At 61.0% G+C, this 110,006-nt stretch carries 107 protein-coding genes and 2 pseudogenes (2 of these 109 cut by a window edge); 52 read left to right on the top strand and 57 right to left on the bottom strand.

The window, feature by feature from the left end:
- The 4 genes from ACIN8IBEIGE_RS19510 to gatC all read right to left on the bottom strand — a co-directional run.
- Positions 1 to 322, bottom strand: partial view of a septal ring lytic transglycosylase RlpA family protein gene (locus ACIN8IBEIGE_RS19510; RefSeq protein WP_160016107.1) — the 5' portion only. The gene continues 50 nt to the left of window position 1, outside the view; the window shows 322 of its 372 coding nt (coding positions 1–322); it begins with the start codon at positions 320 to 322; its stop codon lies off the left edge, out of view.
- 164 nt (positions 323 to 486) lie between these two features.
- The gene (gatB, locus tag ACIN8IBEIGE_RS19505; protein ID WP_160016106.1) at positions 487 to 1,935 is read right to left on the bottom strand and encodes an Asp-tRNA(Asn)/Glu-tRNA(Gln) amidotransferase subunit GatB; all 1,449 of its coding nucleotides are present in this window, start codon (positions 1,933 to 1,935) and stop codon (positions 487 to 489) included.
- 11 nt (positions 1,936 to 1,946) lie between these two features.
- Positions 1,947 to 3,398, bottom strand: coding sequence for an Asp-tRNA(Asn)/Glu-tRNA(Gln) amidotransferase subunit GatA (gene gatA, locus ACIN8IBEIGE_RS19500; protein WP_160016105.1), 1,452 nt, complete (start codon positions 3,396 to 3,398; stop codon positions 1,947 to 1,949).
- Between the two features lie 15 nt (positions 3,399 to 3,413).
- Entirely contained in the window at positions 3,414 to 3,701 is a 288-nt protein-coding gene (gene gatC / locus ACIN8IBEIGE_RS19495) for an Asp-tRNA(Asn)/Glu-tRNA(Gln) amidotransferase subunit GatC (protein ID WP_160016104.1), read from the bottom strand.
- A 266-nt stretch (positions 3,702 to 3,967) separates the two neighbouring features.
- Here gatC and mreB point away from each other — a divergent pair, with 266 nt between their 5' ends.
- The 8 genes from mreB to tldD all read left to right on the top strand — a co-directional run bounded on the left by mreB (position 3,968) and on the right by tldD (position 14,996).
- The gene (gene mreB / locus ACIN8IBEIGE_RS19490) at positions 3,968 to 5,005 is read left to right on the top strand and encodes a rod shape-determining protein MreB (protein ID WP_090255536.1); all 1,038 of its coding nucleotides are present in this window, start codon (positions 3,968 to 3,970) and stop codon (positions 5,003 to 5,005) included.
- A gap of 87 nt (positions 5,006 to 5,092) precedes the next feature.
- Complete coding sequence (gene mreC, locus ACIN8IBEIGE_RS19485; protein WP_160016431.1) at positions 5,093 to 6,052, top strand: rod shape-determining protein MreC; 960 nt, start codon at positions 5,093 to 5,095, stop codon at positions 6,050 to 6,052.
- A complete protein-coding gene (gene mreD / locus ACIN8IBEIGE_RS19480) occupies positions 6,052 to 6,537 on the top strand; it encodes a rod shape-determining protein MreD (RefSeq protein ID WP_160016103.1) in 486 nt (161 codons plus the stop codon). The genes mreC and mreD overlap by 1 nt, the downstream gene beginning before the upstream one ends.
- Positions 6,538 to 6,582: 45 nt before the next feature.
- Positions 6,583 to 7,203: a nucleoside triphosphate pyrophosphatase gene (locus tag ACIN8IBEIGE_RS19475; protein ID WP_160016102.1), complete on the top strand. Its 621-nt coding sequence runs from the start codon at positions 6,583 to 6,585 to the stop codon at positions 7,201 to 7,203.
- A gap of 61 nt (positions 7,204 to 7,264) precedes the next feature.
- Positions 7,265 to 8,722 (top strand): ribonuclease G, encoded by a 1,458-nt coding sequence (gene rng, locus ACIN8IBEIGE_RS19470; protein ID WP_160016101.1) that lies wholly within the window; start codon positions 7,265 to 7,267, stop codon positions 8,720 to 8,722.
- 31 nt (positions 8,723 to 8,753) lie between these two features.
- Positions 8,754 to 12,587 (top strand): YhdP family protein, encoded by a 3,834-nt coding sequence (locus ACIN8IBEIGE_RS19465; protein ID WP_160016100.1) that lies wholly within the window; start codon positions 8,754 to 8,756, stop codon positions 12,585 to 12,587.
- A gap of 85 nt (positions 12,588 to 12,672) precedes the next feature.
- Positions 12,673 to 13,542, top strand: coding sequence for a carbon-nitrogen hydrolase family protein (locus ACIN8IBEIGE_RS19460; RefSeq protein ID WP_160016099.1), 870 nt, complete (start codon positions 12,673 to 12,675; stop codon positions 13,540 to 13,542).
- On the top strand, positions 13,539 to 14,996 hold the full coding sequence (gene tldD / locus ACIN8IBEIGE_RS19455; protein ID WP_160016098.1) for a metalloprotease TldD: 1,458 nt from the start codon (positions 13,539 to 13,541) through the stop codon (positions 14,994 to 14,996). Before ACIN8IBEIGE_RS19460 ends, tldD begins: the two co-directional genes overlap by 4 nt.
- A gap of 50 nt (positions 14,997 to 15,046) precedes the next feature.
- On the opposite strand, the gene yjgA is transcribed toward tldD, so the two are convergent.
- Positions 15,047 to 15,565: a ribosome biogenesis factor YjgA gene (gene yjgA, locus ACIN8IBEIGE_RS19450; RefSeq protein WP_160016097.1), complete on the bottom strand. Its 519-nt coding sequence runs from the start codon at positions 15,563 to 15,565 to the stop codon at positions 15,047 to 15,049.
- Between the two features lie 103 nt (positions 15,566 to 15,668).
- Between yjgA and pmbA the strand changes: the two genes are divergently transcribed.
- The gene (gene pmbA, locus ACIN8IBEIGE_RS19445; protein ID WP_160016096.1) at positions 15,669 to 17,015 is read left to right on the top strand and encodes a metalloprotease PmbA; all 1,347 of its coding nucleotides are present in this window, start codon (positions 15,669 to 15,671) and stop codon (positions 17,013 to 17,015) included.
- Positions 17,016 to 17,081: 66 nt separating this feature from the next.
- On the opposite strand, the gene ACIN8IBEIGE_RS19440 is transcribed toward pmbA, so the two are convergent.
- From ACIN8IBEIGE_RS19440 to ACIN8IBEIGE_RS19395, 10 genes are all read right to left on the bottom strand, one after another.
- Complete coding sequence (locus ACIN8IBEIGE_RS19440) at positions 17,082 to 17,354, bottom strand: HPr family phosphocarrier protein (RefSeq protein ID WP_160016095.1); 273 nt, start codon at positions 17,352 to 17,354, stop codon at positions 17,082 to 17,084.
- A 12-nt stretch (positions 17,355 to 17,366) separates the two neighbouring features.
- Positions 17,367 to 18,224 carry an RNase adapter RapZ gene (gene rapZ / locus ACIN8IBEIGE_RS19435; RefSeq protein ID WP_160016094.1) on the bottom strand — a complete coding sequence of 286 codons (858 nt, stop codon included), beginning with the start codon at positions 18,222 to 18,224 and terminating at the stop codon, positions 17,367 to 17,369.
- Positions 18,225 to 18,226: 2 nt separating this feature from the next.
- Complete coding sequence (ptsN, locus tag ACIN8IBEIGE_RS19430; RefSeq protein WP_160016093.1) at positions 18,227 to 18,700, bottom strand: PTS IIA-like nitrogen regulatory protein PtsN; 474 nt, start codon at positions 18,698 to 18,700, stop codon at positions 18,227 to 18,229.
- A 15-nt stretch (positions 18,701 to 18,715) separates the two neighbouring features.
- Positions 18,716 to 19,024 carry a ribosome hibernation-promoting factor, HPF/YfiA family gene (gene hpf / locus ACIN8IBEIGE_RS19425; protein WP_090377088.1) on the bottom strand — a complete coding sequence of 103 codons (309 nt, stop codon included), beginning with the start codon at positions 19,022 to 19,024 and terminating at the stop codon, positions 18,716 to 18,718.
- A 195-nt stretch (positions 19,025 to 19,219) separates the two neighbouring features.
- Positions 19,220 to 20,734, bottom strand: coding sequence for an RNA polymerase factor sigma-54 (locus ACIN8IBEIGE_RS19420; protein WP_160016092.1), 1,515 nt, complete (start codon positions 20,732 to 20,734; stop codon positions 19,220 to 19,222).
- A gap of 138 nt (positions 20,735 to 20,872) precedes the next feature.
- On the bottom strand, positions 20,873 to 21,598 hold the full coding sequence (lptB, locus tag ACIN8IBEIGE_RS19415) for an LPS export ABC transporter ATP-binding protein (protein WP_136665423.1): 726 nt from the start codon (positions 21,596 to 21,598) through the stop codon (positions 20,873 to 20,875).
- A 2-nt stretch (positions 21,599 to 21,600) separates the two neighbouring features.
- On the bottom strand, positions 21,601 to 22,143 hold the full coding sequence (lptA, locus tag ACIN8IBEIGE_RS19410) for a lipopolysaccharide transport periplasmic protein LptA (protein ID WP_090255504.1): 543 nt from the start codon (positions 22,141 to 22,143) through the stop codon (positions 21,601 to 21,603).
- Positions 22,130 to 22,699 (bottom strand): LPS export ABC transporter periplasmic protein LptC, encoded by a 570-nt coding sequence (lptC, locus tag ACIN8IBEIGE_RS19405; RefSeq protein ID WP_160016091.1) that lies wholly within the window; start codon positions 22,697 to 22,699, stop codon positions 22,130 to 22,132. The genes lptA and lptC overlap by 14 nt, the downstream gene beginning before the upstream one ends.
- Positions 22,700 to 22,706: 7 nt before the next feature.
- Positions 22,707 to 23,246 carry an HAD family hydrolase gene (locus ACIN8IBEIGE_RS19400; protein ID WP_160016090.1) on the bottom strand — a complete coding sequence of 180 codons (540 nt, stop codon included), beginning with the start codon at positions 23,244 to 23,246 and terminating at the stop codon, positions 22,707 to 22,709.
- Entirely contained in the window at positions 23,246 to 24,220 is a 975-nt protein-coding gene (locus ACIN8IBEIGE_RS19395; RefSeq protein ID WP_160016089.1) for a KpsF/GutQ family sugar-phosphate isomerase, read from the bottom strand. Before ACIN8IBEIGE_RS19395 ends, ACIN8IBEIGE_RS19400 begins: the two co-directional genes overlap by 1 nt.
- Positions 24,221 to 24,466: 246 nt before the next feature.
- Between ACIN8IBEIGE_RS19395 and ACIN8IBEIGE_RS19390 the strand changes: the two genes are divergently transcribed.
- The 10 genes from ACIN8IBEIGE_RS19390 (at position 24,467) to hisC (ending at position 32,317) form a co-directional block, all read left to right on the top strand.
- Positions 24,467 to 25,276 (top strand): ATP-binding cassette domain-containing protein, encoded by an 810-nt coding sequence (locus ACIN8IBEIGE_RS19390; protein WP_160016088.1) that lies wholly within the window; start codon positions 24,467 to 24,469, stop codon positions 25,274 to 25,276.
- On the top strand, positions 25,276 to 26,073 hold the full coding sequence (gene mlaE / locus ACIN8IBEIGE_RS19385) for a lipid asymmetry maintenance ABC transporter permease subunit MlaE (RefSeq protein ID WP_160016087.1): 798 nt from the start codon (positions 25,276 to 25,278) through the stop codon (positions 26,071 to 26,073). The genes ACIN8IBEIGE_RS19390 and mlaE overlap by 1 nt, the downstream gene beginning before the upstream one ends.
- Complete coding sequence (gene mlaD, locus ACIN8IBEIGE_RS19380) at positions 26,073 to 26,543, top strand: outer membrane lipid asymmetry maintenance protein MlaD (protein ID WP_160016086.1); 471 nt, start codon at positions 26,073 to 26,075, stop codon at positions 26,541 to 26,543. The genes mlaE and mlaD overlap by 1 nt, the downstream gene beginning before the upstream one ends.
- A 14-nt stretch (positions 26,544 to 26,557) precedes the next feature.
- Positions 26,558 to 27,190, top strand: a complete 633-nt coding sequence (locus ACIN8IBEIGE_RS19375; protein WP_160016085.1) for a phospholipid-binding protein MlaC — start codon at positions 26,558 to 26,560, stop codon at positions 27,188 to 27,190.
- Positions 27,187 to 27,495, top strand: a complete 309-nt coding sequence (locus ACIN8IBEIGE_RS19370) for a lipid asymmetry maintenance protein MlaB (protein WP_160016084.1) — start codon at positions 27,187 to 27,189, stop codon at positions 27,493 to 27,495. Before ACIN8IBEIGE_RS19375 ends, ACIN8IBEIGE_RS19370 begins: the two co-directional genes overlap by 4 nt.
- A gap of 121 nt (positions 27,496 to 27,616) precedes the next feature.
- Entirely contained in the window at positions 27,617 to 27,856 is a 240-nt protein-coding gene (locus tag ACIN8IBEIGE_RS19365; protein ID WP_090255487.1) for a BolA family protein, read from the top strand.
- Positions 27,857 to 27,868: 12 nt separating this feature from the next.
- Positions 27,869 to 29,134 (top strand): UDP-N-acetylglucosamine 1-carboxyvinyltransferase, encoded by a 1,266-nt coding sequence (gene murA / locus ACIN8IBEIGE_RS19360; protein ID WP_160016083.1) that lies wholly within the window; start codon positions 27,869 to 27,871, stop codon positions 29,132 to 29,134.
- Positions 29,135 to 29,138: 4 nt separating this feature from the next.
- Positions 29,139 to 29,774, top strand: coding sequence for an ATP phosphoribosyltransferase (hisG, locus tag ACIN8IBEIGE_RS19355; protein ID WP_090255484.1), 636 nt, complete (start codon positions 29,139 to 29,141; stop codon positions 29,772 to 29,774).
- Between the two features lie 121 nt (positions 29,775 to 29,895).
- Positions 29,896 to 31,206, top strand: a complete 1,311-nt coding sequence (gene hisD / locus ACIN8IBEIGE_RS19350) for a histidinol dehydrogenase (protein ID WP_160016082.1) — start codon at positions 29,896 to 29,898, stop codon at positions 31,204 to 31,206.
- 58 nt (positions 31,207 to 31,264) lie between these two features.
- The gene (gene hisC, locus ACIN8IBEIGE_RS19345) at positions 31,265 to 32,317 is read left to right on the top strand and encodes a histidinol-phosphate transaminase (protein ID WP_160016081.1); all 1,053 of its coding nucleotides are present in this window, start codon (positions 31,265 to 31,267) and stop codon (positions 32,315 to 32,317) included.
- A gap of 66 nt (positions 32,318 to 32,383) precedes the next feature.
- On the opposite strand, the gene ACIN8IBEIGE_RS19340 is transcribed toward hisC, so the two are convergent.
- The 3 genes from ACIN8IBEIGE_RS19340 to algW all read right to left on the bottom strand — a co-directional run bounded on the left by ACIN8IBEIGE_RS19340 (position 32,384) and on the right by algW (position 36,452).
- The gene (locus ACIN8IBEIGE_RS19340) at positions 32,384 to 33,112 is read right to left on the bottom strand and encodes a DUF4198 domain-containing protein (RefSeq protein WP_160016080.1); all 729 of its coding nucleotides are present in this window, start codon (positions 33,110 to 33,112) and stop codon (positions 32,384 to 32,386) included.
- Between the two features lie 18 nt (positions 33,113 to 33,130).
- On the bottom strand, positions 33,131 to 35,215 hold the full coding sequence (locus ACIN8IBEIGE_RS19335; RefSeq protein ID WP_160016079.1) for a TonB-dependent siderophore receptor: 2,085 nt from the start codon (positions 35,213 to 35,215) through the stop codon (positions 33,131 to 33,133).
- 94 nt (positions 35,216 to 35,309) lie between these two features.
- Positions 35,310 to 36,452, bottom strand: a complete 1,143-nt coding sequence (gene algW / locus ACIN8IBEIGE_RS19330) for a Do family serine endopeptidase AlgW (RefSeq protein ID WP_160016078.1) — start codon at positions 36,450 to 36,452, stop codon at positions 35,310 to 35,312.
- Between the two features lie 111 nt (positions 36,453 to 36,563).
- Between algW and ACIN8IBEIGE_RS19325 the strand changes: the two genes are divergently transcribed.
- The 3 genes from ACIN8IBEIGE_RS19325 (at position 36,564) to cysN (ending at position 40,282) form a co-directional block, all read left to right on the top strand.
- Positions 36,564 to 37,322, top strand: coding sequence for a Nif3-like dinuclear metal center hexameric protein (locus tag ACIN8IBEIGE_RS19325; protein ID WP_160016077.1), 759 nt, complete (start codon positions 36,564 to 36,566; stop codon positions 37,320 to 37,322).
- A gap of 142 nt (positions 37,323 to 37,464) precedes the next feature.
- Complete coding sequence (gene cysD / locus ACIN8IBEIGE_RS19320; RefSeq protein WP_160016076.1) at positions 37,465 to 38,382, top strand: sulfate adenylyltransferase subunit CysD; 918 nt, start codon at positions 37,465 to 37,467, stop codon at positions 38,380 to 38,382.
- 1 nt (position 38,383) lies between these two features.
- Positions 38,384 to 40,282 carry a sulfate adenylyltransferase subunit CysN gene (gene cysN, locus ACIN8IBEIGE_RS19315; RefSeq protein WP_160016075.1) on the top strand — a complete coding sequence of 633 codons (1,899 nt, stop codon included), beginning with the start codon at positions 38,384 to 38,386 and terminating at the stop codon, positions 40,280 to 40,282.
- Between the two features lie 83 nt (positions 40,283 to 40,365).
- On the opposite strand, the gene ACIN8IBEIGE_RS19310 is transcribed toward cysN, so the two are convergent.
- Complete coding sequence (locus tag ACIN8IBEIGE_RS19310) at positions 40,366 to 40,803, bottom strand: YhcB family protein (protein ID WP_090377027.1); 438 nt, start codon at positions 40,801 to 40,803, stop codon at positions 40,366 to 40,368.
- Between the two features lie 152 nt (positions 40,804 to 40,955).
- Here ACIN8IBEIGE_RS19310 and ACIN8IBEIGE_RS19305 point away from each other — a divergent pair, with 152 nt between their 5' ends.
- The 4 genes from ACIN8IBEIGE_RS19305 (at position 40,956) to ACIN8IBEIGE_RS19290 (ending at position 45,709) form a co-directional block, all read left to right on the top strand.
- Positions 40,956 to 41,585 carry an alpha/beta hydrolase gene (locus ACIN8IBEIGE_RS19305; protein WP_160016074.1) on the top strand — a complete coding sequence of 210 codons (630 nt, stop codon included), beginning with the start codon at positions 40,956 to 40,958 and terminating at the stop codon, positions 41,583 to 41,585.
- Positions 41,586 to 41,613: 28 nt separating this feature from the next.
- Entirely contained in the window at positions 41,614 to 42,960 is a 1,347-nt protein-coding gene (locus ACIN8IBEIGE_RS19300) for a tryptophan--tRNA ligase (RefSeq protein WP_160016073.1), read from the top strand.
- 113 nt (positions 42,961 to 43,073) lie between these two features.
- Positions 43,074 to 44,168, top strand: a complete 1,095-nt coding sequence (gene zapE / locus ACIN8IBEIGE_RS19295; protein WP_160016072.1) for a cell division protein ZapE — start codon at positions 43,074 to 43,076, stop codon at positions 44,166 to 44,168.
- Positions 44,169 to 44,371: 203 nt separating this feature from the next.
- Entirely contained in the window at positions 44,372 to 45,709 is a 1,338-nt protein-coding gene (locus ACIN8IBEIGE_RS19290) for a DEAD/DEAH box helicase (protein ID WP_160016071.1), read from the top strand.
- A gap of 88 nt (positions 45,710 to 45,797) precedes the next feature.
- On the opposite strand, the gene ACIN8IBEIGE_RS19285 is transcribed toward ACIN8IBEIGE_RS19290, so the two are convergent.
- The 4 genes from ACIN8IBEIGE_RS19285 to ACIN8IBEIGE_RS19270 all read right to left on the bottom strand — a co-directional run bounded on the left by ACIN8IBEIGE_RS19285 (position 45,798) and on the right by ACIN8IBEIGE_RS19270 (position 49,367).
- A complete protein-coding gene (locus tag ACIN8IBEIGE_RS19285; RefSeq protein ID WP_160016070.1) occupies positions 45,798 to 46,175 on the bottom strand; it encodes a VOC family protein in 378 nt (125 codons plus the stop codon).
- Positions 46,176 to 46,349: 174 nt separating this feature from the next.
- Positions 46,350 to 46,805 (bottom strand): PAS domain-containing protein, encoded by a 456-nt coding sequence (locus ACIN8IBEIGE_RS19280; RefSeq protein ID WP_090377014.1) that lies wholly within the window; start codon positions 46,803 to 46,805, stop codon positions 46,350 to 46,352.
- A gap of 3 nt (positions 46,806 to 46,808) precedes the next feature.
- The gene (locus tag ACIN8IBEIGE_RS19275; protein WP_160016069.1) at positions 46,809 to 47,810 is read right to left on the bottom strand and encodes a response regulator; all 1,002 of its coding nucleotides are present in this window, start codon (positions 47,808 to 47,810) and stop codon (positions 46,809 to 46,811) included.
- Positions 47,811 to 48,122: 312 nt separating this feature from the next.
- Entirely contained in the window at positions 48,123 to 49,367 is a 1,245-nt protein-coding gene (locus tag ACIN8IBEIGE_RS19270; protein ID WP_160016068.1) for a TIGR03862 family flavoprotein, read from the bottom strand.
- 112 nt (positions 49,368 to 49,479) lie between these two features.
- Between ACIN8IBEIGE_RS19270 and ACIN8IBEIGE_RS19265 the strand changes: the two genes are divergently transcribed.
- Complete coding sequence (locus tag ACIN8IBEIGE_RS19265; RefSeq protein ID WP_160016067.1) at positions 49,480 to 50,613, top strand: aminotransferase class V-fold PLP-dependent enzyme; 1,134 nt, start codon at positions 49,480 to 49,482, stop codon at positions 50,611 to 50,613.
- A 105-nt stretch (positions 50,614 to 50,718) separates the two neighbouring features.
- Here ACIN8IBEIGE_RS19265 and ACIN8IBEIGE_RS19260 read toward each other — a convergent pair whose 3' ends face one another.
- Together ACIN8IBEIGE_RS19260 and ampC are read right to left on the bottom strand one after the other, a co-directional pair.
- Positions 50,719 to 51,543, bottom strand: coding sequence for a bifunctional 2-polyprenyl-6-hydroxyphenol methylase/3-demethylubiquinol 3-O-methyltransferase UbiG (locus tag ACIN8IBEIGE_RS19260; protein WP_160016066.1), 825 nt, complete (start codon positions 51,541 to 51,543; stop codon positions 50,719 to 50,721).
- Positions 51,544 to 51,556: 13 nt separating this feature from the next.
- Entirely contained in the window at positions 51,557 to 52,714 is a 1,158-nt protein-coding gene (gene ampC, locus ACIN8IBEIGE_RS19255) for a class C beta-lactamase (protein WP_160016065.1), read from the bottom strand.
- A 138-nt stretch (positions 52,715 to 52,852) separates the two neighbouring features.
- Between ampC and ACIN8IBEIGE_RS19250 the strand changes: the two genes are divergently transcribed.
- Positions 52,853 to 53,728 (top strand): LysR family transcriptional regulator, encoded by an 876-nt coding sequence (locus tag ACIN8IBEIGE_RS19250; RefSeq protein ID WP_160016064.1) that lies wholly within the window; start codon positions 52,853 to 52,855, stop codon positions 53,726 to 53,728.
- Positions 53,729 to 53,740: 12 nt separating this feature from the next.
- Here ACIN8IBEIGE_RS19250 and ACIN8IBEIGE_RS19245 read toward each other — a convergent pair whose 3' ends face one another.
- On the bottom strand, positions 53,741 to 54,661 hold the full coding sequence (locus ACIN8IBEIGE_RS19245; protein WP_160016063.1) for a histone deacetylase: 921 nt from the start codon (positions 54,659 to 54,661) through the stop codon (positions 53,741 to 53,743).
- Positions 54,662 to 54,844: 183 nt separating this feature from the next.
- Here ACIN8IBEIGE_RS19245 and tesB point away from each other — a divergent pair, with 183 nt between their 5' ends.
- Complete coding sequence (gene tesB, locus ACIN8IBEIGE_RS19240) at positions 54,845 to 55,714, top strand: acyl-CoA thioesterase II (RefSeq protein ID WP_160016062.1); 870 nt, start codon at positions 54,845 to 54,847, stop codon at positions 55,712 to 55,714.
- Complete coding sequence (locus ACIN8IBEIGE_RS19235; protein WP_178124377.1) at positions 55,711 to 56,298, top strand: HAD family hydrolase; 588 nt, start codon at positions 55,711 to 55,713, stop codon at positions 56,296 to 56,298. The genes tesB and ACIN8IBEIGE_RS19235 overlap by 4 nt, the downstream gene beginning before the upstream one ends.
- A 78-nt stretch (positions 56,299 to 56,376) precedes the next feature.
- Here the strand turns inward: ACIN8IBEIGE_RS19235 and cueR are convergent, their stop codons facing one another.
- Together cueR and ACIN8IBEIGE_RS19225 are read right to left on the bottom strand one after the other, a co-directional pair.
- A complete protein-coding gene (gene cueR, locus ACIN8IBEIGE_RS19230; RefSeq protein ID WP_160016060.1) occupies positions 56,377 to 56,775 on the bottom strand; it encodes a Cu(I)-responsive transcriptional regulator in 399 nt (132 codons plus the stop codon).
- Between the two features lie 22 nt (positions 56,776 to 56,797).
- A complete protein-coding gene (locus tag ACIN8IBEIGE_RS19225; RefSeq protein ID WP_160016059.1) occupies positions 56,798 to 59,185 on the bottom strand; it encodes a heavy metal translocating P-type ATPase in 2,388 nt (795 codons plus the stop codon).
- A 148-nt stretch (positions 59,186 to 59,333) separates the two neighbouring features.
- Here ACIN8IBEIGE_RS19225 and ACIN8IBEIGE_RS19220 point away from each other — a divergent pair, with 148 nt between their 5' ends.
- A complete protein-coding gene (locus ACIN8IBEIGE_RS19220) occupies positions 59,334 to 59,546 on the top strand; it encodes a heavy-metal-associated domain-containing protein (protein ID WP_160016058.1) in 213 nt (70 codons plus the stop codon).
- Here the strand turns inward: ACIN8IBEIGE_RS19220 and ACIN8IBEIGE_RS19215 are convergent.
- Positions 59,533 to 60,177 carry a TetR family transcriptional regulator gene (locus ACIN8IBEIGE_RS19215; RefSeq protein ID WP_160016057.1) on the bottom strand — a complete coding sequence of 215 codons (645 nt, stop codon included), beginning with the start codon at positions 60,175 to 60,177 and terminating at the stop codon, positions 59,533 to 59,535. The two genes, ACIN8IBEIGE_RS19220 and ACIN8IBEIGE_RS19215, sit on opposite strands and share 14 nt — an antisense overlap.
- Before the next feature lie 138 nt (positions 60,178 to 60,315).
- On the opposite strand from ACIN8IBEIGE_RS19215, the gene ACIN8IBEIGE_RS19210 reads away from it, so the two are divergent.
- The 3 genes from ACIN8IBEIGE_RS19210 (at position 60,316) to ACIN8IBEIGE_RS19200 (ending at position 65,908) form a co-directional block, all read left to right on the top strand.
- Positions 60,316 to 61,455, top strand: coding sequence for an efflux RND transporter periplasmic adaptor subunit (locus ACIN8IBEIGE_RS19210; RefSeq protein WP_160016056.1), 1,140 nt, complete (start codon positions 60,316 to 60,318; stop codon positions 61,453 to 61,455).
- A gap of 12 nt (positions 61,456 to 61,467) precedes the next feature.
- Positions 61,468 to 64,596 carry an efflux RND transporter permease subunit gene (locus tag ACIN8IBEIGE_RS19205; RefSeq protein WP_160016055.1) on the top strand — a complete coding sequence of 1,043 codons (3,129 nt, stop codon included), beginning with the start codon at positions 61,468 to 61,470 and terminating at the stop codon, positions 64,594 to 64,596.
- Between the two features lie 127 nt (positions 64,597 to 64,723).
- Complete coding sequence (locus ACIN8IBEIGE_RS19200; RefSeq protein WP_160016054.1) at positions 64,724 to 65,908, top strand: multidrug effflux MFS transporter; 1,185 nt, start codon at positions 64,724 to 64,726, stop codon at positions 65,906 to 65,908.
- Positions 65,909 to 65,910: 2 nt separating this feature from the next.
- On the opposite strand, the gene ACIN8IBEIGE_RS19195 is transcribed toward ACIN8IBEIGE_RS19200, so the two are convergent.
- From ACIN8IBEIGE_RS19195 to ACIN8IBEIGE_RS19175, 5 genes are all read right to left on the bottom strand, one after another.
- Positions 65,911 to 66,090 (bottom strand): hypothetical protein, encoded by a 180-nt coding sequence (locus ACIN8IBEIGE_RS19195; protein WP_160016053.1) that lies wholly within the window; start codon positions 66,088 to 66,090, stop codon positions 65,911 to 65,913.
- Positions 66,091 to 66,301: 211 nt separating this feature from the next.
- Positions 66,302 to 67,285: a GAF domain-containing protein gene (locus tag ACIN8IBEIGE_RS19190; RefSeq protein WP_160016052.1), complete on the bottom strand. Its 984-nt coding sequence runs from the start codon at positions 67,283 to 67,285 to the stop codon at positions 66,302 to 66,304.
- 18 nt (positions 67,286 to 67,303) lie between these two features.
- A complete protein-coding gene (locus tag ACIN8IBEIGE_RS19185) occupies positions 67,304 to 68,179 on the bottom strand; it encodes a PAS domain S-box protein (protein WP_160016051.1) in 876 nt (291 codons plus the stop codon).
- Positions 68,180 to 68,337: 158 nt separating this feature from the next.
- Positions 68,338 to 69,354, bottom strand: coding sequence for a zinc-binding alcohol dehydrogenase family protein (locus tag ACIN8IBEIGE_RS19180; protein WP_160016050.1), 1,017 nt, complete (start codon positions 69,352 to 69,354; stop codon positions 68,338 to 68,340).
- A gap of 10 nt (positions 69,355 to 69,364) precedes the next feature.
- Positions 69,365 to 69,658, bottom strand: coding sequence for a putative quinol monooxygenase (locus ACIN8IBEIGE_RS19175; RefSeq protein ID WP_160016049.1), 294 nt, complete (start codon positions 69,656 to 69,658; stop codon positions 69,365 to 69,367).
- Between the two features lie 104 nt (positions 69,659 to 69,762).
- On the opposite strand from ACIN8IBEIGE_RS19175, the gene ACIN8IBEIGE_RS19170 reads away from it, so the two are divergent.
- From ACIN8IBEIGE_RS19170 to ACIN8IBEIGE_RS19135, 8 genes are all read left to right on the top strand, one after another.
- Positions 69,763 to 70,680 (top strand): LysR family transcriptional regulator, encoded by a 918-nt coding sequence (locus tag ACIN8IBEIGE_RS19170; protein WP_160016048.1) that lies wholly within the window; start codon positions 69,763 to 69,765, stop codon positions 70,678 to 70,680.
- 82 nt (positions 70,681 to 70,762) lie between these two features.
- The gene (locus ACIN8IBEIGE_RS19165) at positions 70,763 to 71,149 is read left to right on the top strand and encodes a DUF2946 domain-containing protein (RefSeq protein WP_160016047.1); all 387 of its coding nucleotides are present in this window, start codon (positions 70,763 to 70,765) and stop codon (positions 71,147 to 71,149) included.
- Positions 71,150 to 71,236: 87 nt separating this feature from the next.
- A complete protein-coding gene (locus ACIN8IBEIGE_RS19160; protein WP_160016046.1) occupies positions 71,237 to 72,607 on the top strand; it encodes a PepSY domain-containing protein in 1,371 nt (456 codons plus the stop codon).
- An 89-nt stretch (positions 72,608 to 72,696) separates the two neighbouring features.
- Entirely contained in the window at positions 72,697 to 73,179 is a 483-nt protein-coding gene (locus tag ACIN8IBEIGE_RS19155) for a copper chaperone PCu(A)C (protein ID WP_160016045.1), read from the top strand.
- A 131-nt stretch (positions 73,180 to 73,310) separates the two neighbouring features.
- Entirely contained in the window at positions 73,311 to 73,682 is a 372-nt protein-coding gene (locus ACIN8IBEIGE_RS19150; protein ID WP_160016044.1) for a DUF2946 domain-containing protein, read from the top strand.
- An 82-nt stretch (positions 73,683 to 73,764) separates the two neighbouring features.
- A complete protein-coding gene (locus ACIN8IBEIGE_RS19145; RefSeq protein WP_160016043.1) occupies positions 73,765 to 75,858 on the top strand; it encodes a TonB-dependent copper receptor in 2,094 nt (697 codons plus the stop codon).
- Positions 75,859 to 76,024: 166 nt separating this feature from the next.
- On the top strand, positions 76,025 to 76,291 hold the full coding sequence (locus ACIN8IBEIGE_RS19140; RefSeq protein ID WP_160016042.1) for a PepSY domain-containing protein: 267 nt from the start codon (positions 76,025 to 76,027) through the stop codon (positions 76,289 to 76,291).
- Entirely contained in the window at positions 76,291 to 76,824 is a 534-nt protein-coding gene (locus ACIN8IBEIGE_RS19135; RefSeq protein ID WP_160016041.1) for a cytochrome b/b6 domain-containing protein, read from the top strand. Before ACIN8IBEIGE_RS19140 ends, ACIN8IBEIGE_RS19135 begins: the two co-directional genes overlap by 1 nt.
- An 80-nt stretch (positions 76,825 to 76,904) precedes the next feature.
- Here the strand turns inward: ACIN8IBEIGE_RS19135 and ACIN8IBEIGE_RS19130 are convergent, their stop codons facing one another.
- The 12 genes from ACIN8IBEIGE_RS19130 to ACIN8IBEIGE_RS19075 all read right to left on the bottom strand — a co-directional run bounded on the left by ACIN8IBEIGE_RS19130 (position 76,905) and on the right by ACIN8IBEIGE_RS19075 (position 89,871).
- Entirely contained in the window at positions 76,905 to 77,852 is a 948-nt protein-coding gene (locus ACIN8IBEIGE_RS19130; protein WP_160016040.1) for an adenosine deaminase, read from the bottom strand.
- Positions 77,853 to 78,059: 207 nt separating this feature from the next.
- On the bottom strand, positions 78,060 to 79,028 hold the full coding sequence (locus ACIN8IBEIGE_RS19125) for a 2-oxoglutarate and iron-dependent oxygenase domain-containing protein (RefSeq protein ID WP_160016039.1): 969 nt from the start codon (positions 79,026 to 79,028) through the stop codon (positions 78,060 to 78,062).
- A 290-nt stretch (positions 79,029 to 79,318) separates the two neighbouring features.
- Positions 79,319 to 80,401: a BMP family ABC transporter substrate-binding protein gene (locus ACIN8IBEIGE_RS19120; protein ID WP_160016038.1), complete on the bottom strand. Its 1,083-nt coding sequence runs from the start codon at positions 80,399 to 80,401 to the stop codon at positions 79,319 to 79,321.
- Positions 80,402 to 80,598: 197 nt separating this feature from the next.
- A complete protein-coding gene (locus tag ACIN8IBEIGE_RS19115) occupies positions 80,599 to 81,525 on the bottom strand; it encodes an ABC transporter permease (protein WP_160016037.1) in 927 nt (308 codons plus the stop codon).
- Between the two features lie 62 nt (positions 81,526 to 81,587).
- On the bottom strand, positions 81,588 to 82,691 hold the full coding sequence (locus ACIN8IBEIGE_RS19110) for an ABC transporter permease (RefSeq protein ID WP_160016036.1): 1,104 nt from the start codon (positions 82,689 to 82,691) through the stop codon (positions 81,588 to 81,590).
- Between the two features lie 11 nt (positions 82,692 to 82,702).
- Positions 82,703 to 84,283 (bottom strand): ABC transporter ATP-binding protein, encoded by a 1,581-nt coding sequence (locus ACIN8IBEIGE_RS19105; RefSeq protein ID WP_372240028.1) that lies wholly within the window; start codon positions 84,281 to 84,283, stop codon positions 82,703 to 82,705.
- A 168-nt stretch (positions 84,284 to 84,451) separates the two neighbouring features.
- Complete coding sequence (locus ACIN8IBEIGE_RS19100; RefSeq protein ID WP_160016034.1) at positions 84,452 to 85,009, bottom strand: DUF922 domain-containing protein; 558 nt, start codon at positions 85,007 to 85,009, stop codon at positions 84,452 to 84,454.
- Positions 85,006 to 85,590 carry a YigZ family protein gene (locus tag ACIN8IBEIGE_RS19095; protein WP_160016033.1) on the bottom strand — a complete coding sequence of 195 codons (585 nt, stop codon included), beginning with the start codon at positions 85,588 to 85,590 and terminating at the stop codon, positions 85,006 to 85,008. Before ACIN8IBEIGE_RS19095 ends, ACIN8IBEIGE_RS19100 begins: the two co-directional genes overlap by 4 nt.
- Complete coding sequence (locus ACIN8IBEIGE_RS19090) at positions 85,590 to 86,261, bottom strand: TetR/AcrR family transcriptional regulator (protein ID WP_160016032.1); 672 nt, start codon at positions 86,259 to 86,261, stop codon at positions 85,590 to 85,592. Before ACIN8IBEIGE_RS19090 ends, ACIN8IBEIGE_RS19095 begins: the two co-directional genes overlap by 1 nt.
- Before the next feature lie 306 nt (positions 86,262 to 86,567).
- Positions 86,568 to 87,869, bottom strand: a complete 1,302-nt coding sequence (locus ACIN8IBEIGE_RS19085) for an NTP/NDP exchange transporter (protein WP_160016031.1) — start codon at positions 87,867 to 87,869, stop codon at positions 86,568 to 86,570.
- A gap of 36 nt (positions 87,870 to 87,905) precedes the next feature.
- Entirely contained in the window at positions 87,906 to 88,823 is a 918-nt protein-coding gene (locus ACIN8IBEIGE_RS19080; RefSeq protein WP_160016030.1) for an aldo/keto reductase, read from the bottom strand.
- Positions 88,824 to 88,953: 130 nt separating this feature from the next.
- A complete protein-coding gene (locus ACIN8IBEIGE_RS19075) occupies positions 88,954 to 89,871 on the bottom strand; it encodes a LysR family transcriptional regulator (protein ID WP_160016029.1) in 918 nt (305 codons plus the stop codon).
- A 120-nt stretch (positions 89,872 to 89,991) separates the two neighbouring features.
- Here ACIN8IBEIGE_RS19075 and ACIN8IBEIGE_RS19070 point away from each other — a divergent pair, with 120 nt between their 5' ends.
- From ACIN8IBEIGE_RS19070 to ACIN8IBEIGE_RS19060, 3 genes are all read left to right on the top strand, one after another.
- Complete coding sequence (locus tag ACIN8IBEIGE_RS19070) at positions 89,992 to 91,338, top strand: aspartate aminotransferase family protein (protein WP_160016028.1); 1,347 nt, start codon at positions 89,992 to 89,994, stop codon at positions 91,336 to 91,338.
- Positions 91,339 to 91,494: 156 nt separating this feature from the next.
- Positions 91,495 to 92,991: a CoA-acylating methylmalonate-semialdehyde dehydrogenase gene (locus tag ACIN8IBEIGE_RS19065; protein WP_160016027.1), complete on the top strand. Its 1,497-nt coding sequence runs from the start codon at positions 91,495 to 91,497 to the stop codon at positions 92,989 to 92,991.
- A gap of 396 nt (positions 92,992 to 93,387) precedes the next feature.
- Complete coding sequence (locus ACIN8IBEIGE_RS19060; protein WP_160016026.1) at positions 93,388 to 94,158, top strand: gamma-glutamyl-gamma-aminobutyrate hydrolase family protein; 771 nt, start codon at positions 93,388 to 93,390, stop codon at positions 94,156 to 94,158.
- A 96-nt stretch (positions 94,159 to 94,254) separates the two neighbouring features.
- Here the strand turns inward: ACIN8IBEIGE_RS19060 and ACIN8IBEIGE_RS19055 are convergent, their stop codons facing one another.
- The 3 genes from ACIN8IBEIGE_RS19055 to ACIN8IBEIGE_RS19045 all read right to left on the bottom strand — a co-directional run bounded on the left by ACIN8IBEIGE_RS19055 (position 94,255) and on the right by ACIN8IBEIGE_RS19045 (position 97,552).
- Positions 94,255 to 95,337 (bottom strand): type I restriction endonuclease, encoded by a 1,083-nt coding sequence (locus tag ACIN8IBEIGE_RS19055; protein ID WP_160016025.1) that lies wholly within the window; start codon positions 95,335 to 95,337, stop codon positions 94,255 to 94,257.
- Positions 95,338 to 95,874: 537 nt separating this feature from the next.
- A complete protein-coding gene (locus tag ACIN8IBEIGE_RS19050) occupies positions 95,875 to 96,657 on the bottom strand; it encodes an ABC transporter substrate-binding protein (protein WP_160016024.1) in 783 nt (260 codons plus the stop codon).
- 310 nt (positions 96,658 to 96,967) lie between these two features.
- Positions 96,968 to 97,552 (bottom strand): lipoprotein, encoded by a 585-nt coding sequence (locus ACIN8IBEIGE_RS19045; protein ID WP_160016023.1) that lies wholly within the window; start codon positions 97,550 to 97,552, stop codon positions 96,968 to 96,970.
- A gap of 246 nt (positions 97,553 to 97,798) precedes the next feature.
- Between ACIN8IBEIGE_RS19045 and ACIN8IBEIGE_RS21300 the strand changes: the two are divergent.
- The 5 genes and pseudogenes from ACIN8IBEIGE_RS21300 to ACIN8IBEIGE_RS19025 form a co-directional block, all read left to right on the top strand.
- Positions 97,799 to 98,905: pseudogene (locus ACIN8IBEIGE_RS21300) on the top strand (cache domain-containing protein); the annotation flags it as partial.
- Positions 98,906 to 98,920: 15 nt separating this feature from the next.
- On the top strand, positions 98,921 to 99,766 hold the full coding sequence (locus tag ACIN8IBEIGE_RS21295) for a methyl-accepting chemotaxis protein (protein WP_372240027.1): 846 nt from the start codon (positions 98,921 to 98,923) through the stop codon (positions 99,764 to 99,766).
- Between the two features lie 188 nt (positions 99,767 to 99,954).
- Complete coding sequence (locus ACIN8IBEIGE_RS19035; RefSeq protein ID WP_160016021.1) at positions 99,955 to 100,728, top strand: outer membrane protein; 774 nt, start codon at positions 99,955 to 99,957, stop codon at positions 100,726 to 100,728.
- Between the two features lie 187 nt (positions 100,729 to 100,915).
- Complete coding sequence (locus ACIN8IBEIGE_RS19030) at positions 100,916 to 101,629, top strand: DUF4349 domain-containing protein (protein ID WP_160016020.1); 714 nt, start codon at positions 100,916 to 100,918, stop codon at positions 101,627 to 101,629.
- A 104-nt stretch (positions 101,630 to 101,733) separates the two neighbouring features.
- Positions 101,734 to 102,393, top strand: coding sequence for a M35 family metallo-endopeptidase (locus tag ACIN8IBEIGE_RS19025; RefSeq protein WP_160016019.1), 660 nt, complete (start codon positions 101,734 to 101,736; stop codon positions 102,391 to 102,393).
- A 106-nt stretch (positions 102,394 to 102,499) separates the two neighbouring features.
- Here the strand turns inward: ACIN8IBEIGE_RS19025 and ACIN8IBEIGE_RS19020 are convergent, their stop codons facing one another.
- Entirely contained in the window at positions 102,500 to 102,856 is a 357-nt protein-coding gene (locus ACIN8IBEIGE_RS19020) for a hypothetical protein (protein WP_160016018.1), read from the bottom strand.
- A 341-nt stretch (positions 102,857 to 103,197) separates the two neighbouring features.
- Here ACIN8IBEIGE_RS19020 and ACIN8IBEIGE_RS19015 point away from each other — a divergent pair, with 341 nt between their 5' ends.
- A complete protein-coding gene (locus ACIN8IBEIGE_RS19015; protein ID WP_160016017.1) occupies positions 103,198 to 104,310 on the top strand; it encodes a hypothetical protein in 1,113 nt (370 codons plus the stop codon).
- A 58-nt stretch (positions 104,311 to 104,368) separates the two neighbouring features.
- On the opposite strand, the pseudogene ACIN8IBEIGE_RS19010 reads toward ACIN8IBEIGE_RS19015, so the two are convergent.
- From ACIN8IBEIGE_RS19010 to ACIN8IBEIGE_RS19000, 3 genes and pseudogenes are all read right to left on the bottom strand, one after another.
- Positions 104,369 to 105,559: pseudogene (locus ACIN8IBEIGE_RS19010) on the bottom strand (FimV family protein); the annotation flags it as partial.
- Positions 105,560 to 105,883: 324 nt separating this feature from the next.
- Complete coding sequence (locus tag ACIN8IBEIGE_RS19005) at positions 105,884 to 106,465, bottom strand: DUF1415 domain-containing protein (RefSeq protein WP_160016015.1); 582 nt, start codon at positions 106,463 to 106,465, stop codon at positions 105,884 to 105,886.
- A 72-nt stretch (positions 106,466 to 106,537) separates the two neighbouring features.
- Positions 106,538 to 107,263: an endonuclease gene (locus ACIN8IBEIGE_RS19000; protein ID WP_160016014.1), complete on the bottom strand. Its 726-nt coding sequence runs from the start codon at positions 107,261 to 107,263 to the stop codon at positions 106,538 to 106,540.
- A gap of 317 nt (positions 107,264 to 107,580) precedes the next feature.
- On the opposite strand from ACIN8IBEIGE_RS19000, the gene ACIN8IBEIGE_RS18995 reads away from it, so the two are divergent.
- Positions 107,581 to 108,291: a hypothetical protein gene (locus ACIN8IBEIGE_RS18995; protein ID WP_160016013.1), complete on the top strand. Its 711-nt coding sequence runs from the start codon at positions 107,581 to 107,583 to the stop codon at positions 108,289 to 108,291.
- 18 nt (positions 108,292 to 108,309) lie between these two features.
- Here ACIN8IBEIGE_RS18995 and ACIN8IBEIGE_RS18990 read toward each other — a convergent pair whose 3' ends face one another.
- The 4 genes from ACIN8IBEIGE_RS18990 to ACIN8IBEIGE_RS18975 form a co-directional block, all read right to left on the bottom strand.
- Positions 108,310 to 108,504, bottom strand: a complete 195-nt coding sequence (locus tag ACIN8IBEIGE_RS18990; RefSeq protein ID WP_160016012.1) for a hypothetical protein — start codon at positions 108,502 to 108,504, stop codon at positions 108,310 to 108,312.
- A gap of 34 nt (positions 108,505 to 108,538) precedes the next feature.
- The gene (locus ACIN8IBEIGE_RS18985) at positions 108,539 to 109,261 is read right to left on the bottom strand and encodes an ABC transporter substrate-binding protein (protein WP_160016011.1); all 723 of its coding nucleotides are present in this window, start codon (positions 109,259 to 109,261) and stop codon (positions 108,539 to 108,541) included.
- 107 nt (positions 109,262 to 109,368) lie between these two features.
- Positions 109,369 to 109,710 (bottom strand): zinc ribbon domain-containing protein YjdM, encoded by a 342-nt coding sequence (locus ACIN8IBEIGE_RS18980; RefSeq protein ID WP_090376389.1) that lies wholly within the window; start codon positions 109,708 to 109,710, stop codon positions 109,369 to 109,371.
- 50 nt (positions 109,711 to 109,760) lie between these two features.
- On the bottom strand, positions 109,761 to 110,006 hold the 3' end of the coding sequence (locus ACIN8IBEIGE_RS18975) for an LEA type 2 family protein (RefSeq protein ID WP_160016010.1). It continues 249 nt past the right edge of the window; only the last 246 of its 495 coding nucleotides appear in the window; the start codon falls outside the window, past its right edge; the stop codon is at positions 109,761 to 109,763.

The following is a 110,006-nucleotide window of genomic DNA, read 5'->3' as shown; positions in this document are numbered from 1 at the left end:
TATCCAGCTGTTCGGCGGCTTTTTGCGAAAGGTCGATGATGCGCTTCTTGGCGTAGGGGCCGCGGTCGTTGATGCGCACCACCACCCGCTTGTCGTTGCGCAGGTTGGTCACCTGTACCCGGCTGCCAAACGGCAGGCTGCGATGCGCGGCGGTCAGCGCATTCTGGTCGAAGCGTTCGCCACTGGCGGTCTTGTTGCCGTGGTGGCGCGCGCCGTAATAGGACGCCTGGCCCTCGGCGCGGTAGCCCTGCGGGTCGACCTGGCTCTGGCTGGCGCAGGCGCTGAGCAGCAAGCTGGTGATGGCGATCAGTAACAGGCGCATGGCGACTCCTGGGCAGATTGGCGGCAGACAAAACAACGCCGGGCTGACCCGGCGTTGATAGAGCAAGCCATCCTTGGCTTGTAGGGAGTGCCGGCCCGACCATCCATGGTCGGTCGCTCGCCGGGCCAACGCATGCGTTGGCATGCTCTTAGAGCAGCCGGGGCTTAGCCTTCGAGCTTTTTCTTCAGCAGTTCGTTCACCTGGCCGGGGTTGGCCTTGCCTTTCGAGGCCTTCATCGCCTGGCCGACGAAGAAGCCGAACATCTTGCCGCGCTTGGCTTCATCAGCGGCGCGGTACTGTTCGACCTGTTCGGCGTTGGCGGCCAGCACTTCATCCAGCATGGCTTCGATGGCGCCGGAGTCGGTAACCTGCTTAAGGCCCTTCTTCTCGATCACTTCGTCAGCGCTTGCGCCTTCACCGGCGGCCAGGGCCTCGAAGACCATCTTGGCGATCTTGCCGCTGATGGTGTTGTCCTTGATGCGCAGGATCATGCCGCCCAGCTGGTCGGCGGAGACTGGCGACTGCTCGATGTCCAGGTTGTCCTTATTGAGCAGGCTGGACAGCTCGCCCATCACCCAGTTGGCGGCCAGTTTGGCGTCGCCGCACACGGCGTTGACCGCCTCGAAGTAGTCGGCCAGTTCGCGGCTGGCGGCCAGCACCGTGGCGTCGTAGGCGGACAGGCCGAACTGCGCCTCGAAGCGCTCGCGCTTCTGCACCGGCAGCTCCGGCAGGCTGGCGCGCACTTCGTCGAGGAAGCTTTGCTCGATCACCACCGGAAGCAGGTCAGGGCAGGGGAAGTAGCGGTAGTCGTTGGCTTCTTCCTTGCTGCGCATGGAGCGCGTCTGATCCTTGTTCGGGTCGTACAGGCGGGTTTCCTGCACCACCTTGCCGCCGTCCTCGATCAGCTCGATCTGGCGCTGCACCTCATGGTTGATCGCCTTCTCGATGAAGCGGAACGAGTTGACGTTCTTGATCTCGGCGCGGGTGCCGAACTCGGCCTGGCCCTTGGATCGTACCGAGACGTTGCAATCGCAGCGCAGCGAGCCTTCGGCCATATTGCCGTCGCAGATGCCCAGGTAGCGCACCAGGGCGTGGATCGCCTTGACGTAAGCCACGGCTTCCTTGGCAGAACGGATGTCCGGCTCGGAGACGATCTCCAGCAGCGGCGTGCCGGCGCGGTTGAGGTCGATGCCGCTCATGCCGTGGAAGTCTTCATGCAGGCTTTTGCCGGCGTCCTCTTCCAGGTGCGCGCGGGTGATGCCGATGCGCTTGCTGGTGCCGTCTTCCAGGGTGATATCGAGGAAACCCTTGCCGACGATGGGGTGATCCATCTGGCTGGTCTGGTAGCCCTTGGGCAGGTCCGGGTAGAAGTAGTTCTTGCGGGCAAAGATGTTGTGCGGGGCGATTTCGGCATCAATCGCCAGGCCGAATTTGCAGGCCATGCGCACCGCTTCGGCGTTGAGCACCGGCAGGGTGCCGGGCATGCCGAGGTCTACCAGGCTGGCCTGGGTGTTGGGTTCGGCGCCAAAGGCGATAGCGCTGGCGGAGAAAATCTTCGATTGGGTGCTGAGCTGAGCGTGAATCTCCAGCCCGATTACGGTTTCCCATTGCATGCGTGTCGTCCTCAGAATCCAGCCGGAGCTTGTGTGTGCCAGTCAGTAACCTGTTGGTACTGGTGGGCGACGTTGAGCAGGCGGCCTTCCTGGAAGTAGTTGCCGAGCAATTGCACGCCGACCGGCAAACCATCGACGAAGCCGGCAGGCATCGACAGGCCGGGGATGCCGGCGAGGTTGGCGGTGATGGTGTAGATGTCTTCCAGGTAGGCGGCGACCGGGTCGTTGTTCTTCTCGCCAAGCTTCCAGGCCAGGTTTGGCGTGGTAGGGCCGAGGATCACGTCGACGTCATTGAACGCGGCGACAAAATCGTTCTTGATCAGCCGGCGAATCTTCTGCGCCTTGAGGTAATAGGCGTCGTAGTAACCAGCGGACAGCGCGTAGGTGCCGACCATGATGCGACGCTTCACTTCTGCACCGAAGCCTTCGCCGCGCGAGCGCTTGTACAGGTCTTCCAGATTCACCGGGTTTTCGCAGCGATAACCAAAGCGCACGCCGTCAAAGCGCGACAGGTTGCTGCTGGCCTCGGCCGGAGCGATCACGTAGTAGGCGGGAATCGCGTGCTGCATATTCGGCAGGCTGATTTCCTTGACACTGGCGCCGAGCTTTTTCAGCGCTTCGACCACGGCCATTACCTTCTCGCCGATACGCGCGTCGAGGCCTGCGCCGAAGTACTCCTTCGGCAGGCCAATGCGCAGACCGCTCAATGGTTGGCTGAGGGCGGCCAGGTAATCATCGACCGGTTGCTCGACGCTGGTGCTGTCCTTGCTGTCGAAACCGGCCATGGCCTGCAGCATCAGTGCGCAGTCCTCGGCGGTACGGGCCAGCGGGCCGCCCTGATCGAGGCTGGAGGCGTAGGCGATCATGCCCCAGCGCGAGACGCGGCCGTAGGTCGGTTTGATCCCGGTGAGGTTGGTCAGCGCCGCCGGCTGGCGAATCGAACCGCCAGTATCAGTGCCGGTGGCCGCCGGCAATAGGCGCGCGGCCACTGCAGCGGCGGAACCGCCGGAAGAGCCGCCGGGTACGCGGCTCAGGTCCCAGGGGTTTTTCACCGCGCCGTAGTGGCTGGATTCGTTGGCCGAGCCCATGGCGAATTCGTCCATGTTCAGCTTGCCCAGGGTCACGGCGCCAGCACTGGCGAGCTTTTCCACCACCGTGGCGTTGTACGGGGCCTTGAAACCGGTGAGGATTTTCGAGCCGCAGCTGGTCAGTACGTCCTGGGTGCAGAACAGGTCCTTGTGAGCAATTGGTGCGCCGAGCAGGGCGCCGCTCTCACCGGCCGCGCGGCGGGCGTCGGCCGCTTTGGCCTGGCCCAGAGCCAGCTCCTCGGTGACGGTGATAAAGCTGTTGAGCTGCGGGTCGAGCTGCTTGATGCGCGCCAGCAGGCTGCGGCTCAGCTCTTCGGCGGAAAATTGCTTGTCGGCGAGTCCGCGGGCGATCTCTGCCAGAGTCAGTTGATGCATGGCTGGGCGTTTCCCTTACTCGATGACTTTCGGAACCAGGTACAGACCGTTTTCCACGGCTGGAGCGATAGCCTGATAGGCCTCGCGCTGGTTGTGTTCGGTGACCTGGTCGGCGCGCAGACGCTGAGTGGCTTCCAGCGGGTGAGCCAGTGGCTCGATGCCGTCGGTGTTGACGGCCTGCATCTTATCGATCAGGCCGAGAATGTTATTGAGGGTCTCGGTGGTAGCCGGGATATCGGCTTCATTCAGGCCCAGTCGGGCCAGATGAGCGATTTTCTCCACGTCGGAGCGTTCAAGCGCCATCAGGTTTCTCCCTATATAAAGCAGCGCAGTCGCTGGCCGCCTTTGGAAATGTGAACGGGTCGCCATGCACGGGTGCGCAGGGAACAGATCGTGACAGGTGGCGGTCAAAGGCCGCGATGATGGGCCTTAAAGCCCGGAAAAGCCGGCAATCTAACATATTGGTGCCTTGCTCAAAATCCCTGCCGTTGTTAGAGTTTGCCGCACTTTTTAGCAGCGCCTTTACCGCGCTTCGCCTTTACCCACGCGTTGCCTAGGGTCCCTATCCCATGTTCAAAAAACTGCGTGGCATGTTTTCCAGCGATCTGTCGATTGACCTGGGCACTGCCAATACCCTGATTTATGTTCGCGAGCGCGGCATTGTGCTGAATGAGCCGTCGGTCGTTGCTATTCGTACCCACGGTAACCAGAAAAGCGTGGTGGCGGTCGGAACCGAAGCCAAACGCATGCTCGGCCGTACCCCGGGCAACATTGCTGCTATCCGTCCAATGAAAGACGGCGTGATCGCCGACTTCAGCGTCTGCGAAAAGATGCTGCAGTACTTCATCAACAAGGTTCACGAAAACAGCTTCCTGCAGCCATCGCCGCGCGTGCTGATCTGTGTGCCGTGCAAATCCACTCAGGTAGAGCGTCGCGCCATCCGTGAGTCGGCCCTCGGTGCCGGTGCTCGTGAAGTGTTCCTGATTGAAGAGCCAATGGCGGCTGCCATCGGTGCTGGCCTGCCGGTTGAAGAAGCTCGTGGCTCGATGGTCGTCGATATCGGTGGTGGTACCACTGAAATCGCGCTGATTTCCCTTAATGGTGTCGTTTACGCAGAGTCTGTACGCGTCGGTGGCGACCGTTTCGACGAAGCAATCATCACCTACGTGCGCCGCAATTATGGTTCGCTGATCGGTGAATCCACCGCTGAGCGCATCAAGCAGGAAATCGGCACCGCCTACGCCGGTGGCGAACTGCGTGAAGTCGACGTCCGTGGCCGTAACCTGGCCGAAGGTGTTCCGCGCAGCTTTACCCTGAACTCCAACGAAGTGCTGGAAGCGCTGCAGGAATCCCTGGCGACCATCGTTCAGGCGGTGAAAAGCGCGCTGGAGCAATCGCCGCCAGAACTGGCCTCCGACATCGCCGAGCGTGGCCTGGTGCTGACCGGTGGTGGCGCGCTGCTGCGTGATCTGGACAAACTGCTGTCGCAGGAAACCGGCCTGCCGGTGATCGTCGCCGAAGACCCGCTGACCTGCGTAGCACGCGGTGGCGGCAAGGCTCTGGAAATGATGGATCGCCACACCATGGACCTGCTGTCCTCGGAATAAGCGCGACCGCTCCAAGTCTTGAGCTGCAAGCCGGGGTTCCCCGCTTGCAGCTTTTGTTTTGCTGCCTGACGCTGTGAGGAGCTGCCGATCAAACCACTATTTGCCAAAGGTCCTTCGCTGGGTGTGCGCCTACTGGTGTTCACTGTGCTGTCGGCTGCGCTGATGGTGGTCGATGCGCGCTTCACCTTGTTGCAGCCGCTGCGCGCGCAGCTGGGTCTGATTGTCGAGCCGGTCTACTGGATCGGTCGCTTGCCGGTGCGGGTATGGGAGAGCGCGACTCAGGAACTCAGCACGCGCAGCGAGCTGACCGCCGAGAACGAGAGGCTCAAGGCTGAGCAGCTCATGATGCAGCGCCGCCTGCAGAAGCTCGCAGCCCTCACCGAGCAGAACGTGCGTCTGCGCGAGCTGCTCAATTCGGCCGCCCTGGTCGATGACGAAGTGTTGGCCACCGAGCTGATTGGTATCGATCCCAACCCCTTTACCCACCGCATCCTGATCGACAAAGGCGAGAAGGACGGCGTAGTTCTGGGTCAGCCAGTGTTGGATGCCCGCGGCCTGATGGGCCAGGTGGTTGAGGTCATGCCCTACACCTCGCGGGTACTGCTGTTGACGGACACCACCCACAGCATTCCCGTGCAGGTCAATCGCAATGGCTTGCGCGCCATCGCCAGCGGTACCGGTAACCCGGAGCGTCTGGAGTTGCGCCATGTTGCCGATACGGCGGATATCAAGGAAGGTGATTTGCTGGTCAGTTCCGGTCTCGGTCAGCGCTTCCCGGCCGGTTATCCGGTGGCCATGGTTTCCGAGGTGATCCACGACTCTGGCCAGCCTTTTGCGATTGTTCGTGCGGTGCCCACCGCTACGTTGAACCGCAGTCGCTACATGCTGCTGGTGTTTACTGATCCGCGTACGCCGGAGCAGCGCGCGACCGAATCGGCGCAGGCGCAGGAAGCCCTGGATCGTGAAATTCTGCAGCAGGCGCAACCCGCGCAACCTGCGGCCGAAGCGCCAGTGGCGCCCGCCAATCCGCCGGAGGAAGCGCAATAATGGCCGCACGATCAAGCAATATCTGGGTGGTCTGGCTGACGTTTGCCCTGGCGCTGCTGCTTAGCGTGTCGAGTATGCCCAAGTTCATGGAGCTGGGCCGACCGCTGTGGTTGGCGCTGTTTCTGACCTATTGGGTGCTGGCTTTGCCGCATCGCGTGGGTATGACCACGGCCTGGGTCATTGGCTTGTTGGCCGATGTGCTGAATGGCAGTTTGCTGGGTCAGAATGCACTGATCCTGACTCTGATTACCTTTCTGGTGCTGACTCTGCATCAGCGTTTGCGCATGTTCCCCATGTGGCAGCAAAGTACCGTGCTACTGGTGGTGTTCGGTCTGGCGCAGCTGGTGCAGCTGTGGTTGAACGCCTTGACCGGCAGTCGCCCGCCAACCCTGGCGTTTGTCTTGCCGGCGCTGGTCAGCGCTTTGCTCTGGCCCTGGGTCTGCACGTTGCTGCGCGGGCTGCATCAGCGTCTGGGCGTCAATTAAGCGAGGCCGCTGGGCCTTGCGTTTATCCGACAGGGAGAAGTCAGCATGGCCACCCTCTACCTCGCCTCCGTATCGCCGCGTCGGCGTGAACTGCTGACGCAAATTGCTGTGCCCTTCCTCACGCAAATCGCTCCCGTCGATGAAAATGCATTGCCAGATGAGTCGCCAATCGCCTATGTAGAGCGTCTGGCTCGCGCCAAGGCGCAGGCTGGGCTGGCTGCATTGAGCGATACTGCGGATGCCGTGGTGCTCGGCGCCGATACGGCGGTGGTGCTCGATGGGCGGATTCTCGGCAAGCCTGTCGACCGCGACGATGCGTTGGCGACTTTGAATGCTCTGTCCGGACGTAGCCATCAGGTGCTGACGGCCGTGGCGCTGGTCAGTCGCGAACGGCTGGAGTCGCGGGTGGTCACAAGCCAGGTAACCTTCCGCGCGTTGACTCAGGTCGAAGTCGAGGCCTACTGGGCCAGCGGCGAGCCGCAGGACAAGGCAGGGTGTTACGGTATTCAGGGCCTGGCCGCAGTGTTTGTCAGCCAGTTGCAAGGCAGTTATTCGGCAGTGGTGGGGTTGCCGCTGTGTGAAACTGCTGCGTTGCTCGCAGAATTTGCTATTCCGTGCTGGCAGTCGCTGTCAGATCACAGTCAAGAGGTTGCGGGTCGCGGGTGAGTGACCGCCATTATCGGCGCAGTCCCTGGGCTTTCAGCTTTATCTCAGAAGAGATGAGCGCATGAGTGAAGAGATCCTGATCAACATCACGCCGATGGAATCGCGCGTGGCGGTGGTGGAAAACGGCGTGCTGCAGGAAGTGCACGTCGAGCGCACGCAGAAGCGTGGCATCGTCGGCAATATCTACAAGGGCAAGGTGGTGCGCGTGCTGCCGGGCATGCAGGCGGCCTTTATTGATATCGGCCTGGAGCGTGCGGCGTTTATTCATGCCGCGGAAATCTCCAGTCGCGAAGGCCCGGCCGTGGAAAGCATCAGCGCCCTGGTGCATGAAGGCCAGAGCCTGGTGGTACAGGTCACCAAGGACCCGATTGGCAGCAAGGGCGCGCGCCTGACCACCCAGCTGTCGATCCCTTCGCGCTATCTGGTGTATATGCCGCGCACGGCCCACGTTGGCATCTCGCTGAAGATCGAGGACGAAGCCGAGCGCGAGCGCCTGAAGCAGGTGGTGGCCGATTGCGTGGCCGCTGAAGGTATCGAGGAAAGCGGCGGTTTTATCCTGCGTACGGCGGCTGATGGCGCTGGTGCGGATGAAATCCTTGCCGACATCCGTTATCTGCGCCGGCTGTGGGAGCAGATCGCCACGCAGATGAAGGTCGGTTCTACGCCGTTGGTGATCTACGAAGACCTGTCCCTGGCGCTGCGTACCCTGCGTGACCTGGTCAACCCGAAGATCGAGAAGATCCGCGTCGACTCGCGGGAGACTTTCGGCAAGATCACCCAGTTCGTCGATGAGTTGATGCCGGAAATCGCCGACCGTCTGGAGCACTATCCCGGTGAGCGGCCGATCTTCGATCTGTATGGTGTCGAGGATGAAATCCAGAAGGCCCTGGAACGCAAGGTGCCGCTCAAGTCCGGCGGTTACCTGATCATCGACCCGGCCGAGGCGATGAGTACCATCGATGTGAATACCGGCGCGTTCGTCGGCCATCGCACACTGGAAGAAACCATCTTCAAGACCAACCTGGAAGCCGCCACCGCGATTGCCCGGCAGCTGCGCCTGCGCAATATCGGCGGGATCATCATCATCGACTTTATCGACATGGAAGATGAAGAGCACCAGCGCCAGGTACTGCGTACCCTGGAAAAGCAGCTGGAGCGTGACCATGCCAAGACCAATATCATCGGCATCACCGAGCTGGGCCTGGTGCAGATGACCCGCAAGCGCACCCGCGAAAGTCTCGAACAGGTGCTCTGCGAGCCTTGTAGTGCCTGTCAGGGGCGCGGCAAGCTGAAAACGGCGGAGACCACCTGCTACGAAATCTTCCGCGAAATTCTGCGCGAGGCGCGGGCCTATCAGCCGGAAGGTTATCGCGTGCTGGCCAATCAGAAAGTGGTCGACCGCCTGCTCGATGAAGAGTCGGGCAATGTCGCCGATCTCGAAGCCTTTATCGGTCGCACCATCAAGTTCCAGGTTGAAACCATGTATTCCCAGGAACAGTACGATGTGGTGCTGCTCTGATATGCGCGCTTGCCGCCTGGGCGTGAACTGAATGGCTGCGTTGGCGCGCGGGGTTACCCTGCTGCTGCGTACGGCATTGGGGCTGTGCGCTTTGACGCTGGTATTGGCGGCGCTGTATGTCAGCCTTGGGCGCGAGCTGGTGCCGCTGGTCGCCGAATACCGCCTGGAAGCCGAAGACAAGGCCCGTGAAGCGCTGGCCATGCCGGTGCAGATCGGTGCACTGGAAGGGCTCTGGCAGGGCTTTTCACCGGTACTGACCGCTCACGATGTGGCGGTCGGGGAGGGCGCAGGCGCCTTGCAGCTGGATCAGGTGCGCGTGGTACCTGATGTGCTGGCCAGCCTGCTGGCGCGGCAGTTGCGCATCGCCCGGCTTGAGCTGGATGGCGTGCAGCTGGTCGTGCAGCAAGCGGAAGACGGCAGCTGGGCGCTCAAGGGCTTGCCGCAACGCAATGAGCCTGCGCCGCTCGACCTGGCTCAGGTGCTGACACAGTCGCAGATGCTCAAGCGCCTGTCGTTGTTCAACAGCCAAGTCACCATACAGGCCTTCGATCAGCCGGCGCGGACTCTGACCTATGTAAACCTCACCCTGCGTAACGGTAGCGCGCGTCAGCGCCTGGACGGTCGCCTGCTGTTGCCCGATGGCCAGCCGCTGGCCCTGCAGTTGCGTACGCGCATAAGCGCCAAGCACTGGCAAGACGCCGAAGCCGAGCTGTATCTGAGTCTGCCGCAGAGCGATTGGGCCCCCTGGATACCGGCGAGCCTGTTGGCGCAATGGCGTCTTGAGCAGTTGCAGCTGGGCGGCGAGGTCTGGTTGAGCTGGGCCAAGGGCAGCGTGCAGCGAGCGGTCAGCCGCCTGCATGTGCCGCAGCTCAAGGCCGGCTATGCCGAGCGTGAGTCGGTGGCGTTGAATAACCTGGCGCTGAATGCCTATTTCAGCCGTACCGATCTCGGTTTCAAGCTGGTGCTGGATGACCTGGCCTTCAGTCGTGATGAGCTGCGTTGGGGTGAAGTACGCCTGGCGCTGACCCAGCAGGCGGAAAGCGCAGAAGTGCAGGAGCAATGGCTGCTGAGTGCCGATCGCCTCGACCTGGCGCCGCTGCAGCCTCTGGTAGAGGGGCTTGCGCCATTGCCTGAGAACGGCCTGGCACTGCTTGAGCAGCTCAAGCCGCATGGCGCGCTGCGCAATATTCAGCTCGACTACCGGCCGCGCCTGACCGATAGCAAGCGTCTGCAGTTCTCGGCCAATCTGGAGCGCATCGGCTTTGCTGCATGGCACGGCTCGCCTGCCGCAGAGAATGTCAGTGGCAGTGTCAGTGGTGATCTAAGCCAGGGTGAGCTGCGGGTTGATAGCGAAGACTTTTCCCTGCACCTCGACACTCTGTTCCCCAAACCCTGGCACTACCAGAAAGCCAATGCCTTGCTGACTTGGCAGATAAATGAGGAGGCCTTCACCCTGCGCAGCCCGTATCTGCAGGTGCTGGGTGAGGAGGGGCCGGCCGCTGGTGATTTCCTGATTCGCCTGCGCTTCGACCCGACGCAAGAAGACTATATGGACCTGCGCGTCGGTCTGCGTAACGGCGATGCGCGTTTCACCGAGAAATACCTGCCAAGTCGCGCGCCGGGAATGAGTGCCGATCTGGATGCCTGGCTGAAAAGTGCCATCCGTGGTGGCGCGGTTGATGAAGGCTATTTCCAGTACCAGGGCTCGCTGAACAAGGGCGCGGAAAATGCCTCGCGCAGCATCAGTCTGTTCTTCGCCGTGCATGACGCGGAGCTGGCCTTTCAGCCCGGTTGGCCGTCGCTGCGCGAGGGCCGTGGCAAGGTGTTGATCGAGGACAGCGGTGTGCGCGTCGAACTGGCTGAAGGACGTATTCTCGATAGCCAGGTGAGCAATGCCCAGGCGCTGATTGCCACTTCGTTGTCGGGTCAGCCGCCGCGACTATTGTTGACCAGTGACCTGAGCAGCAACGTGGATGATGCCCTGCATATCCTGCAGCAGACCCCGATTGGCACCGCAGAGACTTTCGCAGGCTGGACTGGCGCAGGGGCGCTGGCCGGCAAGCTCAAGCTCGATCTGCCGCTGCGCAAGGGCTTGGCTCCGGCAGTGGTGGTGGATTTCGCGACTGAAAGCGCGCAGCTCAGCCTGCCTAATCCGCCGCTGCAATTCAGTCAGCTAAAGGGCGCATTCCGCTACAACACCGCCAGTGGGCTCAGTGCCCCGGATATTCGCGCCCAGGTGCTTGGCCATGCGGTGCGCGCCAAGGCCATTGCCGAAGGGGCGCGGGGTAAAGCACGCAGCCGCATTGAGGCCGGCGGGCAGATCGCCGTCAAGGAACTGAGTACCTGGCTGGGAGTGACTCAGCCGCTGCCCGTCAGCGGCAATCTGCCGTATCTTCTCAGCCTGACTCTGGACGGCGCCGACAGTCAGCTGCTGGTCAATTCCAGCCTTAAAGGCGCGACGCTGGCGTTGCCGGCGCCGTTCGGCAAGACCGCTGCCGAGGAGCGCGCGACGCAATGGCGCATGACCCTGGGGAGCCGTGAGCAGCGCTACTGGCTGGATTACGCCGAGTTGCTGAGCCTGACCTTCGCCGCCAGCCCTGGCCAGTTCAACCAGGGCCGTGGAGAGATTCGTCTGGCCGATGGTGCGGCCAGCCTGCCTACCAGTCAGGGCTTGCGTCTGCGCGGGCGCGTGGCAGAGTTGGACTGGTCGGCCTGGCAGCAGGTGTTGCAGCCCTATGCCAGCGTGCCAATCGGTGATGCGCAGCGGCTGTTCAAGGGTGCCCAGTTGCGCATCGGCCGCTTCACCGGCTTTGGCATCAGCCTGGATGCGCTGGACGTGGCGCTGAAGCGCGATGCCGCAACCTGGGCGGTCAGCCTCGACAGCCCGCAGCTCAAAGGCCAGGTCGGCTTGCCGGATGCCCGTGAGCTGCCGATTGCGCTGACGCTCGACTATCTGCGCTTCCCGGCGGCAGAGAAGAAGGCCGCAGGCGAACCAGTGGTCGAGGCCCCTGATCCGCTGGCAAGCGTCGATCCGAGCAGCTTCCCGGCGCTGGACGTGCGTATTGCCGAGGTCTATCAGGGCATCGAGCCGCTAGGCAGTTGGGCACTCAAGGCGCGCCCGGTCAACTCCGGTGTGCATTTCAGCGAGTTGGACCTCAATCTCAAAGGCCTGAAGATTGGCGGCCGCGCCACCTGGCTAAACGCCGCAAGTGGCGTGCGCACGAGCTACAAGGGGCGCATGGGCGGCGCCGATCTGGCCGATGTGTTGATCGCCTGGGGCTTTGCGCCGACCGCCAGCAGCCGCGATTTTCATATGGATGTTGATGGTAATTGGCCAGGCTCGCCTGCCTGGTTCGGCCTGAAGCGTTTCAGCGGCACGCTGGATGCCTCGCTGCGCAAAGGTCAGTTCTCTGAGGTGGAGGGGCCCGCGTCGGCGTTGCGCGTATTTGGTCTGCTGAACTTCAACTCTATTGGCCGGCGCCTGCGTCTGGACTTCTCCGATCTGCTCGGCAAAGGCTTGAGTTATGACCGGGTCAAGGGGTTGCTGGTAGCTGATAACGGCGTCTTCGTTACTCGCGAGCCAATCACCCTGACCGGGCCGTCGAGCAATCTGGAGCTCAATGGCACCCTGGACATGGCCAATGATCGGATTGATGCCAAGTTATTGGTGACCTTGCCGGTGACCAACAACCTGCCACTGGCTGCGCTGATAGTCGGTGCGCCGGCCATCGGCGGGGCGCTGTTTATTGCCGATAAGCTGCTGGGTGACCGCGTGGCGCGCTTTGCCAGTGTGCAGTACGACGTCAAGGGCGCCTGGCAGAACCCGGATATCAGTTTCGACAAACCCTTCGAGAAACCTCAGTAATCCCCACGCGGCTGACATGCAGCCGTGCAGTCTGCCGGTATGGCTTGTAAGCTGAAGCCATACCGGCATTGAGATAAAGGCAGTCATGACCTTCGCAGTCATTCAAATGGTCAGCCAGGCCGATGTCCTGGCCAATCTGGCGCAGGCTCGGCAGTTGCTCGAACAGGCCGCTGCGCAAGGTGCGCGGCTGGCGGTGCTGCCAGAGAACTTCGCCGCCATGGGGCGACGTGATCAGGCCGCACTGGGGCGTGCCGAAGCACTGGGTGAGGGGCCGATTCTGCCCTGGCTGCAGCAGACTGCTCGCGACCTGGACCTGTGGATAGTTGCCGGCACCTTGGCCTTACCGCCGGATGGCCAGCCTGACGCCAAGGCTCACGCCTGCTCGCTGCTGATCGATAATGCCGGCCAGCGCGTGGCCCGCTATGACAAGCTGCACCTGTTTGATGTGGATGTCAGCGATAGCCACGGCCGCTATCGCGAGTCTGACGATTACGCTTTCGGCAGCCGGGTGGTGGTAGCCGATACCCCGGTTGGGCGGTTGGGCATGACGGTGTGTTATGACCTGCGCTTTCCTGAGCTGTACAGCGCTTTACGTGTCGAGGGAGCAGAGTTGGTCAGCGTGCCGGCGGCCTTTACTGCAGTTACTGGCGCGGCGCATTGGCAGATACTGACCCGCGCACGGGCCATCGAAACCCAGTGCTACGTGCTGGCGGCTGGGCAGGGTGGCAGCCATCCAGGCGGGCGCGAGACCTATGGTCATTCGGCGCTCGTCGATCCCTGGGGTCGCGTACTCGCCGAACAGCCACATGGGCTGGGCGTGCTGCTGGCCGAGCGCGATGCGGCCGAGCAGGCGGCGATCCGCCAGCGCATGCCGGTGGCACGGCATAAACGATTTTTTGCGGCAGCCGAACCACGGCTGCCAGGCGCAACAGTCATAAATGAGATTGAACAATGAACACTATGTTGGTATCCGTCAGTGAACATCTGCTGGGGCCGGGCGGTTTGACCATTGAGCATCTGCCCGCGGTCCTGGCTGACTTGGCCGGGCCGGGAATCGATGCTGCTGACCTGTACTTCCAGAGCCAGGTTTCGGAAACCTGGGCGCTGGAGGATGGCATCGTCAAGGAAGGCAGTTTCAACCTCGATCAGGGGGTCGGCGTGCGGGCCCAGTCCGGTGAGAAAACCGGTTTTGCCTACAGCAATGCGATCACCGCCGATGCTTTGAGCCAGGCGGCACGTGCCGCCCGTTCGATTGCCCGCGCGGGGCAAAATGGTCGCGTACAAGCGTTCAGCAGCCCTCTGGTCAAACCGCTGTATGTTCAGGACAATCCGCTGGATGTGCTGGGCCGGGCGGAAAAGGTCGAGCTGCTCAAGCGCATCGACGTCGCCACTCGCGCCCTCGATCCGCGAATCAAGCAGGTTTCCGTTAGCCTCGCTGGGGTTTGGGATCGCATTCTGGTGGCGGCTAACGACGGCAGCCTGGGTGCGGATATCCGCCCGCTGGTGCGCTTTAACGTCAGCGTGATCGTTGAGCAGAACGGTCGCCGCGAGCGCGGCAGCCATGGTGGCGGCGGACGTACCGATTACCGCTACTTCCTCGAACAGACCAGCAACAACGAAGAGCGCGCCATGGGCTATGCCCGTGAGGCCCTGCGCCAGGCGGTGGTCAATCTGGACGCGATTCCGGCACCGGCTGGCACGATGCCGGTGGTGATGGGCGCCGGTTGGTCTGGTGTGCTGCTGCACGAAGCGGTCGGCCATGGCCTGGAAGGCGATTTCAATCGCAAGGGCAGCTCGGCCTATAGTGGGCGTATGGGCGAGCAGGTGGCGTCCAGCCTGTGCACCATCGTCGATGACGGTACCCTGGCCAAGCGTCGGGGCTCCCTGAGCATGGACGATGAGGGCACCCAGACTCAGTGCACCACCCTCATCGAGAACGGCGTGCTCAAGGGCTATATGCAGGACAAGCTGAATGCCCGCCTGATGGGCGTGGCGTGCACCGGCAACGGTCGCCGTGAATCCTACGCGCACCTGCCGATGCCGCGCATGACCAATACCTACATGCTGGCCGGTGAGAGCGACCCGGAAGAAATCATTCGTTCGGTGAAGAAAGGCATCTACTGCGCCAACCTTGGCGGTGGTCAGGTCGATATCACCAGTGGCAAGTTCGTGTTTTCCACCAGCGAGGCCTACCTGATCGAGGACGGCAAGATCACCGCGCCGGTCAAAGGTGCCACCCTGATCGGCAATGGCCCGGAAGCCATGAGCAAGGTGTCGATGGTTGGTAACGATCTGGCGCTGGATAGCGGCGTGGGCACCTGCGGCAAGGACGGCCAGTCGGTACCGGTTGGCGTAGGCCAGCCGACGCTGAGGATTGATGCGATTACGGTGGGCGGGACGGGCGGGTGAGATTCGTAGGATGGGTTAGCCGAAAGCGTAACCCATCGTGATTGAGAGGATTAACGCAAGCCGCGCTGGGTTTCGTCCAGCTCGCGGATGTACTTGAAGATTTTGCGTGACGCGGCCGGCGCTTTGTTCTGCGCCAGTTCGTGCTGGCCCTGACGGATCAGCTGACGCAGGTGCTGGCGGTCGGCGTCGGGGTATTCGCCGACGAATTTTTCCAGAGTGTCGTCGCCGCCGTTGAGCAAGCGGTCGCGCCAGCGCTCCAGGTTGTGAAAGCGTTCGTTGTACTGGCGCGTTGAGGCGTCCAGCTGGTCAAGCAGGGTCAGGATGGCGGGGATATCCTGGTCGCGCATCAAGCGGCCGATAAACTGCACATGGCGCTTCTTCGCGGAGTTGGCGGTGTGTTTGGGCGCTTCGGCCAGCGCGCGGCGTAGCTCGTCGGTCAGCGGCAGCTTGTTTAGCAGGTCGGGTTTCAGGGTGGTCAGGCGTTGCCCCAGATCCTGTAGCGCATGTAACTCGCGCTTGACCTGGGTTTTGCTCTTCTCGCCGGAGAAGTCGTCAAGGTATTCAGACATGGTGGCGGTCCAGTGGAAAACGCCGACATGATAGCAGCAAGTTTCCAGCTGTAAGCGTCTGGCCTGTGTGGCCGCGTTTGCCGCTTATCGTTCAGGAGTTCTTATGAGTGCAGTAGACATCGTCGGCCCCCAGGCTGTGCCGCATTTGCAGGCGCAGGTGGAGCAGATTATTACTGAGGCCAAAAAACAGGGCGCGAGTGCCTGCGAGGTGGCTGTCTCGGTGGAACAGGGCTTGTCCACCACGGTGCGCCAGGGTGAAGTGGAAACGGTCGAGTTCAACCGCGATCAGGGTTTTGGCATCACCCTGTATGTCGGTCAGCGCAAGGGCTCGGCCAGCACCTCGGCGAGTGGTGAGGCAGCAATTCGCGAAACCGTCGCGGCGGCCCTGGCGATTGCCAAGCATGCCTCCGAAGATGAGTGCGCAGGCCTGGCCGATGCTGCGCTGATGGCCCGTGAGCTGCCGCAGCTGGATCTGTATCACGCCTGGTCGATCACGCCGGAGCAGGCCATCGAGCAGGCCTTGAGCTGCGAGGCAGCGGCTTTTGCGGTCGATCAGCGGATCAAGAACGCTGATGGCACCACGCTGAATACCCACCAGGGTTGCCGGGTCTACGGCAATAGCCATGGCTTTGTCAGCGGCTATGCCAGCACGCGGCACAGCCTGAGCTGCGTGATGATCGCCGAGGATGGCGGACAGATGCAGCGCGATTACTGGTACGACGTTAATCGCCAGGGCGAGTTGCTGGCCGATGCCGGCAGCATTGGCCGCCGCGCTGCCGAGCGTGCGGTAAGTCGTTTGGGCGCGCGTCCGGTGCCGACCTGTGAAGTGCCAGTACTGTTCTCTGCCGAGTTGGCGACAGGTTTGTTTGGCAGTTTTCTGGCGGCGATTTCCGGCGGCAACTTGTACCGCAAGTCATCCTTTCTTGAAGGTTCCCTCGGCCAACAGCTGTTCCCCGAGTGGCTGAAGCTCGATGAGCGCCCGCATATTCCTCGTGCGCTTGGCAGTGCAGCCTTCGATGGTGACGGTCTGGCGACTTACGCCAAATCCTTTGTCGAGCGCGGCGAACTGTTGTCCTATGTGCTCGGCACCTATTCCGGGCGCAAGCTGGGTATGCCCAGCACCGCCAACTCCGGCGGCGTGCACAACCTGTTTGTCAGCCATGGCGATGAAGACCAGAAGGCGCTGCTCAAGCGTATGGGGCGTGGGTTGCTGGTGACCGAACTGATGGGGCAGGGGCTGAATATGGTCACCGGTGACTATTCGCGCGGCGCCGGTGGTTACTGGGTGGAGAACGGCGAAATCCAGTTCCCGGTGCAGGAAGTCACCATCGCTGGCAACTTGCGTGACATGTTCAAGCAGGTTGTCGCGGTGGGTAATGATCTTGAGCTGCGCAGCAATATCCGCACCGGTTCAGTGCTGATCGAGCGCATGACGGTGGCCGGTAGTTGATTCCGCGTGTATGAAAAAGGGGCTGTCGCGTAAGCGTTCAGCCCCTTTTTACTGTCTCTCGATCAGCTATTCGCCTTCGTCGAAGTAGTTGTTGATCAGCTCGCTCAGGGCTTGCAGTGCCTCGTCGTCTTGCTCACCTTCGGTGTGCAGGTGCACGGCGGTGCCTTTGCCTGCAGCGAGCATCATCACCGCCATGATGCTTTTGCCGTCGACCAGGCTCTCAGGGGTGCGGCCGACCTTGACCTGGCAGGGAAAACGCCCGGCGACGCCGACAAACTTGGCCGCTGCGCGGGCGTGCAGGCCAAGCTTGTTGATAATGGTGATTTCGCAGGCGGGCATCGCGGCAATTCCTTAACTGAGGTCGCGGTGGCGAGTCTGAACGTTTTTCAGGATGGGTTTGAGGGTTTCGCCCAAGCGGTTGGCCAGGTGCACCGAGCGGTGATGGCCGCCGGTGCAGCCAATCGCCACCGTAACGTAGGCGCGGTTGCTGGCAGCAAAGCGTGGTAGCCATTTGCTCAGGTAGGCGAGGATGTCCTGGTACATGTCCTCGACATCGGCCTGGGCCGAGAGGTAGTCGACTACCGGCTGGTCGAGCCCAGAGAAATCGCGCAAGTCCGGCTTCCAATAGGGATTGGGCAGGCAGCGCACATCGAATACCAGATCAGCATCCACCGGCATGCCGCGTTTAAAACCAAAGGACTCAATCAGAAACGCAGTGCCGGGCTCAGGTTGATTGAGCAGGCGCAACTTGAGGCTGTCGCGCAGCTGATACAGATTGAGGTGGGTGGTGTCGATTTTTAGGTCGGCCAGATCGATTATCGGCCCGAGCAGCAGGCTTTCATCGGCGATGGCTTCCGCCAGCGAGCGGCTCTCGTTAGTCAGCGGGTGACGTCGGCGGGTTTCCGAGAAACGCTTGAGCAGGGTTTCTTCGTCAGCATCCAGGTAGATCACATCACACTTGATATGCCGTGCGCGAACTTCGTCAAGCAGCTCGGGAAAGCGCTTGAGATGGCTCGGCAGGTTGCGGGCATCAATCGACACTGCGACCTGTGGGTGCAGCAGCTCTGTGTGCAGCAGAGCGCGCTCGGCCAGTTCAGGTAGCAGGCCGGCTGGCAGGTTGTCGATGCAGTAGAAACCGTTGTCCTCAAGTACATCGAGGGCGGTGCTCTTCCCGGAGCCGGAGCGACCGCTAACGATGATCAGGCGCATGCTCAGGCTCGGTTGAGTTGGCTTTGTACGTCCACGACCACCTGGTACAGGGCTTCGCTGCTTTCGGCTTGGCGCAGGCTGGCGCGCACATCGCTGCGGTCTAGCATGCTGGCGATCTGCCGAAGCAGCTCCAGGTGAGCATCGGTGGCCGCTTCGGGCACCAGCAGGACAAACAGCAGGTCCACAGGCGCGCCGTCGATGGCGTCGAAGTCTACGGCGGAGTCCAGGCGCAGCAAGGCACTGATCGGTGCGGTGCAACCGGGCAGGCGACAGTGCGGAATGGCAATGCCATTACCGAAACCGGTCGAGCCTAGTTTTTCCCGGGCAATCAGGCTTTCGAAGATGTCTTGGCCATCCAGGTCAGGCAGCTCGCGCGCCACCAGGTTGGCAATCTGTTCGAGGACACGTTTTTTGCTGCCGCCCGGCACGTTCACCAGGGAACGGCCGGGGGTCAGGATGGTTTCAAGTCGGATCATAGGAGATAGACGATGTCAGCGGGCCATAGCGCCCTGTTGACGGTCGAGCTGTTTTTCCTTGTGTTTGATGAGTTGTCGGTCGAGTTTATCAGTCAGTAGGTCGATGGCTGCGTACATGTCTTCATGTTCGGCATTGGCGACGACTTCGCCGCCGGCAATGTGCAGGGTCGCTTCGATTTTCTGTTTGAGCTTCTCGACCTCCATGGTGACTTGCACGTTGGTAATCTTGTCGAAGTGGCGCTCCAATCGGCCGAGTTTTTCGGCGATGTAGTCGCGCAGGGCGTCGGTCACATCCAGCTGGTGTCCACTGATGTTGACTTGCATACCGCTTTCTCCTTGTTGCCGTGTGTAAGAGGCAGGCAAGAGGCCTGCCGCCGGAACACTTTGGCGTGGAAGACTCTGACAGAACGAGCCTGGCACGGCCGCTAATTGCTTGTTGGCAGTATGGCTGCTTTTGCGAAAAGGCGAGGCCTGGGCGTGTTCTGTGCAGTGCGATCTGTCTTCCTTCTTCGTGCCGCCTTAGATCAATCGTTTGCGCTCACTGGAAGGCGCTATTCCGAGGGATTCACGGTACTTGGCGACCGTGCGGCGGGCTACTTGAATGCCCTGTGCCTCCAGTAAACCAGCGATCTTGCTGTCACTCAACGGCTTTTTCGCATTTTCCGCGGCGACCAGTTTTTTGATGATGGCGCGGATCGCCGTAGACGAGCACTCGCCGCCTTCGGAGGTGCTGACGTGGCTGGAAAAGAAATATTTCAGCTCGTAAATACCGCGCGGGGTGTGCATAAATTTCTGTGTGGTCACCCGCGAAATAGTCGACTCGTGCATGCCCACGGCTTCAGCAATATCGTGCAGCACCAGGGGTTTCATCGCCTCATCGCCGTAGTCGAGGAAACCACGCTGATGTTCGACGATCTGTGTGGCAACCTTCATCAGGGTTTCGTTACGGCTTTGCAGGCTTTTGATAAACCAGCGCGCTTCTTGCAGCTGGTTACGCATGAAAGTGTTGTCGGCGCTGGAGTCGGCGCGCTTCACAAAACCGGCGTACTGCGCGTTGACCCGCAGGCGTGGCATAGCTTCCTGGTTGAGCTCCACCAGCCAGCGTTCGTTGTGTTTGCGCACGATTACATCGGGCACCACGTATTCCGGCTCACTGGATTCGATTTGCGAGCCAGGGCGCGGGTTGAGGCTTTGAATCAGGTCGATAACCTGGCGCAGTTCGTCTTCCTTGAGCTTCATGCGGCGCATCAGCTGGCTGTAGTCGCGGCTGCCGAGCAGGTCGAGGTAGTCGCTGGCCAGGCGCTGGGCTTCGCTCAGCCATGGGGTTTTCGCCGGCAGCTGGCGCAGTTGCAGGAGCAGGCACTCGCCCAGGTTGCGCGCGGCGATGCCGGTAGGCTCGAACTGCTGGATGCGGTGCAGCACGGCTTCGACTTCGTCGAGCTCAATATCCAGTTCCGGATCGAAGGCTTCGACCACTTCTTCCAGGGTCTCTTCCAGATAGCCCTGTTCGTTGATGCAATCGATCAGGGTGACGCCGATCAGGCGATCCTTGTCCGACATCGGGGCCAGGTTGAGCTGCCATAGCAGGTGGCTTTGCAGGCTCTCGCCGCTGGAGGTGCGGGTGGTGAAGTCCCACTCGTCATCATCGTTGGTGCTGCTGGGCAGGCTGCTGGCGCTGGTCTGGTAGATGTCTTCCCAGGCGGTATCGACGGGCAGCTCATTAGGAATGCGTTCGGCCCAATCACCTTCTTCCAGGTTGTCCACGGTCTGCGTGGCTTCCTGGTAGTTGGTTTCCTGATAGGGCGCTTCGGTCTGTTCGCTGGGGCTGGCGCTTTCTGCGCCATCGGCCATAGGGTCCGAGTTGTCGAAATCATCGCCATCTTCCTGGCGTTCGAGCATCGGGTTGGACTCCAAGGCCTCCTGGATCTCTTGCTGCAGATCCAGGGTCGACAGTTGGAGCAGGCGGATGGCCTGTTGCAGCTGCGGTGTCATCGTCAGCTGCTGGCCCATTCTCAGGACTAGCGATGGTTTCATTGCAGACCTTATTTACCGGCGTCTGTGCGCAATCCACTACAGGGCGTTTTCAAAAAGCGCCACTAGGAAGCAAATTATATGCCTGACTTTAAGGGTTTTGCCTAGCCTTGGCTGCAGCCGGCTTGAGAAAAGCTGTGGTTACAGCCGGAACTCATGCCCCAGGTAAACTTCTTTGACTGTCTGGTTGGCCAGAATAGTCTCGGCGTCACCCTCTGCAATCAGTTGACCATCGCTGACGATATAGGCGGTTTCGCAGATATCCAGGGTCTCGCGCACGTTGTGATCGGTGATTAATACACCGATGCCCTTGGCCTTGAGGTGATGGATGATCTGCTTGATATCGCCCACGGAAATCGGGTCGACACCGGCGAAGGGTTCGTCGAGCAGGATGAACTTGGGGTTGGTCGCCAAGGCGCGGGCAATTTCCACGCGGCGGCGCTCACCACCGGACAGGCTCATGCCAAGGTTGTCGCGGATATGGCTGATATGGAACTCCTGCAGCAGCCCCTCAAGTTCCTTGCGGCGTGCAGCGCCATCTAGGTCCTTGCGGGTTTCCAGGATGGCCATAATGTTGTCGGCCACGCTTAGCTTGCGGAAAATAGAGGCTTCCTGCGGCAGGTAGCCAATACCGGCGCGAGCGCGGCCATGCATGGGCTGATGACTGACATCGAGATCGTCGATCATCACGCGGCCCTGGTCGGCCTGGACCAGGCCAACGATCATATAGAAGCAGGTGGTCTTACCGGCCCCGTTGGGGCCAAGCAGGCCGACGATCTGTCCGCTGTCGATGCTCAAGCTGACGTCGCGCACGACCTGGCGGCCTTTGTAGCTCTTGGCCAGATGCTGGGCTTTCAATGTGGCCATTATTACTGCGCCTGCTGGTCGGCTGGTTTGTTCTTCGGCTGGATCACCATGTCGATGCGCGGACGTGGCGCAGTGACATTGGTGCCTGTGGCGCGGCCGGCGTTGACGATCTGGCGTTGGGTGTCATAGACGATTTTCTCGCCTTCGAAGGTGTTGCCTTCCTGAATCACCTTGGCCTGATCAATCAGTACCACGCGCTCGTTGGCCATAAAGTACTGGATGGTCAAACCGTAGGCCTTGACGATCTGCTTGTCGGCTGATGGCAGTTGCTCGTAGTAGGCCGGCTTGCCGACGGAGGTAAATACCTCGACATCGCCCTGGGCATTCTGGGTGATGGTCACGGTGTCGCCGGTGACCTTCATGGTGCCCTGGGTGATAACTACGTCACCGCGATAGACAGCAACGCCTTGCTTGTCATCCAGCTCCGCGCTGTCAGCCTGGATACGGATCGGCTGTTCGCGGTCGGATGGCAGGGCCCAGGCGCTGACACTTCCGAGTGCGGCGCTGAGGCTGAGTAGTAGGGGGAGGGTGTTAACGAGCCTCATGCTGACCTCTTACGTTGGACAGCAGGAGCATCCTGCCGTCATTCATGTACGCTTTCATTCCTTTTGCCGTGGTCACCCCATTGGCCGCGTCGATTCTAACGGCTTGCTGGGTCTGCGCATATTCCTTCTCGGGGAATACGGTCAGGCGGCTGGTGGTGAGGATGGTCGGGCGGCCTTTGGCGTCAGTGCGCTCGACGCGCACCTTGTCGATCAGCTCGACCTCGGCCCCCCCTGGCGACACTTCACCGCGCTCACTGTGGATTTTCCAGGGAAGCTCAGTGCCGCGGAACAGGCTCATGTTCGGGCTGGTCATCAGGGTGATGTCACTGGCCTTGACGTGCTCGACCTTGTCGGCGGTCAGTTCGTAGTGCAGCTTGCCGTCGGCCTGGTATTGCACGGTGTAGGTGTTGGTGGCGTAAAAGTCGATAGCGTTATCAGTCCCAGTGCTGCGGGATTGTTCGTTAAAGCCATCCGGGTTGAGGTTCCAGTAGCCGAGCGCCGCCACCAGTAGTGCGACAAAGGCGAGCAGAACAATATTGAATAACTTGCGGGGCATGGTGGGCCTATAGGTAAGCGGCTTGAGCGGCTTCAAGGGTGCCTTGGGCGTGCATGATCAGTTCGCAGAACTCACGGGCTGCGCCTTCGCCACCGCGAGCGCGGGTAATCCCGTGGGCATGTTGGCGAACAAAGCCGTCGGCACTGGCGACTGCCATGCCCAGGCCTACGCGGCGGATCACCGGCAGATCGGGCAGGTCGTCACCGAGGTATGCGACCTGTGTATAGTCTAGGCCCAGTTCGCCGAGCAACTCATCAAGAACTACCAGCTTGTCTTCGCGGCCCTGATACAGGTGTTGAATCCCCAGGTTCTGCGCCCGGCGCTCTACGACTGGAGTTTTGCGGCCGCTGATAATCGCGGTACGCACGCCGGAGTTGATCAGCATCTTGATGCCGTGGCCGTCGAGAGTGTTGAAAGTCTTGAATTCGCTGCCGTCGACGAGGAAGTACAGCTTGCCGTCGGTAAGTACGCCGTCGACATCGAAAATGGCCAGCTTGATAGCTTGGGCGCGTTGCAGCAGGTCGGGGCTGGTCAGGTCAGTACTCATTACATCACTCCGGCGCGGAGCAGGTCATGCATGTTCAGTGCGCCAATTGGCAGATCGTTGTCGTCGATCACCACCAGCGAGCTGATCTTGTGGTCTTCCATGATTTTCAAAGCCTCTGCCGCGAGCATTTCCGCGCGAGCGGTCTTGCCATGGGCGGTCATTACGTCATCGATAATGGTCTGGCGCACGTCGATGTTGCGATCCAGGGTACGGCGCAGATCGCCGTCGGTGAATATCCCGGCCAGGCGGCCGTCTTCCTCGGTCACCACGGTCATGCCCAGGCCTTTCTGGGTCATTTCCAGCAGCGCGTCGCGTAGCGAGGTGCCGCGTTTGACGCGGGGCAGGCTGTCGCCGGCGTGCATGACGTTTTCCACCTTGAGCAGCAGGCGTCGGCCCAATGCGCCGCCAGGATGAGAGAACGCAAAGTCTTCGGCGGTAAAACCGCGGGCTTCCAGCAGGGCAATGGCCAGGGCGTCGCCCAGCACCAGGGATACGGTGGTGGAGGAGGTTGGGGCCAGATTCAGCGGGCAGGCTTCCTGGGATACGCGGGCGTCCAGGTTGACTTCGGCAGCCTTGGCCAGTGGTGACTCCGGGTTACCGGTCATGCTGATCAATGTGATGCCGAGGCGTTTGATCAGCGGCAGCAAGGTGACAATTTCTGCCGTAGAGCCCGAGTTGGACAGTGCCAGTACCACATCGTCGCGAGTGATCATGCCCATATCGCCGTGGCTCGCTTCGGCCGGATGCACAAAGAACGCCGTGGTGCCGGTGCTGGCCAGGGTGGCGGCAATCTTGTTGCCGACGTGGCCGGATTTGCCCATGCCGACCACTACCACGCGGCCTTTGCTGGCGAGAATTAGCTCGCAGGCACGCACAAAATCACCGTTGATACGCGCCAGCAGATCCTGGATGGCTTCGAGTTCCAGGCGGATGGTGCGCTGTGCTGACTGGATCAGATCGCTTGGCTGGCTCATGACTTCTCTGCGGCGTACGGGCTAAAAGCTGCCGATTATAACGGTAAAGGTGCGCCTGCCCAGTATTTCCAGTGGCGAGTTGGTTGCAGAAATTGTGCGGCGCTTATCTTCGGCAACACCTTCCGTCTTGGGCGAGGAATGCCGCGATGGTATAGTTCGCGGCCATTTTCGGTACGTTCGACGACCAGTAGTGCCCTTTGTTCGGGGCTATACGTCAGTCAGGCAAGCGTTGAGCAAGGAGTCCAGATGAGCGCCGAGAACCCGTATGCAGTTGAGCTGAAGAACGTCAGCTTCAAACGCGGCGAGCGGGATATTTTCAAAAACATCGATATCCGCATTCCCCGTGGCAAGGTCACCGGGATCATGGGGCCGTCTGGCTGTGGCAAAACCACGCTGCTGCGTTTGATCGCTGCCGAGCTCAAGCCGAGCCAGGGTGAAGTTTGGGTCAATGGCCTGAATTTGCCGACGTTGTCGCGCAACGATTTGTTCGACATGCGCAAACAGATGGGTGTGCTGTTCCAGAGTGGTGCGCTTTTTACTGACTTGGACGTGTTCGAGAACGTTGCTTTTCCGCTGCGGGTGCACACCAAGCTGCCGGAAGAGATGATTCGCGACATCGTGCTGATGAAACTGCAGGCTGTGGGGCTGCGTGGTGCCCTTGAGCTGATGCCCGACGAGCTGTCGGGTGGCATGAAGCGGCGCGTGGCATTGGCTCGAGCGATTGCTCTTGATCCGCAAATACTTATGTATGACGAGCCTTTTGTCGGCCAGGACCCGATAGCCATGGGCGTTCTGGTGCGCCTGATTCGTCTGCTGAGCGATGCGCTGGGGATCACCAGTATCGTGGTGTCCCATGACCTGGCGGAGACCGCGAGCATTGCCGACTACATCTATGTAGTCGGTGACACTCAGGTGCTTGGGCAGGGCACGCCGGCTGAGTTGATGGCGTCGGATAACCCACGTGTGCGTCAGTTTATGCAGGGCATCCCCGATGGCCCGGTACCGTTCCACTTTCCCGCGGCCAATTACCGCGACGATCTTCTGGGGGAGCGCTGATGCGCAAGACATCTGTGCTCGAGCGGGTGCGCCTGTTCGGTCGCGCCGGTATTGATGTGGTTGCCACACTGGGGCGATCGGGGCTGTTTCTGCTGCGTGCGCTGTTTGGTCGTGGCTCGACCGGCAATAGCTTTCAGTTGCTGATCAAGCAGCTGTATTCGGTTGGGGTGATGTCCCTGGCCATTATTGTTGTGTCCGGCATCTTTATCGGCATGGTGCTGTCGCTGCAGGGCTTCAGCATCCTGGCCAAGTACGGCTCGGAGCAGGCGGTGGGGCAGATGGTCGCCCTGACTCTATTGCGTGAACTGGGGCCGGTGGTCACAGCCTTGCTGTTTGCCGGTCGCGCCGGCTCGGCGCTGACCGCGGAAATCGGCAATATGAAATCCACCGAGCAGCTGTCGAGTCTGGCGATGATCGGCGTCGACCCGCTCAAATATATTGTCGCCCCGCGGCTGTGGGCCGGTTTTATCTCGATGCCGTTGCTGGCGATGATCTTCAGCGTGGTCGGTATCTGGGGCGGTGCGATGGTCGCCGTCGACTGGCTGGGGGTTTATGAGGGCTCGTTCTGGGCCAATATGCAAAGCAGTGTTTCGTTTCGCGAAGATGTGCTCAATGGTGTGATCAAGAGCGTGGTCTTTGCGTTTGTCGTGACCTGGATCGCCGTGTTCCAAGGCTATGACTGTGAGCCGACTTCGGAAGGGATTAGTCGTGCCACCACCAAAACCGTGGTGTACGCCTCGCTCGCCGTATTGGGGCTGGACTTTATTCTGACCGCTTTGATGTTTGGAGATTTCTGATGCAGAACCGCACGCTGGAAATTGGTGTCGGCTTGTTCCTGTTGGCCGGGTTGTTGGCCTTGTTACTGCTGGCCTTGCGTGTCAGCGGTTTGACTGTAGGCAGCAGCGACAATACCTACAAGGTGTATGCGCACTTTGAGAATATCGCCGGTTTGACTGTCAGATCTAAAGTGACCATGGCAGGTGTAACAATCGGCAAGGTCACGGCGATTGATCTGGACCGCAACAGCTATATGGGGCGCGTCACCATGGTGTTGGATGATGCCGTGGATAACCTGCCGGCAGACTCCACTGCGTCGATTCTGACCGCAGGTCTGCTGGGCGAGAAATACATCGGGATTAGCGTGGGCGGCGAAGAAGAAGTGCTGCGCGATGGTGGCACCATTCACGACACGCAGTCGTCATTGGTGCTGGAAGACCTGATTGGCAAGTTCCTGCTCAATTCGGTCAACAAAGACCAGGCTAATTAATAGAGGTAATGGACATGTTCAAAACGCTGCGTAACGGTTTGTTTATCTGCTTGGCCACCATCTCATTCCAGGCGTTGGCAGCTCCGGCTGCTCATGAAGTGGTGCAGCAGACCACCACTACGCTGCTGGCCGACCTCAAGGCCAACAAGGAGCAGTACCGCACCGATCCAGGCGCGTTTTACAGCGCCCTGAACAACATTCTCGGTCCGGTTGTGGATGTCGATGGGATTTCCCGTGGTGTGATGACGGTGCGCTATTCGCGTCAGGCCTCGCCCGAGCAGATGCAGCGCTTTCAGGAAAACTTCAAGCGCAGCCTGATGCAGTTCTATGGCAATGCCCTGTTGGAATACAACAACCAGGACATTCGCGTGCTGCCGGTCAGTGGCCCGCAGGACCCTGAGCGCACCTCGGTAAATATGGAGATCAAGGACGGCAAGGGTACGGTTTATCCGCTGTCCTACACCATGGTCAGCCTCGATGGCAGCTGGAAGATGCGCAACGTGATCATCAACGGCATCAACGTCGGCAAGTTGTTTCGTGATCAGTTCTCCCAGGCCATGCAGGACAATCGTAACGATCTGGACAAGGTCATCGACAACTGGACCGAGACCGTTGCCAAAGCCCGCCAAGGGGCCGATGCATCGTGAGTCAAGCCAGTATCCGTGAGGCGTCACCTGGCGTTTTTAGCCTGACTGGCGTGCTTGATTACCTGAGCGCGCCGGCGCTGCGTGAGCAAGGTGAACGCCTGTTCAGGGTTAGTCCGGCGGTGGCGTGCGTGATTGATTGCGCGGGTGTGGAGAAATCCAGCAGCGTCGGGCTGTCGCTGTTGTTGGCATTTATGCGTGACGCCAATGCAGCGGGCAAGACTCTGAGAGTGAGTAACCTGCCCAAAGACATGCGTGAAATCGCCAGCGTTTGCGGTTTGTTGGAAATCCTCCCGTTGCAGGCTTGAGCAGGGCTTCGGTCGGCTGGCAGTAATGCGGGGTTCGCAGGCAGGGGGCTTTTTTGTATGATGCTCGACCCGCGAGCGTCTGCTCGGCTGTCGTTAATTTATGCATTGATCGAGGTTGAGCATGCAGGCCTTAGAAGTAAAGAGTCTCCTTGAGGCTAAATTGCCGGATACCCAGGTGGAAGTTGAAGGCGAAGGCTGCAACTTTCAGCTGAACCTGATCAGTGACGAATTGGCCGCTCTTAGCCCGGTCAAGCGCCAGCAGCAGATCTACGCTCACCTCAATGCCTGGATCGCCGATGGCAGTATCCACGCCGTGAGTATGAAATTCTTTAGCCGTGCCGATTGGGCCGCGCGCTCCTAAACCGAGAGAATCATGGACAAACTGATTATTACCGGCGGTGTGCGCCTTGATGGCGAAATCCGCATTTCCGGGGCGAAGAACTCTGCCCTGCCGATTCTCGCCGCCACCCTGCTTGGTGATGCGCCGGTCACCATCTGCAACCTGCCGCACCTGCACGACATCACCACCATGATCGAGCTGTTCGGCCGCATGGGTATCGAGCCGATCATCGACGAGAAGCTCAGCGTGGAAGTTGACGCGCGGGCGATCAAGACGCTGGTTGCGCCCTACGAGCTGGTGAAAACCATGCGCGCTTCGATTCTGGTACTCGGCCCGATGGTCGCGCGTTTCGGTTATGCCGAAGTGGCTCTGCCAGGTGGTTGCGCCATCGGCTCGCGTCCGGTTGACCTGCACATCCGTGGCCTGGAAGCCATGGGCGCGATCATTGATGTCGAAGCCGGTTACATCAAGGCCAGGGCCCCAGAGGGCGGTCTGCGTGGCGCGCACTTCTTCTTCGATACCGTCAGCGTGACCGGTACCGAGAACATCATGATGGCCGCGACCCTGGCCAAAGGCCGTAGCGTGCTGGAAAACGCCGCGCGCGAGCCGGAAGTGGTCGATCTGGCCAACTGCCTGATCGCCATGGGCGCAAAAATCAGCGGCGCCGGCACCGACACCATCACCATCGATGGTGTTGAGCGCCTGCACGGTGCTCGCTTCAGCGTGATGCCTGACCGTATCGAAACCGGCACTTACCTGGTGGCTGCTGCTGTGACGGGCGGCCGGGTCAAGGTCAAGGACACCGATCCGACCACCCTGGAAGCGGTGCTGTCCAAGCTGCAGGAAGCGGGTGCAGAAATCACCTGCGGCAACGACTGGATCGAGCTGAACATGCACGGCAAGCGGCCGAAAGCCGTCAACCTGCGTACTGCTCCCTACCCGGCGTTCCCCACTGATATGCAAGCGCAGTTTATCGCCCTCAATGCAATTGCCGAGGGTACCGGCACGGTGATCGAAACCGTGTTTGAAAACCGCTTTATGCATGTGCATGAAATGATTCGTATGGGCGCGCAGATCCAGGTCGAAGGCAACACCGCCATCGTCACCGGCGTCGAAACCCTCAAAGGCGCGCCTGTTATGGCCACCGACCTGCGTGCATCCGCCAGTCTGGTGATTTCGGCGTTGGTTGCCGAGGGCGACACGCTGATCGACCGCATCTACCACATCGACCGTGGTTACGAATGCATCGAAGAGAAGCTGCAGTTGCTGGGGGCGAAGATTCGCCGCGTGCCGGGCTAAGACCATGCTGACTATTGCTCTTTCCAAAGGCCGGATTCTCGATGACACCCTGCCGCTGCTGGCGGCGGCGGGAATCGAGCCGACCGAGAACCCGGATAAAAGTCGCAAGCTGATCATCCCCACCACGCTGGATGATGTGCGCCTGCTGATCGTGCGTGCTACCGATGTGCCGACCTATGTCGAGCACGGTGCAGCCGATCTCGGCGTGGCCGGCAAGGACGTACTGATGGAATACGGTGGCCAGGGCCTGTACGAGCCGCTGGATCTGCGCATTGCCCAGTGCAAGCTGATGACCGCCGGTGCAGTTGGCGCGCCCGAGCCGAAAGGCCGGCTGCGGGTTGCCACCAAGTTCGTCAACGTGGCCAAGCGTTATTACGCCGAGCAGGGCCGTCAGGTTGACATCATCAAGCTGTACGGCTCGATGGAGTTGGCACCGCTGGTGGGACTGGCTGACAAGATCATCGACGTGGTTGATACCGGCAATACCCTGCGCGCCAACGGTCTGGAAGCTCAGGAACTGATCGCCATGATCAGCTCACGGTTGATCGTCAACAAGGCGTCGATGAAGATGCAGCACGCGCGCATTCAGGCGTTGATCGACACCCTGCGCGATGCAGTTGAAGCGCGACACCCACGCTGAGTCTGATGGCCGCCCAGTGCGGCCTAGCCTATCCGCGTTATAGCCAAAATTCTCAGGTGCCCGCGCGGAGTGGTTGTTACTCTACGGGCGCCCGAGCATTTGCCAATTTAAGAGGCCCGCTATGACCGCTCCTATCGCTATTCGCCGACTCAATGCCGCTGACCAGGACTTTGCCCAGCATCTGGATCATCTGCTGAGCTGGGAAAGTGTCTCGGACGACGCGGTCAACCAGCGGGTGCTGGATATCATCAAGGCCGTGCGTGAGCGTGGCGATGCAGCGCTGGTCGAGTTCACCAAGCAGTTTGACGGCCTGGATGTCGCTTCGATGGCGGATCTGATTCTGCCGCGCGAGCGCCTGGAGCTGGCCCTAACCCGCATCACCCCGGAGCAGCGCAGCGCCCTGGAGAAAGCCGCCGAGCGCGTGCGCAGCTACCACGAACGGCAGAAACAGGACTCCTGGACCTACACCGAAGCCGACGGCACAGTGCTGGGGCAGAAGGTCACCCCGCTGGATCGCGCCGGCCTATATGTGCCGGGCGGTAAGGCCTCCTATCCGTCCTCTGTGTTGATGAACGCTATTCCGGCCAAGGTCGCTGGCGTGCCGGAAGTAGTGATGGTGGTGCCGACCCCGCGTGGCGAAATCAATGAGATCGTCCTGGCAGCCGCCTGCATTGCGGGTGTTGATCGGGTATTCACCATCGGTGGTGCTCAGGCCGTGGCCGCGCTGGCGTATGGCACCGAGAGCGTGCCGCCGGTGGACAAGATCGTTGGTCCCGGCAATATCTACGTAGCCACGGCCAAACGTCATGTATTCGGCAAGGTCGGCATCGATATGATCGCTGGGCCTTCTGAAATCCTTGTCGTCTGCGATGGCCAGACTGATCCGGACTGGATCGCCATGGATCTGTTCTCCCAGGCCGAACACGACGAAGACGCCCAGTCGATCCTGGTCAGCCCGGATGCCGCCTTCCTCGATCGTGTCGCCGAGAGCATCGCCAAACTGCTGCCAACCTTGGACCGCGAAACTATTGCGCGCACTTCACTGGAAGGTCGCGGCGCGCTGATTCAGGTGGCCGATATGGCCCAGGCCATTGAAGTGGCCAACCGCATTGCGCCGGAGCACCTGGAGCTGTCGGTGGAAAACCCCGATCAGTACCTGCCGCTGATTCGTCACGCCGGGGCGATCTTTATGGGCCGTTACACCGCTGAAGCTCTGGGTGACTACTGCGCCGGCCCCAACCACGTGCTGCCGACCTCCGGCACCGCGCGCTACTCCTCGCCGCTGGGGGTGTATGACTTCCAGAAACGCTCGTCGATCATTCATTGTTCGGCCGAGGGTGCGTCGGAGCTGGGCAAGGTCGCCAGCGTGCTGGCCCGTGGCGAGTCACTGACCGCTCACGCCCGTAGCGCCGAATACCGCATCAAGAACTGAGTTTTCAGGGCGCGCGAGGCGCGCCACCCCAGAATCGAATTCGAGGAGAGAAGGGCAGATGAGCAAATTCTGGAGCCCCTTCGTCAAAGACCTGGTGCCTTATGTGCCGGGTGAGCAGCCGAAACTGGCCAAGCTGGTCAAGCTCAACACCAACGAAAACCCCTATGGCCCGTCGCCCAGGGCGATTGCCGCCATGCAGGCCGAGGTCAATGACAACCTGCGTCTGTATCCGGACCCCAACAGCGATCGCCTCAAGCAGGCGGTGGCCGACTACTACGGTGTGAGCGCCGTTCAGGTATTTGTCGGCAACGGCTCCGACGAGGTGCTGGCGCACGCCTTCCACGGTCTGTTCCAGCACGGCCAGCCGCTGCTGTTTCCGGATATCAGCTACAGCTTCTATCCGGTGTATTGCGGCCTATATGGCATCGACTTCGTGCAGGTGCCGCTGGATGAGCAGTTCCAGATTCGTGTTGAGGATTACGCGCGGCCCAACGGCGGCATTATCTTCCCCAACCCCAATGCGCCGACCGGCTGTGGGCTGGCGCTAGAGGCGATCGAGCGGTTGCTCAAGGCCAACCCGGATACCGTGGTGCTGGTGGATGAAGCCTACATCGACTTCGGTGGTGAAACGGCGATCAGCTTGGTGGACAAGTACCCGAACCTGTTGGTCAGTCAGACCCTGTCCAAGTCACGCTCCCTGGCCGGGTTGCGGGTGGGTATCGCGGTCGGTCATCCTGACCTGATCGAGGCCCTGGAACGGATCAAGAACAGCTTTAACTCCTACCCGCTGGATCGCATGGCGATTGCCGGCGCGGCGGCGGCGTTCGAGGACAAGGCGTACTTCGAGCAGACCTGCCAGCGGGTAATCGACAGCCGTGAGGCGGTGGTGGCCGGGTTGGAGCAGCTGGGCTTTGAGGTGCTGCCCTCGAAGGCGAACTTTGTGTTTGCCCGTCATCCGGGTAAGGATGCCGCTACCCTGGCCGCCGGCCTGCGTGAGCAGGGGGTGATCGTGCGCCACTTCAAGCAGCAGCGGATTGCCCAGTTCCTGCGCATCACCATCGGCACGCCGGAGCAGAACCAGGCGCTGCTGGATGCCCTGCAGGGCCTGTAACTCGGCGCCATAAAAAAGCCGGAGCAGTGCTCCGGCTTTTTATTGCCTGCAGTTTTATCGCGCGGGTTATTCGTGGTGCGCCTGGCCAAGGAAGGTCAACGAGGTAAACAGACCGCGCGTCTCGATGTCCTTGTCGCCTTTGACCGGCAGGCTGATGGACGCGCTGATGATATTCAGCCCCTCGTTGCGTACCAGCACCTGGGCGCGGCCGTCGGCGTCGGTGGTGGCGCTTACCTGGTGCGGCGCGCCGCGGTAGTCACCGACCAGCTCGACCCCCGCCGCTGGCTTGCCATCCACCAGCACACGTACCGCCAGCGGCTTCCCGGGGCCGACCTTGAGCGGGTCGACTTCGGGCAGGATGACCATCTTCAACTGATCCAGCTTCGGCAACTTGGCACCTTCCTGGTAAATCGCCAGGCTGTATTTGAAGGTGTGCAGCGACTCGGTCGAGTTCGGCACCTTGCTGCGACCCTGATTGATCCACTGCTTGTCCGGGGTCAGTGACCAGGCGCCGTTGTCCAGCGCCACGCCAAGTACCGCCGGGGTTTTCAGCGGTTGCAGGCGGGCATGATCCTCCAGGCGCTGAACGGTGACCGGAATCATCTTGCCGGCGCGGTTATAAGCCCAGGCACCGCTGATTTTCTCGGCCTTGAAGGCGTTGTCTTCCGCGCCGTGGCCGTAGATGGCTTCAATATGACCGCGGCGTTGTTCGGTCCACAGGCCGTGGGCCTGGGCGTGTCCGGCGAGCAGGGTGGCGAACAAGGCAGTGAGCAGGGCGGGTTTGGCAGTACGCATACTGGGGTTCCTTGTGGCTTAGAGATTGAGGGTCAGGCTGAGGCTGAGGTTGCGCGGGTCGCCGGGCATGACCCAGACGCTGTTGTAGGCGCGCTCGTAGTACTCGCGGTCGAGCAGGTTATTGAGGTTCAGACCGATGCTCAGGTCGTCGCTGGCCTGGTAGCGGGCGAGCAGGTCGACGGTGCTGTAGGCCGGCAATTCGAACTGGCTGCCGGCCTGCCCCGAGCGATCCCCCACATAATTGAATGCGGCGCCGATATCCGAGCCGCGCAGGCGGCCTTCCTGAAACTGGTAGACGGTGAGCAGGCTGCCGCTGTGGCGGGCGACGCCGAGCAGCTTGCTGCCGACCGGCAGGCTGTTGTCCTCGGTCACTTCGGCATCGATATAGGCGTAGGCGCCGATGATGCGCACGGCATCGCTGAGCTGGCCGCTGAACTGCATATCCAGGCCCTGGCTGCGCGCCTTGCCGGCCGCGATGCTGTCGCCGGGGTTGGCCGGGTCGGCGGTCAGCACGTTTTCCTTGTCGATATGAAACAGCGCAATGGTTGCACCCAGGCGGCTATCAAGGAGGTCGAGCTTGAGCCCGGTTTCATAGCCCAGGCCCTTCTCCGGCTTGAACACCGTACCTCGGCTGCTGATGCTGTTGGGCTTGAACGAGGTGGAGGCGTTGGCGAACACCCCGACCTGTGGCGTCAGCTGATACAGCAGGCCCGTGCGAGCGGTGGCAACATCCTTGTTCTGCTCATTGCTGACCCGCGTGCTGCGGTTCAGCGCGGTTTGCTCATAGCGTTCGAAGCGCGCGCCAAGCAAACCGCTCAGGCGCTCGCTGAAGCGGATCTGATCCTGCAGGTTGAGGGCATAGCTCTCGGTATGCTCGAAGAAGTCGTTGGGATTGACGATGGCCGGCTTGGCCTGGCCGTACTGCGGTTGGTAGATGTTCTGGCCATAGCCCAGGGTGGTCGCGCTTTGCGGGTACTTCTGGCTGTTGCGGTAGTTCTCGTACTCCAGGCCGGCTAGGGTTTGGTGCTGCCAGCTACCGAGGTTGAAGCTGCCATGCAGCTCGGCCTGGGTAATGCTGTCGTTCCATTCGAAGCTGCGCTGGCGATAGAAGCGCGTCAGGGTGTCGCCGACCAGGCGCGACGGTTCGGAGCTGTTGCCCTGCAGGCGGCCCTGGGCGTAGTGGTTGGCCAGGCGCAGCTTCCAGCTGTCATTGAGGTAATGCTCTAGGCTGACCTGCAGCATCTGGTTGTCGTTGCGGATGCTGCCGTCTTTCGGCTCGCCCATAAAGCTGGAGTCTTTCACCGCGCCCATGCGGTTGTTGACTGCCGGAATGCCACGGTCGAATACCGATTCGGTGCGGGTGAATTCGCTCTCGATCAGCAGCAGGGTGTCGGGGTTCAGCTGCCAACTCAGCGACGGGCTGACGATCTGCCGTTCACTGTCGACATGGTCGCGAAAACTCTGATTGTCCTCGACCGCCAGGTTGACCCGCGACAGCAGGGTGGCGTCGTCATTCAGCGGGCTGTTGACGTCTAGGCTGCTGCGGTAGCGGTCCCAGCTGCCGGCGCTGGCCTTGAGCTGGCTGAAGGCCTCGGCCTGAGGTTTCTTGCTGACGATATTGATCATGCCGCCGGGGTCGCCACGGCCATACAGGCTGGCGGCTGGGCCTTTTAGTACCTCGATGCGTTCGATACCGGAGGCGTCCGGCGAGCTGTAGCTGCCGCGGTTGATGGCGAAGCCGTTCTTGTACAGCTCGCCAGTGGTGAAACCACGCACGCTGTAATTGAGGAAGGTCAGGCCGCCGAAGTTGTTCTGCCTCGATACGCCGCCGGCAAAGTCCAGGGCGCGGTCGATGCGCGGGGTGCCCAGGTCATCGAGCACCTGCGCGGGCACCACGTTGATGCTTTGGGCGATCTGCTCAATCGGCGTATCGGTGCGCGTCGCACTGGCCGAGCGGGTGGCGCGATAGCCTTGCACAGGGCCGTCCGCCTGTTCCTGGCGGGCGGTGACCGTGGTGGCAGAGAGCTCGACGGGGTTTTCTGCTGCAGCGGCAACAGCGCAGGGAACCAGCAAGCTGGCAAGTAAGGTGTGGGCGGCGCGCAAGGGGAAACATCCTTCTCTTGTGTTTAATGTAATAACATAACATTAAAATTGAGAAGGCTTATCGATTGCGCTGCGCAAATTGAAAATTTGAGGGTTAGCTGCCGTTAACGGGCGGTCTTACGCCGATCTCGGCAGTCAGTTGCAGCGGTTTGCCGTTGCGCAGGATGTCGATGCTGATCTTCTCACCCGGCTTGGCACGCGCCACCTGGTTCATCGAGCGGCGGCCATCACCGGCTGCTTCACCGTCGATGCTGAGGATCAGATCGCCTGGCTGCAGGCCGGCTTTCTGCGCGGGGCCGTCGCGGTAGATGCCCGCAACGACGATCCCAGGGCGTCCGTCCAGGCCAAAGGACTCCGCGAGCTCCGGGGTCAGTGGTTGCACCTCGATCCCCAGCCAGCCGCGAATCACCTGGCCGTGCTCGATGATCGCCTGCATTACATCCATCGCCAGTTTCACCGGGATGGCAAAGCCGATGCCTTGGGAACCGCCCGATTTGGAAAAGATCGCGGTGTTGATGCCCACCAGATTGCCGTAGGCATCCACCAGTGCGCCGCCGGAGTTGCCGGGGTTGATCGCCGCATCGGTCTGGATGAAGTCTTCGTAGGTATTCAGGCCCAGCTGGTTGCGCCCGGTGGCGCTGATAATGCCCATGGTCACGGTCTGGCCGACGCCGAAGGGGTTGCCGATGGCCAGGGTCACGTCGCCGATGCGGATATTGTCGGAGCGCCCGAGGATGATAAACGGCAGGTCCGGCAGGTCGATTTTCAGCACTGCGAGGTCGGTTTCCGGATCGCTGCCAATGATGCGAGCCAGGGTCTCGCGGCCATCCTTCAGGGCCACGACGATCTGATCGGCGTCGGCGACCACATGGTTGTTGGTCAGCAGGTAGCCTTCCGGGCTCATGATCACTGCCGAGCCGAGGCTGGACTCCATGCGCCGCTGCTTGGGCAGGTTATCGCCGAAGAACTTGCGAAACTGCGGGTCCTCGAACAGAGGATGCGCAGGTTTGTTGACGAACTTGGTGGTGTACAGGTTGGCGACGGCCGGCGAGGCCAGGTTCACCGCATCGGCGTAGGACACCGGGCCTTCTTGCATCCGGCTGTAGAACGGTGCCTGGCGCACGTGCACGTCCTGCCCCGGCAAACCGACCCACTGAGGGAAATATTGCATGATCAGCAATGCCGACAGCACGCCGACCAGCAGGGGCCAGCCGAGGAAACGCAGGGCCTTGAACATCGATCCAATCCTGAGGGTTGCCGGGGGCGGATGCGCCCCTTAAGGTGCGCCATTATAGAGAGGTGGCCGCGAATAAAGCAGCGCCTGCACACTTGTTGATAAGGAAACCCTATGGCCATTGCCCTGGCGACCCTGGTGGAAGAAGCCGACCGCTACCTGAATGCCGCACGCATCAGCGATTACTGCCCCAATGGCCTGCAGGTCGAAGGCCGGCCGCAGGTGCGGCGCATCGTCAGTGGCGTGACCGCCAGCCAGGCGCTGGTCGATGCGGCCGTCGAGGCCGAAGCCGATGTGCTGCTGGTGCACCATGGCTACTTCTGGAAAGGTGAAAATCCCTGTATCACCGGGATGAAGCGCCGCCGCCTGCAAACCCTGCTGGCCAACGACATCAGCCTGCTGGCTTATCACCTGCCACTGGATGTGCACGCCGAGGTGGGCAACAACGTGCAGCTGGCCGCGCAGCTGGGGATTACCGTGGAAGGCCCGCTGGAGCCGGAAAATCCGCGCACCGTCGGCCTGATCGGCTCGCTGGCCGAGGCCATGAGTCCACGTGACTTTGCCCGCCATGTGCATGAGGTGCTTGGCCGTGAACCACTGCTGGTTGAGGGCGATGAAGTAATTCGTCGAGTCGGTTGGTGCACCGGCGGCGGTCAGGGCTATATCGATCAGGCGATTGCCGCCGGGGTCGATCTGTATCTGACCGGCGAAGCCTCCGAGCAGACCTTCCACAGCGCCCGGGAAAACGGCATCAGCTTTATCGCCGCTGGCCATCACGCCACCGAGCGTTATGGCGTGCAGGCTTTAGGCGATTACCTGGCGCGACGTTTTGCCATTGAGCATCTATTTATCGATTGTCCAAACCCAATCTGAGGCGCAATTTCCGCCTTCCCGGCAGGTATAAAGCTAGATCGTTTCGATCTAACCTGGCTCCTGATTAGAAGCGGGTGCTGTGCTAGAGTGCGCCCTCGTCCACGGCCCGCCGGCCCAAACACATCGCATTTCGTGAGTAGCCATGCTCGATAAACTGACCCACCTGAAACAGCTGGAGGCGGAAAGTATCCACATCATTCGTGAAGTGGCCGCCGAATTCGACAACCCGGTAATGCTCTATTCCATCGGTAAAGACTCCGCCGTGATGCTGCACCTGGCACGCAAGGCGTTCTTCCCGGGGAAGTTGCCGTTCCCGGTGATGCACGTCGATACGCGCTGGAAGTTTCAGGAGATGTACAGCTTCCGCGAGAAGATGGTCAAAGAGTACGGCCTGGACCTGATCACCCACATCAACCCCGATGGCGTTGCACAGGACATGAACCCCTTCACCTACGGCAGTGCCAAGCACACCGACGTGATGAAAACCGAGGGCCTCAAGCAGGCGCTGGACAAGTACGGCTTTGACGCCGCCTTCGGTGGCGCACGCCGCGATGAGGAAAAATCCCGCGCCAAGGAGCGCGTGTATTCCTTCCGCGACAGCAAGCACCGTTGGGATCCGAAGAACCAGCGTCCCGAGCTGTGGAATGTGTACAACGGCAACGTTAAGAAGGGCGAGTCGATCCGTGTGTTCCCGCTGTCCAACTGGACCGAGCTGGACATCTGGCAGTACATCTACCTGGAGCAGATTCCGATCGTGCCGCTGTACTTCGCCGCCGAGCGTGAAGTGATCGAGAAGAATGGCACGCTGATCATGATCGACGACGATCGCATCCTCGAGCACCTTTCCGACGAAGAAAAAGCCCGGATTACCAAGAAGATGGTGCGTTTCCGTACTCTCGGCTGCTACCCGCTGACCGGCGCTGTGGAATCCACGGCCACCAGCCTTACGGACATCATCCAGGAAATGCTCCTGACCCGTACTTCCGAGCGTCAGGGCCGTGTTATCGACCACGATGCTGCCGGTTCGATGGAAGAGAAAAAACGTCAGGGGTATTTTTAAGATGTCGCACCAATCCGATCTGATCAGCGAAGACATCCTCGCTTACCTGGCCCAGCACGAGCGTAAAGAACTGCTGCGCTTTCTCACCTGTGGCAACGTCGACGACGGCAAGAGCACCCTGATTGGGCGCCTGCTGCACGACTCGAAGATGATCTACGAAGATCATCTGGAAGCCATCAGCAAGGACTCGAAGAAAGTCGGCACTACCGGCGATGACATCGACCTGGCACTGCTGGTCGACGGCCTGCAGGCCGAGCGCGAGCAGGGCATCACCATCGACGTGGCGTACCGCTATTTTTCGACCTCCAAACGCAAATTCATCATTGCCGACACCCCCGGCCATGAGCAGTACACGCGCAACATGGCCACCGGCGCCTCCACCTGCGACCTGGCGATCATCCTGATCGACGCGCGCTACGGTGTGCAGACCCAGACCAAGCGCCACAGCTTTATCGCCAGTTTGCTGGGCATCAAGCACATCGTTGTGGCCATCAACAAGATGGACCTCAAGGGCTTCGATCAAGGCGTGTTCGAGCAGATCAAGGCCGACTACCTGAAGTTTGCTGAAGGCATCGCGCTGAAACCGACTTCCCTGCACTTCGTGCCGATGTCGGCACTGAAAGGCGACAACGTGGTCAACAAGAGCGAGCAGTCGCCCTGGTACACCGGCCAGTCGCTGATGGAAATCCTCGAAACCGTAGAAGTGGCCGGCGATCGCAACTTCACCGACCTGCGTTTCCCGGTGCAGTACGTCAACCGCCCGAACCTGAACTTCCGTGGTTTTGCCGGCACCCTGGCCAGCGGCATCGTGCGCAAGGGCGACGAAGTCATCGCGCTGCCCTCGGGCAAGGGCAGCAAGGTCAAATCCATTGTCACCTTCGAAGGCGAACTGGAGCAGGCCGGTCCGGGCCAGGCGATCACTATCACCCTGGAAGACGAAATCGATGTCTCCCGTGGCGACATGCTGGTGCATGCCGACAACCGCCCGCAGGTGGTCGACAGCTTCGACGCCATGCTGGTGTGGATGGCCGAAGAGCCGATGCTGCCGGGCAAGAAATACGACATCAAGCGCGCCACCAGCTATGTGCCTGGCTCGATTGCCAGCATCACCCACCGGGTCGATGTGAACACTCTGGAGCACGGTGCGGCGAGCAGCCTGCAACTCAACGAAATCGGTCAGGTGCGTATCGCCCTGGATGCTCCGATTGCGCTGGATGGCTACGCGCACAACCGCACCACCGGCTCCTTTATCGTCATCGACCGTCTGACCAACGGCACCGTGGGTGCCGGCATGATCATCGCTGAGCCTGTTGAGGCGGGCGCGGGTGGTCATCATGGCAAGCTGGCGCATGTCTCCACCGAAGAGCGTGCCACGCGCTTTGGCCAGCAGCCGGCCACCGTGCTGTTCAGCGGCCTGTCCGGCGCGGGCAAGAGCACCCTGGCCTACGCCGTGGAGCGCAAGCTGTTCGATATGGGCCGCGCGGTCTATGTACTGGATGGCCAGAACCTGCGTCATGACCTGAACAAGGGGCTGCCGCAGGATCGTGCCGGGCGCACCGAGAACTGGCGGCGTGCTGCTCATGTTGCACGTCAGTTCAACGAAGCCGGTCTGCTGACCCTGGCCGCCTTCGTTGCCCCGGATGCCGAAGGTCGCGAACAGGCCAAGGCGTTGATCGGTGCCGAGCGTCTGGTCACCGTTTACGTTCAGGCATCTCCGCAGGTCTGTGCCGAGCGTGATCCACAGGGTTTGTACGCGGCGGGTGGCGATAACATCCCGGGTGAGTCCTTCCCGTATGACGTGCCGCTGAATGCCGATCTGGTGATCGATACGCAGTCGGTGTCGGTAGATGAGGGGGTCAAGCTTGTACTGGCTTTGCTGCGTGAGCGCGGCGCCATCTAAATCCGCTGCACATTAAAAAGCCCCGCCTAGTGCGGGGCTTTTTAATGCCTGTTCGGTCGCCGAAGCGACCGGGTCAGTGGCGTTTACTTGTTCTTCAAACCGTAGCTTTCATCGAGCATGCCTGGCACATCCGCGCTTTTCGGCGCGTAGTCCTTAGGCATTTCATGATGGGCCGGTGCCTTGATGCGCTCGCGCTTTTCACTGCTTTCATCGGCATGCAGGGTGGCAAGCAGGCGCTGGCGAGTCAGTTCGTCGAGTGCCAGGCGGTTGGCCCCTTCGGACAGGTGCTGCTGCACGTCCAGTTGAGTCTGGCTGAGCTTTTTCACCAGGTTGGCCGTGGTGTTGAAATGTGTCACCACCTCGCTTTGGTAGGTGTCGAAGCGTTCTTGAATTTCATCCAGCTGACGTTGGGTGCGGCTAGGGGCCGCATTGGGTGCCAGGCGGGCAATCAGGAAGCCAATGGCAATGCCAGCTACCAGGGTAATGGCGGGTAGCAACCAGGCGGTAAGCGTCTGTTCCACGAGTCCTTCCTCTCTAAACGGCTTTGCTTTACGTTAACGGCTCGAACCTGCGCTGTATACCGCAATGCAATGCCGAAAGGTTTGCGGTGTTGTGTATGGTGCAGGCTGTCAGCTAGACGAGTCGACCCACTGCGAGGTCACGGAGTTCCCTGTTGCTCACCCGCGAAACCCCTCTGATGATTGCCGGCCCCAGCGGCCAACTCGAAGCCCTGTGGCTGGATACCCCTGATGCCCGTGGCGTGGCGCTGATTTGCCACCCCAACCCGGTGCAGGGCGGCACCATGCTGAATAAGGTGGTCTCCACCCTGCAACGCACGGCTCGTGACTGTGGCCTGGCCACGTTGCGTTTCAATTACCGCGGTGTCGGCGCCAGTGCGGGCAGCCACGATATGGCCAGCGGTGAGGTAGATGATGCCGAGGCCGTGGCCAGCTGGCTGCGTGCGCAGCACCCCGAGTTACCGCTGACCCTGCTGGGTTTTTCCTTTGGCGGTTTTGTCGCTGCCGCACTCGGCGCGCGCCTTGAGACCCAGGGCGTGACGCTCGACAAGCTGTTTATGGTGGCCCCGGCCGTGCATCGCCTGAGCGAAGAAACGCCCCCGGCCAGCCATTGCCCGCTGATCCTGATCCAGCCCGACGACGACGAAGTGATCGACCCGCAGGTGATTTACCAGTGGTCGGCGGCACTCGGGCGTGCCCATGAGCTGCTGAAAGTGGCAGAATGCGGCCACTTTTTTCACGGCAAGCTGACCGACCTAAAGGATTTGTTATTGCCGCGTCTCTGAACTGATTGAGCCTCAATAAGCGAACGTTATGACCACTCGTATCCTTACCGGCATCACCACCACCGGCACGCCGCACCTGGGCAACTACGCGGGCGCGATTCGCCCGGCCATCGTTGCCAGTCGCGCCGCCGATGCGGATTCGTTCTACTTCCTCGCCGATTACCATGCGTTGATCAAATGCGATGAGCCGGCGCGCATCCAGCGTTCGCGTCTGGAAATCGCCGCCACCTGGCTGGCGCTGGGCCTGGATACCGACAAGGCAACCTTCTACCGCCAGTCGGATATCCCCGAGATTCCCGAGCTGTGCTGGTTGCTCACCTGCGTCGCCGGCAAGGGCCTGCTCAACCGCGCCCACGCCTACAAGGCGTCGGTGGACAAGAACGTCGAAGCCGGTGAAGACCCGGATGCGGGCATCACCATGGGTCTGTTCAGCTATCCGGTGCTGATGGCCGCGGACATTCTGATGTTCAACGCACACAAGGTGCCGGTCGGCCGCGACCAGATTCAGCACGTGGAAATGGCCCGCGATATCGGTCAGCGCTTCAACCACCTGTTTGGCAATGGCAAGGAGCTGTTCACCCTGCCCGAGGCGGTGATCGAGGAAGACGTATCCACGTTGCCAGGCCTTGACGGGCGCAAGATGAGTAAGAGCTACGACAACACCATCCCGTTGTTTGGCAGTGCCAAGCAGCTCAAGGATGCCGTTGCACGTGTCGTGACCGACTCCAAGCTGCCGGGCGAACCAAAAGACCCGGATAGTTCGCACCTGTTCACCCTCTATCAGGCCTTTGCTGCACCGACCCAGCAGGCGGACTTCCGTGCTGCGCTGGAGGGCGGTATGGCTTGGGGCGAAGCCAAGCAGGCGTTGTGCACCCTGCTGGAAGCCGAGCTGGGCGAAGCCCGCGAGCGCTATCACGCGCTGATCAGCAAACCGGCCGATCTGGAAGACATTCTGCTGGCCGGTGCCGCCAAGGCGCGCAAGATCGCCACGCCGTTTCTCGGTGAGCTGCGTGAGGCCGTTGGCCTGCGCTCGTTCCGCAGCCAGGCCGTCAACACGGCGGGTGAGAAGAAGAAAGCCGGCAAGAGCGCACGCTTTGTCAGCTTCCGCGATGACGACGGCAGCTTCCGCTTCCGCCTGCTGGATGCCGCCGGCGAGCAGCTGTTGCTGTCCAAGTCGTTTGCCGATGGCAAGGCCGCAGGCATGGTCAACAAGCGTCTGCAGTCCGGCGACGCACTGGATGTGCGCGAGCAGGACGGCGGCTTTGCCGTCTGGCTGGACGATGAGTGCGTGGCGCAAAGCCCGGCATTTGCCGACAGCGAGGCCTGTCAGGCGGCGATTCAGCGTCTGCGTGAGGCGCTGGCACCTCAGGAATAACGCTCTGCTGGATGGCCCCTCCCACAACCGGTACGCCGTCTATAAGCCGTTGCCAATCAACGGGGGCGTCGCTAAAGTGACGCCCCCGTTTTACTTGCCCGGCTAACGAATTTATGACGCCCCTAGAACGCTACCAGGCTGACCTTAAACGCCCCGATTTCTTTCATGATGCTGCCCAGGAAACGGCGGTGCGTCATCTGCAGCGCCTGTATGACGACCTGGTCGCCGCCGACAAGGGAAGCGCCGGGGTATTCGGCAAGCTGTTCGGCAAAAAGCCGCAGGGGCCGGTCAAGGGCCTGTATTTCTGGGGCGGCGTCGGTCGCGGTAAAACCTACCTGGTCGACACCTTCTTCGACGCGCTGCCGTTCGAGAAGAAGATGCGTACGCACTTCCACCGCTTTATGAAGCGCGTGCATGAAGAAATGCGCACCCTCAAGGGCGAAAAGAACCCGCTGACCATTATCGGCAAGCGCTTCGCCGACGAAGCCAAGGTCATCTGCTTCGACGAGTTCTTCGTCAGTGACATTACCGATGCCATGATCCTCGCCACCCTCATGGAAGAGCTGTTCAAGAACGGTGTGAGCCTGGTCGCCACCTCCAATATCGTGCCCGACGGCCTGTACAAGGACGGCCTGCAGCGTGCGCGTTTCCTGCCGGCGATTGCCCTGCTCAAGCAGCACACCGAGATCGTCAACGTCGACAGCGGTATCGATTACCGCCTGCGTGCGTTGGAGCAGGCTGAGCTGTTCCATTGGCCACTGGACGCTGCGGCCGAGGAAAGCCTGCAGAAGAGTTTTGTCAGTCTGCTGCCCGAGCACTGTGAGGTGCAGGAAAACGAGCCGCTGATGATCGAAAACCGCGCCATCGTGGCGCGCAAGGTCGGTGACGACGTGGCCTGGTTCGAGTTCCGCGAGCTGTGCGATGGCCCGCGCAGCCAGAACGACTACATCGAATTGGGCAAGGTCTTCCACGCCGTGCTGCTGGCCAACGTCGAGCAGATGAGCACCGCCAAGGACGACATGGCCCGGCGCTTTATCAACCTGGTGGACGAGTTCTACGACCGCAACGTCAAGCTGATCATCTCCGCCGAAGTGGAGCTGAAAGACCTCTACACCGGCGGTCGCCTGACCTTCGAGTTCCAGCGCACGCTGAGTCGTCTGCTGGAAATGCAGTCCCACGAGTTTCTCGCACGGCCGCACAAGCCCTGAGAACAGCGATCAGCTGCGCGTCGGCCCTGCTGCGTTAAAAACAGGCTCGGAATGCTCATGTACACCAGTACACTCCGCTTCCTCGCCTGTTTTCGCCTTGCATGTCTCTAGCTCGCAAGATCGCCAGCAAGTTTTGATCCGGCGTGTTTTAGGTGCAAGCAGGATAAACTCTGCGCCATCGACTTATTTCAGCGGTTAGCCCTATGACGTTTGCCTCCCTCGGCCTGATCGAGCCTCTGCTACGCACCCTCGACAGCCTCGACTATAAAACCCCCACTGCCGTACAGGCTCAGGCGATCGTGCCGATCCTCAAGGGCCGTGACCTGATGGCCGCTGCGCAGACTGGCACCGGCAAGACCGCCGGCTTTGCCCTGCCGGTGCTGCAACGACTGATGATGGAAGGGCCGCAGGTGGCCAGTAATTCGGTGCGTGCGTTGGTGCTGGTGCCGACCCGTGAGCTGGCCGAGCAGGTGTTGCAGAGCTTTCTCACCTATGGCCAGCATCTGCCGCTGCGCAGTTATGCGGTGTATGGCGGGGTCAGTATCAACCCGCAGATGATGAAGCTGCGCAAAGGGCTGGACGTGTTGGTGGCCACTCCGGGTCGTTTGCTCGACCTCTATCGGCAGAACGCGGTGAAATTCAACCAGGTGCAGACCCTGGTGCTGGATGAAGCCGACCGTATGCTCGACCTGGGCTTTGCCAACGAGCTGGAGAGTGTGTTCGCTGCGCTGCCGAAAAAGCGCCAGACCCTGCTGTTCTCCGCGACCTTTTCCGACGCCATTCGCGCCATGGCCGGGCAGATGCTCAACGACCCGCTGAGCATCGAGGTCAGCCCGCGCAACGCCGCCGCCAAGTCGGTCAAGCAGTGGCTGATCCCGGTGGACAAAAAACGCAAGAGCGAGCTGTTTCTGCACCTGTACCAGAGCAAGCGCTGGAGCCAGGCCCTGGTGTTTGTAAAAACCCGCAAGGGTGTGGATGAGCTGGAAGCCGAGCTGCAACGCCACGGCATCAGTGCCGACTCGATCCACGGCGACAAACCCCAAGCCACCCGCCAGCGCGCCTTGCAGCGCTTCAAGGACGGTGAGGTCAAGGTTCTGGTGGCCACCGATGTGGCGGCCCGTGGTCTGGATATCGACGATATGCCGCTGGTAGTCAACTTCGATTTGCCCATCGTTGCTGAAGACTATGTGCACCGCATCGGCCGTACCGGTCGTGCTGGCACCACCGGTCAGGCCGTATCGCTGGTGTGCGCCGATGAAGTGCAGCTGCTCTCGGCCATCGAAACCCTGACCCAGCAAGTGTTGCAGCGCATCGACGAGCCGGACTTTATCCCCGACCACCGTGTACCGCAGACTCTGCCCGGTGGCCAGGTGGTTAAAAAGCCGAAGAAACCGAAGAAGCCGAAAGTGGTGGGCGGTGGCAAAGGCGGCAGCCTAGGGCGTTGGATGGAGACCGACGAACCGGCCGCCCCAGCGGTGAAGGCTGTGCGGAAGGTGCCAAGCTTTGGCGGTAAACCAGCCAAGGGCGGCAGAAAGTCGTAGAGCGCGCTGTAGCCGGGCGATAGATACCCGGTGCTCCTCGCCGATAAAGCAAAGCTCGCGGGCTTGCCCGCGATTAGTCTCGGCGCTCTTACTCGGCCGGGCGCTCGGTGTTCTGCGCAATCCGCCAGAGCACGCCGCTGGGGTCGATGATCACAAAGTCGCGCATGCCCCAGGGCTGATCCTGGGGCGGCACCAGGCGCACGCCGAAGCGCTCGCTCAACTGCTCATCCAGTACCTTCTGCCACCAGGCCTCGACGTTTTCCACCAGCAGGTGCATGACGAAGTTTTCCGCCTGCTCCTTGACGTAGAAGTTCTGTAACAGAAAGGCGCAATGCTCGCCATGGCTGAAATAGGCCATGTCGTCGCTGACCCAGCCCGGCTTGAAGCCCAGTGCCTGATAAAACGCCTGGCTCAACGCGAAGTCGCGGGCCGGCACGAAGGTCTTCAGTTCAACGCTTTGCAACATCGGGTGATTCCTGCACAGGGTGTGGTCGGGCAGGCTGATAACGGTTGTGCCGGCCCTCTAACGGGGCCTGGCGGAGGGCAAGGTTAACAGGCTGTTGAAAAAACTACCTGCGTTGGCAATACAGCGTTAAAAACAGGCTTGTCTTGCCTGTCTCGGCTACTTTTTAACGGCCTGTTAACGGCTTGCCTGCGCCGCTTCCAGCTGCTTCTTGTGGGTGGCGGCAGCGGTCATGTCGTAGATCACCACGCAGATGTGTTCCACATCACCCTTGGCCCCGGCCAGCGGCAGCAGGGTGACGTTCTGGTACATAAAGTCTTCCTGGCCGGTGATCGGCTGATAGTTCTTAAAGTGCATCAGGTAGGGGTGTTGCTCCCACAGGCTGAACGCGCGCGTGCCGAGCTGCACCACGGTATCGACCTTGCGCCGTAACCAGGCTTCGTTGATTTCCGGGAACAGACTGAACAGGGTTTTGCCGTGCACCTCGTCCGGGCCCATGCCCGAATGGTTCTCCATAAAGCTGTTCCACACCTCCACCTGGTACTGGCGATCGAGGACGATCACCCCGACATCGATGCACTGCACGATATCGAGCAGCCAGTGCACCTCTTGAATATCTATCTGTGCGGCCATGGCTTAACTCATCAGGTAGTTGATCTTGTTGGTCAGGCGTTTGATCGAGTCTTCGGTAAACAGCAGCAGCAGGTCGAAGTGGATGTTGTGTGCTTCCAGGCTGTAGCTGATTTCCACCGCCAGAGTCTTCTTCCAGCGACGCTGGTTGAGGTGGATCAGCCGCTCGATGGAAGAATGCTGACCAAGCAGTTGTGGATGGCCTTGGGAGAAGCGCACGTCGATCTGCTCGGCAATCCCGGCCAGGCACGCGCCGATCAGGATGCTGGCCAGGTCCAGGAGCATTTCCGAGGTTTCCAGGTCATCCTTCGGCTGCCAGTTGAGCAGGCGCGCCATATCGGCCACTTCGGAGTCGTGGAACAGCAGCAGCGACTCGCCAGCGATACCGTCGCCGATAAAGCCCTGGCACACCGCGCTCAGGCGTTCGCCGCGCATGGCGTCGGTGAGGGTCATATGCAGCTCGCTGACTTCGAAAATATTCACCTGCGGCACCGGCAACTGCACAAAGACCCCGAGCGCCTTGGCCAGCAGTGCGGCGGCACGGCCCATGGCGACGTTGGTGACCTCGCGCAGGGCATCGCGGAAGTTGACCTTCAGCTCATCCAGTACCGCCGCCTGGGCGATGGCGCCAGGCGTCGCCTTGGGGTCGAACAGGCCGAGTTCGAGCAGGGTGCTGCGCAGTATCTCGGGGTCGGCAGGCTTCTTGATAAAGGCCAGGGCACCGAGTTCCTTGACCCGGCGTAGGGCTTCTTCCTGCACGTCGCCGGAGACCACCACGACTTTGCAGGCCAGGCCTTCTGCGCGCATGGCCGCGAGGGTTTCATAGCCGTCGAGTACTGGCATGGTCAGGTCCAGCAGCATCACCTGGCCCAGCCCCTGGCGCAGTGCAGCCAGGGCTTCCTGGCCGTTGGTGGCCTGGCTGATGGTCACCGGCCATTCGGGCGGCAGGGCGCGGATCAACTGCTTGCGCGCCATGTTCGAGTCGTCGCAGACTACTAGTGGAATCACGGCTGGAGAGTACCTGTGCGCGTGGAAGAACACCGCTCTGAGGCGGTTTTCTTCAAGCATAGCCGCTTGAGATTGTGCGCGGTGGCTCTTAGAGCGTATTTGCGATCTTGCGAGCTAGAGTCATACAAGGCGCTACGCCAGTAACAGCCTCTGGCTGGTCAAAACGGCGAGGAAGCGGAGTTTGCTGGTGTAAATGAGATTACTCACTGCGTTCGCCCTTCGGGGCGTACTAAAGCGCGTTAGTCGCTAGCGATTTACCGAGCCTGTTTTTAACGCAGTAGGGCCGACGCGCAGCAGATCGTAAGCAGGACCTTATTCGGCGGGGTGTTGCAGCCATTTCAGCATGCCCAGAGCGGCGCAGCGACCGCTGGCAAAGCAGGCGGTCAGCAGATAGCCGCCGGTGGGCGCCTCCCAGTCAAGCATTTCCCCGGCGCAGAAGGTGCCAGGCAGCGCCTTGAGCATCAGCTGGCCGTCCAGTTGTTCGAACGGCACGCCGCCGGCTGTGCTGATCGCTTCATCCAATGGCCGCGGACGTACCAGAGTGATCGGCAGGGTCTTGATTGCACTGGCCAGCTGCGCCGGGTCATTGAAGGCTGCGGCACTGGCCAGTTCGCGCAGCAGGGCGGCCTTGACGCCGTCGATCCCGGCCTGGCGATGCAGGTGTTTGGCCATGGACTGCGAGCCGCGCGGTTTGCTCAGGGTCGCCTGCAGTTTGCTCAGCGGTGTCTGCGGCAGCAGATCGAGGTGCACAGTGGCACTGCCATGCTGGTTGATCGATTGACGAATAGCGGCTGACAGGGCGTAGACCAGGCTACCTTCGATGCCGCTGGCGGTCAGTACACACTCGCCCAGGCGTGGCGCTGCGCCGGCCAGGCTAAGGCTGACGTTCTTCAGCGGCGCGCCGGCGAATTTGTCCTGCAGAAACGGGCTCCAGGCGCTGACATCAAAGCCGCAGTTGCTCGCCTGCAAGGGCGCGATAGTCACGCCTCGGTCTTGCAGCAGGCTAACCCAGGCGCCGTCCGAGCCCAGCCGCGCCCAGCTGGCGCCACCCAGAGCCAGCAGGGTGGCGTCGGTATTTACTCTGTGCTCGCCGCAGGGCGAGGTGATTCGCAGCGCACCGTGGTTATCCCAACCCTGCCAACGATGGCGGGTGTGTATCTGTACACCCAGTTCGCGCAGACGTTTGAGCCAGGCGCGCAACAGCGGAGCGGCTTTCATGTCGGTTGGAAATACCCTGCCTGAGGTGCCGACAAAGGTGTCGATACCCAGGCCGTGAATCCAGGCGCACAGGGCGTCGGCATCGAAATCCTGCAGCAGTTCGGCCACTTCTGCCTGGCGCGCACCATAACGAGCGACAAAGGCCGGCTTGGCCTCGGAATGGGTGATGTTCATTCCGCCGACCCCGGCCAGGAGGAATTTGCGCCCCACCGAAGGCATGCCGTCGTAAAGATCGACCTGCACACCGCCCTGGGCCAGCACTTCAGCGGCCATCAGTCCGGCAGGGCCGCCGCCGATAATGGCAACGCGTGGAGCGGGCTTTGGCAAGGCACTGTTCATGGCGGTTTCGGCTTGGGGTGTGGCCGCGCATTCTAACCGAGGCGGCGTCCGCCTTGTCATTTGCCCCGGCTTCGGGCAGGGTCGCAGTCAGAATTTTTGACTGGAGCCCCTTATGTCTGACCTCTACCCCAGCATCGACCCCGACGGCCTGATCGAATACTCGGTGGTCTACACCGACCGCTCCCTCAACCATATGTCGCAGTCGTTTCAGGGCGTGATGAAGGATATCTCCAGCACTCTGAAACAGGTCTACAACGCCCATGCAATGGCCATCGTGCCTGGTAGCGGCACCTATGGCATGGAAGCGGTGGCGCGTCAGCTGGCCACCGGGCAGAAGTGCCTGGTGCTACGCAATGGCTGGTTCAGCTACCGCTGGACGCAGATTTTTGAGATGGGGCAGATTCCCTCTGAGTCGATTGTGCTCAAGGCGCGCCCGGTCGCCGAGGGCAGCCAGGCTGCGTTCTCACCGCCACGGCTGGTCGATGTGCTGGCAGTAATTGCTGCGGAAAAACCGCAGGTGGTGTTCGCCCCGCATGTGGAAACCTCTTCCGGGATGATTCTGCCCGACGGCTACCTGCGCGCCGTGGCGGATGCCGTACATGCGGTCGGCGGTCTGTTTGTGCTCGATTGCATCGCCTCTGGCACCCTCTGGGTGGATATGCAGGCCTGCGGCATCGACGTGCTGATCAGTGCGCCGCAAAAGGGCTGGAGCGCCTCGCCGTGTTGCGCCCTGGTGATGCTCAGCGAGGCCGCCCAGGCCCGCGTAGAAGCCACTCAAAGCACCAGCTTTGCCTGTGACCTGAAAAAGTGGCTGCAGATCATGCAGGCCTACGAGCAGGGCGGCCACGCCTACCATGCGACCATGCCCAGCGATGCCCTGGCGCGTTTCCGTGATGCCATGCGCGAGGCCGAAGCCATTGGCTTTGCCACCGTGCGCAACCAGCAGCAGGAACTCGGTGAGCGTGTGCGCGCCTTGCTCGCCAGCAAAGGCTTCAAGAGCGTCGCCGCCGAAGGCTTTGAAGCCCCAGGCGTGGTGGTGTGCTACACCTCCGACGGCAGCATCAAGAACGGCAGCAAATTCGCCGCCCAGGGCCTGCAGATTGCTGCCGGCGTGCCGTTGCAGTGTGATGAGCCGGCGGATTTCCAGACCTTCCGCCTAGGCCTGTTCGGGCTGGATAAGCTGGGCAATATCGAGCGCACCGTGGCCACCCTGGAGCAGGCGCTGGATAAGGTGTTGGCGGGATAAATGTAGTTTGTAGGGTGGGTTGAGCGGCGCGATACCCATCATTCTCCTCGGCGTTACAGCGACACCTGTCGATGGGTATCGCTGCGCTCAACGCCATCCTACGGTTTAGCCGACCTTGGCCGCCTGCAGCGTGTAGCTCAGTGGCAGTCGCTCAGGCTGGCTATTCAGCCGCCATTCGCCATTTTCGCCCAGGCTCATCTGCCCAGGCAGGGCTTCCCAGGGGATGCTGGTGTGTTCTTCCAGTGCAGTCAAACGCATGCCGTGGCGCAGCAGCGCCGTGATGATTTCGCCCATGCCGTGGTTCCACTCGTGAGTGGTGGTGGCGGTCAGCTTGCTGTCGCTTTCCACATAGCTGTACTCGTCATTCCAGACCTGCGGCTGGTTATGTTCAAAATAGGAGTGGACCATCTGCAGGGCATCTTCGCAGTCCTGGTCGAGCGTCATCAGTACGGGATGCATTTCGCGCAGAAACAGGCGTCCGCCAGGCTTGAGCAGGGCCGCGACATTGCGCGCCCAGTCCTCGATCTGCGGTAGCCAGTTCAGCGCACCAATGCCGGTGTAGACCAGGTCGAATGACTGCGCGCCGAGCACCTTGACGGCGTCGTAGACCGAGGCTTCGACAAACGTGATGTGCTCGCCGCAGGCATTTGCCAGCTTACGGGCCTGTTCCAGTGAGGCGGATGAAAAGTCCAACCCGCTCATCTGCGCCCCCAGACGGGCCAGCGACAGGGTGTCGGTGCCGATATGGCACTGCAGGTGCACCCCGCGCAGGCCACGGATATCGCCGAGGCGCGGCAGATCAAAACGCACCACCTCGGATAAATGCGCGGGTGAGGCGATAAACAGTTGTATCTGGTAATCGGGCGAGGCCGCATGCAAGGCGGCGCGCTCGTTCCAGTTAGCTTTGTTCAGGGCAAACGAGTCATCCATGACGGGATTCCATTCAGTGTGTGGGGGAGTGCTTATCCAACGCGCTCAGTATGGCGTGGGCGGCCTTGATTCTGGCAGCGTTGGGGTAGTTTTTGTTGGCCAGCATAACCAGGCCGAGGTTCTGACTGGGGACAAACACCGCATAGGCGCCGAAGCCGCCGGTTGAGCCGGTTTTATTGAACAGGCTGTCGCCTGGCTCGGTTTCCGGCGGTGCGAGGCGTGTAGCAGGTTGCGACTCCAGGGCCATGGCCGGAGAGTTACCGGCTTGCAGGCGTTCCAGGCTGATCGGGTAGGGGTAGCGCTCCCAGCCGAGGCCCTGGGTCATCTCGCCGACGCGGTAATAGCCAGCGTGGGTGATGGCGATGGCGCGCTGCAGGTCCTTGGTGAGACTGGCCGGATCAAGGTTGGCCTGGACAAAGCGCAACAGGTCCTTGGCGTTGGTTTTCACCCCATAGGCTTCGGCGTCGAGCATGCCCGGGCTGACGCGCAGCGGCTGGTTGTCCTTGCTGTAGCCATAGGCATAGCGCGGCATCTGCGCTGTCGGCACCTGGATATAGCTGTGCGACATGCCGAGCGCGGGGAATAGCGTGCCTTCCATCAGTGTGGGGAACGGCTGGCCCATGCTGCGCGCGGCGAGGTAGCCGAGCAGGCCAATGCTGGGGTTGGAATAGCGTCTGTGAGTGCCGGCAATATGCTCGGGCTGCCACTGGCGGTAATAGCTGAGCATGCTGGCCGGGTCGGTCACGTTGTCGGGGAACTGCAGCGGCAGTCCGCCGGCGGTGTAGGTGCCGAGGTTGAGCAAGCTGGCGTGTTCCAGCTGGCTGCCTTGCAGCTCGGGCCAGTGCTGGCCGGCTCTGTCCATCAGGGTCAGCTTGCCGGTGCTCTGCGCCAGGGCGGCGAGGGTGGCGGTGAGGGTTTTGCTGACCGAACCGATTTCGAAGAGGGTTTCGGGAGTGACGGGCAGGCTACTTTCTTTGTTGGCTATGCCATAGTTTAAGTAATGGCTTTGCCCTTTCAGGCTAATGGCCACTGCCATGCCGGGAATGTCATGCTCCAGCATCAGTGGACGGATAACTGAGTCAACCATGGTTGTCAGCGAGCGATCTTCTGCGGCGTTGCTGCTTGCGCTAAAGAGGGCGAGGCTGGCGATAACAACTTTTAGTTTATGCATTGCTTGGGGCGACTCCGGCCTTTTGGGGATGGGCTAGCACAAGGGTGTGCGCTGTAAAGGCGCAAATTTAGGTGTCTAGGCGGGGCTCGGCAAACGATGATATTTTGACCTAGGTATTAGAAAATTTTAGGTCGCGCAATGGTTAGACCGTACTTGCCATTCAATGCGCTGCGCGCATTTGAAGCATCCGCGAGACATTTGAGTTTTACCCGTGCAGCCATTGAGTTGTGTGTGACGCAAGCGGCAGTCAGTCATCAGGTCAAGAGCCTCGAGGCTTTGCTGAAGGTCACTCTGTTTAAGCGGCTGCCGCGGGGGTTGATGCTTACCCATGAGGGCGAAACCCTGTTGCCGGTGCTTTGCGATGCGTTCGACCGTATTGCTCAGACGCTAGGGCGTTTCGAGGACGGGCTCTACCGTGAAGTGATTACGGTGGGTGCAGTTGGCACCTTTGCAGTGGGTTGGTTATTGCCTCGACTGCCGGCGTTTCGGGCCCAGTATCCTTATATCGATCTGCGGTTATTTACCAACAATAACCGAGTCGATGTCGCTGCCGAGGGGCTTGATTACGCCATACGGTTTGGCGCGGGCGCCTGGCATGGCACGGAGGCTATGCATCTGCTTGATGCTCCCTTGTCTGTGCTATGTGCGCCGGAGATTGCTGCGCAGTTGCAAGCGCCTGCCGATTTGTTACAGCAGGTACTGTTGCGCTCGTACCGTGTCGATGAGTGGTCCGCATGGTTTGCCGCTGCAGGTTTTGAGGGGCGCGTGCCAGCGCTCAAAAGTATTGTCTTCGACTCGTCGATATCCATGATGGCGGCTGCTCTCATGGGGGAGGGCGTAGCGTTGGCTCCACCTGCTATGTTCCATCGGCATGTGGCTTGTGGCGCGATTCAACAGCCCTTTTCCACTGATATCCTGACGGGCAGCTACTGGCTGACCCGTCTGCAGTCACGTACTGAGACTGCAGCCATGGGCGCTTTCAGGCTCTGGTTGATGGACGCTGCGCATACCTGACTATGGCGCTAACTATCCCAGCCCGCTCGCCTGCCAAACCTGCGCGGCGCTGTGGTGCAGAATTCCGTGACGCTTGGCTAGGGCTAGGCGGTCCTTGTCGTAGCCGCCGCCGATCAGCCCGACTACGGGAATGTCACGGCTCAGGCAGTGGTTAAGTACAGCTTCGTCACGGGCTGCGATACCAGCATCCGTCAGGTTGAGATAACCGAGGGCATCGTGCTGGTGCACATCGACGCCGGCGTCGTAGAGCACGATATCCGGCTGGTACAGCGGCAGCAGGTAGTTGAGGCTGTCGTTGACCACCTTGAGGTAGTCGTCATCGGCCATGCCGTTGGGCAGGGGAATGTCCCAGTCGCTGGCGGCTTTGCGCGCCGGGTAATTCTTTTCGCAGTGCAGCGATACGGTGATCGCCTCCGGGGTGTTCTCCAGCAGGCGCGCGGTGCCATCGCCCTGGTGCACGTCACAGTCGAAGATCAGCACGCGCTGGGCCTTGCCACTGGCTAGCAGGTACTGACTGATTACTGCCAGGTCATTGAAGATGCAGAAACCGGCTGGGTGATCGTAATGCGCGTGGTGGGTGCCGCCAGCCAGATGGCAAGCCAATCCATGTTGCAGCGCCTGCTCAACCGCCAGCAGCGAGCCGCCCACGGCGCGAATGGTGCGTTGCGCCAGGGCGGCGCTCCAGGGCAGGCCGAGGCGGCGTTGTTCCTCATATGTCAGTTCGCCACTGGCAAAACGCTGGATATAGGCCGGGCAGTGCGTCAGGGCGAGTACGTCGGTAGGGCACAGCTCGGGGCGCAGCAGTTCGGCATCGGTGCTCAGGCCGCTGTCCACCAGGTGGTCGCGCAGCAGGCGAAACTTCTCCATGGGGAAGCGGTGGTTGGCCGGGAAGGGCGGGCTGTAGTCGTCGTGGTAGACCAGCGGCAGGCGCATGCGGACAGGCTCGAGCAATAGGGCTGGAAGTATGGCGAGCGCCCTGGCCTGGCTCAAGTCCGGCGCTCGATTGGCTAGAATGCTGCCATTATTGTCCACATCCATCTTTCAGTCGGGCCGACAAACTTCGGCGAAGTCTTTACCATCTCGCCCCCAGCCAGATGCGTTAACAGGAGAGCATGCATGAGTCAGGTGTTGAATGAGTTGGTCGCCCTGCTGACCCTGGAAACCATCGAAGAGAATCTGTTTCGCGGGGTCAGCCAGGATCTGGGCTTTCGCCAGCTGTATGGCGGCCAGGTGCTTGGCCAGTGTGTCTCGGCAGCCAGTCAGACGGTCGAGGCCGCGCGCCATGTGCATTCCATGCACGGCTACTTCCTGCGTCCCGGCGATGCCACGTTGCCGGTGGTGTATCAGGTTGAGCGCGTGCGCGATGGCGGCAGCTTCAGTACACGGCGGGTGACGGCGATTCAGAAGGGCAAACCGATCTTTACCTGCAGTGCGTCGTTCCAGTTCGATGAAGAAGGCTTTCATCATCAGAACCGGATGCCTGAAGTGCCGGGGCCGGAAGAGCTGAAATCGGAAACCGAGCTGGCGCGCATGGTCGAAGCCATGATTCCCGAACGTATGCGTGAGCGCGCTATCAGTGACAAGCCGATCGAGATTCGCCCGGTCACCATCGGCAACCCCTTCGCGCCAAAGCCCAGTGAGCCGGTCAAGCACGTGTGGTTCCGCGCCGCGGGCGAGCTGCCGGATGAACCGCAACTGCACAAGTTGCTGCTGGCCTACGCCAGTGATTTCAACCTGCTGACCACCTCAATGCTGCCGCATGGGGTTTCCGTCTGGCAGAAGTTTATGCAGGTCGCTAGTCTCGACCACTCGCTGTGGTTTCACGGCAACCTGCGTATGGACGACTGGCTGCTGTACAGCATGGACAGCCCCTGGGCCGGCAATGCCCGCGGTTTCTCCCGTGGCAGCATCTTCAACCGCCAGGGCCAGCTGGTCGCCTCGGTCGCCCAGGAAGGGCTTACCCGCGTGCGAGAGGATTGGAAGTGAGTCTGAGCGCGGCCCGCCACTGGGTATTCGATATGGATGGCACCCTGACTCTGGCGGTGCACGACTTCGAGGCGATCAAGCGCGCGCTGGATATTCCCCTGGAACACGACATTCTCGGCCATCTGGCCGCGCTGCCCGAGGCGGTGGCGGCGGCCAAGCATGCCTGGCTGCTGGAGCATGAGCGCGAACTGGCGTTGACCGCCGAGCCTGCCCCTGGGGCGATTGAGCTGGTGCGCGAGCTGCACGGGCGTGGTTGCCGACTCGGCATCCTCACCCGCAATGCCCATGAGCTGGCGCTGCTGACCCTGCGCGCCATCGGTCTGGACGATTGCTTTGCCGTGCCGGACGTGATCGGCCGTGACGAGGCGCCGCCCAAGCCCGATCCGGGTGGGCTGCTGCATTTCGCCAGAACCTGGCAGGTCGCACCGAGCGAGCTGGTGATGGTCGGCGATTACCGCTTTGACCTAGAGTGTGCCCGCGCTGCGGGTGCGCGCAGCGTGCTGGTCAACCTGGCGGAAAATCCCTGGCCGCAGTTGGCCGATCATTTCGCCGTGGATTGCTGCGCCTTGCAGCAGCTGTTGTAGGGTGGATGGCGTTTTATCCATCCACCCATGCCCCCTGTGGAGGATGGGTGAAGCGGCATCCACCCTACGTGTGTTTATTCAATGACAGCAGCCGGACTCCAGATCCCTGAGGATCGGGCAGTCCGGGCGGTCGTTGCCCTGGCAGTTGTCCATCAGTTCCTTGAGGGTGTCGCGCAGGCCGCTGAGTTCGCTGATCTTGCGTTCCAGCTCGCTGATATGTGCAGCGGCCAGGGCTTTGACATCGGCACTGGCGCGTTGGCGATCCTGCCACAAGGCTAGCAGCTGGCTGACTTCGGTCAGGGAAAAGCCCAGGTCGCGCGAGCGTTTGATAAAGGCCAGACGGTGCAGGTCCTGCTGGCTGTACTGGCGGTAGCCGCTGTCGCTGCGGCCGGCCTCAGGCAGCAAATCGATGCTTTCGTAGTAACGAATCATCTTGGCGCTCAGGCCGGTTTTTTTGGCGGCTTGGCCGATATTCATCGTTCTTCTCCTGCCCTGCGGTTTATTCGTGATCCTTGGGCTTCCAGGTTTTCAGCAGCAAAGCATTGCTCACCACGCTGACGCTGGACAGCGCCATGGCCGCGCCTGCGAGCATCGGGTTAAGCAGGCCGGCGGCCGCCAGCGGAATGCCGATCAGGTTGTAGGCGAAGGCCCAGAACAGGTTCTGGCGGATCTTGTTGTAGGTGCGTCGGCTGATCTCCAGGGCATCGGCCACCATCCGTGGGTCGCCGCGCATCAGGGTAATGCCGGCGGCGTGCATGGCCACATCGGTGCCGCTGCCCATGGCGATGCCCACGTCAGCGACGGCCAACGCCGGGGCGTCGTTGATGCCGTCACCGACCATGGCCACAACGGCGTCTTGCTTCAGCCCACTGATGATCGCCACTTTGTTCGCCGGCAGCACTTCGGCATGCGCGACCTTAATGTTCAGTGCTTGCGCCACGGCATGTACGCTGCCTTTGTTGTCCCCGCTGATCAGGTGGCTGTCGATGCCTTGTGCAGTCAGTGCGGCAATGGCTTCTGGCGCGCCTTCCTTGAGCGTATCGCCAAAGGCGAACAGGCCGAGCACCTGCGGTTGCGGAGCGAGCTCTATCAGCCAGGACAGGGTGCGGCCTTCAGCCTCCCAGGCCAGCGCTTCGGCGATCAGTGTCTGGTTTTGTAGCCAGTGCTCTTCGAGCAAGCGTTTGTTGCCCAGGGCCAGCTGTCTTTCGCCAATCTTTCCGGCAATGCCGCGCCCAGCCAGGGCCTTGCTGTCGCTGACCTCGGCGAGTGTCAGGTGCTCCGCTGCGCACTGGTCCAGCACGGCCTTGGCCAGCGGGTGTTCGCTGCCGCGCTGCAGGGCTCCGGCCAGCTGCAGCAGTTGCGTGCTGTCGCCGTCGATGGCTTGCAGGTGGGCGATACGCGGGCTGCCTGCGGTCAGGGTGCCAGTCTTGTCGAAGGCCACCAGGGTTACCGAATGGGCAATTTCCAGGGCTTCGGCATCCTTGATCAGGATGCCGTGGCGCGCCGCCACGCCGGTGCCGGCCATGATCGCCGTGGGTGTGGCCAGGCCGAGGGCGCAGGGGCAGGCAATCACCAGCACGGCCACCGCGTTGAGTAGCGCTGTTTCAATACTGGCGCCGAGTAGCAGCCAGGTCATTAGGGTGACCAGTGCGATCAGCAATACGCTGGGTACGAAAATACGGCTGACTTTATCCACCAGTTTCTGGATCGGTGCCTTAGCCGCCTGGGCATCTTCGACCAGGCGGATGATGCGCGACAACACGGTCTCCGCGCCAAGTGCGGTGGTTTCCACCAGCAGGCGGCCTTCGCCGTTGATTGCGCCGGCCGTGACGCGATCACCCGGCTGTTTGGGTTGTGGCAGGCTTTCGCCGCTGATCAGCGCTTCATCGGCGTGGCTCTGGCCTTCGCGAACCAGACCGTCGACCGGGAAGCGTTCGCCGGGCTTGACCACGATGGCGTCGCCCAGTTGCAGCTCAGCCAGCGCCACCCATTGCTCGACGCCATCCTGCAGGCGCAAGGCGCGCTCAGGCCGCAGCGCCTGCAGGGCGCGGATGGCGCTGCTGGTCTGGCGTTTGGCGCGGCTTTCCAGGTATTTGCCGAGCAGGATCAGGGTGATGATCACCGCCGAGGCTTCGAAATACAGATGGGCCATCTCGCCAGCTGGGCTCAACGCCCATTGATACAGGCTCAGGCCATAGGCGGCACTGGTGCCTATCGCCACCAGCTGATCCATATTCCCTGCGCCAGCGCGCAGGGCATTCCAGGCCGCGCGGTAGAAACGCGCGCCGAAGATAAATTGCACCGGCGTGGCCAGGGTGAACTGCAGCCAGGCCGGCAGCATCCAGTGCAGGCCGAAGGGCTCGGCGAGCATGGGGATGACCAACGGTACGGTCAGCAGCATGGCCAGCAGCAGGGACCAGCGTTCGCGCTGCAGATGCCGCTCGACGGTTGGTTGAGTCTGGGTTGCATCGTCCAGCAGGCTGGCGCGATAGCCGGCCAGGCTGACGGCCTGCAACAGAACCTGGTGATCAGTGCCGCGCAGCACCTGCAGCTGCGCCCGTTCGCTGGCCAGGTTGACGCTGACTGAAAGCACCCCCGGTTGCTGCTTCAGGGCGCGCTCGATACGCCCGGCGCAGCTGGCGCAGGTCATGCCGGTAAGCGCTAGCTCCAGGCGTTCGCAGGGCACCTGATAACCGGCCGCACTAACGGCGTTGACCAGCTGCTCCAGGCTGTCCGCGGGCGCCTCGACGCGCGCCTGTTCACTGGCGAGGTTGATGCTGACACTGGTGACATCGGCCACCTTGGCCAGGGCGCGCTCGACCCGTCCGGCGCAGCTGATGCAGGTCATACCGCTGATAGGCAGGTTGAAGGTGGTGAGGCTGGACATGAGTGGTCCTCCATGGAATTCCAGTACAGGATCAACCTTGCCGTAAGGGTAAGGTCAAGCCGTTATATCCCTTGACCTTACCCTTATGGCAAGGGCAACACTCGGCTAACCGTTTACCATGGCGGCTTATTTATTCAGGAGGTTGTTTATGCAGGTTTCTCAGGTTCACGCATTCCGGGTCGATGGCATGACTTGCCAGGGCTGCGTCAAAACCATCACCGAGGCGCTGTTGGCTTGCGACCCGGCGGCTGATGTGAAAGTGAAGTTTCCCGGTGGTGAAGTGCGGGTGAGTAGCAGTGTGCCGGTCGATCAGCTGATGGTCGCCATCGTCGAGCAAGGCTACGGCGTCAGCCTAGCGTAAAAGCTGCGGCGTTTGGCCAGTCGCGGATCAGCCCGCGAAAGCAGGCGTCGATCATCGGCGCGGCGTCGCTGAGCGGGTCGAACAGATTGGGGTCGCGCGACCAGTCGTAGAACAGACCGATCAGCAGTGCATGTACGGTGCGCGCGGCCAAGCGCGGCGTCAGCCCGGCATGCAGGCGCAGGCGCACTGACGGTGTGTTGAACTGCTGCTCGCAGAGCGCGATAAACAGGTTGATAAAGGCCTCTTGGCGCTCTTCGGCTTCGCGCAGTTCTTCGGTGAACTCACACCTGCGCAGCAGGATGGTGAAGATGCGCTTCTTCTGCGGTTCACGGGCCAGGTTCTCGATAGCCTCGATACACAGCTCGCGCAGGGTCTGCAGCGGGTCGTGCTCGGGGCAGCCGCGCATACGTTCGGCCAGCTGCTCGGGCGGTAGCCGCACCTGATTGAGCATGGCGTTGAACAGATCGGCCTTGTTGGCAAAGTGCCAATACACCGCGCCACGTGTCACCCCCGCATGCCGGGCGATGTGCTCCAGGCTGGTGTGCGCCACACCTTTTTCCAGAAACAGCGTTTCGGCGGCCTCAAGGATGGCGCAACGGGTTTTCTCGGCTTCTTCTTTGGTTCGACGCATGGCAGTAGGCGTATTTCTGGCTAGGCTCAGCACAAAGTGTAATGAACTTAAGGGTAATGTTCTATTTACAAACACTTGTGTATGTAACTAGCATTGCCGGTCTCAAACGTTGCGCCTTGCGTTTATTCGGAGACATCCATGCTTTTTCCCCGTCGTCTGCCGGTCACTGCCGGTTCCTTGTTGTTGGCTTTTTTGGCCGCCCCGCTGTTTGCCGCCGATGCTCCGCCAGCACCCGAGGTGGTGGTAGAGACCGTCAAGGCCGAGGCTCTGCCCCTGGAACTTGAATATTCCGCACGTACTGCTGGTTTCCGTGAAGTGCAGGTGCGCGCCCAGGTCAGTGGCATTCTGCAGGAGCGTACTTATCTGGAAGGCAGCCAGGTCAAGAAAGGCCAGGTGATGTTCCGCATTGACCCGCGTACCTACCAGGCCGCACTGAGCCGCGCCAAGGGCGCTCTGGCACAGGAGCAGGCGCGCTATCGGCAGACCGAACGCGACCTCAAGCGTATCCGCGAATTGCAGAAAAAGGGTTTTGCCAGCGAAAGCGAACTGGACAATGCGGTTTCCAACTTCGAGCAGAGCAAGGCGAACATTCAGGCTGCCGAAGCCGAAGTGCAGTCCAAGCAGATCGATCTCGACTACACCACAGTGAAAGCCCCGATCTCCGGGATCACCAGCAAGGAAACCGTCTCCGAAGGCAGTCTGATGGTGGCCGGTGATCCGAGTGCCAGCCTGCTGAGCAATATCACTCAGTTGGACCCGATCTACGTCAACTTTGCAGCCCCCGACTCGGATGTGGAGAGCGTGCGCAGTGGCCTGCAGAACGGCAGCCTGGTACTGCCGGAAGACGGAAAGATGAGTGTGCAGATCAAGCTTGGTGACGGCAGTGTCTACCCGCTGGAAGGCAAGGTGGACTTTACCGACAGTCTGGTGGATCGCGGCACCGGTACCGTCAGTGCGCGCGCTGTGGTGCCTAACCCGGAGCAGACGTTGTTGCCGGGGCAGTTCGTGCGGGTGCAGGTCAAAGGTCTGAGCATTCCCAACGCCATGACCCTGCCAGAGCGCGCGATTGGTCAGGGCCCAGGCGGCACTTTTGTTTACGTGGTGGATGAAGCCGGCGTGGCGCGCATGCGCCAGGTCACCACCGGGCACACGGCCAAAGGCCGCTGGGTGATTGTCTCCGGCATCAGCGCCGGTGAGCGGGTGATCGTCGAGGGCCTGCCGAAGGTGCGTCCAGACAGCCCGGTTAAAGTCGCCGCCCCAGCCGCCAGCCAATCCTAAGGAGCGTTCCCGGTGATCTCACGCTTCTTTATCGACCGTCCGGTCTTTTCCGCGGTCATCTCGATCATCATCGTGTTGGCGGGCCTGATGGCCATGCGCACGCTGCCGATTGCCCAGTACCCACAGATTCTGCCGCCGCAGGTATCGGTCAGCGCCAGCTATGCCGGTGCCAGCGCCCAGGTGATTGCGGAAACGGTGGCCGCGCCGCTGGAGCAGTCGATCAACGGCGTCGAGGGGATGATCTACCAGCAGTCCAACTCCGGCGGCAACGCCATGAGCCTGTCGGTGTACTTCGAGGTTGGCCGCGACCCTGACCAGGCCACCATCGACGTCAACAACCGCGTGCAGGCCGCCCTGGCCAAACTGCCGGAAGAGGTGCGCCGGCAGGGCGTCAAGGTGCAGAAGAAGTCCTCGGACATTCTTCAGGTGGTGACCCTGTACTCGCCGGATGGCTCGCGCGACCCGGTATATATCAGCAACTATGCGCTGATCAACGTAATCGACGAGCTCAAGCGCTTGCCGGGCGTGGGTGATGTCAGCCAGTTCGGTTCGAAAGACTATTCCATGCGCATCTGGCTGCGTCCGGACAAGCTGGCGCAGTACAACCTGACGCCGACCGATGTGGTCAATTCGATTCGCGAGCAGAACTCGCAGTTCGCCGCCGGCAGCTTCGGCCAGCAGCCGCTCAAACAGAAGCAGGATTTCACCTACACGGTGACCACCCAGGGCCGCTTCACTGATCCGAAAGCGTTTGAAAACGTCATTCTGCGCACCGATGACACCGGTGCCAGCCTGCTGCTCAAGGATGTCGCGCGGATCGAACTGGGTGCCCAGGACTACTCGCTGATGACCTCGCTCAACGGTCAGCAGAACGCCGCTTTCGGCGTGTACCTGCAGCCCGGCGCGAACGCTCTGGACACTGCCGAGGCGGTGAGCAAGACGCTGGAGCGGCTGTCGCAGAACTTCCCCAGCGGCATGACCTACAAGGTGCCGTACGACACCACCAAATTCGTCCGGGTGTCGATTGAGGAGGTGATTCATACCTTCTTCGAAGCCCTGGTGCTGGTGGTACTGGTGGTGTTTATCTTCCTGCAGAACTGGCGCGCTACGCTGATTCCGCTGGTGGCGATTCCAGTGTCGCTGGTCGGTACCTTTGCCGGCATGTACATGCTTGGCTTCTCGATCAACCTGCTGACCCTGTTCGGCATGGTGCTGGCCATCGGTATCGTGGTGGACGACGCCATTGTGGTGATCGAGAACGTCGAGCGCTCAATGCGCAGTGACAACCTCGCTCCGCGCGAGGCCTCAATCAAGGCTATGGCGGAGGTTACCGGGCCGATCATTGCCACCAGCCTGGTGCTCTGCGCGGTGTTTATTCCGGTGGGTTTCCTCGGCGGGTTGGCCGGGGAAATGTACAAACAATTCGCCATTACCATCGCCGTGTCGGTGGTGATTTCCAGCGTGGTTGCACTGACTCTGAGCCCGGCACTCTGTGCCTTGTTGCTCAAGCCTGGGCAGCATGAGCCGGCCGCGCCGTTCCGTGCGTTCAACCGCATGTTCGACAAATTCACCAGCGGTTACACCAGTGGTGTGCGTTTCTTCCTCAAGCGTTCGGCTGTCGGGTTGTTGCTGTTCGGCGCGATGATTGCGGTGATGGTGCTGCTGTTCAACCGGGTGCCCAGCTCCCTGGTGCCCAATGAAGACCAGGGCTATGTGATCAACGCTTACTTCCTGCCGCCGGCAGCCTCGCTGACCCGCACCGAGAAGCTTACCGGTGACGTGACTCAGCAGTTGATGGCGCACCCTGCGGTGCAGGATGTGGTGACCTTCGCCGGCTTTGACGTGCTGACCTTTGGCACCCGCAGCAACGCCGGGGTGTCATTCGTGCCGCTGAAAGACTGGAGTGAACGCACCACGCCTGAACTGGATGCGCGCAACCTTACCGGCCAGTTCATGGGCATGGGCGCTGCGCAGAAGGATGGCGTGGTTCTCAGCTTTAACCCGCCGCCCATTACCGGCATGAGCACCACGGGTGGTTTTGAGGGCTTTATTCAGGATCGCAGTGGCGGCACGACCGCGCAGTTGGCGGCCAAGGTTCAGGCCTTCCTAGCGGCTGCGGCGAAACGCCCTGAGCTGGCAGGGGTGCAGAGCACCTTTAGCGCCAACGTGCCGCAATACTTTATCGACCTGGACCGTACCAAGGCGCGCGCCCTGGGTGTGGCGGTGAATGATGTGTTCACCGCCATGCAGGCCACGTTCGGCAGCTACTACGTCAACGATTTCAGCCTATATGGGCGTACCTTCCAGGTCAGCCTGCAGGCCGAAGCGGAGTTCCGCAGCAAGCCGGAAGATTTGTCCCAGGTCTATGTGCGTGCAGGCAGTGGCGAGCTGGTGTCGCTGGCCAGCCTGGTCAAGGTTGAGCGGATACTCGGCCCGGATACCTACGCACGCTTCAACGTCTACCCGGCAGCGAAGATTCTTGGCGGGCCAGCACCTGGCTACAGCTCCGGTCAGGCGCTGAGTGCGATTCAGCAAGTGGCGGAGGAAGTGCTGGGTAGCGATTACAGCATTGGCTGGACCGGTTCAGCCTTCCAGGAAGTGGCGTCGCAAGGTTCGGGCAGCAGTGCCTTTATCTTCGGTCTGATCATGGTGTTCCTGATCCTCGCTGCCCAGTACGAACGCTGGACCCTGCCGCTGGCGGTGGTCACTGCGGTGCCGTTTGCGGTGTTCGGCGCGATTCTCGCGGTGTGGCTGCGCGGCATCGAGAACGACCTGTACTTCCAGGTTGGCCTGGTTACGCTGATCGGCTTGGCGGCGAAGAACGCTATTCTGATTGTCGAGTTCGCCGTGCTCAATCGGCACAATGGCATGAGCATTTTCGAGGCGGCGCTGGAGGCTTCGCGCCTGCGCTTTCGCCCGATTATCATGACCTCGTTGGCCTTCATTCTCGGCGTTATGCCGCTGGTTACCAGCAGTGGTGCGGGCTCGGCCAGTCGCCACTCGATCGGCACCGGGGTGCTCGGCGGGATGATGGCGGCGACCTTCCTGGCGATCTTCCTGATCCCGATGTTCTATCTGCTGGTGGAGTCGCTGGCAGAGAAAATCGGCAAAGGTCGGAAAGAGGCCGATACGCCGGTCTGACTAGCAGCCCGCTGGTAAGCGGCAAACCGTAGCCCGAATGCACGCCGGGAGCGGTTTGTCAGTCCGCTGTAGTCCGGGGTTGATCCGGGCCACGGCGGCTCCTCGGTTTTTACATTTCTGGACACCCATGCCGTTACGTCTTCTGTTGATTCTTGGCGCGTTAAGCGCCTTTGGCCCTTTGGCCATCGATTTCTATCTGCCGAGCTTTCCAACCCTGGCACGTGCGTTCTCCACCGATGTGGAGCACGTGCAGCTGTCGTTGGCCGCCTACTTTGCCGGCCTGGCTATCGGTCAGCTGGCATATGGTCCGCTGGCCGACCGTTTTGGCCGGCGCAAACCGCTGTTGCTCGGGGTCATGCTGTTCAGCCTGGCGTCGCTGGCCTGCGCCCTGGCGCCTAGCTTGGAATGGCTGATTGCTGCGCGCTTTGTGCAGGCCCTGGGCGGCTGCGCCGGGATGGTGATTTCGCGGGCGGTGGTGCGCGACCTGTGTGACCCAGTCAGCTCGGCCAAGGTGTTTTCCCAACTGATGCTGGTGATGGGCCTGGCGCCGATTCTCGCGCCGCTGGGCGGTGGGCTGCTGCTCAGCACGCTGGGCTGGCCGTCGATTTTTGTCTGCCTGACGCTGTTCAGCTTTGTCTGTCTGCTGGCGGTGGCCCGGTGGCTGCCGGAAACCCTGGCCAAAGATGCGCCGCCTGCGCCTTTGCGCGGCGCGTTGGGGGAGTACAAGCGGCTGTTTACTGACCTGCCGTTTCTCGGTTATGCGCTGACCGGTGGCTGTGCGATTGCCGGGATGTTTGCCTATATCGCCGGCTCACCGTTCGTGTTTATCGAGCTGTATGGCATACCCGCCGAGCATTACGGCTGGCTGTTCGGCAGCAATGCCCTGGGCTTTATTCTGGTGGCGCAGCTGAATGCCTGGCTGGTGGCGCGACACGGCCCGGCATACTGGCTGGGCAAGACCGTGTGGTTCTACCTGGCTTGTGGCCTGGCACTGCTGTTGGTGGCACTGGCCAAGCCGCAGGCCTTGTGGCCGCTGCTGATTCCTCTGTTCGGCTGCATTGCCAGCCTGGGCATTCTTCTGCCCAACGCCTCGGCTTGCGCCATGGCAGGGCAGGGTAGCCATGCCGGCAGTGCCTCGGCGCTGCTGGGTAGCCTGCAATTTGTTATCGCTGCCAGTGCCGCCGCCATGGTGGGTGTACTGCATGACGGCAGTGCCTGGCCGATTGCCGTGGTGATCTTCGCTTGCGGGGGGCTGGCCGTGAGTTTTTCTCTGTTTACCCGGTGGGTCGAGCGCGGCGCGATCCGCGCATAGGCTTAACTTGCCGCGCGCTGCTGCTCGAAAGGCAGCCTATGCGGCGCGTTCAGGCGTGCTTGCAGGGTGCTGACAAACTGGCGGGCCTCGCTTTCACTGCGGAAGGTCACGCTCTGCTTGCCAAAGTTTACTTGCCAGCCCGGACCTGCGGCTGTTTTTACCGGTTGGATCATTACGTTCATCGCCGAGCCTCCTATGCAAGAACCTGTTTACGACCTGCTGCGCGTCGGCCCTGCTGCGTTAAAAGCCGGCTCGGAATGCTCATGTACAGCTCGTACACTCCGCTTCCTCGCCTGCTTTTGCCTTGCATGGTTCTAGCTCGCGAGATCGTAAATAGGTTTAAGAAAGGCCAGTCTAGTCACTCAATATGAACTTTCATTGACCTGTAACAAATCAATCATGGCTGGCACACCGCTGGTCTGATTGGCTCACCTCCGCCCAGTTGGTATTGAACTGCACGGCCAGCCCCGCCAGTCGGGTGAACTCGGTCACCAGGGCGATATCGGCAGCGCTCGGCCGGCTGGGCTGTGGGTAATAGATGCCAAAGGTGCCGAGCACCTGGCCGCTGTCATCCTTGAACGGCAATGACCAGCAAGCCTGCAGACCGGCAGCCTGGGCGACGCTATGGTAGTCGCGCCAATAGGGATGCCGGCTGAGGTCTTCGGCGATCACCAGTTCGCCACTGGCAGCGGCATGCCCGCAGGAGCCAACTTCCAGCGCTGCTGTAATCCCTTCGATGGCCTGGCAATAAGTCTCCGGCAGGCTCGGTGCGGCACCAACATGCAGGCGCTGGTGTGCATCGAGCAGCATGATCGATACGCGCATCTGCGGTTGCAGGCTTTCCAGGCGCCGGGTGATGCCGCTGAGAATGCTGCGCAGTGGGTGCCGGCCGAGCAGCTCATCGAGCACCGCATTGCGCGCTTGTTGTAGATGCTGGGCCTGATGGCGCTCATGCACGTCGTGCAGGCTGCCGTGCAGGCTGTGTTCGGGCAGGCTCAGGTTGAGCTGCAGTTCAACTCGACGCGCCTGGCCGCTGTGGGTGAGCAACTGGCACTCCAGACGCAGGCTGCCGAGTTTGCCACTGCGCAGCTCTTCCAGACGTTGGCGCAGCGTGGCTTGCCCGAGTTCCGGCATAAAGCGCTGTAACGGGCTGCCCAGGCTTTCATGGATGGGGTAGCCGCTGATCTGTTCCCAGGCTGGGTTGAGGAAGCTCAGTTTGTCGTCGGCATCGGTGATAAAGATCGCATCGCCGAGGTGCTCGACCAGCGAACGGTAGCGGGTCTCGCTGACCTGCAGTTCGCTGTCGATTTTCTTCTGTTCGGTCAGATCGATATCAACGCAGTACAGCTCCAGCTGATCCAGGCTGTTGCGCAGCATCAGGTGACTGGAATAGACTCATACCAGGCTGCCGTCCTTGCGCTGCAACTGTATCTCAGCCGCAGGGATTGGCGAGCCGCCGAACTGCCACAGGTTGATCGCGCTGGCCACCTTGCTGCGCGCCGGCAGTGGCACGATCAGTTCTTCCAGGCGGCGTCCCATGACCTCGTGCACGGCATAGCCGTAGAGCAGGGTGCTGGCCTGGTTCCAGTAGATCACCCGGCGTTCACGGTCATAGCCCTGCACAGCAATCCGTGGGGTTTGCTCGAACAACAGACGAAAGCGATGTTCGCTCTCGCGCAGGGCGCTCTCGTCGCGTTTCTGCGTGCTGATGTTTTGCACGGTACCGAGGATGCGACCGTGCTCGTCGGTTTCCCCGCGCAACATCAGCCAGGTAATTTGCTGCGGCTGCGATTGCAGCAGACGGGCGCTCACTGTCATGGCGCTGCGGCTCTCCAGTAAAGCGTGCAGGGCGCGTTGTACGGCAGAGCGTTCGGCGGGGTGCAACCAACTCAGCAGCTGTTCGATGCTGCTCTGCTGGTTGTCGAGATTGCGGCCGAACAGGCTCAGGGCTTCCTCGCTCCAGTGGAAACCGTCACGGTATTCCCAGCTACCGAGCCCGGCATTGCGTTGGGCCTGCCGCAGCACGCGGCTGTTGTGGGTGAGTTTTTCCAGTAGTTGGCGTTGCGCCTGCCGGTCACGCCGGCTGAGCAGGAAGATCAGGCCGGTGCTGAGCAGAATAAACAGCAGGCCTTTGCCAGTTTGCAGTTCAGCCGCCAGCTCGCTGTCCATGACCCATGCATGCAGCAGGTAGTCGCTGCAGAAAATCCACAGGGCGCTGAACAGCATATATACGCCGGCCAGGCGCAGTGGGCCTTGAAGATCGGGTCGCATCCCTTACCGCCAATGGCTAGCCAAGTCGAAAGATTTGAGTGGGGGTTGCCTGAATAGAGGCAATGCAATGAGTCTAGCCGGCCGCTTATCGAATGCAGGGCGCGTGATAAAAAAGCTGCCCGGCGCGCGATGTGCGCGCCGGGTTTGTTTGAGACCTTTTAGAACCCTTCGAGAACGATTTTGCCCTTGGCTGTACTGCTTTCCAGCAGCGCATGGGCGCGGCGCAGGTTGGCGGCGTTGATGCTGCCGAAATGCTCACCCAGGGTGGTGCGCAGGGTGCCGGCATCCACCAGTTCAGCGACCCGACCCAGCAGGCGATGCTGTTCGATCATGTCGGCGGTCTCGAACAGCGAGCGGGTAAACATCAGCTCCCAGTGCAGCGACAGGCTTTTGCGCTTGAGCTGCATGATGTCCAGTGGCTGCTCCGGGTCATCGATCAGCGCCAGACGGCCTTGCGGGGCCAGGGCTTCGACCAGTTGGGCGAAGTGCTGGTCGGTCTGGGTCAGGCTGGCGACGTGGGTAACCTGATCGATACCGATACGTTTCAGCTCTTCACTCAGCGGCTGGCGATGGTCGATCACATGGTGTGCGCCCAGTTCGCGGACCCAGGCTTGGGTTTCCGGACGCGAGGCGGTGCCGATCACCGTCAGGCCAGTGAGTTGACGGGCCAGCTGCACCAGAATCGAACCGACGCCGCCTGCAGCGCCGACGATCAACAGGCTCTGGCCCTGATCGGCGTTGCCCTGGGTGACCTGCAAACGCTCGAACAGCAATTCCCAGGCGGTGATCGCGGTCAGCGGCAGGGCGGCTGCTTCGGCAAACGGCAGGCTCTTGGGCATATGCCCGACGATGCGCTCATCCACCACATGCAGTTCGCTGTTGGCCCCGGCACGGTTGATCGCCCCGGCGTAGTACACCCGGTCGCCGGGCTGGAACAGGCTGACTTCGCTGCCCACTGCTCTGACGATACCGCTGGCATCCCAACCGAGCACCTTGGCGGCACCATCGGTTGGGGCGACGTTGCGGCGGATCTTGGTGTCCACCGGGTTGACCGAAATGGCCTTGACCTCGACCAGCAGGTCGTGCGGACCGGGCGTAGGCGCCGGCAGTTCGACATCCTGCAAAGCATCAGTGTGGTCGGCGGGCAGCGATTGGTAATAGGCGACAGCTTTCATAACGTGCTCCTTAAAGAATGCGTTGCATCAGTTGATGATCGACCTGTTCCAGCAGGTTGCCGCAGGTTTCGCCAAAGTGCAGAAAATGCGCGGTTTGCTGGTGCGCGCTGAGGGCGGCAGCGTCCTGCCACTGCTCAACCATGATGAAGCGGTTGGGCAGCTCCTGATGGCGGTGCAGGTTGTACTGCAGGCAACCGGCTTCGGCTTGGCTAGGCGGTACCAATTGGCGTAGGCCTGCTTCAACAGCCTCGGCCTGGCCGGGGCGGGCGGTGATGGTGGCAATCAGGGTCAGTGGCGTGGTCATGGCAGGCTCCGGTTTAAGTGCGGCACATGCTCGGTTATTTGATTGACGAGAAAAACAGCCTGCCATTAGAGTCTCTTTCAATACTTTTTTGAAAATGAGTTGCCATGCTGCGTTTCGATGATCTGCAGTTGTTTGTCACCACCGCTGATCTGGGCAATCTCTCGGCGGCAGCGCGACGCCTGGATATTTCCCCGGCAGTGGCCAGCGCCGCGCTCAAGCGTCTGGAACAGCAACTGGAAGCGCGCCTGTTCAGCCGCTCCACCCGCAGCCTGCGCCTGACGCCCGAGGGCGAGCTGTTTCTCGGCCATGCGCGCTTGGCCTTACAGAGTCTGGATGACGGCCGGCAGCAGTTAGCCGGCAGCAAGGTTGGCATCAGCGGGCCGTTGCAGCTGTCTGCGCCGTCGGATTTCGGTCGCAACACCTTACTGCCCTGGCTGGATGAATTTCAGCAGGCGCACCCGCAGGTGCAGCTGCGTCTGCTGCTCGGTGATCGCGTGGCCGATCTGTTCCGCGAGCCGGTGGACATTGCCCTGCGCTATGGAGCACCGGAGGATTCCAGTCTGGTTGCCTTACCCGTGGCCGCATCGAATCGGCGCGTGTTATGCGCTGCACCGCAGTACCTGCAGCGGCATGGAGCGCCGCAATCAGTGGATGAACTGGCCGAACACAACTGTCTGCTCTATATGCTCGGTGGGCGGCTGCATGATCGCTGGCGCTTCAGCGACGGCAAGCGCGAGCAGGGCATCAGCGTCAAAGGCGACCGGGTCAGTGATGATGCCGATGTGGTGCGGCGCTGGGCGGTCAGTGGTGCCGGGCTGGTTTACAAATCCTGGCTGGATGTGGCCGGCGATGTGTGTGCAGGTCGGCTCCAGGTGTTGTTGTCTGAACTGCGCGGCGAGCCGACGCCACTCAACCTGATCTGCGCGCACCGGGCGCAGCTGAGTAAACCGGTGCTCTTACTGCGAGAGTTCGTGCAAATTCGCTGCGCGGAGTTGTTGGCGCAGGCACCTTGGCCGAACTAAGATTGCCGCCAGCGCGCTGCGGCAATCCATCGCAGTGCGGCTATGTCACATGCGCCCCGGAGCAATGCTAGAGTCGCGCCCCATGAAAATGACCCGTACTGACCGTCGCCTGCTGGCCTGGATGCTGTATTTCAGCGTTCTGTTCAGTGCGTTCGCCTGCAGTATTGGTCACGGTCAGATGGCCGGCCTGCAGCTTAGCGGGCTGGGCAGTCAGTACTGCTCCTTTGAGGGCAACTTCGGCGCCGGCGCGGATCTGGATGGTTCCGGTGTAGTGGTGCCCAACCCGGCGACGGGCTCCGGCTGTTCCCTGAGTTCCACCTTCAGCGCGATCATCCTGGCAGCGTTTTTCGGTTTGCTAGGTTTGCTGGCACCCCGCCGCGCACCACTGCTGACGTTCTTCTTTACCCCGCGACCTGTTCGCTATCTCTGGCCTTCGGCCAACCCCCGCGCTTCTCCGTCAACTCTGTAGCGACCGGGCATCACGTCCCGGCTGTCGTCGTTGTGCTGCATGTTGCCTCGTGCAGTAACGCTATTGATGAGCTATCGGAGTTGATCCATGAGCCAACGTGCTCCTTCTTTTTATAACCTGGCCTGGCGCTGGCATTTCTATGCCGGGCTGTTTGTGATTCCGTTTCTGATCCTGCTCTCGGTCACCGGGATCATCTACCTGTTCAAGCCGCAGCTGGATCAGCTGATGTATGCCGAGCTGCTGCAGGTCACGCCTGCCGAGCAGGCGATCTCGGCGGATCAGCAGCTGGCGTTGGTGCGTCAAGCGTATCCAGAGGCGAGCATCAGTCAGTACCTGCCGCCGGTAAACGCCGAGCGCAGTGCGCAGTTTGTGCTGGAGGCTGATGGCCGGGGCCTCAATGTATTTGTTGACCCCTACAGCGCCAGGATTCTCGGTAGCCAGGATGCGCAGCTCAATCTGCAGGCCATCGCCCGTCAGCTGCATGGTGATCTGATGGTCGGGACTCTGGGCGATCGGCTGATCGAGTTGGCCGCTGGTTGGGGCATCGTGCTGGTGGTCTCTGGCCTCTACCTGTGGTGGCCGCGCGGGCGTTCCGGTGCGGGCGTGCTGTGGCCAAGACTGAGTGCCCGTGGGCGACTTTTATGGCGTGACCTGCATGCGGTGGCTGGCTTCTGGGGCTCGCTGCTGTTGCTGTTTATGCTGCTCACCGGCATGACCTGGACTGGCTTTTGGGGCGCGCAGTTTGCCGGCGCCTGGAATCACTTCCCGGCGGCGATGTGGGACGACGTGCCGCAGTCCGGCAAGCTCACCGGCAGCCTCAACACCAGCAGTCAGCAGACCGTGGCCTGGGCGGTGGAAACCACGCCGCTGCCGGCTTCCGATCCACACGCAGCGCATAACGGTCATGCCACTGCCGAGGCGCCTGCGGCCCCGGCCAACCTGCTGCAGTACGTAGTCGATACCGCTGCTGAGCGCGGCGTACAGTCGGGTTACAGCATCACCCTGCCGCAAGGTGAAACCGGGGTGTACAGCATCGCCCTGTTCGCTGACGATCCGCGTAACGACGCCACCTTGCATATCGATCAGTACAGCGGCGCGGTGCTTGCCGATGTGCGCTGGAAGGATTACGGCGTGGTGGCGAAAACCGTGGAAACCGGGGTGATGCTGCATGAGGGCAAGCTGTTCGGCCTGGCCAACCAGTTGCTGATGCTCGCGGTCTGCCTGCTGGTGCTGCTCAGCGCGGTCAGCGGCCTGATCATGTGGTGGCAACGCCGGCCGAGCGGCAAGCTCGGCGTACCACCGCTGCGCCACGACCTGCCACGCTGGAAAACCGCGATGGTGATCATGGGCCTGCTCGGCGCGGCCTTCCCGCTGGTGGGCGCATCCCTGCTGTTGATCTGGGCGTTGGACTGGCTGCTGCTCTCGCGCCTGCCTAAGCAACGCCTGGCCAACGGCTGACTGGAATAACCGGCGCGGGCTTGGCCCGTGCCAGGGCTTCGCGTTACAACATCTGTCATGGACAGTCAGTCCACTTTTGGAGGAATACCATGTTGTTGAAAAAGACCCTGCTGATTGCCGCTCTGCTGAGTCCGAGCCTGTTTGCCAGTGCTCACGAATACACCGCTGGCGAGCTGCATATTGCACACCCCTGGTCGCGGGAAATGCCGGCCGTAGCACCTACCGCTGCTGCCTATTTCGTGGTGCACAACAAAGGCGCCGAGGCCGATCGTCTGCTCAGCGCCAGTACCCCGGTAGCCGGCAAGGCCGAGCTGCACGAACATATCCACGCCGATGGCCTGATGAAGATGCAGCAGGTGCAGAACGTGGCGATTCCCGCCGGTGGCGAAGTGAAGTTCGAGCCGATGGGCTACCACGTCATGCTGTTCAACCTGAAGCAGCAGGCCAAGGACGGCGAGCGTTTTCCGCTGACCCTGACCTTCGAGAAGGCCGGCGCGGTTGAGGTGGAAATTGCCGTACACAAGGACGCCCCTGCCGGTGAGAAATCCCATGGTGAAGGGCACGCGCACTGATCTGTGCGCCCAGTCCCGCTGCGTTGCAGCGGGGCTGCTGTTGTTCGGTGATATTCACCGTCATTGATTTGCATCAGCCGTCCTGCTTAGGCCGTTAGTCATACTCGGCGCAGGATTCTTGAGTTGTCGTGATGCCCCGCAACCGCTCCTTCACCGTCGATTACCGCGCAAGCTGGCTGGCCCTGTTGGCCATGCTGTTGCTCAGTGTCGGGCCGTTGCTGTCGCAGCTGACTGCACCGGCCGAACCGGCCTGGCTGACGGAACTGGCCTGTGGGGAGCATGCCGGTAGCCATAACGGACCTCTGGATCACGACGCGCTGTGGGCCAAGTGCGGCTATTGCACCCTGTTGCTCAACAGCCCAGCCACCGGTTGTGCCAGCCCGACGTTAGCCCTGACGGCTGTTGCGCCTGCGGATCGGCATAGTGCGCCGGTGCGCAGCGGGGTTGCCCGTTCGGCTATCTTCCCCGGTTCGCGCAGCCGCGCACCGCCTGCCTATTCCTGATCGCCATTGCCCTGTTGCCTGTGTCGGTGCCGCGTGTGCGGTGCCGGCCATTCTCTGGTTCTGTCTCGATTCTGGAATACCCATGTCTACTCGTTCGCTTCTGATCAGTGCTGCACCTTTCCGACTGGCACCGCTGTGTGTCGGCCTGCTGTTGGCCACTCAGGCGCATGCTGCGCAAACCACTGCACACGACCCGGAGCAGCATGCGCTGCAATTGCCGCCCTCGGTGGTCACTGCCGTGCAGCAAAGCTCGCCACTGACCGTGGTGGCCGATCCCAAGGACCCGCGCCAGCCGGTGCCGGCCAGTGATGCAGCGGATTATCTGAAGACCATCCCCGGTTTCTCTGCGATTCGCAGTGGCGGCAGCAACAGTGATCCGGTGCTGCGCGGCATGTTCGGTTCGCGCCTGCTGCTGCTCACCGACGGCGGGCAGATGCTCGGTGCCTGCCCGGGCCGGATGGATGCGCCCAGCTCGTACATCTCGCCGGAAACCTTTGATCTGCTGACCGTGAACAAAGGCCCGCAAACGGTGATCTGGGGCCCCGGCGCTTCGGCTGGGGTGGTGCGTTTCGACCGTGAGCCGGAGCGTTTCGGCGAGCTGGGTGCGCGCCTGCATGCCAGTGTGCTGGCCGGCTCCAATGGCCGTTTCGATCAGACCCTCGATGGCGCTGTTGGCGGTGAGCAGGGCTACCTGCGGGTGACCGGTAACCGTTCGCATTCGGATGATTACGCTAACGGTAACGGCGACACCATCCCCTCGCGCTGGGATAAATGGAACGGCGACGTGGCCTTGGGCTGGACGCCGGATGCCGACACCCTGGTCGAACTCACCGCCGGCCGTGGCGATGGCGAGGCGCGCTACGGCGGCCGTGGCATGGACGGCACCCAGTTCAAGCGCGAAAGCCTGGGCTTGCGCATTGAGCGGGGCAATTTCGGCGGCGTGCTGGATAAGGTCGAGGCCAAGGTCTACTACAACTACGCCGACCACATCATGGATAACTTCCGCCTGCGTGTGCCGGACCCGACCAGCATGATGGCTATGCCCATGGCCTCGCAGGTCGACCGTCGCACCCTCGGTGCACGCCTGGCTGCGACCTGGGTGTGGGAGGATGTTGAGCTGATTACTGGGCTCGATGCCCAGCGCAGCGAGCACCGTGCCCGTCGTTCCACCTACAGCATGATGGCGGGCTACACGGACGCCGACCGCTTCCCCTGGAACAAGGACGCGCTGATGCACAACTACGGCGCGTTCGCCGAGGCCACCTGGAGCCTGGCCGAGCATGATCGGCTGGTCTCCGGTGCGCGGGTGGATCGGGCCTCGGCCAAGGACTACCGGCAGAGTTTTCGCAGCATGATGGGTATGCCGCGGCCCAACCCAACGGCGGGTGAGACGCGCGCCGATACGTTGCCGAGCGGCTTTGTGCGCTACGAGCACGACCTGTCCGGTTCGCCGACCACCGTCTATGCAGGCATCGGCCATGTGCAGCGTTTCCCTGACTACTGGGAGCTGTTTTCCGCCGGGCTCAACGGGCCGGCTGGCGCAGACAATGCCTTCGACGGCATCAAGCCGGAGAAGACCACCCAGCTGGATGTCGGTATCCAGTATCAGGGTGACGCCCTGCAGGCATGGGCCTCGGCCTATGTCGGCCAGGTGCGTGACTACATCCTGTTCGACTACCGCGGTATGAGCACTCAAGCCGACAACGTCGACGCGCGCATCATGGGCGGCGAACTGGGCGTGGCCTATGACCTGACGAGCAACTGGAAGACCGATGCCACCCTGGCCTATGCCTGGGGCAAGAACAGCGGCGACGGCGAAGCGCTGCCGCAGATGCCGCCGCTGGAAGCACGTCTGGGCCTGACCTATCAGCGTGACGACTGGAGCGTCGGCGCCCTGTGGCGAGTAGTTGATGGCCAGGGCCGCATCGCAGCTGGACGCGGCAACGTGGTGGGACAGGACTTTGGCGACAGCGCCGGCTTCGGCGTGCTCTCGCTCAACGGTGCTTACCGTGTGACCAAGCAGGTCAAACTCAGCGCCGGGGTGGATAACCTGCTCGACAAGAACTACGCCGAGCACCTCAACCTGGGCGGTGACTCCGGTTTTGGCTTCCCGGCTGATACTCGGATCGACGAGCCGGGCCGCACCTTGTGGGCCAAGGTCGATTTCGACTTCTGATGTGTCCAGTTGTGGGAGGGGCTTTAGCCGCGAGCTTTTGAGTCGCGGCTAAAGCCCCTCCCACATCCGCGCGATGAATTTGTGCGGGCTAATACAGCCTTAAGGTTCAAGCGCGACAGTAGTCCTCGCAGACACACTTTCTCCCTGCACCGAAGAGGACTACACCATGCGCAAACTGCTTCTGCTGTCTCTGGTTCTGGCCAGCCCGCTGACCTTCGCCGCTACTCAATGCACCAACGCCGACAAGGCGCAGTGGCAGGATCAGGACAAGTTCCAGGCTGACCTCAAAACTCAGGGCTATGAGATCAAGAAGTTCAAGGTCACCGGCGGTAACTGCTACGAAATCTACGGCTTCAACAAGGATGGCCAGAAGGTCGAAATCTACTTCGATCCGGTCACTGGCAAGGCCATCAAAGGCGGCGTTGAAGGCTGATGAACACCGCCACCACACGCCTCTGGGACCCGCTGGTCAGGTTGTTCCATTGGTCTCTGGCGAGCGCTTTCCTGGCCAATTACTTCTTCACCGAAGAGGGCGAGAACTGGCACCGCTGGTTCGGTTACTACGCCGTGGCCTGGCTGGCGATTCGCCTGGTGTGGGGCTTTATCGGCACACCGGCGGCACGCTGGGCGGACTTCTGGCCGACCTGGGCGCGCCTGGTCGAACATCTGCGGGCATTATTCAGCGGGCGTGATTATCACCGCATGGGGCATTCCCCGCTGGGCGCTCTGGTGATGATCGGCATGATGCTGCTGATGCTCGGCCTGGGCGTGACCGGCTTTCTGATGGAGGAGGTCGATTACTTCTGGGGCACTGACTTACCCGAGGAGGTTCATGAGTTTTGCGCCAACGCACTGATGGCCCTGGTGGGCCTGCATATCGCGGCGGCGCTGTTTGAAAGCTACCGCCTGAAGGAAAACCTGCTGCTGTCGATGGTCACCGGCAAGCGGCGCAAATTGGACCACTGAGGTTTGTATCTGTCGCGGCTAAAGCCCCTCCCACGGTATACGTGCTGATGTGGGAGGCGCTTTAGCGGCGATTATCAGGTTCAGACCAGGCGTGCATCCAGGCTGTTCTGCGCCAGGCGCTTGGCCTGTTCCTGAGTCATACCCAGGCTGTCGTGCAGTGCGGCGAAGTTCTCGGTGACGTAGCCGCCGAAGTAGGCCGGATCATCCGAGTTCACCGTCACCTTCACCCCGCGTTCAAGCATCTGCAGGATGTTGTGCTGGCGCATGTCGTCGAACACGCAGAGCTTGGTGTTGGACAGCGGGCAGACGGTCAGCGGAATCTGCTCATCGATAATGCGCTGCATCAGCCGCTCGTCTTCGATGGCGCGCACGCCATGGTCGATACGCTCGATTTTCAGCAGGTCCAGGGCTTCCCAGATGTATTCGGGCGGGCCTTCCTCACCGGCGTGGGCGACGGTCAGGTAACCCTCGCTGCGCGCCTTGTCGAACACGCGCTGGAACTTGCTCGGCGGGTGGCCCATTTCCGAACTGTCCAGGCCGACGGCGATAAACGCATCGCGGAATGGCCTGGCCTGCTCCAGGGTTTTAAAGGCTTCTTCTTCGGACAGGTGCCGCAGAAAGCTCAGGATCAAACCGTGGCTGATACCCAGTTGTTTTTCGCCATCGACCAGCGCCTGCTTGATACCGCGCAGCACCACTTCAAAGGGAATACCACGGTCGGTATGGGTCTGCGGGTCGAAGAACGGCTCGGTGTGGATGACGTTCTGCGCCTTGCACTTTTGCAGGTAGGCCCAGGTCAGGTCGTAGAAATCCTGCTCGGTGCGCAGCACATCGGCACCGGCGTAATACAGGTCGAGAAATTCCTGCAGGTTGTTGAAGGCATAGGCGCTGCGCAGCGCTTCAACGTCATTCCAGGGCAGCTTGATCTTGTTGCGCTCGGCCAGGGCAAACAGCAGCTCGGGCTCCAGCGACCCCTCAATGTGCAGGTGCAGTTCGGCCTTGGGCAGGGCGTTGAGCCAGTCGTACATGGTCAGATCTCGTTATCAGGCGTGGTCGCGACAAAGTTTAACCGCAAGGACAGGATTTCGCCGAATCGGTACGGCTGTTGACGATGTGTGGCGCTATGTAGGGTGGACATCGCTTTTTATGTCCACCAGCGAGCAGCGTAGTAACGCAGGTGGTGGATGAAAAAAAGCGTCATCTACGCGCCCCGATCCACCCTACGCCTGACGGTGTTATGCGTCGGCCTGTTCTTCACGTCGATACGCATAGGTATCGGCAAAGCGTGACAGCAGGTACTCAGCGCTGGTCACGCTCGGATACTTAGGCGGATGGGCGGCGTCCGAGCAGTTGGGCAGGCAGCTGATCTCGGTGTCCGGGTGCGGTTCGGCGAAGAACGGCATGGAGTAGCGATCCACCCCCAGCGGGCTGATCACCCGGTGCGGGGTCGAGGTGTAGCGGTCGTTGCTCCAGCGCGCGAGCATGTCGCCGATGTTCACCACAAAGCTGCCGGCAATCGGCGGCGCATCGATCCACTCACCGTCACGGTTACGCACCTGCAGACCGCCGGCGTCGTCCTGATAGAGCAGGGTGATGCAGCCGTAGTCGGTGTGCTCACCCGCGCCTTGCTGTTCGACGCTGCTGGCAGTGTGGCGCGGCGGGTAGTGAATCATGCGCAGCACGCTGATTGGCTCATGAAAGCGCGTGTCGAAAAACTCGCGGTCGATATCCAGGGCAATGGTCATGGCGCGCAGCAGGGTTTGCGCCAGTGCCTGCATATCGGCGTAGTGCTGTTCCATCAGGGCGGCCCAGCCCGGCAGATCCGGATGCCGATTGGCGCCACGCAACGGCTTGCCGGCCAGCACCTCGGGATGATTGAGGGCCATATGGAAACCCATGTCGAAGGTTTCCTTGAGATCGCTCGGTTTGCTCGGGTCCAGCTGCTCGGTGGCAATCGCGCCATAGCCGCGGTGATGAGCGGTCTGGGTGATGTCGATCTTGAGCTTTTCGGCAGCCGGCAGGGCGAAGAAGGTCTTGGCGGCGCTGAGCAGGTCGGCGATACGTGACGGGCCGATCGGGTGGCCGGTGATATAGAAGAACCCCCATTCGCGGCAGGCGCGGTCAATCTGCTCAGCCACGGTGGGCCAGGCGGTTTGGTTGTCGCTGTAGAGCGGGGCGATGTCGATAATCGGTAGGGTGTGCATAGTGGCTCCGGGTGGGGCGGTGCTGCGAGTCTTCTCGTACTAAGGAGCCTGTCGAACTCAACACTGTTCTGCTGCGGAAAATCCGGATTTGGTCACTTTTGTGGCTTTCCCTCGTTAAATAGCGCGCTATTCGCCTCGGTAAACCCACAAAACTGCCTCAAACCGGCCTTCCCTCGCGACGAACGGTTGAGCCCGACAGGCTCCAAGCAGCGAAAAAGGGCGCCTCTATTTATAGGGCGCCCTGTGATGCGGTTCTGCCAGTGAGGCAGGGACGGCATCTGGGTTATGACTTACTTCGGCAGTTCAGCCTTTACGTTTTCCACGTAGTAGTTCATCGACGCCAGTTCGGCGTTGGTCGCGGCGATGCCGGCCGGGATTTTTTCTACGCCGCTCTGGTCCTTGATCGGCCCGGTGAACGGGTGGAAGGCGCCGCTCTTGATATCCGCGATGATCTGCTCAGCTTCGGCTTTCACGTCCACCGGCACCAGGTCGCTGATCGGCAGGCGAATGGTGTCTTCCGCCAGGCCGCCCCAGAAGTCTTCAGACTTCCAGTTGCCGTCGATCACCGCCTGAGTGGATTTGACGTAGTGCGGGCCCCAGTCGTTGACGATCGAGGTCAACACCGCTTTCGGCCCGAAGTGCGCCATGTCCGAGGCATAGCCCACGGAGTAAACGCCACGACGCTCGGCGGTCTGGATCGGTGCCGGGCTGTCGGTGTGTTGGAACACCACGTCCACGCCCTGGTCGATCAGTGCGTTGGCGGCATCGGATTCCTTGCCCGGATCGAACCAGGAGTTGACCCACACCACCTTGATCTCAGTGCCGGGGTTGTACTTGTCCAGCGCCAGCTGGATGGCGTTGATATCGCGGATCACTTCCGGGATCGGGAAGGAGGCGACGTAGCCAACTTTCTTGGTCTTGGTCATCTTCGCCGCGAGGAAGCCGCCGACATAACGGCCCTCATAGGAACGAGACAGGTAGGTGCCGAGGTTCTTGTCCTGCTTGTAGCCGGTGGCGTGCTCGAAGGTCAGCTTGGGGAATTGCTTGGCCACTTTCAGCGTCGGGTTCATATAGCCGAAGGAGGTGGTGAAGATCAGGTCATAGCCGCCCTTGGCCATGTTGCGGATCACCCGCTCGGCATCTGCGCCTTCCGGCACGTTTTCCACGTAGCTAGTTTCGACCTTGTCACCAAGCTCTTTGATCACCGCCTGACGGCCCTGCTCATGCTGGTAGGTCCAGCCGTGGTCGCCAATCGGGCCGATATAGACAAAGCCGACCTTCAACGGATCGGCGGCAACAGCGCTCAAAGTGGCGCTAAAGCCAAGGGCGGCAACGAGGGTGCGCAGCAGAGGTTTTTTGCTCTTCTCGAACATGGTCGGTGGAACTCCGATGTGTGTGGGTACGTTGTTGTTAAACAGCTGCCTGTTCAATTGCAAAAAGCTGACCAACTGGACAATTAGCGCGCCACGCCACGCTAAAACGCAGAACCCCGCCGTGGCGGGGTTTTGTGCGGGTGCTTTGCTGGTGCGTAAGAGGCTGAGCATGCTGCCTGCTGGTGCGTGAAAGAGGCTCAGTGCCCCGGCTGCCAAGGCTTGCCCAGTGATACCGGAGCAAACAGGCGAGTCTTGATCGCGTCACGCGACAGCAGGACCAGCACCAGAATGGTCGCCACATAGGGCAGCATCGCCAGCAGGTTGGAGGGGATCGACAGGCCGATGCCCTGGGCCACCAGATGGATGATGCTGGCCAGGCCGAACAGGTAGGCGCCGAGCAGCACGCGCAATACCCGCCAGCTGGCAAATACCACCAGCGCCAGGGCGATCCAGCCGCGGCCGGCGGTCATGTTTTCCGCCCACATCGGCGTGTAGGCCAGCGACAGATAGCCGCCGGCCAAGCCGGCCATGGCACCGCCGAACAGCACCGCCAGGGTGCGCACACGTAACACCGGCAGGCCCATGGCGCTGGCGGCGTCGGGGTTTTCGCCGACCGCCTGGATGATTAGGCCGATGCGGCTTTTCAGCAGCACCCAAGCGACTAAACCGAACAGGGCGAAGGACAGGTAAACCAGAATGTCCTGGGCAAACAGCATGCGTCCGATCAGCGGGATCTCGCTCAGCAGCGGAATGGCAATGGGCTCAAAACCGGCCAGCGGTTTGCCGACCCAGGCCGCGCCGACAAAGGTCGACAGGCCGACGCCAAAGATGGTCAGCGCCAGGCCGGTGGCCACCTGATTGGCGTTAAAGCCCAGGGCCACGGCGGCGAACAGCATGGACAGCAGCATGCCGGCGCTCATCGCCAGCAGCACACCGAGCCAGAGGTTGCCGGTGCTCAGGGCGACGATAAAACCGATCACCGCGCCGAACAGCATCATGCCTTCCTGGCCGAGGTTGAGTACGCCGCTCTTCTCGCAGATCAGTTCACCCAAAGCCACCAGCAGCAGCGGCGTGCCGGTGCGCACCATGGCGTAGAAAATATTGCTTAGCAGGTCGAGGTCCATCGGGAGTTCCTTTGTGTATCGCTTTTGTAGGCGCGCGCTTGCTCGCGCCTACAGGTTGTTTGTTAGGCCAGGGCCTCGGCGGTGGCTTTAGTTTTTCGCTGCGCCCACTTCAGCTTCAGCCGTGGCCGATAGAGGATCAGCACGTCGCAGGCGAGCAGGAAGAACAGCATCATTCCCTGGAACAGCTGGGTGATCGCCTGGGGCAGGTTCATGGTCATCTGCGCGTTCTCGCCGCCCAGGTAGAGCAGGGCCATCAGCAGGCTGGCGCAGACAATCCCGAGCGGATTCAGGCGGCCGAGAAAGGCCACGGTGATTGCGGCATAGCCGTAGCCCGGTGAGACCTGCGGCACCAGCTGGCCGATGGGACCCGCCACTTCACCGACACCGGCCAAACCGGCCAGTCCGCCGCTGACCAGCAGGGCAAACCACACCAGGCGCTTCTCGCGGAAACCGACAAAGCCGGCGGCGCGACGGTCGAGGCCGAGTACCTTGATCTGAAAACCGAGAAAGCTTTTGTGCAGTAACACCCACACCGCCACCAGGGCCAGCAGGGCGAAGTACAGGCCGGCGTGCAGACGACCGTCCTCGCTGACCAGCGGCAAGCGGCTGGCATCGCCGAACATCGCCGATTCGGGGAAGTTGAAACCGGCCGGATCTTTCAATGGGCCGTGCACGAAGAACAGCAGCAGGTTCAGCGCGATGTAGTTGAGCATGATGCTGGTGAGGATTTCGTTGGCATTGAACTGCGTGCGTAACCAGGCGGTGAGGCCGCCCCAGGCTGCACCCGCTGCCACGCCGGCGAGCACCACCCAGACCAGCGCCCAGCGGCTGTCCCAGTCGATGATCTGGATCGCCATGGCGCTGCCGGCCAGCGCGCCGAGCAGCAGTTGGCCTTCGGCACCGATATTCCAGATGCGCGCCTGGTAGGCCACGGCGAGGCCAAGTGCACAGAGCAGAATCGGCAGCGCCTTGACCAGTAGTTCGGATACGCCGTACCAGTCGGCCAGCGGCGCGATCAGCAGGGTGTGCAGGGTGTCCAGCGGGTCGTGGCCGAGCAGGGCGAATAACAGTGCGCCGCTGCACAGCGTCAGCACCGCGGCGAGTAGCGGCGATAGCCAGAGCATGGCGCGCGATTGCTGACCGCGCGGTTCGAGGGATAACAGCATGGAAAACTCCGTCAGCTCAGGTGGGCAGCAGCGGCTGCCGGCGTGCTTGTGATAGGGGGAAGCGGGGCGAATTCACCAGCCATCCAGCGGCCGACTTCAACCGCTTCGGTTTCTGCGGTAGCGGCCAGGGACGAGAGCTTGCCGCTGCACAGAGCGCCAATGCGGTCGCTGATCTGGAACAGCTCGTCGAGGTCTTCGGAGATCACCAGAATCGCCGTGCCGGCATCGCGCAGGGCAATCAGCGCGCGATGAGTCGCCGCTGCCGCGCCGACGTCCACGCCCCAGGTCGGGTGCGCGGCCACCAGCAGTTTGGGGTTCTGCAGAATCTCGCGGCCGAGGATAAATTTCTGCAGGTTGCCGCCGGACAGGCTGCGCGCGGGTGCCTCGGCATCCGGTGTTTTCACCGCAAAGCGCTGGATGATTTCGTCAGCCAGGGCGCGCACCTTGCCGCGCTGAATCAGTCCCTTGCTCAGCAAACCCTGCTGAAAGGCGGTGAGCAGGGCGTTATCGCTCAGGCTCATATCCGGCACTGCGCCATGCCCCAGGCGTTCAGCCGGGACAAAGGCCAGACCCAGCTTGCGCCGCGCATCCGGGTACAAATCGGCAATCGGCTGAGTGTCCAGGCTGATGCGTTCGCGCTCGCTGCGCGCCAGGCGGGTTTCGCCACTGAGCAGGGCGAGTAGCTCGTCCTGACCATTGCCGGCGACCCCGGCGATGCCGACGATTTCGCCGCTGCGTACTTCCAGACGGATCTGGCTAAGGGTGCAACCGAACGGGTCGGCGTTGTGCCAGCTGAGATCATCCACGCGCAGGCGCGGCAGGCCGCCGTCAGCTTTCGGGTAGCTGCTTTCCAGGCCTTCGGCATCGCCGACCATCAGCCGCGCCAGTTGCAGGTCGCTGCACTCGGCCGGTATGCAATGCCCCGACACCTTGCCGCCGCGCAGCACCGTGGCGCTCTGGCACAGGGCACGCACTTCGCCGAGCTTGTGGCTGATAAACAGAATGCTGCAGCCCTCGGCGGCCAGGCGGCGCAGGGTGACGAACAGCTCGTCGGCCTCCTGTGGGGTCAACACCGAGGTCGGCTCATCAAGGATCAAGAGTTTGATGTCCTGCATCAGGCAACGGACGATCTCCACCCGCTGCCGCTCGCCGATGGACAGGCTGTGCACCAGTCGGCCCGGTTCCAGGGCCATGCCGTAACGCTGCGACACTTCGCGAATCTTCGGCTCCAGCTGCTTCGGTGTACCGGCCGCTGCGCCCATGGCCAAGGCGATGTTCTCGGCCACGCTCAGGGTCTCGAACAGCGAGAAGTGCTGAAACACCATGCCTACGCCCAGGCTGCGCGCCATGGCCGGGTCACGCATCTTCAGCGGTTCGCCCTGCCAGCGAATTTCGCCGCTGTCGGGCTGGGTGACGCCGTAGATGATCTTCATCAGGGTGCTCTTGCCGGCACCGTTCTCGCCGAGCAGCGCATGGATTTCCCCAGGCGCGATGCTCAAATCGATACGGTCATTGGCCAGGCAGCCGGGGTAGCGCTTGCTGATACCGCTCAGCTGCAAGCGTGGAACGGGAGGGGAACTGGACATGGACAGAGGCTCGGGAATGACAACTGGCCTGGCTAAAGCAAAAAGCTGGCCAGTGAGTCAGAAAAGCCGCTGTGCAGTGTTGGCCAACCGTTGTTTGATCAAGGCTGCCCAGTGATGGTGCGCTTGTTTGAGGCGGGGCTGTGTTGCTGCACCGAATCGAGGCCGTACGCTGGCTTAGTGGCGCAACCAGGCGCCCTGGGTCTTGCCGTATTCGGTGTCGCGGTCGTAACGCTGTTCCTGCTCGACATGCTGTTGCCGCACGGTGTTGGCTTGTTGATTGGCCCGTTCTTGCAAGCGCTGGCAGCTGGATTGTTCGGCCGTCAGTTGCAGGCGCTGATCAATCGCCCGGGCGGCGGCCTGGGCGATCTGGTAATGGCCGTTTTCGTGCTGCTGCAGGGCGCTAATGTAGGCGGCAAAGTGCTGCTGGTGCGCGGGACTGGCAGCAAGCAGGCGGGGCAGGATGATGCTGGCGTGCAGCGTGGTTTCCGTACGGGTGATGCGGCAGCGCCCGTCAGGCTCTTCCCACCACCAGAAGCGCCAGTCCACGCGCCAATCGGTGTAGCCGTGAAACACCTTGCCGTCATGGCGAATCGGCGATGCCTGATCCAGTGCCGGGTACAACAAGGCGTGAGCGCTGGCGTCGACATCGTAATAAGAGTGTTCCAGCTGCTCATTCACTTGTGCCTGCAGTGCAGTGCTGCAGAACAGGCAAAGCCAGGTCAGGCGCTTCATAGCGCCTGCAACGCCTCACGGCCACGGCTGATATCCGCCAGCAACCGCTGCAGCTCGGCAACCCGTTGCGCGGGGAGGGCCAGCTGCAGTTCGGCACCCGTGGCGTCATAGCTCTCGCTTTCCAGCAGGCAGTCGAGTTCTGCCAGGCGCGCTTTGAGCAGCGGCAGTTCGGCGAACAGGCAATGGCAGCGATAAGACTCACGGGCAACCAGCTCGCGGCGAGGAGCGGCTTGCAGGCATTTATTGGCGCTGCCGCCGTAGGCGCGGGCCAGGCCACCGGTGCCGAGCTGGATGCCGCCATAGAAACGAATCACCAGCACCGCGACCTGATCCATTTCCTGGGCGTCGATGGCGGCGAGGATCGGCCGGCCTGCGGTGCCACCGGGTTCGCCATCGTCGCTGAAACGGTACTGCGTACCCACCTTCCAGGCCCAGCAGTTATGGCTGGCGCTGGCGTCGCTGTGCGCGGCGATAAATGCCTGCGCCTCGGCCGCGCTGGTAACCGGCGTGGCGAGGGCGATAAAGCGGCTTTTGCGAATCTCCTCGCGGTAGTCGCAAGGGCCGAGCAGGGTAAAGGGCATCAGGCGCTTTTGGCTGGCGGGGTCAGGCCGCAGCCTTTGAGGATGATGGCAATCAGCTGGTCGGCTGCTTCTTCGTAGTCGGCTTTCACCAGGCGTGAGCGACCGGTGACGCGGCAGATCTGCGAAGCAAAGTCGGCGTAATGCTGGGTGCTGCCCCACAGCAGGAATATCAGGTGCACCGGGTCCACCGGGTCCATCTTGCCGGCGGCGCTCCAAGCTTCGAACACCGCGGCGCGGCCACGGAACCAGGTCTGGTAATCCTGATTGAGCATCTGCGAGAGGTGCTCGCCACCGCTGATCACTTCCATGGCGTAGATGCGCGAGGCTTTCGGGTGGCGGCGGGAGAATTCCATCTTGGCGCGGATATAGCCGGCCAGCGCGATGGCGGGATCATCGTCCACGCTCAGGGTGTTGAAGGTGTTGTCCCACAGCTCGAGGATGTTCACCAATACCGCCTGATACAGCCCCAGCTTGTTGCTGAAGTAGTAGTGCAGATTGGCCTTCGGCAGGCCGACGTTCTGCGCGATGGTGTTCATGCTGGTGCCTTTGAAGCCGTGGCGGGCGAACTCTTCCTCGGCGGCCTTGATGATCGCCTCTTCGTTTTTCTGCCGAATCCGGCCGGCAGGTTTGTTGTTCGGATCGGCTCGGTGCGCAAGTACTTCAACAGTCATGGGCGGTTCCGCAGTGGTCAGGTTTTCGGACGACTGCACTGATAACCCAGAGCTGCCGAGGTGACAAGCGCAAGGGGCAGAAAAACTGACCTAGGTACGCTGCACCCCGGCTTTTGCACCAGGGTTGTGCGTGAAAGTGGCGTGCTGCGGTGGTTTTGGGGGCGGCGCTGTGCCTTGGTAGCCCGGATGCAATCAGGGGAATTTGCGGCGCGTAGCTGATGACTTTTCATCCACCACCGCTTTTGGTGGATGGGTAAAGCGTCATCCACCCTACGATGCCGCAGATAGTGCGCATGGACATAGCGTCTACGGGTGGTTCTGGCCGCGCGGTCCGGGGCACGCTTGCTCCCTGCGCCCACCCAGGTACCAGCCCAGCGCGCCCCAGGTGGCTGCGCAGAGGGCACCGGCCACGGCGGCGATCAGCACGCCGTTGGCGAGCATATCGAGCAGGGCTTTGGCCCAGGCGCTGACGGCGTCGCCGGCGCGGTAGACCACGGTGTCGATAAAGTTCTTGGCCTTGTATTTACTCTCGGCATCCAGCGGCGCGAAGAGCATTTCCCGGCCGGGCCGCACGAAGGCGTACTCACCGACCCTGCGCACAATCATCAAGGCTGCAAGCATGGCGAAGGTCGGCGCCAGGGCCAGGCCGATAAAGCCCAGGCAGACCAGCAGCGGCACCCCGGCGAGCAGAGCGCGGATGCCGAAGCGTTGGGCGATGCGCCCGGTGATAAACAGCTGCGCGAGCAAGGACAGCGCCTGCACGCTGAAGTCGATCAGGCCGAACACGCGGATCTGCTCGTTGCGCTCGGTGAAGGTCTGCGCCACCAGGCGCGCCTGCTCGAAGTAGAGAAAGGTGCTGGCGGTGGCCAGCAGGATCACGAAGGCGCTGATGCCCAGCAGGTAGGGCGAGGCGAGTACGCGAGTCAGGCCGCTGAACGGATTACCGAGCACCGGCTGGCGCGGGCTTTCGCTGGGCGGTGCGCCGGGCCGACCGGCACCGCCAATCGCGCGCCAGGCCATCAGCTGCTGCTTGGCCAGAATCGCCATACCCAACAGCAAGGCCGCCAGCAGGATCAACCCGCTTTGCCCGAGGCGCTCAATCAGCAGCGCGCCGAGCGCCGGCCCGGCCAAGCCGCCGCAGCTGGCCCCAGCGGCGATAAAGGCGAACAGGCGCTTGGCCTGGGCGCTGTCGAACACATCGGCCATCAGGCTCCAGGCCACCGAGACGACGAACAGGTTGTAGACCGAGATCCACACATAAAACACCCGCGCCACCCAGATGTCGTCGCCGCTGCGTTGAAACAGTGCGGCGAAGGCCAGCAGGTTGAGGATAAAAAAACCGTACACCCAATCGATATAGCGCGCCCGCGCCACCGTCGAGTTAAGCCAGGCAAACAGCGGCACGGCGGTGAGCATCACTAAAAAGGTCGCGGTAAACAGCCATTGCAGGTTGTCCACGCCGCCGCGAATACCCATGGCCTCGCGAATCGGCCGCAGCATGAAATAGCCGCTGAACAGACAGAAGAACAGGCCAAACCCGCACAGCACCGCCAGCAGCTCGGCAGGCCGTGCGTTGATCGCCTGGGCCAGGCGTTGCGTTGGGCTCATCGCTTAGCTTCCAAGTCGCGGGCAGCCGCGTGCATATCAGCTAAACGCCTGGATAATCTTCTCGCGTAGCGCCGCATCCGGCAGGCGGCCGATGCCGGCCTTGAGGTTGTCGGCCATATACCGCGGGTTGGAGGTGGCCGGGATCACCACCGTGACCGCCGGGTTGGCGAGGATAAATTTGAGCAACAGCTGCGCCCAGGATGTGGCATCGGTTTCCATCGCCCAGCTGGGCAGTGATTTGCCCTTGACCCGGCTGAGCAATTGGCCGCGCTGGAATGGCCGGTTGATCAGCGTGGCGATGCCATGGTCGGCGCAGTAGGGCAGCAGGCGCTTCTCGGCATTGCGTTCGCCCACCGAGTAGTTGAGCTGAACGAAATCCACCGACTCTTTTTCCAGCACTTCCAGCAGGTCGTTATGCGCCGACTCGATGTAATGGGTGATGCCGATATAGCGCACCTTGCCCTCGGCCTTCAGCTCGCGCAGCAAGGCCAGCTGGGTGCGGGTGTCTTGCAGGTTGTGCACCTGCACCAGGTCGAGTTTGTCGGTTTGCAGCGCCTGCAGGCTGGCCTCAACCTGCGCCATGCCGCGCTCGCGGCCGGTGGCGGAAATCTTGGTGGCGAGGAAGGCCTTGCCCTGGGTTTTGGTGCGTTTCAGCAGCTCGCCTGTCACCGCCTCGGCGGCGCCGTAACTGGGCGCGGTATCGATCAGCCTGGCACCGCCGTTGATAAAGGTGCGCATCACTGAATCCAGCGGTTTCAGGCTGTCATTGCTGAGGCTGACATCGAAGGTGCGCGAGGTGCCCAGGCCGATCACCGGCAGCAATTCACCGCTGCTCGGGATGGCGCGTTTCAGCAGTTGGCTGGGGGCGGCGTAAGCCAGGGAAGGTAGCCACGGCGTGGCGGCGAGCGCGAGCAGGCTGGCGCTGCCCTGGATGAAGTGACGACGGCTAGGCATAGGGTCCTCCGTGGTGACACGGCACTGGAAAAAGGCTCAACGCCACGCCAGGCGTGGCTTCGACCGAGCATAGACCTGTGAGTCCGATACCCGCAGCGTGGTGCCTGGGCAGTTGTTACCTGGTGTGTCGCTAGGCCTCGGCCAGCGCTTCCAGAAAACTCTCCAGCACCAGATGCGGGCGGCGGCCTTTGCGCGTCACCGAGGCCAGGCTGATGTCGTAGAAGCGGCTGGCCGGCTTGAGCACACGCAGGCGGCCCTGCTGCACCCAGGCCTGGGCGTAGTGGTCGGGCAGGTAACCGATATAGCGTCCGGTGAGGATGAGAAAGGCCATGCCTTCGCGGTCCGAGGCGCTGGCGGTGCAGTTGAGCGCCTGATAGTGGCTCTGCACTTCGGGTGGCAGGCGGAAGGTCGGCGCGATGGCTTCCTGAGTGTTCAGCCGCGCATCTTCCAGCTGCTGATCATCGACATAGAACAGCGGGTGGCCGACCGCGCAGTAGAGCAGCGAGCGCTCGTCATACAACGTCTGGTATTCCAGCCCGGACAGCGTACTGGCCTGCGGCACCACGCCGATATGCAGGCGGCCGTCGAGCACGCCTTGTTCGACTTCACTGGGCGGGGTCATGCGGATGTGGATATGCACGTCCGGGCCACGCTCTTTCAATCGCGCCAGGGCGTTGGTGATGCGCATATGCGGTACCGTCACCAGGTTGTCGGTCAGGCCGATATTCAGCTCGCCGCGCAGGTGCTGGTGCAGGCCGTTGACCTCAGTGCGAAAACTCTCCAGCGCCGCCAGCAGTTGCTGGGTGCTCTGGTACACCTCGCGGCCTTCTTCGGTCAGGGCAAAGCCGGCGCGGCCGCGTTGGCACAGGCGCAGGCCCAGGCGTTGTTCCAGGTCACTCATCTGTTGGCTGATTGCCGAGCGGCCAATCCCTAAGGCGCTTTCGGCGGCGGAGAAACCACCGCATTCCACCACGCTGCGAAACAGCTTGAGCAGGCGGATATCAAAGTCACTGACCTGGGCCAGCGGGTCGGGGCGGCGGGTGCTCATTGTTTAGTAACCAGTTAACTAAAGATATGAAGAGTCGTGTTTTCCTGACTCTAAGCTCGTGGCACCTTTGCTGGCAACAGATTCGACTTTACCGCTTCAATCGCCCACACCGAGGCCACCATGAATATGCCGCAGACCGAAGTCCCGTCCCTGGCCAGCCAGCTCAAGCTGGATGCGCACTGGATGCCGTTTTCCGCCAACCGCAACTTCAAGCGCGACCCGCGTCTGATCGTCGGTGCCGACGGCAACTACTTTATCGACGACAAGGGCCGTCGCGTGTTCGACAGCCTCTCCGGCCTGTGGACCTGTGGTGCCGGGCACAACCGCAAGGAAATTCAGGAAGCCGTGGCCAAGCAGCTGGGCACCCTGGATTACGCGCCGGGCTTCCAGTACGGCCATCCGCTGTCCTATCAGCTGGCCGAGAAAATCGCTGAGCTGACCCCCGCCGGCCTCGATCACGTGTTCTACACCGACTCCGGCTCCGAGTGCGCCGACACCTCGGTGAAGATGGCCAAGGCCTACTGGCGTCTGAAAGGCCAGCCGAGCAAAACCAAATTTATCGGCCGTGCCCGTGGTTACCACGGTGTGAACATCGCCGGCACCTCGCTGGGTGGCATCGGCGGTAACCGCAAGATGTTTGGCCAGATGATGGACGCCGACCACCTGCCGCACACCCTGCAGTCGCACCTGGCCTTCACCAAGGGCATGGCCGAGACCGGCGGTGTGGAGCTGGCCAACGAGCTGCTGAAACTGATCGAGCTGCACGACGCCTCGAACATCGCTGCGGTGATCGTCGAGCCGATGTCCGGTTCCGCTGGTGTGATTGTGCCGCCGACCGGCTATCTGCAGCGCCTGCGTGAAATCTGCACCCAGCACAATATCCTGCTGATCTTCGACGAAGTGATTACCGCCTACGGACGTATGGGCAAGTGGACCGGTGCCGAATACTTTGGCGTCACCCCGGACATCATGAACACCGCCAAGCAGGTCACCAACGGCGCGATTCCGCTGGGCGCGGTGATCGCCAGCAGCGAGATCTACAACACCTTTATGAATCAGGCGATCCCCGAGCATATGGTCGAGTTCGGCCACGGCTACACCTACTCGGGCCACCCGGTTGCCTGCGCTGCCGGCCTGGCAACCCTGGAGCTGCTCAAGCGCGACAACCTGATCGAGCAATCCGCCGCCCTCGCGCCGGTGTTCGAAGACAAGCTGCACGGCCTCAAAGGCAGCAAGCATGTGATCGACATCCGCAACTGCGGCCTGGCCGGCGCGATCCAGATCGCCCCGCGTGACGGCGACCCGGTGATCCGCCCCTTCGAGGCCGGGATCAAGCTGTGGAACGCCGGCTTCTACGTGCGCTTCGGTGGCGACACCCTGCAGTTCGGGCCAACCTTCAACACCACGCCCGAGCAGCTGGACTCCGTGTTCAACGCCGTTGGCGATGTGCTGAACAGCCTCGACTAAGGCGTAGGGTGGATGACGCTTTACCCATCCACCAAGTTGCCGCGCCGCAAGGTGGATGAAAACAGCGTCATCCACCCTACGGGAACAACCCACTTTTCCTGCAGGTGCCAGCCGTTCGGCGCCTGCTAAAACAAGATCCGTTATTAAGGAACTGCCATGACCCTCGTTAACCACCTGATCCACGGCGAACTGACTGCCGGCACCGGCCGCTCGGCTGCCGTATTCAATCCGTCCACCGGCGAAGCCACTAAGCAGGTCGCCCTGGCCGACCGCGCCACCATGCAACTGGCCATCGACTCGGCCAAGAGCGCCTTCCCGGCCTGGCGCAACACCCCGCCGGCCAAACGCGCCCAGGTGATGTTTCGCTTCAAGCAACTGCTGGAGCAGCACGAAGCGACCATCTCCAAGCTGATCAGCGAAGAGCACGGCAAGACCCTGGAAGACGCCGCCGGTGAACTCAAGCGCGGTATCGAGAACGTCGAATTCGCCTGCGCCGCCCCGGAAATCCTCAAGGGCGAGTACAGCCGCAACGTCGGCCCGAACATCGACGCCTGGAGTGATATGCAGCCCATCGGCGTTGTGGCCGGCATCACCCCGTTCAACTTCCCGGCCATGGTGCCGCTGTGGATGTACCCGTTGGCCATCGTCTGCGGCAACTGCTTTATCTTGAAGCCGTCCGAGCGTGACCCAAGCTCCACCCTGTATATCGCCCAGCTGCTGCAAGAGGCCGGTCTGCCGAAAGGCGTGCTCAACGTGGTGCACGGTGACAAGGAAGCCGTGGATGCGCTGATCGAAGCGCCGGAAGTCAAAGCCCTGAGCTTTGTCGGCTCGACGCCTATCGCTGAGTACATCTACAGCGAAGGCACCAAGCGCGGTAAGCGCGTCCAGGCCCTGGGCGGCGCCAAGAACCACGCCGTGCTGATGCCTGATGCCGACCTGGACAACGCCGTCAGCGCACTGATGGGCGCGGCTTACGGTTCCTGCGGCGAGCGCTGCATGGCCATCTCCGTGGCCGTGTGCGTAGGCGACCAGATCGCCGATGCCCTGGTCGAGAAGATCGTGCCGCAAATCAAGGCGCTGAAAATCGGTGCTGGCACCTCCTGCGGCCTGGACATGGGCCCGCTGGTTACCGGCGCGGCGCGTGACAAGGTCAAAGGCTATATCGACGCCGGTGTGGCCCAAGGCGCTAGCCTGGTGGTCGACGGTCGCGATCTGGTGGTGGCCGGCCATGAGAATGGTTATTTCGTCGGCGGCACGCTTTTTGACAGAGTCACACCTGAGATGACCATCTATACCGACGAAATCTTTGGCCCCGTGCTGTGCATCGTCCGCGTCGGCAGCCTGGAACAAGCCATGCAGCTGATCAACGACCACGAATACGGCAACGGCACCTGCATCTTTACCCGTGATGGTGAAGCCGCGCGCCTGTTCTGCGACGAGATCGAAGTCGGCATGGTCGGCGTCAACGTACCGCTGCCGGTGCCGGTGGCCTACCACAGCTTCGGCGGCTGGAAGCGCTCGCTGTTCGGCGACCTGCACGCCTACGGCCCGGACGGTGTGCGCTTCTACACCCGCAAGAAGGCCATCACCCAGCGCTGGCCGCAGCGCGCCTCGCATGAGGCAGCGCAGTTCGCCTTCCCGAGCAATGGCTAAGTAACAGGGGGCTGATCGCAGGATCAGTCCCCTTTTTGGATGTGGATGACGACCTATAGGAGCGGTCGGACGGCGTTCCGTCTTGGCCGCGATTAACAGGCGATCAGACGTAGGTTGGGTTGAGGAACGTAGTGACGAAGCCCAGCGAGCGATACCAATGCCTGTTGGGCTTCGCTGCGCTCAACACCAACCTACCGATTGTATGCAGCACGTAATGGATACATAGCCATCGCTTTACGCAACAAACCAGCCGCGCGGGCGCGGCGTTGGTGCAGTGACCGCAGGTTACGGCACCCCTTGGGTGAGCGGGTTCAGGGTTTCCTGGCCCGTAAGCCCGCTCTCCCAAGGGCAGCCCACTTCAATGACTAATGAAGAGGACTCCCTATGAGCAAACCCATGATTGGCCTTCCCCTGTGCCGTTGGCAGCTGACCAGCCGTGATATCGGCTGGTTTCACCTGGTCGGCGAGAAGTACATCCACGCCGTCACCGGCTTCGGTGCCTTCCCGCTGATGATCCCGGCCTTTGGCGATGATCTGGACATGGATACGGTGCTGGATAGCGTCAGCGGCATCATGTTCGGTGGCTCACTCTCCAACGTGCACCCCAGCTTCTACGGCGACGACCATCCCGGCCTTGGCCTGGCCGACAAACCTCGTGATGAAACCGTGCTGCGCCTGATGCGTGCCTGTATTGATCGTGGCATTCCGTTCCTCGGCATCTGCCGCGGCATGCAGGAAATGAACGTGCTGTTTGGCGGCACCCTGCACCGTGAAGTGCATGAGGTGGAAGGGCGCCTTGATCACCGTGAGGTGAAGGACGTACCGGACGACGTGGCCTACGGCCCGATGCACAACGTCGCCCTGACCGAGGGCGGCGTGCTGCATTCGCTGTTCGGTGAGCGGCAGGTCAAGGTCAACTCATTGCATGGTCAGGGTGTTGATCGCCTGGGCGAGGGCTTGCAGGTTGAAGCCGTGGCCGAGGATGGGCAGATCGAGGCGGTTAGTGTGATTGGCGCCAAGGCGTTTGCTGTTGGGGTGCAGTGGCATCCTGAGTATCGCTATTGGGAGAAGGCGGATTACAACGCGCTGTTGGGGGCGTTTCATCAGGCGGCGAGGGAGCATCAGGTGAAGAAGCTTGAGCGTCGCAGCAAGGCTGCGCTGGTCTGAGCCAAGTGGCGATTTAAACAAAAGGCCCATCGATTGATGGGCCTTTTGTTCTGAGAGTTGATGGGTATTGCTGTGCGTACCCCATGCAACATGCTGTTAGTAGAAGCTTATGGTTGTTTTCAGTTGATCAGCAAAATCATAGATTTCGTCGAGTGAGCTGATAGGGTGGCGCGTTTCGTTCTTTTCTTGGTCGAAAATACCGATATATTTTTGCGTGCGGTTGAAGTGTAAGCGGCATATCGGTTTTCGATTGTTATCGTCTAGCAATATTCCAAAGTAACTTTGAGTGTCGCGTTGAATAATGCGTTTGGAGTCAACAACGGAACGCACAATAGCTTTGACTATGTGATAGCCCTCAAGCTCTTCTAAGGTGGTCAGAACCTTGTCTTCTGTAGCGTCGTCAATTTGCTCATTCGCAGGATCTGCTGGTGACGAAGCCGTGGTCGCGTAACTGGGTTGAATGGCTCCGCTCATTGCGGATTTCAGACGGTCGTTGATTTGGTCGTTCAAGAATTGAGCGACTGCCTTGCGGGTCAACTCTGCAAATTGTTCGCGCACTTTCTGCGTGATCATCCCTTCGTAAACTCGGGATGCAAAGAATTTAACGAAATCGTCGTCTGGCTTGGTGAACTGAAGGGCGATTTGTTTTTTTATCTGGCTAACATATTTTAGTTCGCCAGCTGCGTTGACTATTGACTCAACGTCGAAGGCCGACTTTGTGAGTTTTATAAGCTCTGGTACTGCATGCTCATCTATATCTAACAAGTCGAGCTCAAGGAAGGGTTTTTCATCCATTTTGTTTGGAGCGTCAAGGTCAGTGAAGAATTTATAGACTTGACCATTGGTTAGGATGGATATCCGAGCATTTGTTACATGGAAGTAGCGAAATAGTTGCGATGCATGGTTGATGTTGAGCGGCTCACCAATTTTCTTGCATTCGATCAGTATCTGAACATCGCCATCTTTTAAGATTGCGTAGTCAATTTTCTCGCCCTTCTTCGTGCCAATGTCACAGACGAATTCTGGAGTTACTTCTCTTGGGTCAAATACGTCATAGCCGAGAACAGTATTTATAAAGGGCATGACAAAGGCGTTTTTCGTTGCTTCTTCAGTTTTGATTGCACTTGCTTGTTGGCGGATCTTTGCTGAAAGGCTGTTTAATTTCTCGAAGAACTCCATGTTTAGCTCCTTGCTCTTGATGCGTTATTTTTCTTTTGACCCGATGGATGGGTTGAGCGTAGCGACCCACTTCAATAATGGCCATCCGAGATCATCATTCATTGGGTTCTGCCGTTGCGATACCAGTGTCTAGCCGCTTTTGCGTTGCCCGGTCTAACGGATCCGCCCTTACGGCGGCTCCTTTTGGCAAACGCCCGGATGGCCGGCCCTGCCAAAAGTAAGCAAAAGGTCTTGCCCCTTGCATCCGGGTCTCGCTGCGCTCGACTTGATTCGCTGCGCTCGACTTGATTCGCTGCGCTCACCCTGCGGGCCAGCCTTCGGCTGTTACTGCGCTTCGCTCCGTTTCCTCGTTCCATCAGTGCTTCAGGGGCACGCCGCGAAGGACCATCCCTGGCCCATCGCGGCTCTCGCGGCATCCATGCCGCTTAACCCCTTGCGCAACGATTCCACTCGGCCTTCTGATGGGGCGTTTGGCGTCGTCTGTGAGATTGGTGTTCCACATAGCTCCCACGCTTCTGCGTGGTAGCCATCTCTGGGTTAGTGCCCTACTTGAGCGTCTTGCGGGACGCGAAAGCCTAGTCGCGCTTTCATGTTCAGTTCCAGTTCCGCCACGCGCCCGCTGACGATGAGTCTGTTTAGTTCTTCTTCAAATATTTTCGATAGGCGTTCGCCGTCGGGATGGTTTTTGGAAAAGCTCAGCCAGAAGCCATCGAGGGAGATCATGCCGACGCGTTCGATTTGGGCGCCGAATTTCTCATCGAGAATTCGTAGCTGCCCAGGCAAGGTATTCATGACGATGAAGTCCACCCGGCCCTTGATCAGCATGTTCATCAGGTTGGTATCGGATTGCGCTACAGCGCGTTCAATCTTTGGGTTCAGCATGAAATCGGTTGGGTAGGTGTAGCCGTTGGTAATACCGACAGTGTGGTTCTCTAGGTCTTTGCTGTTTAACTCGGGTTGAAAGCGGCCACGCAGGGCAAAAATGGCCAGGCCTTCGTGAAACATCGGGGTGGGGTGCCAGTAGAACTTGTTGCGGTTGGCTTCGGTGATGGTGACGTTGAAGCAGGCTACGGTGTACCCGGTCTCGGCGTAATGCAGGCAACGCGAGAAAGGTACGGTCACAAACGCCACTTCAATGTCGCGTCGGGCAAAAATCTCGCGCACCAGTGTTGGGGTAAAGCCATCTGGCTCTGGACTGTCGGCACGCTTGGCGGAGTAGGGTGCCCAGTCATCTTCGGCGGCAATCAGGATGCGTTCTGCATGGGCCTGTGCGGCCAATATGGATATCAGTGCTGCCAGTGCATATCGCCGTATGCTCATGGTGTGTTCCGCCAGTGTGCAGAGGACTCTGCCGAGTACAGTGAGTATAGGTTGCCTTACTTGGTTGGACGCTGGTGAGACGGATGGTCATCCGCTTGACGCGGGGTTTTTGGTGTCCGGCTGTGGGGGGGCAGTTGAGCGCCGGCGTGGTGAACACCTAGTCGGATGTCAGGCACGCTGTGGATGCGCTGAAGGGGTGTCCGCCCAGTGTCGTTATATGGGGGCGTTTGCAACTCGTGTAAACAACCAGCGAGTAGGGTGGATGACGCTGTATCCATCCACCACTGCGGTCGTTGCCCGAGCGACTGGCTTACTTCTGGGCCAGATTGAGCTGGTTATAGTCCTGAATAAACTCGCGCAGGATGTCGTCCAGGGCCAGTTTGGTGGATTGCTGGATGGCGTTTTTCATGGCGAAGGAGCCGCCCCAGAACATTTTGCCGCCCTGGCTTTTGCCCTCGACCTTGTAGGTTTTGGAGAACAGCTGCTGCTCGTCCGCGCTGACGTTCACCTTCAGGGTGATGTAGGCGCGGAAGTCGGCGAAGCGGTATTCCTGCAGCTCGAAGCTCAGCAGCGGCAGATCAGCACTCTGGCGCGCTTCGAGGCGGCCGAAGGCTTGTTGTACGTCCGCCGATTGCAGGGTGTTGTCGAGCATCTGGCCGAAGTTGACGATCCACAGGTTGGCATGGCCCACGACGGCGGAGCGGAATTCGTAATGGTGGCTGCTGGTGGCCGGGCTCAGGGCGTAGGCGGCAGGGCCGTTGGCGCTGGGCAGCTGGCTGTCCCCGGTGTTGTTGCTCAGGTAGGCGGGGTAATCCTCGGCAATCGGGTGTTTGATGGTGCAACCGGTCAGGGTGGCGAGCAGGGTCAGGGCCAGCAGGTAGGCAATCTTTTTCATGGCGAATCCTTGTCGATACAACGGGTTAGTGCGCAAGGAACGACCATCTGCTATCGCCCGTCCCTGGGCGGCGCACAGGCTAATGACAATGTTCGGTGATGGCAAATTGGCATTGATGCTGTTGGGGCGCTTTTTATGACGGTGGCCTTCAGCTACTGAGTGCCACGCTGGCGCGGCCATCAGCCTTAACTATCCTCAACAAGCGCCGATAGAGCGTATTACTGGCCAGCTAGAAGGCGATGTCCCATGCGTATCAAATCCAAACTGTTGCTGAGCTTTCTGGTGGCAACCCTGATTCCGGTTCTGGTGGTGGCACTGCTGACGATTCGCAATGTCACGCAGCAGGCCAAAGAGAACTTTCAGGTTTCCAGCAGCCTGGATATGAAGCTGGTGAACAACAGCTTCGCCACCTTCTTTGATTCGGTGGGCTACACCGTTTCCGCCCTGGCGGAATATCCCGCAGTGAAGGATGCCGATAACGGTGAGCTGACCACCTACTTCGGTGAGGCGCGCAAGCCGGGCGAGGTGGCCACTGCCAATGGGGGGCGCGAGAAGCAGATTTTCGATTACTTCTCCAGCATCGGTAAGAACAATCCCACCTTCGGTTACGTGTACATGAGCGATACCAAGGGCGGCTACGTGGAGTGGCCGGGCACCGGCGATTACGGTGATTGGGACCCGCGCACGCGCGAGTGGTACCCGATTGGTCGCGACGCCAATTTCACCCTGGGCCGCCGCGACGGTTATTACTGGGAGCCGGATGACGCGGTGTATGTCTCGGTGCTCAAGGGCTTCAAGGACAACGCCGGGCAGTTTGCCGGGGTGGTGGCGGTGGATGTGTCGCTCAAGGCGCTCACCGATATGGCGCAGAAGGTGCGCTTCGGCGAAACCGGCTTTCTCATGCTGGCCGAGGGCAGTGGCACCTTGCTGGTGGATGGCCTTAAGCCGGACAACAACTTCAAGAAGGTCAGCGAGCTGCCCGGCGAGCATTTCGCGGTTATCGGCAAAACCGAGAACGGCCTGGTGGAGGTGGAGATCGACGGGGTGGCGTATATGGCCAACGTCTACACCTCGCCGGAGCTGGGCTGGAAGTTTGTTGGCTTCAAGCAGGCCGATGAGATCTACGCGAGTGCCCGTGAGCTGACCTGGATCACCCTGGTGGTGTGCATCGTGCTGGTGCTGCTGTTTGGCGCGGCTGGGGTGGTGATCGCCAACCGGATCGTCAACCCGATCAATCTGGTGAAAGACGGGCTGCGCACCATTGCCCAGGGTGAGGGCGACTTAACCCGTCGGCTGGACCTGCTCAGCAGCGATGAAACCGGCGAGCTGGCCAAGTGGTTCAATCAGTTTATCGAGTCGATCCAGGGCATGATCAAGGTGATCAAGGAGAACGCCATCAGCATGGATGGGGTTTCCAGCGATACCAACAAGCGCACCACGGCGATGTCGGCCACGCTGCAGCGCCAGTTGAGTTCGGTAGAGCAGATCGTCACTGCCGTGACCGAGATGTCGTCGGCGGCCAATGAGGTGGCCAAGACCTGCGTGCAGACCGCCGAGGTGTCGGAGCAGGGCCTGGTGGCCACGCGCAATGGTAAAGAGGTGATTGGCCGCAGCACGTCCGGGGTCAACAATCTTGGCGCCAGCATCCAGAACTCCAGCAAGGTGATTCAGGAGCTGGAGAAGGAAACGGTCAATATCAACAACATCCTCTCGACCATTCAGCAGATCGCCGAACAGACCAACCTGCTGGCCTTGAACGCCGCCATCGAAGCCGCCCGCGCGGGCGAGCAGGGGCGCGGGTTTGCGGTGGTGGCCGATGAGGTACGCAACCTGGCCAAACGCACTCAGGACTCTACCGAGCAGATCAACAGCATCCTCAATCTGCTGGTCAACCGCATCAAGGAAGTGACAGTGAGCATGGACCAGAGCCTGGTCGAATCGGGCAAGGCCATCGTCTTGTCCGAGGAGGTGATGGCCGCTTTCGAAAGCATTGAAGGCAAGGTGCAGATGATCCGCGACATGACCATGCAGATTGCCACCGCGACCGAGGAACAGCATCTGGTGACCGAGGAAATCAACCAGAACATCGTCGCCATCAACGACGCAGTAACGCAGATATCCGTGCAGGCCGCCGAGGTGGAAAGCTATGCCCAGGAACAAAGCGGCCTGAGCAGTGAGCTGAAGCAACTGGTGGTGCGTTTCCGTACGGAGTAAGGCTGGTTGCGTTGCGTCGGTTCATCCGTAGTAAACCGCTACAGCGTGATGCTGTGCACGTGGGCCGCGCAATTTTCGCAGCCCACATTTCAACGAGTGGCGGGCTTGGGGTGCTGGCAATGCGCCATGTCATCATCAATAATCGCCAGGCCAGCCGGCTATTGCCACCCCGTCCAAGGAGAGCTGCATTGCGCCACTCATACCTCGCCCTCAGCCTGCTGAGCGCCGCCAACCTGCTTCCCGCTCTGGCTTATGCCGACTCTTCCCGTGACTGGTCCGGTGCTTATCTCGGCGGAAGCCTGGGCGCTGCTGAAGGTAAGGGCGAGACTTCGACGCGCGCTTCTGTTGGCGGCCCTAGCGATTACTTCACCACTACCGACCCACAGCAAGTACGCGATGCGGGCGATGGCAGCGTCGCGCAATGGCATGCCTCGGGTGGCTTGTTCGGTGGCTATGGGGTACAGCAGGGCAATCTGTACTGGGGCGTGGAGGCCAGCCTCAACAGCCTGAGCTTCGATGAGTCTCGGCGCGAGACAGTGCAATACCTGAGCGCCCCAGCAGACAGCTTTACCCTTGAGCAGTCTGTCGAAGCCGACTGGCAAGGCACCCTGCGCGCCCGTTTGGGGTTGGCTCAGGATAAGTGGTTGGCTTATCTGACCGCGGGCCTTGCGGTGACCCGGCTCAAGCTGGGTTCTCAGTTCAGCGATACATTTCTCGACGATGCTCGCGGCCAAGGCTCCAGTGAAGAGACCAAGACCGGCTGGGTTGTGGGGGCTGGTGGTGAATATGCGCTGAGCGAACATCTATCCCTGCGGGGTGAGTACCTGTATGCCGATTACGGTTCGGTGGATACCTCGTACGATGTCACCAACCCAGGCAACCCCGGTCTGAGCAGCAATATCAGGGATAAGGTGGACTTCAAGACCCAGACCCTGACGCTGGGCTTGGCGTACCGCTTCTAAGCTATATCTGGCCCGCTGATCTGGCGGGCCTTCTCTTGTTCCATCTGCTTCCTGCCCTGACCGCGCACAACCCTATCGCCAATAGCTGGGCGAGTTAACAGGGCGCACCTGTCACGCATGACGTTGTTCCATCCGCTCCGTATGATCGCCGGCTTGTTTACTGCGCTGGCCAGAGAGGGCCTTACGGATGAAGCGATATCTGCGTCAATGGAAGTTCTGGGTGCTCTGCGTGCTGTTGGGTTGCGTGCTGGGATGCTCTTCGCGGGGTGGTGATTATCCGGGTGGGACGGCTGCTTCCGCTGAAGCATCAGTGCCGGGTACGCAGTTGCAGGGCAAGGCGGCTGGGCGGCTGTTGGTGTGGACTGCCAGCTTTACCCTGGAGGTTGTCGAACTCGACAAGGCCAAGGCTCAGCTCACCGAGCGCATGTTGGCGTTGGGTGGGTATGTCGAGGAAACCAGTGATTACGGCTATGACAGCCAGAGTCTGGTGTTCCGTGTGCCCAAGGATGCCTTCGAGACGGCGTTGGGCAGTGTCGAGCAGAGCGGTCAGGTGCTGCGGCGACATGTCAAAGGTGAGGATGTCACCGAGCAGTACGTGGATGTCGAAACACGCTTGAGCAATAACCGGGCACTGCGTGATCGCCTCAAGGAACTGCTCGCCAAGGCCCGAGATGTGAAAGACATCCTGCAGATCGAAAGTGAACTCAACCGCGTGCAGTCGGAAATCGATTCGATGGATGCACGCATGCGCATCCTCAAGGATCAGATCCAGATGTCCACCCTGAGCGTTGAGCTGCGTCAGCAGGTGCCGGCAAAACCCGCCACTATCTACGGGCCGCTTGGCTATCTGTACAAGGGCGCCGAGTGGTTTGTCACTAAGCTGTTCATCATCCGCGAATAGCCTGCGGAAAGGCTTCCTGCTGATTGCATTGCGTGCGGGGTTTTACAAGGGGTTGCCATCCGCCAATGCGATGGCTGCCCCTAACCTGCACAAGGAAGCCGATCATGGATATCACTCCTGTTTCATTTGCTACACCGTTGTCTTGTTCACGCCTGCTGGGCGGGCTGGCGTTGCTGTTGGCGCTGGCGCAGCCGGCTATGGCGGTAAATATCGTTTACGACGGCTCATGCGCTAACGCGCCTGATCGCCTTGCGGTTGCCAATGCGGTGGCGCGCGCCACGACCTGGTCAAATGATGCCTACAACCTGGTGAACAACAACGAGCAGGCGCTGCGCAATAACGGGCCGAGCCCCTATCTCACCTGGTTCGGTACCTTTGAACAGGGCCGCTATCAGCGAGTACGCAGTGTGCTGGATGGTGTGCGTTTCAAACTCAACTCAGGCAGTACGCTGACCGCCTATTGCCGGGTCAATCCGGCTGTGCCTTGCAATAACCCTGGGTATGTCGCAGCCACTAATGCGCGCGTGCGAGGTGATTTTGATGTGTGGTTCTGCAATGCCTTCTTTGCGCTGCCTACCAACGTCGGGTTCGATACCCAGGCCGGTAGCGTACTGCACGAGATGACCCACTCGATTGGTAATACCGAGGATATTCCTGGTGGTTATGGCCCAGCCAACGCGGCAAACCTTGCTACCAATACCCCGGGGCGTGCTGTCGACAACGCCGACAATTACGAGTTCTTTGTCGAGCAGCTTTACGATTGAGTGCCGCCTCCCTGCGCTGTGGATGAGCTGCAGCGCAGGGTGCCAGTTCTGTGCTCTAGCTGGCTGATGCTGATAGAAAAGCCCCGCAATTGCGGGGCTTTTTTGTTTACCAGCGATAACCGTGACCATGGCCGTCGTGCCGACGGTGTTTGTGCCCATGCCAGCGTTTGTGGCGCGGCCGCTCCTGCACGTAATACACCGGGGCCGGCTGGTAGTAGACCGGCTGGCGCTCGTAGTACACCCGGCGTGGTGGGTAATAGGCCGGTGGCGGCGGGTAGTACTCGCGCGGTGGCGGAGTGTAGACCTGCACGGGGCGGCTTTGGCTGACGATAACGCCGCCAATCACCGCGCCCACCACGGCTCCGGCAATCGCTGCGTCACGGTTGGAGGCCTGTGCCGGGGCCTGGGCAAACAGCGCCAGACTGGCCACCAGGCCGGTGATAAGGGGGATACGCGACAGCATGATCGAAACTCCTCTGCAAACCGGTCTTTCCCGGCTTGTAGTTTTCGACACTGGGTGTTGCCCGGCATTGCAGGGCGCAATGTAAAGCCTGTGTAAAACAGGGCGCGTGGGCTGACTGAACGCAGTGCAGAACGGCCAGCACCATATTGTCCGTTTATGCCTGGCTGGAGGGGCCGTTTTGATCAGAAGGCAGTTCGGTTGTGTGGCAGCAAGAAATATTTGGCAGTATCGGCAGGCTGGCGGAGTAAAGAGCACTGCAATCCGTCGCCTTTGCTTCTGTCCTTCAGGCATAGGTCTGGAGGCTGAGCGAAGAGGATTTTCCCTCAATAAAGGAGTCGCTTATGTTGAGCCGCAAAGGATTTCTGCTTGTCGCAGCCGCCGGGCTGTTGGCCTGTCATGCTCAGGCCGCTGATGTCACGGTCAAGCTTGGCAGTACCGAGCGCGTGACCCGTTTGTTCGCCTATCCCAACAACTGCAATGTGATCTGCTATCGCGATTGGACGTTGGAGCAGACCGCCGAGCACTACCTGCGCCAGAGCTTGCAGCGTGATGGTTACGCCACCGCCAAGGTCACCGTGCACCGCGAGCAGCAAGAGCTCTACGCCAAGTTCACCGAGGTGCCCGAGGGCTACGGTAAACCCCTCGAGCAGCTGCTGAAGACCGGAGAGCTGGCCTACAGTGGCGCCAAATTGCTCAATAAGGACGGCAAGTGGCAATACAACTGGTCGTTGTTCCTGCCGCTGGGCATGGCGCTGGATAACCGCAAGAGCGTTGAGCTGCTGCACTTTCCGCCGGATTACTCGCTGACCCAGGCGCAGAATTATCTGGAGTCGAGCACCACAAATCGTTGGGCTGACCTGCTGACCGAGAACGGCATCAGTGCGGCGCAGACGCCAGCCTTCCAGACCATCATCGACATTGCCCCGATTGCCGCACCCGCCAACGCCGGTAGCGCGCTTGAGGGGGTCTACAGCTATTTCAACGCCTACCAGACGCAGATGGTTATGCAGTTGACTGCCGGTGAGGGCGGTCAGGCGCTGCCGATGGTGGCTTTCGGCAGCCCGGTACGCAGCTGGGTTAATCAGCAGTACGGGGTTTCCATCGATGTCCTCGGTCTGGCGCAAATCAGCCCAGCCGCTGGGCAGCAAGTGGCCGTGCTCGGCGCCAACCACCCCAGCTACATCTGGTATGCGGCTGACCCGGAAAACTATGACGGTGATCAGCAGAAAGCCGATGCAGCGGGGCTAAAAGTCATGGGGCAGGACCTCAGTGCCGCCTGCTGGCAGGCGCGTATGGGCGAACAACCCAATCAGGATGCGAGCCCGGTGCTGAGCGCCTGCAGCGAGAAGTGGCAGGTCACTGACAAGCTACAAACCTGCGAGTTGTTCTACACCTCGGTGCGCAACCTGACTCCCGCCGCAGCGCAGGCCAAGTGCACTCCTGCGAGTAGCTAAGTGCTGCGATCAAAGCCCACAGATGTGGGCTTTGATCGCTCTGGGCTTAAGGAATAGTCGGTGTTGCAGTGCCGGCTGTAGCTTCTGGCATGCCAGGCGTTACCGCTGGCACCTGGTTCTGCGCGGCCAGATGAGCCTGTAGCTGGGCCATCTGATCGTTTTTCAATTGGATCAGGCGCTGCAGTTTGTCGAGTTGACTTTGCAGGTCGGCAATACGGCTTTTCAGCTCAGCGTTTTCACGATTGGTCGAATCGAGGCTCTCCTGGGTTACCGCCAACTGATCAAGCAGGGCCTTGTTGCCTGCGCTGCCTTTGTCACTGCCGGTGCCCGCCTTGTCGCTGCCTTCGGCAACCAGTTTCAGGTTATCGCGGCGTTCAAGGGTGGCTGGCGTAGCGGCTGCGGTATTGCGCTTGCTGGCATCCAGCTGGCGGGCGCTAGCAGCAACACTGCGCGCTTCGCGCCAGGCCGCAGTCTGCTGGTTAACCTGAGCAATGGCGGCGCTTTGCGTGCGGCTGTTGATTTGTTGTGCATCGGGTAGGCGCAGCACCTGACCACTTTTCATGCGGTTGATGTTGTTATCGATAAAAGCCTGCGGATTCAGCTCCTGGATCGCCAGCATGGCCTGGTGCACGCTACCGTCACCCCGCACACGGTTGGCAATGTCCCAGAGGTTGTCGTTGGCGGTGGTCTTGTACTCATTGCCTGCCTGCGCTGTGGCAGCAGCGCCGAGGGGGGCTTGCTGAGTTGCAGTAACCGCCGGACGTGCTGCAGGCGGTTGTACCCGTGCAGGAGAAGAGGCTACGGTTACCGGCTGTTGTACTGCGGCAGGGATAACGCTTTGTGCAGTGTAGAGCGGCGGGTCCAGCAGCAGGGTGTATTCGCGCTGCAAGCGGCCGTTCGGCCAGAGCACCTGTACCAGGAAGTTCAGGTAAGGCTCGCGCATCGGCTTATTCGAGGTCACCCGGATAACGCTCTTGCCATTGGCTTTGAGCAGCGGGGTGAATTTCAGGTCGGTCAGGTAGAACTGACGATCAATCCCGGCCTTGTTAAATGCTTCTGGGGACGCCAGGGTCGGGATCACTTCATTGGCATCCAGGCCACGGCTTTCCAGTAGCTCGATCTCAGCTACCAGTGGCTGATTAAGTTCTGACTGCAGCGTTACTTCGCCCAGCCCTAGCGCGTGCGCCATGCCGGATGACAGCGCCGAAGCCGCTGCGATTGCCAGCACCAGTTTACGAACCCGAGCCATAGCGTTATCCCTTGTTTTATCTGTGTCTTGACCCGCAAGAGGGTCGTGAGCGTTGTTGCCACCGGCCTGCCGAGGTGAGCGCACTCGGCAATCAACTCAACCAGTATTGGCAGCTGCGAAAGACGTGGGATTTTATTGAGTCGCGCCGATTAATTGTGTTGATCAGCTTGCAAATCTCTCAAGGTTCTTGCTTGGAACTGCGCTCAATAGCGTCCATTCGTCGGGTATGCAGCATCCGCACGCTCATTTGCATGGGCGTGGGTACTGAGCTGGATAGATACGCTGTCGTGCCGTCAGGTGTTCTGGCAGCCCTAGGCTTGTGGCTTAGCTGGTTTGCGCGTCTTTGCGGCATTGCGCCTGCAGGGCGGCCCAGCCTTCGGCGCCGAGGTCTTCCAGGGTCTGGATATTGGCTTCGAAGATTGCCTCCGGGTCGGGGAAGGCGGCCACGGCGCGATCGATGCTGGCTTCGCGGAGGATATGCAGGGTCGGGTAGGGCGAGCGGTTGGTGGCGTTGCTGAGATCATTGACGCCGGTGTCGGCAAACTGGAACTGCGGGTGGAAGCTGGCCACTTGCAGAGTCCCGCTATAGCCGAGGTCGTCGAGGGTGTCGTCGACCACCGCGAGAAAGTCGTTGAAGTCGAGAAAGTCGTTGAGCGCGGTGGGGTGAATCAACAGGGTGGTGTCGGTTTCGCTGGGCTCGCAGTTGGCCAGGTGATGCAGTTCATCAATCAGCATGGCGAGCAGTTCTTCCGGCTCGGCGCTGGCGCACACCTTATAGCGTACTTGCCCTTTGACCTGCACGGCCTTGGCGAACGGGCAGAGGTTTAAGCCGATCACGGCGCGATCAACCCAGGCGCGTGTTTCGGCAATGGCGTGGGCGGCGCTTGGGGTGGCGGTGCTGGACATAGGGCAATACTCGGGCTGGCGTGGGGTGAAGTTTAGCGTCAATAACTGCGTGCAGGCTCTTGGGGTTGAGGCTTAACCGCTGTTGCGTTGCGGGTTGCCGGCGCGGCGTAGCGGGCTGCAACGGCTGGGGTCGATGGCACCGACATAGGGGTTGCCGTGGCCCATCACGCAGCCGACCTGCTGATTGCGCCAGCGCTCCCACTCGCTGATCGGGTATTGGCGGCTCCAGGCTTCGTAGGTGCGGCGGTCGAGTTTGGACAGTCGCAGTTGGTAACGCTCGGCCATATACAGATAGATGCGCGCTGCTGCCCCGCGCGTATGGGCCGGCGGCATGGCGGTTTTCGCCTTGAAGTTGACCACCATCGGGCAGCTTCCGTACTGCGTGGGTTTGTCGCTGAGCATGCCGAGGGCGTAGTTGGAGCGGTCGCCGTTTACCTCGCCGATGCTCGGCACCAGGTTGTGCAGGTCGGCTTCGGCGGCCTTGAACGTGGCGTCTGTGCGGGTGCAGTTCTTGCGTCCACCGTTCTGCCAGCACTGACGCTGATGGCCGATCACCCAGGCTGGCACTACATGTTCCCATTCCAGGCGCTGGGCACGGCGCAGCTGTTTGCGCGGGCTGTAGCCACAGTTGTTGAGGTCGACCCGGTTTCCGTTATAGGCGCATTGGCAATAGAAGGTGCTGGGGCGTTCGGCATATAGCCGCCAGGCAATTTTTTTCGCGGCGTTGAAGGTTTTCGGGGCGTCAGCGAAGGCGGGCAGGGTAACTAACAGGCAAAGCAGGACAAACAGACGCAGCATGGGGCACTCGGCAGCCAAAAAGCTGCGGATCATACCGCTTAAAGCGCTCTGCGACGGGCCTTTTGACGATGTACTGATAAGTGGTTGGAAATCTTTTGCGTCTCAGGCGGTCTGTTGGCAGTCCACCTGAGCTTATGCAGCTAGGTGCTTGATTGTGCTGAAAGTCATGTATTCGGGGAGGAAAACTGGCCAATCTGGATTTTGTTGCTAGCGTTACCCCATCACACCGCAGCGGACGACCTCCCCTGATGAGTACTGTGCAGCGTTGGCAATGGCTAAGAACTGGGCCCGTCTGGTCGGGCAGCAATGCTGTGGCAATGCGCCTGCCGCTGCTGATTTTGCTGTTGTTGGCGGTCAGTGGCTGCTCAACCCGGCAGGATCATCAGACCATCGTCAGTAACCGCAGCCCGATCAAGCCCACCGAGTTCTTCCAGAGCCATGCCGACCGTATGGCTACCCTGGGCATGCGTAACAACCTCAACAGCCTCTACCGCCTGATGGACAAGTTGTACCTGCGCAACCCGCGTGAATGGCGGAAAACCGGCCTGGCTGATGTGGAATCCGCCAAGCGCGCGGTACACCGTGCCATCGAGTTGGACCAACCGTTGCCGCAACTGGGCGGGCGTACCGATGTTGCGGCGCTGAGTTATGCCCTGAGCGCCGAGTACCAGGGCGATCGCGTGGGCGCGTTTATCTATTCGCTGGCGAGCATGCTGATCACTGCCCATGGCGGGCGCACCGAGTACTACCTGAGCGACACGCTGGACCCGCAGTTTATCAATAACGCCGCGCGTAATTTCGAGAAGGCCAGCTGGATGCTCGCCCAGCGTACGGATGCCGGCGGCAAGCCCTGGCTATTGTCCAACGAGATTTCCGCCGAGGGGCATAACCTCAGCTATGCCGTGGAGTTCGGCAAGATAGTCGCGCGTCTGGATCTGCTCACCGATGTGCTGGATGAGCGCTATCGGCGCATGGGCGTGAGTTATGCCCAGGGGTTGTTGTTTATGAACTTCCTGCCGGTGCAGTAAGGCCGTCTTCGTCCTTTCTCAGTAGCTTTCTTCCAAGCGTTTATTGCTCTGCGCATTGGCCGCTTCGATCTGCTGTTTCAGCTGCTCGGTCTGCTCTTGCAGTTGTGTCGCCTGCTCAGCTTGCAGGCTGGCGGTTGCGGCGGTTTCACCGAGGCCGCAGGCGCTCAGGGCTAGGGTGGTCGAGAGCAGTAATAACGCAAGGGCGACGTGCATGGTGGCTCCTAGGCAAATAGATACAAGACGCGGCTTAGTGCCAGCGTTTGTGAATGCTGTCCAAGGTGCCAGCCTGTCTTAAACGCTCTAGCGCTGCCGAGAACTGTTTGGCACGGGCGCTATCACCCTTGGCGAAGGCCACGTAGCGCGGCATTTCCACCAATGGTTTGGGCAGAATGCGCACGCTTTGCTCGGCGCGTTGCTCGCGCACGAAGTACATCAACTGCACCCGGTCGCCAACTATCACACTGATGCGCCCGGCCAGCAGCATCGAGACCAGTTGGCGCGGGTTCTGCGCGCTGGTATCGCGTGACAGGTCCGCCTTATCAAATTCCGATTGGTAGGCGTAGCCGCGCACCTGGCCAATGGTATAAGGCGACAGGTCATCGAGTTCGATCCAGTCGCTGAGGGTGATTTTGTGTGAGGTCATAAATACCGTGGAACCGGTACGAATCGGCCCGACCAACTCGTACTGTTGCATGCGCTCAGGGGTGCCGGCGAACTGAAAGGCCATGGCCACTTCGCTGCGATCAATCATCCGCTTGACCCGCTCCCAGGGGTACAGGCGCAGGCTGTAGGGGATCTTGGCTTCCTGCAGCACCGCCTCCACCAGTTCGACATCCAGCCCACGTGGCTGGTCGTCCTCAATGGTGACAAAACTGTAGGGAGCAAACTGCTCATCGCCGACCACCTTCCACGGTTCGGCCTGTACAGCCCAGGGCAGTAGCAGCATCAGACACAGCGCTACAGTACGCATAAGGTCCTCCAGGCTGGCGCCTCGAACGAGCGATTTGCTCTGTATTGATGCTAGCTAATGAAAAAAGCCCCGGCAGCTGACCGGGGCTTTTTTTGTTAGAAGCTGACTCAGACTTTGCGCACGAACTCGGATTTCAGCTTCATCGCGCCAATGCCGTCGATTTTGCAGTCGATGTCGTGGTCGCCGTCGCACAGGCGGATGCCCTTGACCTTGGTGCCGACCTTGACCACCAGGGATGAGCCTTTGACTTTCAGGTCCTTGATCACAGTGACAGTGTCGCCGTCCTGCAGCACGTTGCCCACCGAATCCTTGATCACCTTGGCGTCATCTGCCGCGTCGCTCGCGTCAGTGCTCGACCATTCGTGGGCGCACTCCGGGCAGACCAGCTGGGCGCCGTCTTCGTAGGTGTACTCGGAATTGCATTTGGGGCAGGGCGGCAACGTGCTCACGGCGGGTCCTTGATAGGTCGATAGGAAAAGGCCGCATATTGTATAGGGTTTTATCGCGCTGCGCCGGGCGCTGGCAGTTGTGGCCAATTCAGCGTGCCGCGGTCATTGAAACGCCAGGTGCCGAACAGACCGTTGGCCAGTTTGCCGCGTAGTTCATAAGGCAGGCCCTGGCCGTCCTGGTAGCCGGCCATGCCCCAGGCCTGACGCAGCGCAGCGTAGGCAGAAAGGCTGACGGGAATGCGCAGAATGCTTTCGCCATAACGTGGCACTTGCCCACGTTGGTCACTGACGCCACT

Source organism: Pseudomonas sp. 8BK, from assembly GCF_902506475.1.
In the GTDB taxonomy this organism is placed as follows: domain Bacteria; phylum Pseudomonadota; class Gammaproteobacteria; order Pseudomonadales; family Pseudomonadaceae; genus Aquipseudomonas; species Aquipseudomonas anguilliseptica.
This window is presented reverse-complemented; position numbering and strand designations above follow the sequence as displayed.

Bases quoted from the DNA above. Each gene is read 5' to 3' on its own strand.
- zapE (WP_160016072.1), top strand. From the start codon at position 43,074: ATGACGCCCCTAGAACGCTACCAGGCTGACCTTAAACGCCCCGATTTC.
- ACIN8IBEIGE_RS19130 (WP_160016040.1), bottom strand. From the start codon at position 77,852: ATGTACGACTGGCTCAACGCCCTGCCCAAGGCCGAACTGCACCTGCAC.
- gatA (WP_160016105.1), bottom strand. From the start codon at position 3,398: ATGCATCAACTGACTCTGGCAGAGATCGCCCGCGGACTCGCCGACAAG.
- ACIN8IBEIGE_RS19390 (WP_160016088.1), top strand. From the start codon at position 24,467: ATGAGCGCCGAGAACCCGTATGCAGTTGAGCTGAAGAACGTCAGCTTC.
- ACIN8IBEIGE_RS19055 (WP_160016025.1), bottom strand. From the start codon at position 95,337: ATGGAGTTCTTCGAGAAATTAAACAGCCTTTCAGCAAAGATCCGCCAA.
- ACIN8IBEIGE_RS19185 (WP_160016051.1), bottom strand. From the start codon at position 68,179: ATGCGACCCGATCTTCAAGGCCCACTGCGCCTGGCCGGCGTATATATG.
- ampC (WP_160016065.1), bottom strand. From the start codon at position 52,714: ATGCATAAACTAAAAGTTGTTATCGCCAGCCTCGCCCTCTTTAGCGCA.
- ACIN8IBEIGE_RS18990 (WP_160016012.1), bottom strand. From the start codon at position 108,504: ATGCACGTCGCCCTTGCGTTATTACTGCTCTCGACCACCCTAGCCCTG.
- ptsN (WP_160016093.1), bottom strand. From the start codon at position 18,700: ATGATCCGACTTGAAACCATCCTGACCCCCGGCCGTTCCCTGGTGAAC.
- ACIN8IBEIGE_RS19045 (WP_160016023.1), bottom strand. From the start codon at position 97,552: ATGAAAAAGATTGCCTACCTGCTGGCCCTGACCCTGCTCGCCACCCTG.
- ACIN8IBEIGE_RS19225 (WP_160016059.1), bottom strand. From the start codon at position 59,185: ATGTCCAGCCTCACCACCTTCAACCTGCCTATCAGCGGTATGACCTGC.
- ACIN8IBEIGE_RS19020 (WP_160016018.1), bottom strand. From the start codon at position 102,856: ATGCTGTCGCGTATCCCCCTTATCACCGGCCTGGTGGCCAGTCTGGCG.
- ACIN8IBEIGE_RS19005 (WP_160016015.1), bottom strand. From the start codon at position 106,465: ATGTCCAGCACCGCCACCCCAAGCGCCGCCCACGCCATTGCCGAAACA.
- lptC (WP_160016091.1), bottom strand. From the start codon at position 22,699: ATGCCCCGCAAGTTATTCAATATTGTTCTGCTCGCCTTTGTCGCACTA.
- ACIN8IBEIGE_RS19270 (WP_160016068.1), bottom strand. From the start codon at position 49,367: ATGAACAGTGCCTTGCCAAAGCCCGCTCCACGCGTTGCCATTATCGGC.
- ACIN8IBEIGE_RS19375 (WP_160016085.1), top strand. From the start codon at position 26,558: ATGTTCAAAACGCTGCGTAACGGTTTGTTTATCTGCTTGGCCACCATC.
- ACIN8IBEIGE_RS19365 (WP_090255487.1), top strand. From the start codon at position 27,617: ATGCAGGCCTTAGAAGTAAAGAGTCTCCTTGAGGCTAAATTGCCGGAT.
- ACIN8IBEIGE_RS19280 (WP_090377014.1), bottom strand. From the start codon at position 46,805: ATGGCCGCACAGATAGATATTCAAGAGGTGCACTGGCTGCTCGATATC.
- ACIN8IBEIGE_RS19115 (WP_160016037.1), bottom strand. From the start codon at position 81,525: ATGGACCTCGACCTGCTAAGCAATATTTTCTACGCCATGGTGCGCACC.
- ACIN8IBEIGE_RS19080 (WP_160016030.1), bottom strand. From the start codon at position 88,823: ATGCCTAGCCGTCGTCACTTCATCCAGGGCAGCGCCAGCCTGCTCGCG.
- ACIN8IBEIGE_RS19395 (WP_160016089.1), bottom strand. From the start codon at position 24,220: ATGAGCCAGCCAAGCGATCTGATCCAGTCAGCACAGCGCACCATCCGC.
- ACIN8IBEIGE_RS19075 (WP_160016029.1), bottom strand. From the start codon at position 89,871: ATGAGCACCCGCCGCCCCGACCCGCTGGCCCAGGTCAGTGACTTTGAT.
- pmbA (WP_160016096.1), top strand. From the start codon at position 15,669: ATGAGTGCAGTAGACATCGTCGGCCCCCAGGCTGTGCCGCATTTGCAG.
- ACIN8IBEIGE_RS19100 (WP_160016034.1), bottom strand. From the start codon at position 85,009: ATGAAGCGCCTGACCTGGCTTTGCCTGTTCTGCAGCACTGCACTGCAG.
- ACIN8IBEIGE_RS21295 (WP_372240027.1), top strand. From the start codon at position 98,921: ATGATCAAGGTGATCAAGGAGAACGCCATCAGCATGGATGGGGTTTCC.
- ACIN8IBEIGE_RS18985 (WP_160016011.1), bottom strand. From the start codon at position 109,261: ATGCGTACTGTAGCGCTGTGTCTGATGCTGCTACTGCCCTGGGCTGTA.
- ACIN8IBEIGE_RS19285 (WP_160016070.1), bottom strand. From the start codon at position 46,175: ATGTTGCAAAGCGTTGAACTGAAGACCTTCGTGCCGGCCCGCGACTTC.
- ACIN8IBEIGE_RS19030 (WP_160016020.1), top strand. From the start codon at position 100,916: ATGAAGCGATATCTGCGTCAATGGAAGTTCTGGGTGCTCTGCGTGCTG.
- ACIN8IBEIGE_RS19200 (WP_160016054.1), top strand. From the start codon at position 64,724: ATGCCGTTACGTCTTCTGTTGATTCTTGGCGCGTTAAGCGCCTTTGGC.
- mlaD (WP_160016086.1), top strand. From the start codon at position 26,073: ATGCAGAACCGCACGCTGGAAATTGGTGTCGGCTTGTTCCTGTTGGCC.
- ACIN8IBEIGE_RS19265 (WP_160016067.1), top strand. From the start codon at position 49,480: ATGTCTGACCTCTACCCCAGCATCGACCCCGACGGCCTGATCGAATAC.
- gatB (WP_160016106.1), bottom strand. From the start codon at position 1,935: ATGCAATGGGAAACCGTAATCGGGCTGGAGATTCACGCTCAGCTCAGC.
- ACIN8IBEIGE_RS19155 (WP_160016045.1), top strand. From the start codon at position 72,697: ATGTTGTTGAAAAAGACCCTGCTGATTGCCGCTCTGCTGAGTCCGAGC.
- ACIN8IBEIGE_RS19465 (WP_160016100.1), top strand. From the start codon at position 8,754: ATGGCTGCGTTGGCGCGCGGGGTTACCCTGCTGCTGCGTACGGCATTG.
- rng (WP_160016101.1), top strand. From the start codon at position 7,265: ATGAGTGAAGAGATCCTGATCAACATCACGCCGATGGAATCGCGCGTG.
- hisG (WP_090255484.1), top strand. From the start codon at position 29,139: ATGCTGACTATTGCTCTTTCCAAAGGCCGGATTCTCGATGACACCCTG.
- lptB (WP_136665423.1), bottom strand. From the start codon at position 21,598: ATGGCCACATTGAAAGCCCAGCATCTGGCCAAGAGCTACAAAGGCCGC.
- ACIN8IBEIGE_RS19160 (WP_160016046.1), top strand. From the start codon at position 71,237: ATGAGCCAACGTGCTCCTTCTTTTTATAACCTGGCCTGGCGCTGGCAT.
- ACIN8IBEIGE_RS19120 (WP_160016038.1), bottom strand. From the start codon at position 80,401: ATGTTCGAGAAGAGCAAAAAACCTCTGCTGCGCACCCTCGTTGCCGCC.
- ACIN8IBEIGE_RS19340 (WP_160016080.1), bottom strand. From the start codon at position 33,112: ATGCGTACTGCCAAACCCGCCCTGCTCACTGCCTTGTTCGCCACCCTG.
- ACIN8IBEIGE_RS19190 (WP_160016052.1), bottom strand. From the start codon at position 67,285: ATGCTGCGCAACAGCCTGGATCAGCTGGAGCTGTACTGCGTTGATATC.
- ACIN8IBEIGE_RS19140 (WP_160016042.1), top strand. From the start codon at position 76,025: ATGCGCAAACTGCTTCTGCTGTCTCTGGTTCTGGCCAGCCCGCTGACC.
- ACIN8IBEIGE_RS19025 (WP_160016019.1), top strand. From the start codon at position 101,734: ATGGATATCACTCCTGTTTCATTTGCTACACCGTTGTCTTGTTCACGC.
- ACIN8IBEIGE_RS19400 (WP_160016090.1), bottom strand. From the start codon at position 23,246: ATGAGTACTGACCTGACCAGCCCCGACCTGCTGCAACGCGCCCAAGCT.
- ACIN8IBEIGE_RS19090 (WP_160016032.1), bottom strand. From the start codon at position 86,261: ATGACTGTTGAAGTACTTGCGCACCGAGCCGATCCGAACAACAAACCT.
- ACIN8IBEIGE_RS19015 (WP_160016017.1), top strand. From the start codon at position 103,198: ATGTTGAGCCGCAAAGGATTTCTGCTTGTCGCAGCCGCCGGGCTGTTG.
- ACIN8IBEIGE_RS19475 (WP_160016102.1), top strand. From the start codon at position 6,583: ATGGCCACCCTCTACCTCGCCTCCGTATCGCCGCGTCGGCGTGAACTG.
- mlaE (WP_160016087.1), top strand. From the start codon at position 25,276: ATGCGCAAGACATCTGTGCTCGAGCGGGTGCGCCTGTTCGGTCGCGCC.
- ACIN8IBEIGE_RS19195 (WP_160016053.1), bottom strand. From the start codon at position 66,090: ATGAACGTAATGATCCAACCGGTAAAAACAGCCGCAGGTCCGGGCTGG.
- hisC (WP_160016081.1), top strand. From the start codon at position 31,265: ATGAGCAAATTCTGGAGCCCCTTCGTCAAAGACCTGGTGCCTTATGTG.
- ACIN8IBEIGE_RS19065 (WP_160016027.1), top strand. From the start codon at position 91,495: ATGACCCTCGTTAACCACCTGATCCACGGCGAACTGACTGCCGGCACC.
- cysN (WP_160016075.1), top strand. From the start codon at position 38,384: ATGTCGCACCAATCCGATCTGATCAGCGAAGACATCCTCGCTTACCTG.
- ACIN8IBEIGE_RS19150 (WP_160016044.1), top strand. From the start codon at position 73,311: ATGCCCCGCAACCGCTCCTTCACCGTCGATTACCGCGCAAGCTGGCTG.
- ACIN8IBEIGE_RS19300 (WP_160016073.1), top strand. From the start codon at position 41,614: ATGACCACTCGTATCCTTACCGGCATCACCACCACCGGCACGCCGCAC.
- ACIN8IBEIGE_RS19135 (WP_160016041.1), top strand. From the start codon at position 76,291: ATGAACACCGCCACCACACGCCTCTGGGACCCGCTGGTCAGGTTGTTC.
- murA (WP_160016083.1), top strand. From the start codon at position 27,869: ATGGACAAACTGATTATTACCGGCGGTGTGCGCCTTGATGGCGAAATC.
- ACIN8IBEIGE_RS19000 (WP_160016014.1), bottom strand. From the start codon at position 107,263: ATGCTGCGTCTGTTTGTCCTGCTTTGCCTGTTAGTTACCCTGCCCGCC.
- cysD (WP_160016076.1), top strand. From the start codon at position 37,465: ATGCTCGATAAACTGACCCACCTGAAACAGCTGGAGGCGGAAAGTATC.
- ACIN8IBEIGE_RS18995 (WP_160016013.1), top strand. From the start codon at position 107,581: ATGCGCCTGCCGCTGCTGATTTTGCTGTTGTTGGCGGTCAGTGGCTGC.
- hpf (WP_090377088.1), bottom strand. From the start codon at position 19,024: ATGCAAGTCAACATCAGTGGACACCAGCTGGATGTGACCGACGCCCTG.
- ACIN8IBEIGE_RS19060 (WP_160016026.1), top strand. From the start codon at position 93,388: ATGATTGGCCTTCCCCTGTGCCGTTGGCAGCTGACCAGCCGTGATATC.
- ACIN8IBEIGE_RS19125 (WP_160016039.1), bottom strand. From the start codon at position 79,028: ATGCACACCCTACCGATTATCGACATCGCCCCGCTCTACAGCGACAAC.
- ACIN8IBEIGE_RS19145 (WP_160016043.1), top strand. From the start codon at position 73,765: ATGTCTACTCGTTCGCTTCTGATCAGTGCTGCACCTTTCCGACTGGCA.
- rapZ (WP_160016094.1), bottom strand. From the start codon at position 18,224: ATGCGCCTGATCATCGTTAGCGGTCGCTCCGGCTCCGGGAAGAGCACC.
- ACIN8IBEIGE_RS19260 (WP_160016066.1), bottom strand. From the start codon at position 51,543: ATGGATGACTCGTTTGCCCTGAACAAAGCTAACTGGAACGAGCGCGCC.
- ACIN8IBEIGE_RS19095 (WP_160016033.1), bottom strand. From the start codon at position 85,590: ATGCCCTTTACCCTGCTCGGCCCTTGCGACTACCGCGAGGAGATTCGC.
- ACIN8IBEIGE_RS19460 (WP_160016099.1), top strand. From the start codon at position 12,673: ATGACCTTCGCAGTCATTCAAATGGTCAGCCAGGCCGATGTCCTGGCC.
- ACIN8IBEIGE_RS19420 (WP_160016092.1), bottom strand. From the start codon at position 20,734: ATGAAACCATCGCTAGTCCTGAGAATGGGCCAGCAGCTGACGATGACA.
- hisD (WP_160016082.1), top strand. From the start codon at position 29,896: ATGACCGCTCCTATCGCTATTCGCCGACTCAATGCCGCTGACCAGGAC.
- tldD (WP_160016098.1), top strand. From the start codon at position 13,539: ATGAACACTATGTTGGTATCCGTCAGTGAACATCTGCTGGGGCCGGGC.
- lptA (WP_090255504.1), bottom strand. From the start codon at position 22,143: ATGAGGCTCGTTAACACCCTCCCCCTACTACTCAGCCTCAGCGCCGCA.
- ACIN8IBEIGE_RS19180 (WP_160016050.1), bottom strand. From the start codon at position 69,354: ATGAAAGCTGTCGCCTATTACCAATCGCTGCCCGCCGACCACACTGAT.
- mreD (WP_160016103.1), top strand. From the start codon at position 6,052: ATGGCCGCACGATCAAGCAATATCTGGGTGGTCTGGCTGACGTTTGCC.
- ACIN8IBEIGE_RS19210 (WP_160016056.1), top strand. From the start codon at position 60,316: ATGCTTTTTCCCCGTCGTCTGCCGGTCACTGCCGGTTCCTTGTTGTTG.
- yjgA (WP_160016097.1), bottom strand. From the start codon at position 15,565: ATGTCTGAATACCTTGACGACTTCTCCGGCGAGAAGAGCAAAACCCAG.
- ACIN8IBEIGE_RS19070 (WP_160016028.1), top strand. From the start codon at position 89,992: ATGAATATGCCGCAGACCGAAGTCCCGTCCCTGGCCAGCCAGCTCAAG.
- ACIN8IBEIGE_RS19440 (WP_160016095.1), bottom strand. From the start codon at position 17,354: ATGCCCGCCTGCGAAATCACCATTATCAACAAGCTTGGCCTGCACGCC.
- ACIN8IBEIGE_RS19215 (WP_160016057.1), bottom strand. From the start codon at position 60,177: ATGCGTCGAACCAAAGAAGAAGCCGAGAAAACCCGTTGCGCCATCCTT.
- ACIN8IBEIGE_RS19220 (WP_160016058.1), top strand. From the start codon at position 59,334: ATGCAGGTTTCTCAGGTTCACGCATTCCGGGTCGATGGCATGACTTGC.
- ACIN8IBEIGE_RS19165 (WP_160016047.1), top strand. From the start codon at position 70,763: ATGAAAATGACCCGTACTGACCGTCGCCTGCTGGCCTGGATGCTGTAT.
- ACIN8IBEIGE_RS19170 (WP_160016048.1), top strand. From the start codon at position 69,763: ATGCTGCGTTTCGATGATCTGCAGTTGTTTGTCACCACCGCTGATCTG.
- cueR (WP_160016060.1), bottom strand. From the start codon at position 56,775: ATGAATATCGGCCAAGCCGCCAAAAAAACCGGCCTGAGCGCCAAGATG.
- tesB (WP_160016062.1), top strand. From the start codon at position 54,845: ATGAGTCAGGTGTTGAATGAGTTGGTCGCCCTGCTGACCCTGGAAACC.
- ACIN8IBEIGE_RS19085 (WP_160016031.1), bottom strand. From the start codon at position 87,869: ATGAGCCCAACGCAACGCCTGGCCCAGGCGATCAACGCACGGCCTGCC.
- ACIN8IBEIGE_RS19050 (WP_160016024.1), bottom strand. From the start codon at position 96,657: ATGAGCATACGGCGATATGCACTGGCAGCACTGATATCCATATTGGCC.
- ACIN8IBEIGE_RS19290 (WP_160016071.1), top strand. From the start codon at position 44,372: ATGACGTTTGCCTCCCTCGGCCTGATCGAGCCTCTGCTACGCACCCTC.
- gatC (WP_160016104.1), bottom strand. From the start codon at position 3,701: ATGGCGCTTGAACGCTCCGACGTGGAGAAAATCGCTCATCTGGCCCGA.
- ACIN8IBEIGE_RS19245 (WP_160016063.1), bottom strand. From the start codon at position 54,661: ATGCGCCTGCCGCTGGTCTACCACGACGACTACAGCCCGCCCTTCCCG.
- ACIN8IBEIGE_RS19110 (WP_160016036.1), bottom strand. From the start codon at position 82,691: ATGCTGTTATCCCTCGAACCGCGCGGTCAGCAATCGCGCGCCATGCTC.
- algW (WP_160016078.1), bottom strand. From the start codon at position 36,452: ATGTTCAAGGCCCTGCGTTTCCTCGGCTGGCCCCTGCTGGTCGGCGTG.
- ACIN8IBEIGE_RS19250 (WP_160016064.1), top strand. From the start codon at position 52,853: ATGGTTAGACCGTACTTGCCATTCAATGCGCTGCGCGCATTTGAAGCA.
- mreB (WP_090255536.1), top strand. From the start codon at position 3,968: ATGTTCAAAAAACTGCGTGGCATGTTTTCCAGCGATCTGTCGATTGAC.
- ACIN8IBEIGE_RS19175 (WP_160016049.1), bottom strand. From the start codon at position 69,658: ATGACCACGCCACTGACCCTGATTGCCACCATCACCGCCCGCCCCGGC.
- ACIN8IBEIGE_RS19325 (WP_160016077.1), top strand. From the start codon at position 36,564: ATGGCCATTGCCCTGGCGACCCTGGTGGAAGAAGCCGACCGCTACCTG.